At 61.9% G+C, this 111908-nt stretch carries 106 protein-coding genes and 1 riboswitch (1 of these 107 running past the window's edge); of the genes, 51 read left to right on the top strand and 55 right to left on the bottom strand.

Annotated elements, in window-relative coordinates; genetic code table 11:
- Positions 1–85, bottom strand: the 5' portion of a protein-coding gene (locus tag ABK249_RS24540; protein ID WP_348864287.1) for a hypothetical protein. 80 nt of this gene lie to the left of the window's left edge; 85 of the gene's 165 nt are visible here — the first part of the coding sequence; the start codon lies at positions 83–85; its stop codon lies off the left edge, out of view.
- On the opposite strand from ABK249_RS24540, the gene purL reads away from it, so the two are divergent.
- The 5 genes from purL (at position 66) to ABK249_RS24515 (ending at position 4702) form a co-directional block, all read left to right on the top strand.
- The gene (gene purL / locus ABK249_RS24535) at positions 66–2273 is read left to right on the top strand and encodes a phosphoribosylformylglycinamidine synthase subunit PurL (protein ID WP_037146741.1); all 2208 of its coding nucleotides are present in this window, start codon (positions 66–68) and stop codon (positions 2271–2273) included. The genes ABK249_RS24540 and purL overlap by 20 nt on opposite strands.
- A 129-nt stretch (positions 2274–2402) precedes the next feature.
- Complete coding sequence (locus ABK249_RS24530; protein WP_037146739.1) at positions 2403–2639, top strand: BolA/IbaG family iron-sulfur metabolism protein; 237 nt, start codon at positions 2403–2405, stop codon at positions 2637–2639.
- A gap of 8 nt (positions 2640–2647) precedes the next feature.
- Positions 2648–2878, top strand: a complete 231-nt coding sequence (locus ABK249_RS24525) for a hypothetical protein (RefSeq protein WP_348864286.1) — start codon at positions 2648–2650, stop codon at positions 2876–2878.
- Positions 2879–3027: 149 nt separating this feature from the next.
- Entirely contained in the window at positions 3028–3363 is a 336-nt protein-coding gene (gene grxD, locus ABK249_RS24520) for a Grx4 family monothiol glutaredoxin (RefSeq protein WP_037146737.1), read from the top strand.
- A gap of 133 nt (positions 3364–3496) precedes the next feature.
- Positions 3497–4702, top strand: coding sequence for a multidrug effflux MFS transporter (locus ABK249_RS24515; RefSeq protein WP_037146735.1), 1206 nt, complete (start codon positions 3497–3499; stop codon positions 4700–4702).
- A gap of 37 nt (positions 4703–4739) precedes the next feature.
- Here the strand turns inward: ABK249_RS24515 and ABK249_RS24510 are convergent, their stop codons facing one another.
- The 5 genes from ABK249_RS24510 to cckA form a co-directional block, all read right to left on the bottom strand.
- Positions 4740–5564, bottom strand: coding sequence for an inositol monophosphatase family protein (locus tag ABK249_RS24510; protein WP_037146734.1), 825 nt, complete (start codon positions 5562–5564; stop codon positions 4740–4742).
- Positions 5565–5593: 29 nt separating this feature from the next.
- Positions 5594–6460: a tRNA 2-thiocytidine(32) synthetase TtcA gene (gene ttcA, locus ABK249_RS24505; RefSeq protein ID WP_037146732.1), complete on the bottom strand. Its 867-nt coding sequence runs from the start codon at positions 6458–6460 to the stop codon at positions 5594–5596.
- Positions 6461–6512: 52 nt separating this feature from the next.
- The gene (alaS, locus tag ABK249_RS24500; protein WP_348864285.1) at positions 6513–9173 is read right to left on the bottom strand and encodes an alanine--tRNA ligase; all 2661 of its coding nucleotides are present in this window, start codon (positions 9171–9173) and stop codon (positions 6513–6515) included.
- A gap of 181 nt (positions 9174–9354) precedes the next feature.
- Positions 9355–10443, bottom strand: coding sequence for a recombinase RecA (gene recA / locus ABK249_RS24495; protein WP_037146730.1), 1089 nt, complete (start codon positions 10441–10443; stop codon positions 9355–9357).
- 245 nt (positions 10444–10688) lie between these two features.
- Positions 10689–13295 (bottom strand): cell cycle histidine kinase CckA, encoded by a 2607-nt coding sequence (gene cckA / locus ABK249_RS24490; RefSeq protein WP_348864284.1) that lies wholly within the window; start codon positions 13293–13295, stop codon positions 10689–10691.
- 253 nt (positions 13296–13548) lie between these two features.
- Between cckA and ABK249_RS24485 the strand changes: the two genes are divergently transcribed.
- On the top strand, positions 13549–14583 hold the full coding sequence (locus tag ABK249_RS24485; protein ID WP_037146727.1) for a flagellar biosynthetic protein FliO: 1035 nt from the start codon (positions 13549–13551) through the stop codon (positions 14581–14583).
- A gap of 84 nt (positions 14584–14667) precedes the next feature.
- On the opposite strand, the gene dksA is transcribed toward ABK249_RS24485, so the two are convergent.
- Positions 14668–15087, bottom strand: coding sequence for an RNA polymerase-binding protein DksA (gene dksA / locus ABK249_RS24480; protein WP_037146726.1), 420 nt, complete (start codon positions 15085–15087; stop codon positions 14668–14670).
- Between the two features lie 271 nt (positions 15088–15358).
- Here dksA and ABK249_RS24475 point away from each other — a divergent pair, with 271 nt between their 5' ends.
- The 4 genes from ABK249_RS24475 to ABK249_RS24460 all read left to right on the top strand — a co-directional run bounded on the left by ABK249_RS24475 (position 15359) and on the right by ABK249_RS24460 (position 19142).
- Complete coding sequence (locus ABK249_RS24475) at positions 15359–15868, top strand: SixA phosphatase family protein (protein WP_037148408.1); 510 nt, start codon at positions 15359–15361, stop codon at positions 15866–15868.
- Positions 15869–15939: 71 nt separating this feature from the next.
- Positions 15940–17409, top strand: coding sequence for a YcjX family GTP-binding protein (locus ABK249_RS24470; protein WP_348864282.1), 1470 nt, complete (start codon positions 15940–15942; stop codon positions 17407–17409).
- Positions 17406–18485 carry a YcjF family protein gene (locus tag ABK249_RS24465; protein ID WP_348864281.1) on the top strand — a complete coding sequence of 360 codons (1080 nt, stop codon included), beginning with the start codon at positions 17406–17408 and terminating at the stop codon, positions 18483–18485. The genes ABK249_RS24470 and ABK249_RS24465 overlap by 4 nt, the downstream gene beginning before the upstream one ends.
- A gap of 102 nt (positions 18486–18587) precedes the next feature.
- Positions 18588–19142, top strand: a complete 555-nt coding sequence (locus ABK249_RS24460; RefSeq protein ID WP_210055368.1) for a hypothetical protein — start codon at positions 18588–18590, stop codon at positions 19140–19142.
- A gap of 18 nt (positions 19143–19160) precedes the next feature.
- Here ABK249_RS24460 and folK read toward each other — a convergent pair whose 3' ends face one another.
- The 3 genes from folK to folP are packed head-to-tail and all read right to left on the bottom strand — an operon-like array spanning position 19161 to position 20837.
- Positions 19161–19703 (bottom strand): 2-amino-4-hydroxy-6-hydroxymethyldihydropteridine diphosphokinase, encoded by a 543-nt coding sequence (gene folK / locus ABK249_RS24455; protein ID WP_052182676.1) that lies wholly within the window; start codon positions 19701–19703, stop codon positions 19161–19163.
- Complete coding sequence (folB, locus tag ABK249_RS24450; RefSeq protein ID WP_037146714.1) at positions 19672–20037, bottom strand: dihydroneopterin aldolase; 366 nt, start codon at positions 20035–20037, stop codon at positions 19672–19674. Before folB ends, folK begins: the two co-directional genes overlap by 32 nt.
- The gene (folP, locus tag ABK249_RS24445; RefSeq protein ID WP_081952718.1) at positions 20037–20837 is read right to left on the bottom strand and encodes a dihydropteroate synthase; all 801 of its coding nucleotides are present in this window, start codon (positions 20835–20837) and stop codon (positions 20037–20039) included. The genes folB and folP overlap by 1 nt, the downstream gene beginning before the upstream one ends.
- Positions 20838–21027: 190 nt before the next feature.
- Here folP and ABK249_RS24440 point away from each other — a divergent pair, with 190 nt between their 5' ends.
- Positions 21028–21639, top strand: coding sequence for a DUF922 domain-containing Zn-dependent protease (locus tag ABK249_RS24440; protein WP_037146712.1), 612 nt, complete (start codon positions 21028–21030; stop codon positions 21637–21639).
- 394 nt (positions 21640–22033) lie between these two features.
- Here the strand turns inward: ABK249_RS24440 and ABK249_RS24435 are convergent, their stop codons facing one another.
- Both ABK249_RS24435 and ABK249_RS24430 read right to left on the bottom strand, forming a co-directional pair.
- Positions 22034–22354 carry a 2Fe-2S iron-sulfur cluster-binding protein gene (locus ABK249_RS24435; protein WP_227702824.1) on the bottom strand — a complete coding sequence of 107 codons (321 nt, stop codon included), beginning with the start codon at positions 22352–22354 and terminating at the stop codon, positions 22034–22036.
- A gap of 135 nt (positions 22355–22489) precedes the next feature.
- Positions 22490–22858: an Hpt domain-containing protein gene (locus ABK249_RS24430; protein ID WP_348864308.1), complete on the bottom strand. Its 369-nt coding sequence runs from the start codon at positions 22856–22858 to the stop codon at positions 22490–22492.
- Positions 22859–23331: 473 nt separating this feature from the next.
- Between ABK249_RS24430 and ABK249_RS24425 the strand changes: the two genes are divergently transcribed.
- Entirely contained in the window at positions 23332–29760 is a 6429-nt protein-coding gene (locus ABK249_RS24425; protein ID WP_348864279.1) for an apolipoprotein A-IV repeat region-like domain-containing protein, read from the top strand.
- A 289-nt stretch (positions 29761–30049) separates the two neighbouring features.
- On the opposite strand, the gene ABK249_RS24420 is transcribed toward ABK249_RS24425, so the two are convergent.
- Genes ABK249_RS24420 through ABK249_RS24405 form a run of 4 tightly spaced genes read right to left on the bottom strand, consistent with a single transcriptional unit; the run spans position 30050 to position 34064 of the window.
- Entirely contained in the window at positions 30050–30667 is a 618-nt protein-coding gene (locus ABK249_RS24420) for an ABC-type transport auxiliary lipoprotein family protein (RefSeq protein WP_348864278.1), read from the bottom strand.
- Positions 30668–30699: 32 nt separating this feature from the next.
- Positions 30700–32070 (bottom strand): MlaD family protein, encoded by a 1371-nt coding sequence (locus ABK249_RS24415; protein WP_348864277.1) that lies wholly within the window; start codon positions 32068–32070, stop codon positions 30700–30702.
- A gap of 3 nt (positions 32071–32073) precedes the next feature.
- Positions 32074–32919, bottom strand: coding sequence for an ABC transporter ATP-binding protein (locus ABK249_RS24410; protein WP_227702821.1), 846 nt, complete (start codon positions 32917–32919; stop codon positions 32074–32076).
- The gene (locus tag ABK249_RS24405) at positions 32919–34064 is read right to left on the bottom strand and encodes an ABC transporter permease (protein WP_411828534.1); all 1146 of its coding nucleotides are present in this window, start codon (positions 34062–34064) and stop codon (positions 32919–32921) included. The genes ABK249_RS24410 and ABK249_RS24405 overlap by 1 nt, the downstream gene beginning before the upstream one ends.
- A 116-nt stretch (positions 34065–34180) precedes the next feature.
- Between ABK249_RS24405 and dgcA the strand changes: the two genes are divergently transcribed.
- Positions 34181–35164: an N-acetyl-D-Glu racemase DgcA gene (dgcA, locus tag ABK249_RS24400; RefSeq protein ID WP_037155321.1), complete on the top strand. Its 984-nt coding sequence runs from the start codon at positions 34181–34183 to the stop codon at positions 35162–35164.
- Here the strand turns inward: dgcA and ABK249_RS24395 are convergent.
- On the bottom strand, positions 35116–36225 hold the full coding sequence (locus ABK249_RS24395) for an MFS transporter (protein WP_415926477.1): 1110 nt from the start codon (positions 36223–36225) through the stop codon (positions 35116–35118). The two genes, dgcA and ABK249_RS24395, sit on opposite strands and share 49 nt — an antisense overlap.
- Positions 36226–36431: 206 nt before the next feature.
- Positions 36432–37247, bottom strand: coding sequence for a UDP-2,3-diacylglucosamine diphosphatase (locus ABK249_RS24390; protein WP_037155318.1), 816 nt, complete (start codon positions 37245–37247; stop codon positions 36432–36434).
- Between the two features lie 233 nt (positions 37248–37480).
- Here ABK249_RS24390 and ABK249_RS24385 point away from each other — a divergent pair, with 233 nt between their 5' ends.
- Together ABK249_RS24385 and ABK249_RS24380 are read left to right on the top strand one after the other, a co-directional pair.
- Positions 37481–39808 carry an NADP-dependent malic enzyme gene (locus tag ABK249_RS24385; protein ID WP_037155315.1) on the top strand — a complete coding sequence of 776 codons (2328 nt, stop codon included), beginning with the start codon at positions 37481–37483 and terminating at the stop codon, positions 39806–39808.
- Between the two features lie 120 nt (positions 39809–39928).
- Complete coding sequence (locus tag ABK249_RS24380) at positions 39929–40591, top strand: hypothetical protein (protein WP_037155312.1); 663 nt, start codon at positions 39929–39931, stop codon at positions 40589–40591.
- A gap of 3 nt (positions 40592–40594) precedes the next feature.
- Here the strand turns inward: ABK249_RS24380 and bluB are convergent, their stop codons facing one another.
- From bluB to rpiA, 7 genes are all read right to left on the bottom strand, one after another.
- Positions 40595–41281 (bottom strand): 5,6-dimethylbenzimidazole synthase, encoded by a 687-nt coding sequence (bluB, locus tag ABK249_RS24375; RefSeq protein WP_227702816.1) that lies wholly within the window; start codon positions 41279–41281, stop codon positions 40595–40597.
- A 77-nt stretch (positions 41282–41358) separates the two neighbouring features.
- Positions 41359–41546: riboswitch (cobalamin riboswitch) on the bottom strand.
- Between the two features lie 69 nt (positions 41547–41615).
- Entirely contained in the window at positions 41616–43289 is a 1674-nt protein-coding gene (locus ABK249_RS24370) for an NAD+ synthase (protein WP_348864274.1), read from the bottom strand.
- A gap of 64 nt (positions 43290–43353) precedes the next feature.
- The gene (locus ABK249_RS24365) at positions 43354–43764 is read right to left on the bottom strand and encodes a GFA family protein (protein ID WP_227702814.1); all 411 of its coding nucleotides are present in this window, start codon (positions 43762–43764) and stop codon (positions 43354–43356) included.
- Positions 43765–43918: 154 nt separating this feature from the next.
- Positions 43919–45292 (bottom strand): class II 3-deoxy-7-phosphoheptulonate synthase, encoded by a 1374-nt coding sequence (locus tag ABK249_RS24360; RefSeq protein ID WP_037155298.1) that lies wholly within the window; start codon positions 45290–45292, stop codon positions 43919–43921.
- 171 nt (positions 45293–45463) lie between these two features.
- Positions 45464–46852, bottom strand: a complete 1389-nt coding sequence (gene gor / locus ABK249_RS24355) for a glutathione-disulfide reductase (protein WP_348864273.1) — start codon at positions 46850–46852, stop codon at positions 45464–45466.
- A 115-nt stretch (positions 46853–46967) separates the two neighbouring features.
- On the bottom strand, positions 46968–47597 hold the full coding sequence (locus ABK249_RS24350) for a DUF2059 domain-containing protein (RefSeq protein ID WP_348864272.1): 630 nt from the start codon (positions 47595–47597) through the stop codon (positions 46968–46970).
- Positions 47598–47615: 18 nt separating this feature from the next.
- Positions 47616–48314 (bottom strand): ribose-5-phosphate isomerase RpiA, encoded by a 699-nt coding sequence (gene rpiA / locus ABK249_RS24345; RefSeq protein WP_037155289.1) that lies wholly within the window; start codon positions 48312–48314, stop codon positions 47616–47618.
- Positions 48315–48493: 179 nt separating this feature from the next.
- On the opposite strand from rpiA, the gene ABK249_RS24340 reads away from it, so the two are divergent.
- Both ABK249_RS24340 and ABK249_RS24335 read left to right on the top strand, forming a co-directional pair.
- On the top strand, positions 48494–49195 hold the full coding sequence (locus ABK249_RS24340) for an HAD family hydrolase (protein WP_348864271.1): 702 nt from the start codon (positions 48494–48496) through the stop codon (positions 49193–49195).
- 31 nt (positions 49196–49226) lie between these two features.
- Positions 49227–49628, top strand: a complete 402-nt coding sequence (locus tag ABK249_RS24335; RefSeq protein ID WP_037155284.1) for a VOC family protein — start codon at positions 49227–49229, stop codon at positions 49626–49628.
- Between the two features lie 166 nt (positions 49629–49794).
- On the opposite strand, the gene ABK249_RS24330 is transcribed toward ABK249_RS24335, so the two are convergent.
- The gene (locus ABK249_RS24330; RefSeq protein WP_348864270.1) at positions 49795–51711 is read right to left on the bottom strand and encodes a L,D-transpeptidase family protein; all 1917 of its coding nucleotides are present in this window, start codon (positions 51709–51711) and stop codon (positions 49795–49797) included.
- 398 nt (positions 51712–52109) lie between these two features.
- Between ABK249_RS24330 and fumC the strand changes: the two genes are divergently transcribed.
- Positions 52110–53501 carry a class II fumarate hydratase gene (gene fumC, locus ABK249_RS24325; protein ID WP_348864269.1) on the top strand — a complete coding sequence of 464 codons (1392 nt, stop codon included), beginning with the start codon at positions 52110–52112 and terminating at the stop codon, positions 53499–53501.
- Positions 53502–53800: 299 nt separating this feature from the next.
- Complete coding sequence (locus ABK249_RS24320; RefSeq protein ID WP_037155277.1) at positions 53801–54871, top strand: GGDEF domain-containing protein; 1071 nt, start codon at positions 53801–53803, stop codon at positions 54869–54871.
- A gap of 34 nt (positions 54872–54905) precedes the next feature.
- Here ABK249_RS24320 and ABK249_RS24315 read toward each other — a convergent pair whose 3' ends face one another.
- Together ABK249_RS24315 and ABK249_RS24310 are read right to left on the bottom strand one after the other, a co-directional pair.
- Positions 54906–55514, bottom strand: a complete 609-nt coding sequence (locus ABK249_RS24315; protein ID WP_037155274.1) for a pyridoxamine 5'-phosphate oxidase family protein — start codon at positions 55512–55514, stop codon at positions 54906–54908.
- Between the two features lie 66 nt (positions 55515–55580).
- The gene (locus tag ABK249_RS24310; protein WP_037155271.1) at positions 55581–56507 is read right to left on the bottom strand and encodes an alpha/beta hydrolase; all 927 of its coding nucleotides are present in this window, start codon (positions 56505–56507) and stop codon (positions 55581–55583) included.
- A 47-nt stretch (positions 56508–56554) separates the two neighbouring features.
- On the opposite strand from ABK249_RS24310, the gene ABK249_RS24305 reads away from it, so the two are divergent.
- Complete coding sequence (locus ABK249_RS24305) at positions 56555–57031, top strand: MarR family winged helix-turn-helix transcriptional regulator (protein ID WP_037155267.1); 477 nt, start codon at positions 56555–56557, stop codon at positions 57029–57031.
- A 3-nt stretch (positions 57032–57034) separates the two neighbouring features.
- Here ABK249_RS24305 and ABK249_RS24300 read toward each other — a convergent pair whose 3' ends face one another.
- Positions 57035–57409: a gamma-butyrobetaine hydroxylase family protein gene (locus tag ABK249_RS24300; protein ID WP_348864268.1), complete on the bottom strand. Its 375-nt coding sequence runs from the start codon at positions 57407–57409 to the stop codon at positions 57035–57037.
- 221 nt (positions 57410–57630) lie between these two features.
- Between ABK249_RS24300 and moaA the strand changes: the two genes are divergently transcribed.
- Positions 57631–58620: a GTP 3',8-cyclase MoaA gene (gene moaA / locus ABK249_RS24295; protein ID WP_348864307.1), complete on the top strand. Its 990-nt coding sequence runs from the start codon at positions 57631–57633 to the stop codon at positions 58618–58620.
- Between the two features lie 22 nt (positions 58621–58642).
- Here the strand turns inward: moaA and ABK249_RS24290 are convergent, their stop codons facing one another.
- The 3 genes from ABK249_RS24290 to ABK249_RS24280 are packed head-to-tail and all read right to left on the bottom strand — an operon-like array spanning position 58643 to position 61413.
- Complete coding sequence (locus tag ABK249_RS24290; protein ID WP_348864267.1) at positions 58643–59413, bottom strand: SDR family oxidoreductase; 771 nt, start codon at positions 59411–59413, stop codon at positions 58643–58645.
- A 49-nt stretch (positions 59414–59462) separates the two neighbouring features.
- Positions 59463–60017, bottom strand: a complete 555-nt coding sequence (locus tag ABK249_RS24285; protein ID WP_348864265.1) for a hypothetical protein — start codon at positions 60015–60017, stop codon at positions 59463–59465.
- Entirely contained in the window at positions 59998–61413 is a 1416-nt protein-coding gene (locus tag ABK249_RS24280) for a lactonase family protein (protein ID WP_348864264.1), read from the bottom strand. The genes ABK249_RS24285 and ABK249_RS24280 overlap by 20 nt, the downstream gene beginning before the upstream one ends.
- 59 nt (positions 61414–61472) lie before the next feature.
- Between ABK249_RS24280 and ABK249_RS24275 the strand changes: the two genes are divergently transcribed.
- A complete protein-coding gene (locus tag ABK249_RS24275; protein WP_280107509.1) occupies positions 61473–62366 on the top strand; it encodes a LysR family transcriptional regulator in 894 nt (297 codons plus the stop codon).
- Here the strand turns inward: ABK249_RS24275 and ABK249_RS24270 are convergent.
- Positions 62363–64924: a methyl-accepting chemotaxis protein gene (locus tag ABK249_RS24270; RefSeq protein ID WP_348864262.1), complete on the bottom strand. Its 2562-nt coding sequence runs from the start codon at positions 64922–64924 to the stop codon at positions 62363–62365. The genes ABK249_RS24275 and ABK249_RS24270 overlap by 4 nt on opposite strands.
- Before the next feature lie 281 nt (positions 64925–65205).
- Between ABK249_RS24270 and ABK249_RS24265 the strand changes: the two genes are divergently transcribed.
- The 4 genes from ABK249_RS24265 to mobB are packed head-to-tail and all read left to right on the top strand — an operon-like array spanning position 65206 to position 68514.
- On the top strand, positions 65206–66111 hold the full coding sequence (locus ABK249_RS24265; protein WP_348864261.1) for a DMT family transporter: 906 nt from the start codon (positions 65206–65208) through the stop codon (positions 66109–66111).
- 38 nt (positions 66112–66149) lie between these two features.
- Entirely contained in the window at positions 66150–67379 is a 1230-nt protein-coding gene (locus tag ABK249_RS24260) for a multidrug effflux MFS transporter (RefSeq protein ID WP_348864259.1), read from the top strand.
- Positions 67376–68002 carry a molybdenum cofactor guanylyltransferase MobA gene (mobA, locus tag ABK249_RS24255; protein ID WP_348864258.1) on the top strand — a complete coding sequence of 209 codons (627 nt, stop codon included), beginning with the start codon at positions 67376–67378 and terminating at the stop codon, positions 68000–68002. Before ABK249_RS24260 ends, mobA begins: the two co-directional genes overlap by 4 nt.
- Positions 67999–68514, top strand: a complete 516-nt coding sequence (gene mobB / locus ABK249_RS24250; protein ID WP_227702800.1) for a molybdopterin-guanine dinucleotide biosynthesis protein B — start codon at positions 67999–68001, stop codon at positions 68512–68514. The genes mobA and mobB overlap by 4 nt, the downstream gene beginning before the upstream one ends.
- A 116-nt stretch (positions 68515–68630) precedes the next feature.
- Here the strand turns inward: mobB and ABK249_RS24245 are convergent, their stop codons facing one another.
- Both ABK249_RS24245 and ABK249_RS24240 read right to left on the bottom strand, forming a co-directional pair.
- On the bottom strand, positions 68631–70808 hold the full coding sequence (locus ABK249_RS24245; RefSeq protein ID WP_348864256.1) for an OmpA family protein: 2178 nt from the start codon (positions 70806–70808) through the stop codon (positions 68631–68633).
- Between the two features lie 152 nt (positions 70809–70960).
- Entirely contained in the window at positions 70961–71116 is a 156-nt protein-coding gene (locus tag ABK249_RS24240) for a hypothetical protein (RefSeq protein ID WP_280107508.1), read from the bottom strand.
- Here ABK249_RS24240 and ABK249_RS24235 point away from each other — a divergent pair.
- From ABK249_RS24235 to ABK249_RS24220, 4 genes are all read left to right on the top strand, one after another.
- The gene (locus tag ABK249_RS24235) at positions 71115–71891 is read left to right on the top strand and encodes an ABC transporter substrate-binding protein (protein ID WP_227702798.1); all 777 of its coding nucleotides are present in this window, start codon (positions 71115–71117) and stop codon (positions 71889–71891) included. The two genes, ABK249_RS24240 and ABK249_RS24235, sit on opposite strands and share 2 nt — an antisense overlap.
- 115 nt (positions 71892–72006) lie before the next feature.
- Positions 72007–72789: an ABC transporter permease gene (locus ABK249_RS24230; protein ID WP_037155231.1), complete on the top strand. Its 783-nt coding sequence runs from the start codon at positions 72007–72009 to the stop codon at positions 72787–72789.
- Positions 72786–73616: an ABC transporter permease gene (locus tag ABK249_RS24225; protein WP_348864255.1), complete on the top strand. Its 831-nt coding sequence runs from the start codon at positions 72786–72788 to the stop codon at positions 73614–73616. Before ABK249_RS24230 ends, ABK249_RS24225 begins: the two co-directional genes overlap by 4 nt.
- 151 nt (positions 73617–73767) lie before the next feature.
- Positions 73768–74031: an usg protein gene (locus tag ABK249_RS24220; RefSeq protein WP_407721078.1), complete on the top strand. Its 264-nt coding sequence runs from the start codon at positions 73768–73770 to the stop codon at positions 74029–74031.
- 21 nt (positions 74032–74052) lie between these two features.
- On the opposite strand, the gene ABK249_RS24215 is transcribed toward ABK249_RS24220, so the two are convergent.
- Positions 74053–74775 carry a DUF2270 domain-containing protein gene (locus tag ABK249_RS24215; RefSeq protein WP_037155222.1) on the bottom strand — a complete coding sequence of 241 codons (723 nt, stop codon included), beginning with the start codon at positions 74773–74775 and terminating at the stop codon, positions 74053–74055.
- Positions 74776–74897: 122 nt separating this feature from the next.
- On the opposite strand from ABK249_RS24215, the gene ABK249_RS24210 reads away from it, so the two are divergent.
- From ABK249_RS24210 to ABK249_RS24195, 4 genes are read left to right on the top strand one after another with little or no spacing between them, the layout of a single operon-like run.
- Positions 74898–75707: a methyltransferase domain-containing protein gene (locus ABK249_RS24210; protein WP_348864254.1), complete on the top strand. Its 810-nt coding sequence runs from the start codon at positions 74898–74900 to the stop codon at positions 75705–75707.
- Positions 75708–75736: 29 nt separating this feature from the next.
- Complete coding sequence (locus ABK249_RS24205) at positions 75737–76291, top strand: DinB family protein (RefSeq protein ID WP_348864253.1); 555 nt, start codon at positions 75737–75739, stop codon at positions 76289–76291.
- 8 nt (positions 76292–76299) lie between these two features.
- On the top strand, positions 76300–76710 hold the full coding sequence (locus ABK249_RS24200) for a CopD family protein (RefSeq protein WP_227702796.1): 411 nt from the start codon (positions 76300–76302) through the stop codon (positions 76708–76710).
- 8 nt (positions 76711–76718) lie between these two features.
- Entirely contained in the window at positions 76719–77246 is a 528-nt protein-coding gene (locus ABK249_RS24195) for a GNAT family N-acetyltransferase (RefSeq protein WP_348864252.1), read from the top strand.
- Between the two features lie 3 nt (positions 77247–77249).
- Here ABK249_RS24195 and ABK249_RS24190 read toward each other — a convergent pair whose 3' ends face one another.
- On the bottom strand, positions 77250–79208 hold the full coding sequence (locus ABK249_RS24190; RefSeq protein ID WP_348864251.1) for a cation:proton antiporter domain-containing protein: 1959 nt from the start codon (positions 79206–79208) through the stop codon (positions 77250–77252).
- A 32-nt stretch (positions 79209–79240) separates the two neighbouring features.
- On the opposite strand from ABK249_RS24190, the gene ABK249_RS24185 reads away from it, so the two are divergent.
- The 3 genes from ABK249_RS24185 to ABK249_RS24175 all read left to right on the top strand — a co-directional run bounded on the left by ABK249_RS24185 (position 79241) and on the right by ABK249_RS24175 (position 81217).
- Positions 79241–79555, top strand: a complete 315-nt coding sequence (locus ABK249_RS24185; RefSeq protein ID WP_348864250.1) for a helix-turn-helix transcriptional regulator — start codon at positions 79241–79243, stop codon at positions 79553–79555.
- 103 nt (positions 79556–79658) lie between these two features.
- Positions 79659–80531 (top strand): NAD(P)-dependent oxidoreductase, encoded by an 873-nt coding sequence (locus ABK249_RS24180; RefSeq protein WP_348864249.1) that lies wholly within the window; start codon positions 79659–79661, stop codon positions 80529–80531.
- Positions 80528–81217 (top strand): DNA alkylation repair protein, encoded by a 690-nt coding sequence (locus tag ABK249_RS24175; RefSeq protein WP_348864248.1) that lies wholly within the window; start codon positions 80528–80530, stop codon positions 81215–81217. Before ABK249_RS24180 ends, ABK249_RS24175 begins: the two co-directional genes overlap by 4 nt.
- Positions 81218–81220: 3 nt before the next feature.
- Here ABK249_RS24175 and ABK249_RS24170 read toward each other — a convergent pair whose 3' ends face one another.
- The 3 genes from ABK249_RS24170 to ABK249_RS24160 form a co-directional block, all read right to left on the bottom strand.
- Entirely contained in the window at positions 81221–81709 is a 489-nt protein-coding gene (locus ABK249_RS24170; RefSeq protein WP_037155205.1) for an Lrp/AsnC family transcriptional regulator, read from the bottom strand.
- 65 nt (positions 81710–81774) lie between these two features.
- Entirely contained in the window at positions 81775–82419 is a 645-nt protein-coding gene (locus ABK249_RS24165) for a uracil-DNA glycosylase family protein (protein ID WP_348864247.1), read from the bottom strand.
- Positions 82420–82421: 2 nt separating this feature from the next.
- Positions 82422–82988 (bottom strand): thermonuclease family protein, encoded by a 567-nt coding sequence (locus tag ABK249_RS24160; protein ID WP_037155200.1) that lies wholly within the window; start codon positions 82986–82988, stop codon positions 82422–82424.
- Between the two features lie 121 nt (positions 82989–83109).
- Between ABK249_RS24160 and ABK249_RS24155 the strand changes: the two genes are divergently transcribed.
- The 4 genes from ABK249_RS24155 to ABK249_RS24145 are packed head-to-tail and all read left to right on the top strand — an operon-like array spanning position 83110 to position 85205.
- Positions 83110–84645, top strand: a complete 1536-nt coding sequence (locus ABK249_RS24155; protein WP_348864246.1) for a sensor histidine kinase — start codon at positions 83110–83112, stop codon at positions 84643–84645.
- Positions 84646–84701: 56 nt separating this feature from the next.
- Positions 84702–84929, top strand: coding sequence for a hypothetical protein (locus ABK249_RS24150; protein WP_037155194.1), 228 nt, complete (start codon positions 84702–84704; stop codon positions 84927–84929).
- Entirely contained in the window at positions 84926–85090 is a 165-nt protein-coding gene (locus tag ABK249_RS33945) for a type II toxin-antitoxin system RelE/ParE family toxin (RefSeq protein WP_415926476.1), read from the top strand. The genes ABK249_RS24150 and ABK249_RS33945 overlap by 4 nt, the downstream gene beginning before the upstream one ends.
- Positions 85020–85205, top strand: a complete 186-nt coding sequence (locus tag ABK249_RS24145; protein ID WP_348864245.1) for a hypothetical protein — start codon at positions 85020–85022, stop codon at positions 85203–85205. The genes ABK249_RS33945 and ABK249_RS24145 overlap by 71 nt, the downstream gene beginning before the upstream one ends.
- Before the next feature lie 8 nt (positions 85206–85213).
- Here the strand turns inward: ABK249_RS24145 and ABK249_RS24140 are convergent, their stop codons facing one another.
- Together ABK249_RS24140 and cobT are read right to left on the bottom strand one after the other, a co-directional pair.
- Positions 85214–85606: a diacylglycerol kinase gene (locus ABK249_RS24140; protein WP_037155192.1), complete on the bottom strand. Its 393-nt coding sequence runs from the start codon at positions 85604–85606 to the stop codon at positions 85214–85216.
- A gap of 5 nt (positions 85607–85611) precedes the next feature.
- Positions 85612–86631, bottom strand: a complete 1020-nt coding sequence (gene cobT, locus ABK249_RS24135; protein WP_037155188.1) for a nicotinate-nucleotide--dimethylbenzimidazole phosphoribosyltransferase — start codon at positions 86629–86631, stop codon at positions 85612–85614.
- Positions 86632–86715: 84 nt separating this feature from the next.
- On the opposite strand from cobT, the gene ABK249_RS24130 reads away from it, so the two are divergent.
- The 3 genes from ABK249_RS24130 to ABK249_RS24120 are packed head-to-tail and all read left to right on the top strand — an operon-like array spanning position 86716 to position 88446.
- On the top strand, positions 86716–87504 hold the full coding sequence (locus ABK249_RS24130) for an adenosylcobinamide-GDP ribazoletransferase (protein WP_348864244.1): 789 nt from the start codon (positions 86716–86718) through the stop codon (positions 87502–87504).
- Positions 87505–87523: 19 nt separating this feature from the next.
- A complete protein-coding gene (locus ABK249_RS24125) occupies positions 87524–87745 on the top strand; it encodes a DUF1289 domain-containing protein (RefSeq protein WP_037155183.1) in 222 nt (73 codons plus the stop codon).
- On the top strand, positions 87742–88446 hold the full coding sequence (locus ABK249_RS24120; protein ID WP_227702787.1) for a TIGR02281 family clan AA aspartic protease: 705 nt from the start codon (positions 87742–87744) through the stop codon (positions 88444–88446). Before ABK249_RS24125 ends, ABK249_RS24120 begins: the two co-directional genes overlap by 4 nt.
- Before the next feature lie 2 nt (positions 88447–88448).
- On the opposite strand, the gene ABK249_RS24115 is transcribed toward ABK249_RS24120, so the two are convergent.
- Complete coding sequence (locus ABK249_RS24115; protein ID WP_348864243.1) at positions 88449–89426, bottom strand: AraC family transcriptional regulator; 978 nt, start codon at positions 89424–89426, stop codon at positions 88449–88451.
- Between the two features lie 87 nt (positions 89427–89513).
- Here ABK249_RS24115 and ABK249_RS24110 point away from each other — a divergent pair, with 87 nt between their 5' ends.
- Positions 89514–90722 carry an MFS transporter gene (locus tag ABK249_RS24110; RefSeq protein ID WP_348864242.1) on the top strand — a complete coding sequence of 403 codons (1209 nt, stop codon included), beginning with the start codon at positions 89514–89516 and terminating at the stop codon, positions 90720–90722.
- A gap of 35 nt (positions 90723–90757) precedes the next feature.
- Here ABK249_RS24110 and ABK249_RS24105 read toward each other — a convergent pair whose 3' ends face one another.
- The 7 genes from ABK249_RS24105 to ABK249_RS24075 all read right to left on the bottom strand — a co-directional run bounded on the left by ABK249_RS24105 (position 90758) and on the right by ABK249_RS24075 (position 98478).
- Positions 90758–91519 (bottom strand): ABC transporter permease, encoded by a 762-nt coding sequence (locus ABK249_RS24105; RefSeq protein ID WP_348864241.1) that lies wholly within the window; start codon positions 91517–91519, stop codon positions 90758–90760.
- Entirely contained in the window at positions 91516–92442 is a 927-nt protein-coding gene (locus ABK249_RS24100) for an ABC transporter ATP-binding protein (RefSeq protein WP_210055246.1), read from the bottom strand. The genes ABK249_RS24105 and ABK249_RS24100 overlap by 4 nt, the downstream gene beginning before the upstream one ends.
- A gap of 153 nt (positions 92443–92595) precedes the next feature.
- Positions 92596–93057: a DUF5680 domain-containing protein gene (locus tag ABK249_RS24095; RefSeq protein WP_348864240.1), complete on the bottom strand. Its 462-nt coding sequence runs from the start codon at positions 93055–93057 to the stop codon at positions 92596–92598.
- 140 nt (positions 93058–93197) lie between these two features.
- Positions 93198–94079 carry a sulfite exporter TauE/SafE family protein gene (locus ABK249_RS24090; protein WP_415926475.1) on the bottom strand — a complete coding sequence of 294 codons (882 nt, stop codon included), beginning with the start codon at positions 94077–94079 and terminating at the stop codon, positions 93198–93200.
- A 516-nt stretch (positions 94080–94595) separates the two neighbouring features.
- Positions 94596–94916 (bottom strand): MmcQ/YjbR family DNA-binding protein, encoded by a 321-nt coding sequence (locus ABK249_RS24085; protein ID WP_348864239.1) that lies wholly within the window; start codon positions 94914–94916, stop codon positions 94596–94598.
- Positions 94917–94925: 9 nt separating this feature from the next.
- Positions 94926–96356 (bottom strand): extensin family protein, encoded by a 1431-nt coding sequence (locus ABK249_RS24080; RefSeq protein WP_348864238.1) that lies wholly within the window; start codon positions 96354–96356, stop codon positions 94926–94928.
- Between the two features lie 289 nt (positions 96357–96645).
- Complete coding sequence (locus ABK249_RS24075; RefSeq protein WP_037155164.1) at positions 96646–98478, bottom strand: methyl-accepting chemotaxis protein; 1833 nt, start codon at positions 98476–98478, stop codon at positions 96646–96648.
- Positions 98479–98723: 245 nt separating this feature from the next.
- Here ABK249_RS24075 and ABK249_RS24070 point away from each other — a divergent pair, with 245 nt between their 5' ends.
- Both ABK249_RS24070 and ABK249_RS24065 read left to right on the top strand, forming a co-directional pair.
- The gene (locus tag ABK249_RS24070; protein ID WP_037155161.1) at positions 98724–99113 is read left to right on the top strand and encodes an acyl-CoA thioesterase; all 390 of its coding nucleotides are present in this window, start codon (positions 98724–98726) and stop codon (positions 99111–99113) included.
- Positions 99114–99118: 5 nt separating this feature from the next.
- Positions 99119–99706, top strand: coding sequence for a hypothetical protein (locus tag ABK249_RS24065; RefSeq protein WP_037155158.1), 588 nt, complete (start codon positions 99119–99121; stop codon positions 99704–99706).
- A 15-nt stretch (positions 99707–99721) separates the two neighbouring features.
- Here the strand turns inward: ABK249_RS24065 and ABK249_RS24060 are convergent, their stop codons facing one another.
- The 3 genes from ABK249_RS24060 to ABK249_RS24050 form a co-directional block, all read right to left on the bottom strand.
- Complete coding sequence (locus ABK249_RS24060; protein ID WP_348864237.1) at positions 99722–100900, bottom strand: DUF1501 domain-containing protein; 1179 nt, start codon at positions 100898–100900, stop codon at positions 99722–99724.
- A 2-nt stretch (positions 100901–100902) separates the two neighbouring features.
- Positions 100903–102372: a DUF1800 domain-containing protein gene (locus ABK249_RS24055; protein ID WP_348864236.1), complete on the bottom strand. Its 1470-nt coding sequence runs from the start codon at positions 102370–102372 to the stop codon at positions 100903–100905.
- A 204-nt stretch (positions 102373–102576) separates the two neighbouring features.
- The gene (locus ABK249_RS24050; protein ID WP_348864235.1) at positions 102577–103218 is read right to left on the bottom strand and encodes an IMP cyclohydrolase; all 642 of its coding nucleotides are present in this window, start codon (positions 103216–103218) and stop codon (positions 102577–102579) included.
- A 355-nt stretch (positions 103219–103573) separates the two neighbouring features.
- Between ABK249_RS24050 and ABK249_RS24045 the strand changes: the two genes are divergently transcribed.
- On the top strand, positions 103574–105568 hold the full coding sequence (locus tag ABK249_RS24045) for a putative bifunctional diguanylate cyclase/phosphodiesterase (protein WP_348864234.1): 1995 nt from the start codon (positions 103574–103576) through the stop codon (positions 105566–105568).
- Positions 105569–105672: 104 nt separating this feature from the next.
- On the top strand, positions 105673–108867 hold the full coding sequence (uvrB, locus tag ABK249_RS24040; RefSeq protein ID WP_348864233.1) for an excinuclease ABC subunit UvrB: 3195 nt from the start codon (positions 105673–105675) through the stop codon (positions 108865–108867).
- Between the two features lie 205 nt (positions 108868–109072).
- Here the strand turns inward: uvrB and ABK249_RS24035 are convergent, their stop codons facing one another.
- Entirely contained in the window at positions 109073–109384 is a 312-nt protein-coding gene (locus ABK249_RS24035; protein WP_348864232.1) for a putative quinol monooxygenase, read from the bottom strand.
- Positions 109385–109571: 187 nt separating this feature from the next.
- On the opposite strand from ABK249_RS24035, the gene ABK249_RS24030 reads away from it, so the two are divergent.
- Complete coding sequence (locus ABK249_RS24030) at positions 109572–110333, top strand: DUF5131 family protein (protein WP_348864231.1); 762 nt, start codon at positions 109572–109574, stop codon at positions 110331–110333.
- Here the strand turns inward: ABK249_RS24030 and tcmP are convergent.
- Positions 110281–111219: a three-Cys-motif partner protein TcmP gene (gene tcmP, locus ABK249_RS24025; RefSeq protein WP_348864230.1), complete on the bottom strand. Its 939-nt coding sequence runs from the start codon at positions 111217–111219 to the stop codon at positions 110281–110283. The two genes, ABK249_RS24030 and tcmP, sit on opposite strands and share 53 nt — an antisense overlap.
- A gap of 222 nt (positions 111220–111441) precedes the next feature.
- On the opposite strand from tcmP, the gene ABK249_RS24020 reads away from it, so the two are divergent.
- Positions 111442–111645, top strand: coding sequence for a hypothetical protein (locus tag ABK249_RS24020; RefSeq protein ID WP_210055221.1), 204 nt, complete (start codon positions 111442–111444; stop codon positions 111643–111645).
- The last annotated feature ends 263 nt before the right edge of the window (positions 111646–111908 follow it).

Genomic DNA, 111908 nt, shown 5'->3' with positions numbered 1-111908 from the left:
GTCGCGCCCCCGCGCCACTTAGGTTAAAGAGCGCCAAAGCTTGGCCCTTCAATCCAGAGAAGAACATGACCATTCCGAACAGCATCGCGATCACTCCCGAACTCGTCGCTTCGCATGGCCTGAAGCCGGACGAGTATCAGCGGATCCTCGATCTGATCGGCCGCGAGCCGACCTTTACGGAACTCGGCATCTTCTCGGCCATGTGGAACGAACACTGCTCCTACAAGTCATCGAAGAAATGGCTGCGCACCCTGCCGACCAAGGGACCGCGCGTCATCCAGGGACCAGGCGAGAATGCCGGCGTCGTCGATATCGATGACGGCGATTGCGTCGTCTTCAAGATGGAGAGCCACAACCACCCCTCCTATATCGAGCCTTATCAGGGTGCGGCGACGGGAGTGGGAGGTATCCTGCGCGACGTCTTCACCATGGGCGCACGTCCGATCGCGGCGATGAACGCTCTGCGGTTTGGCGCTCCCGATCATCCGAAGACCAAGCACCTGGTCTCCGGTGTCGTCGCCGGCGTCGGCGGCTACGGTAACTCGTTCGGTGTACCGACCGTCGGCGGCGAAGTGGAATTCGACCCGCGTTATAACGGCAACATCCTCGTCAATGCCTTTGCAGCCGGCCTCGCGCGTACCGATGCGATCTTCTACTCCAAAGCGGAAGGCGTCGGCCTGCCGGTCGTCTATCTCGGCGCCAAGACGGGCCGCGACGGCGTCGGTGGTGCCACGATGGCGTCTGCCGAGTTCGATGAATCGATCGAGGAGAAGCGCCCCACCGTGCAGGTCGGCGATCCTTTCACCGAAAAGTGCCTGCTCGAAGCCTGTCTCGAACTGATGGCGACCGGAGCGGTGATCGCGATCCAGGACATGGGTGCCGCAGGACTTACCTGCTCGGCTGTCGAAATGGGCGCCAAGGGCGACCTCGGTATCGAGCTCGACCTCGACAAGGTGCCGGTGCGCGAAGACCGCATGAGCGCTTATGAGATGATGCTTTCGGAGAGCCAGGAGCGCATGCTCATGGTGCTGAAGCCCGAGAAGGAAGAGGAAGCAGAGGCGATCTTCGTCAAATGGGGCCTCGATTTCGCGATCGTCGGCAAGACGACCGACGACCTGCGCTTCCGTATCCTGCACCAGGGCGAGGAAGTGGCGAACCTGCCGATCAAGGAGCTTGGGGATCAGGCGCCCGAATATGACCGGCCATGGATCCAGTCGAACGGCCGCGCTCCCCTGCCCGCATCCCAGGTTCCGGCCCCGGCCGATTACAACGCGGCGCTGCTGAAGTTGGTCGGTTCGCCCAACCAGTCCAGCCGACGCTGGGTCTGGGAACAGTATGACACGCTGATCCAGGGCAATTCTCTGCAGCGTCCGGGCGGTGATGCCGGCGTCGTGCGCGTCGACACCCATCCCAGCAAGGCGCTCGCTTTCTCCTCGGACGTGACGCCGCGCTATGTCGAGGCCGATCCGTATGAAGGCGGCAAACAGGCGGTCGCCGAATGCTGGCGCAATCTCGTTGCGACCGGCGCCGAGCCGCTCGCTGCGACCGACAACCTCAATTTCGGCAATCCGGAAAAACCGGAGATAATGGGCCAGCTCGTCGGCGCCATCAAAGGCATAGGCGAAGCCTGTACCGCGCTCGATTTCCCGATCGTATCCGGCAACGTCTCCCTTTACAACGAAACGAACGGTGTCGCGATCCTGCCGACACCCACAATTGCCGGCGTCGGTCTCCTGCCCGATTGGCAGAAGATGACGAGGATAGGCTCGGCGCGAGAAGGCGACAAGCTGATCATGATCGGCACGGACGGCAGCCATCTCGGCTCTTCCGTCTACCTGCGCGACATCCTCGACACCATCGATGGCCCGCCTCCGGTCGTCGATCTCGCCGCCGAGCGTCGCCACGGCGATTTCGTCCGGTCCATCATCCGCAATGGTCAGGTGACCGCGTGCCACGATATCTCCTCCGGTGGCCTTGTCCTCGCGCTCGCGGAAATGGCCATGGCTTCCGGCAAGGGCTCGAAGGTGAGCTTGTCGGAGCAGCGCGGCCCTGCGCATGCCCTTCTTTTCGGTGAGGACCAGGCCCGTTACGTGATCGCCGTTCCGGCTGACCTAGCCAATTTCGTGCAGGCGAATGCGGAAAGTGCCGGCGTGCCCTTCCGCCCGCTCGGAACCGTTTCGGGCGACAGGCTGGCGATCGACGGTCTTATCGATGTACCGGTGGCTGAACTCGTCAAAGCCCATGAAGGCTGGTTCCCGACCTACATGGATTGATCCCGTGTTTTGCGGATGAGAAGCTGTCGATCGCGGCTCGATCCCTCTTTGACCCGGGAGCGGCTTTGAGGCACTCTGTCCTCACAAAAGCTCGCGGTGAGTCCGTGAAAAGAAAAAGGGAAAAACATCATGCCGATGAGACCGGGTGAAATCGAGGATCTGATCAAGGCCGGCATTCCGGGAGCCAAGGTCACCATCCGGGATCTTGCCGGAGATGGCGATCATTACGCGGCCGAAGTGGTGGCCGAGCAGTTCCGCGGCAAGAGCCGCGTGCAGCAGCATCAGATGGTCTACGAGGCGCTGAAAGGCAATATGGGCGGTGTCCTGCATGCGTTGGCATTGCAGACTTCGGCCCCGACGGACTGAGACGATCCATGCCGAACCTGATCAACGAGATCGTCACGGGCATCGTCGAGAGCGCCATGAAGGAGCTGCTGAAGAAGTCGCATGGCCGCACGAGCACCAAGCGCAAGAAGCGGCAGACCCGCTCCGCCACGTCGGGCCGCTTCGTCACGAAGACCACTGCGCGGACCGCCAAGCCCGCGAAGAAGCAGGTGAGCCGCCGGCGTACAGCGGCAAGCCGCAGCAGGCAACGGAACCACTGAGCACAGGTGTGCCGCGCAGATAGCGTCAAAACCCGATGCCCGATTGGCGTCTAGCCGACTATTCCGCTGGAATTCCCGGGGCTGTGTTGCTATTTAGGAGAAATGACGCAGCGCAGCGGCCCTTGAAACCGCGTGTGAAAGGATATGACATGAGCGGAGTTCACGAATTCATCGACAACGAAGTGAAGGCGAACGACGTAGTTCTCTTCATGAAGGGTACGCCCCAGTTCCCGCAGTGTGGTTTCTCTGGCCAAGTGGTGCAAATTCTCGATTACCTTGGCATCGACTACAAGGGCGTGAACGTGCTTGCCGACGCCGAAATCCGCCAGGGTATCAAGGACTATTCCAACTGGCCGACCATTCCGCAACTCTATGTCAAGGGCGAGTTTGTTGGCGGTTGCGATATCATCCGCGAGATGTTCCAATCGGGTGAACTGCAGAATCATCTGCAGGAACAGGGCATCGCCGTCCGCGGCGCCGCCTGAATTCTTCCGGACCACCCGGTCCGGGTTTTATCGAAGACATTTTCAAGGCGCCGCTCCCAACGGCGCCTTTCCCATTGTTTAGGAAACCACTGTGACAAATCCTTCACAAACGGCCCCGGATCGCTTGCGCGCCATGGGCCGAGCCGAATTCATTGCGATGATGGCCATGCTGATGGCGCTCAACGCCCTGGCGATCGATATCATGCTTCCCGGCCTGGGCGAGATTGGCGCCTCGCTGGGCGTGGTGAACGAAAACCACCGCCAATATGTCGTTTCTTCCTATGTATTCGGGCTTGGTGCGGCGCAGATCCTGTATGGCCCGCTTTCGGACCGCTTCGGCCGCCGAAAGCCCATGCTCTTCGGCATTGCGGTCTATATTCTGTGTGCGATCGGCATCGTGGTCGTGCCTTCCTTCGGCGCAATGCTGGTGCTGCGTTTCATCCAGGGTGCCGGCGCCGCAGCAACCCGGGTCATCACCATCTCGATCGTCCGTGACGTCTATGGCGGCCGCGCCATGGCGGAGGTCATGTCGCTGATCATGATGGTCTTCATGATCGTGCCGATCATCGCGCCAGGCACCGGCCAGCTCATCATGTTCCTCGGTAACTGGCACCTGATCTTCGTATTCATCGCGATCGTTTCGCTCTGTATCGGCTTCTGGATGTATAGCCGCCTACCCGAGACGCTGGACGCTGCCGACGTTCGCCCCTTCACTGTCTCCTCGATCCTTGACGGCTTCCGGATCGTGCTGACCAATCGCATCGCCCTCTGCTACACGATCGCCAGCACATTCATCTTCGGCGCCCTGTTCGGCTTCATCAATTCCGCCCAGCAGATTTACGGGGGGATTTACCAGCTCGGCGTCTGGTTCCCGGTCGCATTCGCAGCCGTGGCCGTGTTCATGTCGACCGCTTCCTTCCTGAATGCCCGTTTCGTCGGCCGGTTCGGCATGCGCCGCCTGTCGCACGGCTCGCTCATCGGCTTCATCACCATCACCTTCCTGTGGATGCTGATGCAGGTTTTCGGGCCGCAGCCCATGCCGATCCTTCTGTTCCTGGTGTTTTTCTCGCTCGCCATGTTCCAGTTCGGTTGGATCGGCTCGAACTTCAACTCGCTGGCCATGGAGCCGCTCGGCCATGTGGCGGGCACCGCCTCTTCGGTGCTCGGCTTCATGAGCACGGTCGGCGGATCGGTTATCGGGTTGGTGATCGGCCAGGCCTTCGACGGCACGGCCCTGCCGCTCGTTGCCGGCTTCTTCACCGTGTCCATTATCGGCCTGATTTTCGTTTTGATCGGCGAGAAGGGAAAACTCTTCCAGCCGCACAATCCGCGGATCTGAACAGCAAAAAGGCCGGAATAAATCCGGCCTTTTCCAATCAGGCTCCGATGATCTCGTTCCGCAGCATCTGCCAGCTTTCCTTGTCGGTGGCCAGCAGCAAACCGCCATCGACATGATGCGGCAGATAGGCTGAACCGTCGAAGCGCGCCGCATAACCGCCGGCCTCGGTCGCGATCAGCGTGCCTGCCAGATGATCCCAGGGCATCAGCTTGTTGTAGAGCACGAATTGCACATGGCCACCCGCAAAGGTGCGATATTCATGCGCCGAGCAGCGATAGCTCGAAAAGAAGCGTACCTTGGCAAGATTCCCCAGGATACGGTGGCGCATGTCACCGAAGAAATAGCCGGCTGAAGCCATGCCCACCATCGCATCCAGCGGCCGGGGTTGAGCCACGGAAAGACGGATTGCCTCCCCCTCAGGCCTTATCAGGAAAGCGCCGCCCCCCTTCTCCGCCATCACCCAGTCATCGCCCATGGGGTCATAGATGATGCCGGCGACCGTCTCGCCCTTCCAGACGATGGAGGCCATGACACCAAAAGCTGGAATGCCGGAAGCAAAGTTGAAGGTGCCGTCCACGGGATCGACAACGATCGCGAATTCCGCGTCGGCGAGCCTGCCAAGCAAGGCGGGGTCGGCGGCGACCGATTCCTCTCCGACGAACAATGCATCCGGAGCAATCGTTTCGAGCTCGCGCCGGATCAACCGCTCTGCCGCTTCATCTGCCTCCGTCACGAGGTCGGACGGTTCGCTTTTCGAGCGCACGTCGCCGTTTCCGAGCCGACGGAAGCGCGGCAGGATTTCGGATCTGGCAGCAAGGCGCAAGAGATCGGCAAGCTTCGTGACGTCGAGCGGAAGGGTCATCGTTATATCTCAGGTTCTGAAAGAGGAACTCAGGGTGACGGGTTGGTCTGCAGGCCGGCAAAATCGAAGAGTTTCGGATCAAGAAGATGGGACGGATTCACATGGGCGAGAGCGCGCAGCATCGCATCCTTGCGGCCGGGCATGCGTGCCTCGATCTCGCCAAGCATCTGCTTCATCGCATTGCGCTGCAAGCCGTCCTGCGAGCCGCAGAGATCGCAGGGGATGATCGGGAACTGCATGGCGGCGGCGAATTTCGCGAGATCGTCCTCGGCGCAATAGGCGAGCGGACGCAGCACCATCAGGTCGCCTTCGTCGTTCAGGAGCTTGGCCGGCATGCCTGCAAGACGGCCGCCGTGGAAGAAGTTCATGAAAAAGGTTTCAAGGATGTCTTCGCGGTGATGGCCGAGCACCAGCGCGTCGCACCTCTCCTCCCGCGCGATCCGGTAAAGATTGCCGCGGCGTAGCCTGGAACAGAGCGAGCAATAGGTGGCGCCTTCCGGCACCTTCTCCTTCACGATCGAATAGGTGTCGCGGTATTCGATCCGGTGCGTCACCCCGATCGAGGTCAGATAGTCCGGCAGGATGTGTTTCGGAAAATTCGGCTGGCCCTGATCGAGGTTGCAGGCGATCAGTTCGACCGGCAGAAGCCCGCGCCATTGCAGATCGAGCAGTACGGCGAGCAGCGAATAGGAATCCTTGCCGCCTGAAAGGCCAACCAGCCAGCGCTTCTGCCCTTTCAGCATCTGAAAGTCATCGAAAGCCTGGCGCACCTGCCGAAGCAGGCGCTTGCGCAGCTTGTTGAATGAGACCGAACTCGGCGCATCGCGGAACAATGCCGGCACCAGGCCATCGACGGCCTCATCCGGCTCATCCTCGATTCTGGCGTTCACACCCATTCGCCTTCCCTCAAAAACGGAGAAGCGGGCCTCGCCCGCTTCCTATATATCATCAGGCATCGAGCGCCGCTGCCACCGCCTCCAGCGCTTCGTCCGCCCTGGCTCCATCCGGACCACCCGCCTGAGCCATGTCCGGCCGTCCGCCGCCGCCTTTGCCGCCGAGGGCCGCGGAGGCGAGCCGCACCAGATCCACTGCGCTGAACCGGCCGGTCAGGTCCGGCGTCACCGCAACGACAGCACTTGCCTTGCCATCTTCCGACACACCGATCAGCGTTACGACGCCGGAGCCGAGGCTCACCTTGCCTTCATCGGCCAAACCCTTCAGATCCTTGGCATCGATGCCGGTGAGCGCCTTGCCCATAAATTTGATGCCGCCGATTTCGCGGACATCGCCGGCCGAGCCGCCCTGCCCGCCGCCCATGGCAAGCCGGCGCTTGGCATCGGCCAACTCTCTCTCAAGCTTACGCCGTTCGTCGATCAGCGCCTCGACGCGCGAAACGACCTCCGTCGGCTGTACCTTCAGCGCGCCAGCCAGCGTCTTCACCCGCTCGTCCTGCTCGGCGAGATAGGCGCGTGCCGCCTCGCCCGTCACCGCCTCGACACGGCGGACACCGGCGCCGACCGCGCTTTCGCCCAGAATGCGGACCAGGCCGATATCGCCGGTCGCATTCACGTGCGTGCCGCCACAAAGCTCGACCGAATAGGGCTTGCCGGACTTCGGTCCCTCGATGGCCCTGCCCATGGAAACGACGCGCACTTCGTCGCCGTATTTCTCTCCGAACAGCGCCATCGCGCCTTCCGCGATTGCATCGTCGACACTCATCAGGCGCGTGGTGACCGGCGCATTCTGAAGAACGATGGCATTTGCCATGTCTTCGACCTTCTGCAATTCCTCGCTGGTCATCGGCTTCGGATGCGAAACGTCGAAACGCAGGCGTTCCGGCGCGACCAGAGAACCCTTCTGCGCCACGTGCGTGCCGAGAACTTCGCGCAGCGCCTCATGCAATAGGTGGGTCGCCGAATGGTTCGACCGCAGGCGTGAGCGGCGACTGTGATCGACCGCCAGCGCCACGGCATCTCCGACCTTCAAGGTGCCATCGGCGACGATCGCGCTATGAACAAAAAGGCCCTCGCCCTTCTTCTGCGTATCAGAGACGTCCAGCCGGGCACTGTCCGTAGAGATTGCACCGGTATCGCCCATCTGGCCACCGGATTCCCCATAGAACGGTGTCTGATTGACGATCACCTGCACCTGATCACCAGCCGATGCGCTATCGACCGCCTTGCCGTCGCGGACGATCGCCTGGACGACGCCCTCCGCCGTCTCTGTGTCGTAACCCAGGAATTCGGTCGCACCGAACTTTTCCTTGAGTTCGAACCAGATCGTCTCGGTTGCCTTGTCGCCGGAGCCCGCCCAATGGGAGCGGGCTTCGGCCTTCTGGCGCTCCATGGCGTCGGTAAATCCTGAAATGTCGACACCGATTTCACGGGCGCGCAGCGCATCCTGGGTCAAGTCGAGCGGAAAGCCGTAGGTGTCGTAGAGCTTGAAGGCTGTTTCACCGTCGAGCATATCGCCCTTGTGAAGCGTGCTCGTTGCGTCGGACAGCAGCGAGAGGCCGCGTTCCAGCGTCTTGCGGAAGCGGGTCTCCTCGAGTTTCAACGTTTCGGAAATCAGGGCCTCGGCGCGCACCAGCTCCGGATAGGCGCGGCCCATCTGCTGGACGAGCGCCGGCAACAGTTTCCAAAGCAGCGGCTCCTTGGCGCCAAGCAACTCGGCATGACGCATGGCGCGGCGCATGATGCGGCGAAGCACATAACCGCGTCCTTCGTTGGACGGAAGCACGCCATCGGCGATCAGGAAAGCGGTGGACCGCAAGTGGTCGGCAATCACGCGATGGCTCGCGCGACGCTCGCCTTCCGCCTTGACGCCGGTTGCCTCCTCGGAGGCCGAAACCAGTGCGCGGAACAGGTCGATATCATAGTTGTCATGCTGCCCCTGCAAAACGGCCGCAACGCGCTCCAGACCCATGCCGGTGTCGATCGAAGGACGCGGCAGGTCGATGCGCTCCTCCTTCGTAACCTGCTCATATTGCATGAAGACGAGGTTCCAGATCTCGATGAAACGGTCGCCATCCTCCTCCGGCGAACCGGGAGGGCCGCCCCAGATATGCTCGCCATGGTCGTAGAAGATTTCCGAGCATGGACCGCAGGGGCCGGTATCGCCCATCGCCCAAAAATTGTCGCTGGTCGGGATGCGGATGATCTTCTCGTCGGCCAAGCCGGCGATCTTCTTCCACAGGCTGAAAGCATCGTCGTCCGTATGGTAGACGGTCACCAGAAGACGGTTGCGGTCAAGGCCGAATTCCTTGGTGATCAGGTTCCAGGCAAGCTCGATCGCACGCTCCTTGAAATAGTCGCCGAAGGAGAAATTGCCGAGCATTTCGAAGAAGGTATGGTGGCGTGCCGTATAGCCGACATTGTCGAGGTCGTTATGCTTGCCGCCGGCCCGCACGCATTTCTGTGCGGTCGCGGCCGTCGAATAAGAACGGGTCTCCAGACCGGTGAAGACGTTCTTGAACTGCACCATCCCGGCATTGGTGAACATCAGCGTCGGATCGTTGCGCGGCACCAGCGGACTGGAAGCCACGACTTCGTGTCCGTTCTTTCGGAAATAGTCGAGAAAGGTCGACCGAATTTCATTCACGCCGCTCATGCTACGCCCTTCTTCACCGCCGGATGCGGTCCGTTATTTGAAAACCAGAGGCTTGTATCGTCCGCACCCCCAACTGTCCAGCCGCACACCGCTCAACCAAACGAGAAACCGGCCGCGCATCTTTCGATTCGCGGCCGGCTATAAAGTAACCGAGGAGAAGCTCCAAACGCGACGGAACCGCCTACATTTCGGCGGCTTCGCCGCCGTCGTCCGCGTCGGGACCGCCATTCTGGAGGAAACGATCGGCGATGAGACCGGCATTCTGGCGAAGCGACATTTCGATCTCGCGGGCAAGTTCGGGATTGTCGCGCAGGAACGTCTTGGCGTTCTCGCGGCCCTGGCCGAGACGCTGGCTGTTATAGGAGAACCACGCACCGGACTTTTCGACGATGCCGGCCTTCACACCGAGATCGACGAGTTCGCCGGTCTTGGATACGCCCTCGCCATACATGATGTCGAATTCCACCTGCTTGAAGGGAGGCGCCATCTTGTTCTTGACGACCTTGACGCGAGTCTGGTTGCCGACCACTTCCTCGCGTTCCTTGACCTGTCCGATGCGACGGATGTCGAGGCGAACCGAGGCATAGAATTTCAGCGCATTGCCGCCGGTCGTGGTTTCCGGCGAACCGAACATGACACCGATCTTCATGCGGATCTGGTTGATGAAGATGACCATGCAGTTGGAGCGCGAGATCGAGGCCGTCAGTTTGCGCAGCGCCTGACTCATCAGTCGCGCCTGCAAGCCCGGAAGGCTGTCGCCCATCTCGCCCTCGATTTCAGCACGCGGCGTCAGCGCCGCAACCGAATCGACGACGAGAACATCGACGGCACCGGAGCGCACCAGCGTATCGGTGATCTCGAGCGCCTGCTCGCCGGTATCGGGCTGGGAGATCAGGAGATTCTGGAGATCGACCCCGAGCTTGCGGGCATAGACCGGATCGAGTGCATGTTCGGCGTCGACAAAGGCGCAGATGCCGCCCTTCTTCTGGGATTCGGCGATCGTCTGCAGTGCGAGCGTCGTCTTGCCTGAGCTTTCAGGGCCATAGATCTCGACGATACGGCCCTTCGGCAGACCACCGATACCAAGCGCGATATCGAGGCTTAGAGAGCCGGTCGAAACCGTCTCGATCTCGACGATGTTCTCGTTCGAGCCGAGCTTCATGATCGATCCCTTACCGAAGGATCGTTCGATCTGCGACAGTGCCGCCTCCAGCGCCTTGCTCTTGTCCACGCCTTTATCCTCTACGAGCCGCAAAGTATTCTGTGCCATATGATCCCACCTTTAGGTTATTGCCACCGCGCAAGCAATGAAGCAGCCGATAAAGATGATGTACATGTTTTGTTCTCATTTGACAAGCGCCAATCAACTGCTTGACTGCAAATCGTTATTTCCATTCCGTTCTCAAGATGTTCACGTATTCTGGCATGTGGAAAATTCATCAAGGAAAACAAGACATCGCCACATCCAGCGGACGAATCGCAGCGTTTCGAAATTTTTAGAAACCGGCCCGCTTCTCAGTTCGAATCAAGCATCTCCCGGACCGCGACAGCGAGCTGCTTCAGCGAAAACGGCTTTGGCAGGAAGCCGAACTTGGCGTCAGCCGGCAGGTTACGGGCAAAGGCATCTTCCGCATAGCCGGAAACGAAGATGAACTTCAGGTCCGGATAGGATTTGCGCAGCTCGGTAAGCAGCGTGGGCCCGTCCATTTCCGGCATGACGACATCGGAAACGACGATATCGACCTTGCCCTGAAGTTCCTCCATGATCTCCAGCGCCTCGGTGCCGGAACCCGCTTCGTGAACGGTATAACCGCGCGTTTCCAGCATGCGCTTGCCGCCGCGACGGACTGCTTCCTCGTCCTCGACCAACAGCACGACTGCGGACTTGCCTGTCAGATCGAGGTCTTCCGCGGGCGTCACCGAGACGACCGGTGGCGGGGCGGCCTGACCGGCCGGGGCATTGGTGGCAGCCCCCGGAGCGACCGCGACTGCCGCCTCGGGCACGTGGCGGGGCAGGAAGATGCGGAAACTCGTGCCGCGGCCGACTTCCGACTCCGGATAGATGTAGCCGCCGGATTGCTTGACGATCCCATAAACCATGGAGAGGCCGAGGCCGGTACCCTTGCCCACTTCCTTGGTGGTGAAGAAGGGTTCGAAAATCTTGTCCATGATTTCGGAGGGAATACCGGTGCCGGTATCGGAGACCTCCACCATCACGAAATCTTCCGAAGGCAGGTCCGCCTGATGAAAACCCGCGGCTTCCTCCGCGGAGACGTTGCGGGTCTTGATCAGGATCGTGCCGCCCTGAGGCATGGCATCGCGGGCATTGACGCAGAGATTGATCAACACCTGTTCGAACTGCGAGAGATCGGTGCGCACCGGCCAAAGATCGCGGCCGTAGTCCACTTCGAGCTTCACATTCGTGCCGGAGATCAATCGATCCACCAGCATGCGCAGATCGCCGACGACATCTGTGAGGTTCAGCACGACCGGCCGCATGGTCTGCTTGCGCGAGAAGGCAAGCAACTGGCGCACCAGCACAGCCGCGCGGTTGGCGTTCCTCTTGATCTCCATGAGGTCCGCGAAACTCGCATCGGAAGGACGCGCCTGCAAAAGCAGGTGATCGGATGAAAGCAGGATTGCGGTGAGTACGTTGTTGAAGTCATGCGCGATGCCGCCCGCAAGCGTACCGACCGCATTGAGCTTCTGTGTCTGCGCCATCTGGGTCTCGAGCGCCTTCTGCTCGGTCGTTTCGACCGCATAGACGATCGCCGCTTCTTCAGGCGCCTCGTCGCTCTCGTCGATCACGGCATTCACGTAGAAGCGCATATAACGGTTTTCGTCAGCAGGATGGCGCGAATCAATGGGTGCAATGTCACCCTGCCGGTCCTTTGCGGCGGCAAGCGCCTGCATGAGCTGCTGGCGGGAATTTTCATGCACGATGCGGTCGAGATCCGCGCCGGTCTCGACGTCGTCGCGCGATACCACGCCGGCGAACAGTTTCAGGAACGGTGCGTTGATGCGCAGGATCCTGCCTTCGCCGTCGACGGAAGCGATCGCCATCGGCGTGTTGTTGAAGAAGCGCGTGAAGCGCATCGCCGAGGCCGACTGATCTCCCTCGCCGCCCTTCGGCCGCGTCAATACGATCGTGCGGCTTTCACCCGGCGCACCGTCGCGGGTGGCGCTGACACTGTGCACCAGGCGCACGGGCAGGCTTTGGCCGTTGGTACGGCGCAGGTCGAGATCGAGCGTTTCGGTCCGCTGCAGCCCAGGGGCCGCCTGCACCGACTGAATGAGCGCCATGCCCTCGCCCGCCACAAGGTCCGAAATCGTCATCGAACGCGGCATGAATTTGGTCAGATCAATGCCGAGCCATTCGGCGAGCGTGGCATTGAGATAGAAGATCTCGCCCTTCTTTCCGGCAGAAAAGAAGCCCGCCGGAGCATGGTCGAGATAGTCGATTGCATTCTGCAGTTCCCGGAAGAAGCGCTCCTGGTCCTCACGTTCGGAGGTGATGTCGGTAATCTGCCAGATATCGAGCTGGCCCTTGCCGGCCGGCCCGAGCAGCCGCGCCTTCAGACGATACCAATGGGCACCCGAGCCGTTGCCGGTGACGCGGCCAAGAGGCTGCAGAAGCCGGAACTCCTCGTGACCCTCACGCCCCTCACGGAGCGCCGTGGTCAGCCGGTAGAGCGCCTCGGTCGATTCACGGGTCTTGGAAAGCAGTGCTTCCAGGGATTGCACATTGCTTGCCTTGGTCGCGCCGGTCATCCGGCCATAGGCGGCGTTGGCATAGAGAATGCGACCCTTCGGATCGGTGATCAGAATTCCGTCGGGATGGCTGGCGAGGAACCCGCGTGCCAGCTCGTCGGATCGCGATTGCGGCATGACTTCGACAAGGCCGATAAGCGAGGAAACCAGGAAAAAAATGCCGACCATGGCGAGGATGCCGAGCAGTCCGAGCACCACCTCGTTGGCGAGCGCATGCTGGAACAGCACGAAGCCGGCGGCCACCCCGCAAAGCACGAGAGCCAGAAGAACGATCCGGATGATGGTGCCGCCGCGTGTCCCGCGCTCCACCAGAGGCGCCTCGTAGTTGCCGCCTTGCTGCAACTTCGTCATCAATTCCTCGCATTTCGGCCGGCGCCGCGGCCATGGACATCCGCAGGAAGAAATCCCCGCGATTCCTTCTTAGCAAGTTGCAGGTGAAGCAAAAAGCTCCGCAAGGCCACAAAACCCGGGACAGTTCGCAGGTGCGACCTATCTTTACCATTTCATCCCGCTTTTCCGGGATGGGACAACGACAGCGGACGGCTTGCCTAGGCATAAAAAAAGTCGTCTTTTACGGCAGCGTTCATATGAGGAGTGGCAAAAAATGTTGGAAGATCTGTTGAGCGCCTACGGTAGCCGCCTCGTGATCGCAGTCCTCGGTGTCGGCATTGCGCTTCTTCTGCTCGTTGTCGCGCTGTGGATGATCCGCGGCCGCAATGGGCCCTCGCCCTTCGTGCGCGGCGGGAAGAACCGCCAGCCGCGGCTGCAGGTACTGGATGCCGCCGCCGTCGACGCACGCAGGCGCCTCGTCCTCGTCCGCCGCGACAATGTCGAACACCTGGTGATGATCGGCGGGCCGACGGATATCGTCATCGAGAGCGGAATTTCGACAGGGGCCGCCGGCATGAATGCGGCATCGGCGTCCGCCGCAAGCCGTTCCACACCTTTAGATCCTTCGGATATGACGGTTCCCTTCTCCGCTTTGCCGGCCGCCGAGCCGCGAACTGCTCTCGCCCAGCGTCCGGTGTCTCCGGAACCTCGCGTGGAGCCGGCAAGGGAACGTTCCGTTTCCCGCGACGCGACGCGTCCGGCGCCAGCCGTCATGCCGCTCGCCACCGGACCGGGGCCGATGGATACAACGCCCCCGCGGCCCGCGCCGCCCATTCTTGCCGCGCCTCCCGAACATGCGGTCGCGCCGAAAATCGAACTGCCTGTCCGGCAAGCAACTGACGTGAAACCCGAGCCCTTGCGGCCGGTCGGAGCAGTGGCGGCCGCCGCCACGTCCGCTCATTCGCTCGACATTGCCGCCAATGTGCTTGATGCCGCCCGCGAACGGGTCCTGCAGGACGTCCCCGAGCCGCGCGTCGCGCCCGCCAATCCTGCGGCGGTTCCCCCCGTGCTCCAGCCCGCAGCCGAGAAACCGAAACAGCTCGGCAGCGATTTCGAACGAATCCTCGAACAGGAGATGGCCAACAATCTGGCCGCCCGCGAGGCTGCAGCGCTGGGGCAGCCGCCCGCTCCGACGCTGCCGCGCAATCCATCAGCAGCACCACGTGTCACCGGCGCCACGCCCGAGCCGTCCCTGCAGACGGAGGTCGCCCGCATCTTCGGCGAGATGTCTGTCAACCGCGACAAATGAGCGACGGCCCCCTATGATTTCTCGCCAATAAAAAAGGCACGGAAAACCGTGCCCTTGAAATTGCGTTTCGGCGAAATCGTGAAACTATTCGTCCCGGTAGACCTTCTCGCGGCGCTCGTGCCGTTCCTGCGCTTCAATCGACAGCGTTGCAATCGGTCGGGCGTCAAGACGCTTGAGCCCGATCGGCTCACCGGTCTCTTCGCAATAGCCGTAGGTGCCGTCTTCGATACGCTGGAGGGCGGCGTCAATCTTGGAAATCAGCTTGCGCTGGCGATCACGGGCGCGGAGTTCGATGGCTCTGTCGGTTTCGGAGGAGGCCCGATCAGCGAGATCGGGATGATTTGCGCTTTCTTCTGCCAGATGATCCAGCGTTTCGCGCGCTTCTCTCAGGATGTCATTTCTCCAAGCAATCAACTTTGCTCGGAAATACGCTTTTTGATTTGCATTCATGAACTCGTCGTCTTCCGAGAGCACATAATTGCTAAGATCGATCTTCTCACTCAACGCGATTCTCCTGAAGAACATCTCATGCGGCGCCTCTATATCCTATTCGCCTATGCCGGTTCAAGCCTTCCGCCAAGCATTAAGATATTTTTAAAACCGTCACAAAATTCAGCTAAATGGCTATTTTTTAACCTTTATTGACTGCAGCCAGTTTTCTTGTGCTTAACTTGGCCGGCGCGTGTCCGTTCCAGCAGAAACATTTCGGGCAGTTGACGAGTATCCCGTCGAAAGGCTACCCATCCAGTGAATTTCTTTGGTTCTGGCGCCGGGCATGACGACGATCACTCCTCCTCCTTCCCGCATCTATCTCCTGCGCCACGCCAAGTCTGGCTGGGCGGAGCCGGGACAGCATGATTTCGACCGGGCGCTCGACAATCAGGGCTTTGCCGAGGCCGAGATCGTCGCCGACAAAGCGGCCGACAGGAAATACTGGCCCGATATCGTGATCAGTTCGACCGCGGTCCGCTGCCGTCAAACGGCGGAAGCCGTGCGACGTGCGACCGACGAAGCGATCGAGCCGGTCTATATCGACGAGCTCTACAGCGGCTCGCTCAGCACCTATCTTGCCGTCCTCGAAGGCCAGAAGGAAAGCGCCTCGGTGATGCTGATCGGCCATAACCCGACCATGGAAGAAGTGCTGGAGGCGTTGATTGGCGCCGACCAGATGGTCGCCGCCATTCCGGGCGGCTATCCGCCTGCCGGTCTCGCCGTGCTCGATTATCGCGGGATTGTTGCAGGTTCCGGCGCAGCCTGGGTGCTGATCGACTTCCTGACGGCCTGAGACGTGCCGTCGCCTTTGCGGCATCGTCTCCGCTTCCTATATAGCTGGAACATCGAACCCGGAACGACGCCTTGCCGCCTTCGCTTACCAGCTTCACCGACGACGCGCGGATTGCGCTCGACAATATCACCGATCGGGCCTCGGGCCTCATGCATCCCGCCATCCGGCTTGGTGTCACCGGCCTGTCGCGGGCCGGCAAGACGGTATTCATATCATCGCTCGTCCACAACCTTTTGAACGGTGGTCGCCTGCCGCTCTTCGAAGCCGTCCGCTCTGGACGCGTTTCCGCGGTGCGGCTCGAACCACAACCGGACGATGCGATCCCGCGCTTCCAGTATGAGGACCATATCCAGGCGCTGGTGCGCGACCGCATCTGGCCGGATTCGACCCGCGCCATTTCGGAGCTGCGCATCACGCTGGACTATCAGAGCGCCAGCGGCTGGAGCCGGATGTTCTCGCGCGGCCGGCTTTCGATCGACATCGTCGATTATCCCGGAGAATGGCTGCTCGACCTTCCGCTTCTCACCCAGGATTTTCGCGCATTCAGCGAGAACACCGTAACGCTCGCCGAAACCGGCATCCGCAAGGAATTGTCGCACGAGTGGCTGGCGCTGGCGTCGAGCATCGACATGGACGCGCCGGCGGACGAGATGACGGCGCGGCGCCTTTCGGAGGCTTTTGCAGCTTATCTGAGGGCCTGCAAAGCGGATGAGCGCTCGCTGTCGACCTTGCCGCCCGGACGCTTTCTGATGCCCGGCGATCTGGAGGGTTCGCCCGCGCTCACCTTCGCGCCGCTGCCGAACATTCCGGAGACAAAAGCCTCCAAGGGTTCGCTGCGGGCCATGATGGAACGCCGCTACGACGCTTATAAAAACGTGGTCGTCAAACCCTTTTTCCGCGAGCATTTCGCCCGGCTCGACCGGCAGATCGTGCTGATCGACGCTCTTCAGGCGATCAACCGCGGCCCGGAAGCCGTGCAGGATCTGGAGCGCGCGCTGACGGACGTGCTCGCCTGTTTCCGCCCCGGCAGCAACAGCTTCTTCTCGTCGCTCGTCGGCCGAAGGATCGACAAGGTTCTGGTCGCCGCCACCAAGGCGGACCACCTGCATCACGAAAGCCATGACCGGCTAGAAAGGCTCACCGGCCGTCTGGTCGATCGCGCGATCCAGCGGATCGGCATGGCAGGCGCGGGCATCGAGGTGATGGCGATCGCTTCCGTCCGCGCCACCCGCGAGGCGACCGTCAAGGAAGACAACCACATCCTGCCGGTCATCGTCGGTACGCCGATGGCGGGTGAGACAATCAATGGCGAGCGTTTCGACGGAAACAAGAAAACTGCCATATTTCCCGGAGATTTACCGGATAATCCTGAAGCATTGTTTCAAAATCTCGATGCACCGAATGCGGAACTCCCGGAAATCAACGTCGTTCGCTTCCGCCCGCCGGCGCTGGAAGAATCGAACGGCGGCCTGAAGCTCTCCGTGCCGCATATCCGGCTCGACCGCGCCATGCAGTTCCTGTTCGGAGACCGCCTCGCATGAAACCGCCCGAGACACCTCAGAACGGCAAGCGCCGGCCCGCCTCCTTCGCGGTGGAAGAAGAAGCGATATCTCATGGCGAGGCAGCCCCCCCGGTTCGTCGCAGCCCGCGCAGTTTCGAGGGCGAGGTCGTCGTCACCCCTGATGACCAGGACCCTTTCGTGACGCCGGCCGAGCTCGCCCCGGAAGCGATCCCCGTTGCCGAGCCGCGGGCGCGCAAGAAATTCTCCTTCGTCAATCTGGCGCTCGCCGCCTTCGGCACCTTCCTGTCGCTCGCCTTCGGACTGTGGGCCGACCAGGTGATCCGCGACCTCTTCTCGCGCGCCGACTGGCTCGGCTATGCGGCACTGATCGCGCTCGGGGTCGGGCTTCTCGCGGTGGCGGTGATCATCGGTCGTGAAATCTTCGGCATGATGCGGCTTTCCGCCGTCCAGACGTTGAAGGCGGAAGCCGAGGAAGCGATCCTTTCCCCTCGTCCGGCAGCGGCACGCACTGTCGTCTCGAGGCTTGCGAAAATCCTCAGCCATCGCGCCGAGACCGCCAGGGGCCGGGCCACGCTCGATGCCACGAAAGATGACATTATTGACGGCCCACAGCTTCTGGAACTGGCCGAACGGGAACTCCTGGCTCCCCTCGACCGCAAGGCCCGCGCACTGATCCTCGGCTCATCCAAACGCGTTTCGATCGTCACCGCCGTCAGCCCCCGCGCGGTCGTCGACCTTGCCTATGTGCTCTTCGAAGTCACAAGGCTCATCCGCGCCATGGCGGAACTTTATGGGGGCCGGCCGGGTACTCTCGGCCTCATGAGGCTGATGCGGGACGTGATCGCGCATCTCGCCGTCACCGGTTCGATCGCCGTCGGCGACGGTCTCGCCCAGCAGGTGCTCGGCCACGGGCTTGCCTCGAAACTGTCGAAGAGGCTTGGCGAAGGGGTCATCAACGGGCTGCTCACCGCTCGAATCGGTATCGCCGCCATGGACCTCTGCCGGCCACTTCCTTTCAAGGCAGTCAAGCGCCCGGGGATCGGCGATTTCATCTCGGATATTGCAGCGGTCGGCAGCCGGAAAGACGAAGAATAGGCCGATCGAGGGTCGCTGCAATCCGGCCACGGATACCACTCGTTAACCATTCCCGCCTAAATTACGAAGCACTTAACGTCGCTGCTTGTCGGGGAAAGTATCATGTATCCGCGCCTCCTTTCGCTTATCGGCGGGCTTGCCGTTCTGACTGTCGCGGCCACGTCGGCCATGGCTCCGCAAGCGGAAGCCGCTCCTCGCGACAAGGTTTTCTTCCAGTCGGTCGCCGGCGCCTGGAAAGGCCCGGGCGAAATCGTCGCCGGCAAATACAAGGGCACCAAATTCAGTTGCAGCCTGACCGGTGCGCCGACTCCGGACGGCGATGTCGGCATCAAGCTCGACGGCACCTGCCGGGTCGGCGTCTTCCAGCAGCCTATGTCGGCGGTTATCACCCAGAGCGGTCGCGGCTACACCGGCAAATTCCTGGACGGTGCGGAAGGCAAGGGTCTCGACATCATCTCCGGGTCGGTCAATGGCGACAAGGTCGTGATGGGCATCAACCGTGCCAAGCTCAACGGCGCCATGGTGGCTAGCCTGCGCGGCGAGAACAAGATGAACATCACGATTTCGGTCAAGGTCGAAGACCAGATGATTCCGGTCATCGGGCTCAGCCTCGACCGGGACCTCGACTCGATCGCCGTCGGTTCGATCAACCAGTAAAGACCGCGTCCGCGGCGCTTACGCGCCCCGCCACCAATCCTGGCTGTCCCTTGCGATCTTGATGCCGGCGGTATCCGTTTCCTGGAGCCACTCGCCCACTTTTCGTCCCTTCACCAGAAGGTCTGGTGCGATATCTGCAAGCGGCATCATCACAAACCCCCGCTCGGTCATGCGGGGGTGCGGCAATTCCAGTTTCTCGCTCTTCTGATTACGTGTCCCGAAGGTGAGGATGTCTATGTCGATAGTACGCGGCCCCCAGCGCTCCAGTCGCACTCTCTTCATGCCCTGTTCGATCGACAGGCAGACATCGAGAAGCTCCTCGGGGTCCAGCGACGTTTCCACCAGCGCACAGCAGTTGAAGAAATCCGCCTGATCCGTCTTTCCCCAGGGCGGAGTCGAATAAAGTTTCGAAACGGCGAGGACGCGGCAATCTTCGCGTTGGTCGAGTTGCCGCAGGGCTTCGGCCATGGCGGCCGGGGGATCGCCGATATTGCCGCCGATACCCAATGCGGCGATCTCGAAGGGCTTTTCAGGCGACGTGTTCAACACGCACCTCCGCATAATCCAGGATACCTGGGATCGGCACGCTCGGCTTGCGAACGGTGATATCGGCACGCTTGATCTGCGGAGACCAGGCGCAGAGCGCCACGGCGATATCCCTGGCGAGCGCCTCGATCAGGTTGCGGCGGTTCTGCGTCACGACTTTTTCGACAATCTCATAGGCGATGCCGTAGTGGACCGTACTCTCGACATCATCGTTTTCGAGCGCCTCGTCCGCTGCCACATGCATGACGACGTCGACGAAGAAGCGCTGGCCGAGCGTGGCTTCCTGCTCAAATGCGCCATGCCGGGCGTAAAAGCCGCAGTTCTTCAGCGTGATCGTATAGGTGCCCATCAGGTATTTCCTTTTTCCTCATGAGCCCAGGCGGCAGCCAGCACGGCGTCCGCCATCGCCAGCGCATCGCGGTTGGCGGCGACATTGTGGACGCGGAAGATCGCCGCTCCCGCAAGCCGCAGGATGGCAGTGGTCGCGGCGGTCGCGACATCGCGTTCCTCCGGCTTGTCGCGGCCTGTCCCCGCGCCGATGAAACGCTTTCGCGATGTACCGACAAGCAGCGGAAAGCCAAGCCGGTGCAGCTCAGCAAAGCGCGCCATCAGCTCCATGTCGTCGTCGCGGTTCTTGGCGAAACCGAAGCCCGGATCGAGTACGATCGCCTCTTCCGGAATACCGGCGGCACGGGCGATCTCAAGCGATTTTGTGAGGAAGAATTCCTGGTCCGCGATGCGGTCGGCCCGCTTTTCCTGCTCGCGGCCCCGGCCGGTATGCATGATGCAGATGCCGGCTCCCGTCGCCGCGGCGACCGTTGCGATCTCCGGCTCGCGCTGCAGGCCGTGCACGTCGTTGATGATGTGGGCGCCTGCCGCCATGGCGAGCCTCGCCGTCTCGGCACGATAGGTGTCAATGGAGATCAGCGCGTCGGTCTCTGCCGCAAGTCTCTCGATTACCGGCAGGACACGGCCCTGCTCTTCCGCGGCCATTACTTCCGCCGCGCCTGGCCGCGTCGATTCGCCGCCGATGTCGAGAATTGCGGCACCGTCGCGGACGCAGGCGAGCGCGTGAGCCACCGCAGCGTCGACGCTTCCGTAGCGTCCGCCATCGGAGAAGGAATCCGGCGTGACGTTGATGATCGCCATGATATGGCCCGTCGGGCCAAGCTCGAAGGTCCGGCCCCGCCCAACGTGCCATGACCTGTTGCGCCGCGATGTCACCGGCTGTCCATCTGTCGAGGGGTAACGCAAAATTTCATGCCTTTGTGTTGCGCTCCCCTTGGCTATGCCCCAAGCTTGGTTGAAGTTCAACGTCGCAGGCCAGAGAATGTTTTTAATGCGCAGGGTCCGCCGGCTTTCCGGTGCAATTCTTTTCCTCTGCGTGATCCCGGCGGTGGCTTCGGCCCAGCCAGCCATCACCAAGACCTATTCCTATTTCCGGATCGGCGGACGCACGGCGGAAGATCTCGACAAGGAACTCGAGAAGCGAGGCCCCGTCACGCGCACGACCGGACACCGCCACCCGGGGGCGACGGAGATCAAATTCGGCGGCGACGTCACCTATATGGAAAAGGGCGGGCGCTGCGAGATCAGCGGCGCGCGGGTGACGTTGCGCACCCGCATCGTCCTGCCACGCTGGAGCAATCGCAGACGCGCCACAGCCGACCTCGGTTTCATCTGGGACACGCTGTCGACGGATATCAAGCGGCACGAGGAGCGCCATGCGGAGATCGCCCGCAACCATGCCTACCAGTTGGAACGGGAACTGCTCGCCCTTCGTCCGAACAGGAGTTGTGAGGTTCTGGAGAAACAGGTGGCGGAGATCACAAGCCGGCTTCTAGAATCCCATGACAGGGAACAGTTGCGCTTCGATCAGGTCGAGGCGGCGAATTTCGATGCGCGCCTGATGCGGCTCCTGCAGTACAACCTGAAGCGCAGAGGCAAGTAAGCCGCGTTCCTTGAAATCGCCAACTCGAACGCAGCGAAGCTTTCGTGAAGCTTGCGCCTCATCCGGCCAATGACGGATGATTTATCGCGATAGCCTAAAATACGAATCTCATATATAGATGAGACATGGTTGATCTGCCGGCGAGTCGTCGAAAGGCGAAGCAAACGAGGTAGATAGCAACGAGATCAGTGTGCGTTCCGATCGGGCGGCGATATGTTGCACAGCCCCCCTCGGCATCCGTGAGTATCGTTTTCCGCGCTTTTTAGGTTCTCCTGGCGCGTCTTCAGCCACAGGTGTCTCCTCCCTCGCCTGTTGGTGATGCGCCCGCCTCGCCTCGCTTGCAGTTTTGCGCAGCGAGGCTTCTTTTTGCGCTTCTTTCGTGAAAAAGAGAAGGTCAGGCCTGCCGCTCAGGCACGTTGACGATCAGCCCGTCGAGCTCGGGCTTCACCTTGATCTGACAGGAAAGCCGGGAATTCGGCCTCACCTCGAAGGCGAAGTCGAGCATGTCCTCCTCCATCGGTGCGGGCGGCCCCACCTTTTCGGTCCAGGCCTCATCCACATAGACATGACAGGTCGCACAGGCGCAGGCGCCGCCGCATTCCGCCTCGATGCCGGGAACGGAATTGCGAACCGCATTCTCCATGACTGTGGAGCCGGGTTCGGCGTCGATATCGAAGCGCGTTCCGTCGAAGGCAACGATGGTCAGTTTCGTCATGATGTTGGAAATCCGGGATGTTGAAGGGTTACGGCTTATTTAAGCGCGCTGTCTTCCAATAAAACCCCGGTCCAGTCAACATTTTCGGGCGCCGCAGGCTGTCCCATGGGCGCCCTGAGCCAAAAATTAATGCCTCTAGCGGCAGAGCTTATTGATGAAGTTTTCCACTTCGATGACGGCTGCGTCGACAGCGGCCTTCAGAGTGGCGTCCGCACTCTTGTTTTCGAGTTTCTCGGCTGCTGCTGAAACCTGGAAAGCACCGACCGCGCTGGCGGCTCCCTTCAGGCGATGGGCGACAGCCGCGGTCGTCGCAGCGTCGGCGCCGGTCATGTCCTGCAGCGCACGCCGCGCTTGGCGCGCGAACATCTGCAGCACTTCGATTTCGAGCGCCTTGTCGCCCATAGTCTGGTGCGCGAGATGAACGAGATCAATCGGACGGGAGTGCGAGGGGCACGCGCCCCGATGATTTTCCGGCGCTTCGAACGCGATACTGACGGCTGCCATTGCCATGGACCAGTTTTCCCTATTGTTATTCTAAAAGTGTCCCGAATTGTGCGGGGCACATGCCGCTATCCCGTTAAATTCCGGCACAATCGGGGCTGAAATCTTCCCATATGGTTAATTTCTGCTAAGCTCCCGGGATTTTAGGACTTTTGCATCTTTCCATGGTTTAAATTCTGTTAACAACAATCCGAGCCACCGGCCTCAGGCAGGCGTTTTAATTGTGCCAGATGGCCGGATGTGCCACTACAGTACGACTAAGGTGGCGAGGAATATTCTCCTTTTGCCGCAGATGTCAGGTTGGTAAGCTTTCGTTATCATCCGTTTGAAAGAACGGCCGTCCGACCTGAAAGTGAATAGGAAACAGGCTCCATGAGGGAGTTGGGTTTCCGGCAGGCAGTGTTCCGTCTTTCGGTCTGCGGGCGGCAGAGCGTCGGATGGGATGGCCGGGCGAGTATGTAACGAGGCGTAACCGCATGGCGAAGAAAACCAGCAGCGAATCGATCGACGAGACGGCGTTCCAGGCGTTGGAAGATGCTCTGAAGATCAATTTCGACGATGAGCCGCCGCGCCCCAAACCAGCGCTCCATGCCTCGGAGGCCCGCGTGTCAGATACATCCAAGCAGCGTCCGGCTCCTTCGCAGAATCAGGAGGACACCGCCGAATCCTACAGATCGTCGGCTTCCGAGACCGTTGCCAAGTCTCCTGCCCTCCAGCCTGCCAATGACGCCGGCAGGCGCAGTACGACGGCCCTTCTCAGGACACTGGAAGGCGGCGCGATGCGTTCGGCCATCCGCAATGCGGTGATCATCTCGATTCTCTGGGCGATCGCCGGCATCGGGCTTGGCCAGCTCATTTATGGCAACCAACTGTGGGAAATCACTTCCGTCGCCGGCGTGCTTGCTGCGCCGGGCCTCGTCGCGCTCGTGGTCGGCATCCTTGTGCCAATCATGCTGTTCTTCGCCTTCGCCATCATGATGGCGCGCGCGCAAGATCTCAGGAACGCTGCCCGCTCCATGGCCGAAGTGGCGCTTCGCTTGTCCGAGCCGGAGACGATCGCCTCCGAGCGGATCATGAGCGTCGGACAGGCCGTGCGCCGCGAAGTCTCGGCGATGAATGAAGGCATCGAGCGCACCATCGCACGCGCCACCGAGCTCGAAACCCTTGTGCATTCGGAAGTCAATGCGCTGGAGCGCAGCTTCACCGACAATGAGTTGCGCGTCAGAGGGCTCGTGCACGAACTCGGCGCCGAGCGCGATGCAATCGTCAATCACGCGGAACGCATCCGCTCCTCGATCGTCGGCGCTCATGACCAGCTCAAGGAAGAGCTGTCGCTGGCGACCGAAGAGATTTCAGTCCGCCTGGCAACATCCGGCGAAGCATTCGCTTCGATGATCGATACCCGTGCCGCCGCGCTGATGGAGAAATCCGACGCAGCCGGCGAGGCGCTGGGCACGTTGCTCACCAACAAGGCGGAAAGCCTGCTACAGACCCTGAACTCCTCCGGCTTCGCGCTCGCCCACGAATTCGACGAGCGGATGGAAGAGATCACCTCGGTGCTTTCGCAACGCGGCCAGGCGCTGCTGAACGAATTCGAAACCCGCGCCTCAACGCTCGACGCCAATACTGAAAAGCTGAACGCGGCCCTTGCCGACCGCACCCGACAGCTCAACGAAACCCTGCTCGCCCGCACACGCGAAATCACGGAAGGCCTCACAGACAGCGAAAGGACGCTCACCGGCTCCCTCGACGGTATCCTCGCCACCCTCAACAGCTCGCTCGATGAAAGAGGCTCTTTCTTCCGCCAGAGCTTGCAGAGCACGGTTGACGACGTCGTCATGGACCTCGACATGCGTTCCGGCTTCTTCGAGGAACGCCTGCAGGCAACCGTCGGCCAGCTCAGCACGACGTTCGACGAGAGCATCTCGCAGTTCACGTCGGCATTCGATCAGCGTGCCGGCACGCTCGACAGCAAGCTGATGGACAGCCTTGCCCGCATAAACGAGACCGTTGCAAGCGGCTCGGAGTCGATCGAGAACATTCTAAGCTCCAGCATCGAGCGCATCAGCTCCTCGCTGACCGACCAGTCGCTCGCGCTTGCGACCACACTCGACACCGGCCAGGAAGTGCTCGATTCCGTGCTTGAAAGCCGCGCGCGCGAACTCTCCGGCGCGCTGACGGCCCGCAGCAGCGAGATCCAGGATACGCTCGCCTCCCGCACGGCCGAAATCCACACCGTGCTTGCATCGCGGACAGGCGAGATCCAGGACGCGTTTTCGAATGTCCACGAGACGATCGACGGCACACTGACCTCCCACGTCGCCGGCATCCAGGATGCGCTTGGATTACGTATCGGCGAGCTTCAGCAAGGGCTTGCGAGTGTTCAGCAGACGATCGACGGTACGTTTGCCGAGCGCAGCAACTATCTTCTCGATGCGCTCTCGGAAAACCAGACGAGGTTCGAGCAGGGGCTGGCAGTCCGCTCCGGCGCGATCATCACCGCCCTTTCCAGCAGCCACGATCATCTGACCGAGGTTCTCAGCCAGAAGACCGCCGCGCTCGACACGCTGATCTCCAATGCGCCGGAGCGTCTGGCAGGCATGTTCGACGAGAAGTCGGCACATATCGCCCGGACACTCTCGGAAAGCGAAGAGCGCATCAGCGGCGATCTCGGCCGCCATGCCACTGCCATGCAGGCATCGCTTGATACCAATCGAGAACGCATTTCCGAGATCCTCGAAGACAAATCGATGGAAATCGCAACGTCCTTCGCGCTCGGCGAGGATCGCCTCACCGGCATGCTGGATGAAAAATCGGAATCCATTGTCCACGCGCTTTCCGAGACCGAACAGAGGATCGGCGACAATCTCGGTCGCCGTACGTCGGAAATCCATGAGACCTTGAATAGCAACCGCGAAAAGCTCGCGGAGATCCTCGAAGACAAGTCGATGGAAATCGCAACGTCCTTCGCGCTCGGCGAGGATCGCCTCACCGGCATGTTGAATGAAAAGTCGGAATCCATTGCCCGCGCGCTTTCCGAGACCGAACAGAAGATCGGCGACAATCTCGGCCGGCGGACGTCGGAAATCCATGAGACGTTGAACACCAACCGCGAAAAGCTCGCCGAGATTCTCGACGACAAGTCGATGGAAATCGCCACCTCCTTCGCGCTCGGCGAGGACCGCCTCACCGGCGCGTTGAATGAAAAGTCGGAATCCATCCTCCGCGCGCTTTCCGAGACCGAACAGCAGATCGGCGACAATCTCAGCCGGCGCACGTCCGAAATCCATGAAACGCTGAATACAAACCGCGAAAAGCTCGCCGAGATTCTCGACGACAAGTCGATGGAAATCGCCACTTCCTTGGCACTCAGCGAAGATCGTCTCTCGGGCATGCTGGACGAAAAGGCCACCGCGCTTGCGAGCACGCTCACCGATGCGGACGGCCGCATCGAGCAGTCCTTCGCTGCCCGGGTGGATGCCATTCGCAACGCCTATGCCGACAACCAGCTCAATCTCGACCTTTCCCTGGAGAACCGGACCGCCGAGCTCTCGCGTATTCTCGAAAGCGGCGGAGCTCGTCTGGAACAGACGGTCGGCGGGGCAGCAGGTCGCATCGAGAGCACGCTCGCAGACGGCACGCAGCGATTCGAGACGGGCATGGCCGACGGCCTGGAACGCATGGAGACGCTCCTCGGCTCGACACAGGACCGCATTGCCGCGACGATCGGTCTCGGCCACCAGCAGATGGAGGCGACCCTCGGCTCCGGCTACGAGCAGCTGCGTGAGACGCTCGAAGAACGCACCTCCATGATCGCGGGCGCGCTCGGCGAGGCGCATGAGCAGATCGGCAGCCTGATGAACGATCAGGCGACGTCCATCAGCACCTCCATCGCCGCAAGTGCAGGCATGCTGGAAATGTCGCTCGAGAACCAGCAGAGCACGCTCAAGGACGCCATCGATGCGGCTGGCCAGTCGCTCGAAGAACGGCTGCGCAACAATGTCGGCGCACTCACCACCCAGCTCTCCGACGCGGCCAGCGGCATCGGACAGTCGGCGGATGCCTTTTCCAACCGTGTCCGCGAGACCGTCGGCGATGTTCAGCAGGCGCTCGAGGAAACCGGAAGCCGGATCGAGTCCACGTTCGGTGGTCTCGAAGGCCGTATCCGCGGCGAGATCCTCAACGCGACACAGCTCGTCGAAGACGCGGGCACCAAGCTTTCCACCACGCTTGGCAGCCGCACGGCCGAGCTGGAGCGTGCAGCGGGCGAAGCGACGGACCGGATCACCGAGACCATGGACAACCGCACGGCCCGTATCGAGGAACGGCTCGGAACGGTCGATCGGGCGCTGACGATCGGCCTCGACAACGTCACGAAAACCATCGAAAGCAAGGCCGTCGGCCTCGCCTCGACCCTGCGCGAAGCAGTCAGCGCAGCGGCCCAGAGCATGGACGGCGAAGCCACCCGCTCGGCGGAAGCGCTCGCCCGCGCCGGCTCCGAATTCACGCAGGAACTCGCCAACCGAAATGACGAGTTCACCAAGGCGATCGAAGAGCGTTCCACAGAGATCGTCGGTCGGATTTCGGAAACGCAGAACCGGCTTGCCGGCCAGGCGGCGACCGTGGCGCATGCCTTCTCCGAGGCTGGCAGCGCGATCGTCAGCAAGGTGGCGGAGGCCGACAATCTTGTGAAACGCCAGGTGGCAGCGATCTCGGAAGCGCTCGACGATGCACAGAAGGTGCTCGGCACCCGCGGCGACGATATCCGCGGCGCGCTCGCCGAAACCGCGAGCCAGCTCGACACTGCCATGGACGCCGTCGACCGCGCCCTTGCTGCGCGCGGCGAAGCGATCCGTTCGGCCCTCGACACCCGCGCCCGCGACCTCAATTCCATGCTCGCAAGCCGTTCGGCCGAACTGTCTCGCATTCTCGACGAGAAGGCAAAGCCGATGGTCGAGGAATATGCCGAGACCGGCCGATCCGCCGTCACGCAGATTACCGCTGCGGCGCAGCAGGGTGCAGAACGGCTCTCGGCCACGGCCGAGGAGACGAGCGCGCGCATCCGCAACGAAAATTCGGCGCTGATCGATGCCATCACCGCCCGGACGAACGAGACGCTTTCGGCAATCAGCCAGCGGACCGAGGATGCGGCCGGCACCATGCGCCGTGTCGAACAGGGCCTGTCGGTCGCGGTAAACGGCCTCATCGACAAGCTTGCGGAAAGCAATTCCAGCATCAGCGCACTGGTTCAACAGGCGACGCAGGAACTCGGCAGCACCACGGAACTGGTTGTGGAACATCTGGCAGAGGCCGACCGCAAGTTTGGCGTGACGGCCAATCGTTTCACGCAATCGGCGACACAAGCCGCCGATATCGTTTCCGGTTCGACCCGCATGCTGGAAACCAATATCGAACGGATGACGGAAGTCTTCAGCCAGACGTTCGATCAGGTGGGTGGCATCGTCAGCCGCTTCGACGAGCATTCCAGAGTGCTTGCGCAGGCGTCCGATCTCCTTGATGCCGCCCAATCCAACCTCACCAGCACGCTGGACGAACGCCAGAGCGCCCTCAACAGCCTGGCGGGCGGCCTCGTCAAGCGCTCCGAGGAAATCGAAGCAACGATGCGCAGCCTGACAAGCCTCGTCGACGGCGCTTTTGAACGTGCCGAAGAACGTTCGCTGCAGGTAGGTTCACGGCTGCGCGAAAGCCTGCACACCTCGTTTGCCGATATCGGCCGCACGCTCGGGGAAACCCAGCACCGGGCCGAAGTCACTGCGGATGCGATGCGCGAAGCGCTGACCAATGCCGGCGGGGACGCCAATCGTGCCATCGAGGCAACGCTCTCGGAAGCCGAAAAGCGCACCCGCGATCTTTCGGAGCGGATGCGTGGCAGCATCTCTCAGTCGCTCGGCGATATCGAACGGCTGTTGTCGGATGCCACCAACCGGTCCGGCAGTGCGGCCGAGCAGCTTCGCGAAACACTGCGCGAGTCGGTCGAGGAAGCGATCAACCGGTTCTCCGGCGCGACCGACGAGATCCGGCGTTCGGCGCAGGATATCCGCCGCGAACTCGACGTCACCCGCTCGGAGCTGAAGCGCGGTGCCTTCGATCTTCCGGAAGAAGCCAAGGAAAGTGCTGCAGCCATGCGCCGTGCGGTCGCCGAGCAGATCAAGGCTCTTCAGGATATTTCCGCGCTGGTTGGCCGCTCCACGCAGAACTTCGAAGTTTCCGAAGCCTCGACGCCCCGCCCCGCGCCGGCGCCGCAGCCTCAGCCAGCGCCGGCTCGTCCGCAGACCGCTCCCGCCGCATCCCGCAATGATCCCTATGCCTCGGGCTCGCTGCGCGGTACGCTTCCGCTCGACCGGCCGGTATCGGCGCCAGCTCCGCGGGCGCCTGAACAGCAGGGGGTGCGCGGTGATGAAGGCTGGATCAGCAATCTCCTGCGCGGCGCCTCGCGCGACGAGCTCGGAGAAGCGCCGGCGGCACGCCAGCCGCAACCGGCCCGTCCGGCCGAACCGGCTCCCGCGCCACGCAGCAATGGTGACAATCGCAATCCGCGCCATATGGTCGAATCGCTGAATTCGCTCTCGGTCGATATCGCCCGCGCGATCGACCATGACGCATCGGTCGATCTGTGGCGGCGCTACCAACGCGGCGAGCGCGACGTCTTCACCCGTCGCCTCTATACGTTGAAAGGCCAGCAGACCTTCGACGAGATCAAGCGCAAGTACGAGCGCGAGCCGGAATTCCGCAAGGCCGTCGATCGCTACATCGCCGATTTCGAAAAGCTGCTTGCCGACGTCGCCCGCACCGACCGCGACAAGACGGTGACGCAGAGCTACCTGACCTCGGATACGGGCAAGGTCTACACGATGCTCGCCCATGCCGCCGGCCGGTTCAGCTGAGGGCGGGACTCGGGAAGATAAAGGGCCGCCCTTGGGCGGCCTCAGCTTATTGACAAAGGCGGCAACTTCTCTTCCGTCATGCTCGGGCCTGTCCCGAGCATCTACCCACGGTCACGCTCTTGAAGTTATCAAAATGAAATCAATGGTTTGGATAGACAGGCAGATCCTCGGGACAAGCCCGAGGATGACGTCGTGCATGCCGAGAGGTTTGTCAGCAGCCTGAGGCCGCCTCAAGGGCGGTCTTTCTGCTTTCAACGATGTCCGGTTTCCGGCTCTATGACCCCAGCGGTCACATCGACTTCAGCGACCAGTCGACGATCTCGGCGCCGACCTTAGCAAAAGCTCTGTCGAGCGCCTCGATGAAATCGCGGTTCTCCTGGCCGGAAACGGGCGCAGTTGCCGTAAAGACGCTCTGGGCGCGGACCGTGCCGTTGCGGTCGTTGAGAAGCTTTGCGGAGATTTCCACATTCGCTACGCGAGGGCTCGTCGCTGTCACTTCAAAGGCGCGAATATCGGTGACGACCTGATAGTCGATCGCAAGCCCCTGCCCCGGCTTGCCGACGCCGCCGAGGCGGCCGGAATTCTCAAAGGCCTCGACGAGCTTCGATTGAACGAGAGCCGGCAGGCGGTCGCCCCAGCGGGAATCGGCGAGATACTGGATCTCCGACGGCGAAACACGCACGACAACCTGCTCGCTGTTCAGCAATTTCAGCGCCGTCGGCTCGGGCACCAGGATCTGGCGGTTACGGACGGCCGGACCCTGCCCGGAAGGCGTGATCGACAGGTCGAACGTATCGTTGTTCGCCTTGCTGCCGCAGCCGGTTACCAGCACCGCCACGAGCGGCAGCGCCGCCAGCGGAAACGGACGGCGGGCCGCGCGTTGTCCCAAGAACTCCGAACCGGTCATCAAACCCCCATTCTGCGACATGAACGTCCCGCTTACCGCCGTGTCCTGCCGTCATATTGCTTTACCGTCTCGCCGCCGAAGATCAGGCGCTGCGGATTCTCGTCGAAATTGCTGATCGTCTGGTCGAGTGACTGCACGGTACGTCGGGCGTCGTTCACGAGCGTCTGGATATCCCTCAGACCGCTCGACGAGAAACGTGACAGATTGTCTGCTATCGGGCCAACGCGCGCATTGATGTTGTCGGCGACGGTGCGGAAGGATTCGAGCGTCTTGCGCGCTTCTACGAAAAGGCCTTGTGAATCGTCGCTGGAAACGAGCCCATCGACCTTGGCCAGGATACCGTCTACGCGGCTGGAGGCCTCGTTCAGCTTTCTCGCCAGTTCCGTGAAGTCGCCAATGGCGCGGTTGATATCCTCGCGGCGCTCGGTGAAGCCGTCCACCACATTACGGGCCGAGCTAACGGTCTGCCGAGCATCCTCGGAGGCTGCGGTGATGTTGGCAATGGTCGTCTTGACCTGATCGGGATCGACGGAATTCATCACCGTATCGACCCGCTTGAGAACGTTCTGGGCCTGCACTCCGGCCTGTTCGAAGCTCGCGGCGGCATTCTTCACATTCGTCACGAGGTCTCCGAAATTGTCGGAAGCATTGGCGATGTTGCGGGTGGCGCGTTCGGTGTTGGAAACGACGGCGTTGATCTTTTCCGCGTCGATCGCGCTGACCAGTTTCTCGGCGGCTTCGAGCGTCGAATTCAGCGTTCCGGAGACGCTGTCGATCGTCACCGAAAGCGTCGAAAGGCTGTTGAGGAACTTGTCGATGCTGTCGGAGTTCTGGGCGAGCGACGACGTGAAGGTCTCGACGTTGCGGATGGTCTGGGTCAGCGGCCCGCGTGCATCCGCGGCAAACCCCTGAATATCGCCGATCGCTTCATCGGCGCGCTGGAGGATCTTGTCGGCGGTCGCGAGCAGGTTCGTCACGCTCGATTGTTCGGCAATCAGCACCGCCGGCCGGCCGGTCTCCAGCGATTTCTGGAGGATATTCTCCTCGCCCTTTGCGCCGCCGGACAGCTCGATATAGGCGGCCCCCGTCAGCCCCTGCACTTCCAGCCTCGCCTGGGTTGACTGGTAGACCGGCGCGTCGGCCCTGACTTCCGTGAACGCGATCGAATAGCGCGGATCGTCCGGGTCGATCGTGAGGCCTCGCACGGAACCGACGGGAATGCCGTTGAAACGGACCGGCGAACCGACGGAAAGGCCGTTGGCCGAACCCGGGATGCGAATCGCCAGCTCGGCCGTGGGTCCGCCGCGGCCGGATTGGGCCATCCAGTAGACAAACCCGAAAGCGGCTGCGATCACCAGAAGTGTAAAGAAGCCGACAAGGGCGTAGTTGGCTCTGGTTTCCATGGATTACGTCTTCTCTACTTCTGCTGTCGGCTGCTTTTCGTGAGCCACGACCGACCGCGCCCGTTTGCCACGGAAATAGGACTGAACCCATGGATCGTCACAGGCAAACATATCCTCAAGTGTTCCTTCCACCAATACCCGTTTCTGGCCAAGGACGGCAATACGGTCGCAAACCGAAAAAAGGCTGTCCAGGTCATGTGTTACCATATAGACGGTCAAGCCCAGCGTATCGCGCAGCTTGGCGATGAGCGCGTCGAAATCGGCCGCACCGATCGGATCGAGGCCGGATGTCGGCTCATCGAGGAAGACGAGGTCCGGATCGAGCGCGAGCGCCCTCGCAAGCGCGGCACGCTTGATCATGCCGCCTGACAGTTCGGAGGGATATTTGTCTGCCGCGTCCGGCGACAGGCCGACCATCTCGACCTTCAGATAAGCAAGCTCGTCCATCAGCGATTGCGGCAGGTCGAGATATTCGCGCATCGGAAGCTGGATGTTTTCCTTGACCGTCAGTGCCGAGAACAGAGCACCGTGCTGGAAAAGCACGCCGAGCCGCATGTCGACCAGCATGCGCTCCTCTTCCGAAGCATTGTCGTAATCGACACCGAGGATTTCGATCGTGCCGGACCGATGCGGCAGAAGGCCGAGCACCGTGCGCATCAGCACCGACTTGCCCGTCCCGGAAGCGCCGACAAATCCCAGGATCTCACCGCGATAAACGTCGAGGTTCAGGTGATCGAGCACAAGCTGGCTGCCGAAGCCGACTGTCACGTCTCGCACCGAAAGCACGACCTGCCGGCCATCCGCATTGACCTCTCCCTCTTGCATCACCGCTTCCAAACCCTTCTCCATCAGAAATCGATCGCGGAATAGAAGATGGCGAAAACTGCATCCATAAGGATGACGACGAAGATTGCCTTTACGACGGATGTCGTGACGTGCTGGCCGAGGGATTCCGCGCTGCCGCCGACCTTCATGCCCTCGACAGCCGCAACGATGCCGATCGACAGCGCCATGAAAGGGGCCTTGATCATGCCGGATGCGACGGACGTGTGGTCGATCGCCTCGTGCAGGCGTGACAGATAGGTATCGAAGGTGATGCCGGAATAAGCCCAGGCAACGACCGCCGCTCCCGTAAGCGCGGCGAAGTTGGCAACAATGGTCAGGAGCGGCAGCGCGACCGTCAGCGCCACGAGGCGCGGGAAGATCAAGACGCCCACGGGGTTGAGGCCGATCACCGTCAGCGCGTCGATCTCCTCGCGCATCTTCATCGAGCCGATCTCGGCGGTGATCGCGCTTCCGGATCGGCCGGCGATCATGATTGCTGTCAGGAGCACACCGATCTCGCGCAGCTGCAGGATGCCGACGAGGTCTACGACGAAGATTTCGGCTCCGAAATAGCGGAGCTGGAAAGCGCCCTGCTGCGCGATGATTGCACCGATCAAAAACGACATCAGCACGATGATCGGCACGGCGCGCACGCCCATGCGGTCGATATGGGTGACTACGGAAGCGGGCGAGACGCCGGCGCCGCGGCCGAGCTTCATCTGCGCGCCGCGAACCGCGGAGCCGAGAATATGCATCGCCGCGTAGAAATCGCTGCCGAGTTCCGCCATGGCCTTGCCGGTCGGCGCAAAAAGGCGCTCGAAGAGCGTGCCCTTGTCGCCCTGGTCCGACGGCGGAGCCGGCGCCTTTTCCGGCAATACCCCGATCAGCTCGCGAATTGGTCCTTCACCGCCGATCAATACGGCTTCGCTGCCCTGCTCACCCTTCGCCGTCATCAGCCGGCGGATCAGCCAGGCTCCGGCCGTGTCGATGCCGGCTATGCCGGAAAGGTCGATTTCCACCCTGCCCCGGCTCCGGACCTGCTCCAGATGTTGGAACTCCTTCAGCATCGACAGGATCGTCTGGCCGCGCCAGTCGCCGGACAGCAGGTAACGTTCACCGTCGCCGCCGGGCAGATCTTCGGCCTTGATTTCGGCAGACCTAAACGTCACAGGCTTCTTTCGTAACAGCGGCTAAAAAGGTTTCATACGATACAGTTGATCGCATTTTTTGCGACGGGCAATATAGCCGCCTCGTAAGTATTTGCCACAACGGGAAGCGTAAAACCATGAGCCGTCACCTCGAAGCCACAATCGAATCATTCCCGATCGCCGGCAAGTTCACAATCTCGCGCGGTTCCAAGACGGAAGCGGACGTCATCACCTGCATGATTCATGAAAATGGCCGTTCCGGCCGTGGAGAATGCGTGCCCTACAAGCGTTATGGCGAAACCGTGGAAGGGGTGATTGCCGATATCCGGTCCATCGCCGAGGCGATTCGCGACGGTTTGACGCGTGAAGAGTTGCAGGCGCGGATGAAGCCGGGGGCTGCCCGCAATGCGGTGGATTGCGCCCTCTGGGACCTCGAAGCCAAGCGGACCGGCCGGCGTGTCGCCGATATGATCGGCGCTTCGAATTCCAAGCCCTTCGTCACGGCCTTCACGCTTTCGCTCGGCGAACCGGAGGCCATGGCGGCCGAAGCGCGGAAGAATGCGAATCGCCCCCTCCTCAAGATCAAGCTGGGAACCGACAATGACGAGGTCCGCCTCCGCGCCGTCCGCGAGGCAGCGCCGGATTCCCGCATTATCGTCGATGCCAACGAGGGATGGACGGAGGACAATCTTACCCACCATATGGCGATTGCCGCCGAAACCAACGTGTCCCTGATCGAGCAGCCGCTCCCGGCCGGCAGGGACGCCGCACTCACCGGCATCCGTCATCTGGTCTCGGTCTGCGCCGACGAAAGCGTGCATGCGACCAAGGATTTGGAAAGCCTTCGCGACCGTTATGACGCGGTCAACATCAAGCTCGACAAGACCGGTGGTCTGACTGAAGCACTTGCCATGAAGGAGGAAGCGCAGCGTCTCGGATTTGCGGTGATGATCGGCTGCATGGTCGGATCCTCGCTTGCCATGGCACCGGCCGTCCTGCTCGCCCAGGATGCCGATTATGCCGATCTCGACGGTCCGCTGCTCTTGGCCCGCGACCGGCCGGGCGGATTGCGCTACGAGGGCTCGCTCGTGTATCCGCCGGAAGCCAGCCTCTGGGGCTGAAGCTTCGCCGCGAGCGCGATGATCGCAAGACCGATAAGCGCCAGGACCGACATCGCAACATAGCTCGTCAATCCGAACTGCCGGTAGAGCATACCGGAGAGTAACGTCGAAAGTGCCAGAAAGACGCCGTTATAGAAGACATAGGCGCCCTGCATCGAGGTCTCCTGATCTTCGCGCACGGTTTCCACCAGCCTGTGCTGCAGCCCGATATGCACGAAAGCGAAGGTGAAGGCGTGCGCGACCTGCAGCGCCATATAACCCCAAAAGCCCAGCGGCAACGGGAACAGCGTCCAGCGGACAACGGCAACCGCGCAGCCGATTCGCATCAGCGACCAGGGTGAAAGGCGTCTCGCAATCCGCCCGGCCGCAAACAAGACCAATATCTCGGAAAGAACCGCCGCACTCCACAGCACACCGATCGAACCGCTCGATAGCCCGATCTCCTGCCAATGGATGGTGCCGAACGTATAGAACATTCCATGGCTGGCCTGAGCCACCGACGCGCCGATCATCAATACATGCAGATCGAACCGTCCAAGTGAACTCGGCTGCAGCGCCTTGTCTGTTCCGGGCCGCGTCGCCGCCCGCCCGAGCCTGGGTGCTGCGAAGGCGACGGCGACCGTCAGCAGGAAACCGATCACCATGGCCGAAGGGATGGCCTGAACGCCCCAGACGCCGCGCAACTCGCCGACGAGAAGGGTCGCGGCCACGAAACCAATGGAACCCCAGACGCGCATCGATCCGTATTGGAACCCCCAGCGGCGCACTCCGGTCACTGCGATCGATTCGACGATCGGCGGGTAAGGCGCAAACACAGCCGCCTGAATCCCGATGACCAGAAGGACCGACCAGAAGTCACGAACAAAGAACATGGCCAGGGCCGTCAAAAACGACAGCGCGCCGGACCATGCAAGAATCAAAGTCCGCTCGCTCAGGCGGTCTGCGAAAACCCCCGATACCGGCGCTGCAAGCACGCGCAGGAGAAGCTGCATCGCCAATATGATGCCGATTTCGAATTCCGTGAAAGCCAGTGCGTCGAGCCAGACGGGCAGATAGGGCAAGATAATGCCATTGACCCCGAGCGGCGCTCCGTAGGCAAGGGCACAGCGCAGTTGGAATAACCGGGGCGCTGGAGGCGCCGTATGGGGAGGAATCACGACTTCACGGGCAGGTTGCTGAAATTTCCAGCTTACCTAACACAAGCGCCCCGACCCTGCCTATGGCCAGAAATAGCCATCTGATACGATCCGCCATCCACGGCCGCTTCTCAAGCGGCCTGCATATCCTCGACCGACTGCGGCTTCGGCAGAGCCTTGATCTCGGCCGTGTTGCCGATCTTCTGCCACGAGATCATTTCGAGCGTGCCATCGTGGTTCTCGGCAATCGCCGTGCAGCTTTCCACCCAGTCGCCGGTGTTGACGTAATGGATGCCCTCGATATCCTCCATCACCGCGTGATGGATATGGCCGCAGATGACGCCGTCGACATTGTTGCGGCGGGCTTCCTCGGCCACGACACGCTGGAACTCGCCGATGAAGTTGACCGCATGCTTGACCTGCAGCTTCGCCCAGGCGGAGAAGGACCAATAGGGCATGCCGAGGCGGCGGCGGACGGCGGCAAGCACGACGTTGATGGCGATCGCCGCGTCATAGGCCCAATCGCCGAGATAGGCGAGCAGACGGGCATTGCGTACGACCACGTCGAATTCGTCGCCATGCAGGATCAGGTATTTCTTGCCGTCCGCCATTTCGTAGATCGCGCGCTCGGCCACTTCGATGCCGCCGAAATGCATTCCCGGAAACGAACGCAGGAACTCATCGTGGTTGCCGGGAATATAGACGATGCGGGCGCCCTTTCGCGCCTTGCGCAGGAGCTTCTGCACGACGTCATTGCAGCCTTGCGGCCAGTACCAGTTGCGCTTCAGGCGCCAGCCGTCGACGATATCGCCGACCAGAAAAAGCGTATCAGCTTCATGATAGCGCAGGAAATCGAGGAGAAAATCGGTTCGGGCGGCCTTGGAACCCAGATGCACGTCCGAGATGAAAAGCGTTCTGAAATGCCTTGTATCCACTTGACCGGTCACGAAGTCGTCCTTTCGCTGCCGCCTCTCGTGATTTCCAAAACCAGACTCGTGTTTCAGGATGATGACAAAACATGGAAAAGCCGCTCCTGCGGGTAGCCGAGCGTCATTCCAGCTCTCCTTCCGATTTCCGCCACGACCGCAAATTAGCTGCTGTTCCGTCGGGTCGATTGATGTAAGGAGGACTCTCTCCTTTCGATCCAGCCGAGACAGAACAAGACAAGCCAGGAGGAACCATGAACGCGCAAGAAAAACCGAAATCGTCCGCCATGCCAGCCAGCGGCGATCTCGATGAACAGGCGCTGTTCTTCCACCGCTATCCCCGCCCCGGCAAATTGGAAATCCAGGCGACCAAGCCGCTCGGCAACCAGCGCGACCTGGCGCTCGCCTATTCGCCCGGGGTGGCGGCACCCTGCCTTGCGATCCGCGACAATCCCGATATGGCGGCGGATTACACCGCCCGCGCCAATCTTGTCGCCGTCATCTCCAATGGTACTGCCGTACTCGGTCTCGGCAATATCGGACCGCTCGCCTCGAAGCCGGTGATGGAAGGGAAAGCCGTTCTCTTCAAGAAATTCGCGGGCATCGACGTCTTCGACATCGAAATCGACGCGGCGAGCATCGATGCCATGGTCTCGACCGTCTCGGCGCTGGAGCCGACCTTCGGCGGTATCAACCTCGAAGACATCAAGGCGCCGGAATGTTTCGAGGTGGAGCGTCGGCTTCGCGAAAAAATGAACATTCCGGTCTTCCATGACGACCAGCACGGCACCGCGATCATCGTCGCCGCCGCGATCCTCAACGGACTGGAGCTTGCCGGCAAGAATATCGCCGACGTGAAAATCGTCACGTCGGGCGCCGGTGCCGCGGCTCTCGCCTGTCTGCATCTCCTCGTCTCGCTCGGAGCAAGGAAGGAGAATATCTGGGTCCACGATATCGAGGGCCTCGTCTATGAAGGCCGCACCGAGCTGATGGACGAATGGAAGGCGATCTATGCGCAGAAGAGTGACAAGCGCGTACTTGCCGACAGCATCGACGATGCCGATGTCTTCCTCGGGCTTTCCGCCGCGGGTGTGCTCAAACCGGAACTGCTCGCCCGCATGGCACCGAAGCCGCTGATCATGGCGCTTGCCAATCCGACTCCGGAAATCATGCCTGAGCTTGCGCGCGCAGCCCGCCCGGACGCGATGATCTGCACCGGCCGCTCGGATTTCCCGAACCAGGTCAACAATGTGCTGTGCTTCCCGTATATCTTCCGTGGGGCGCTAGATTGCGGCGCCCGGACGATCAACGAGGACATGAAGATGGCGGCGGTCAAGGCGATCGCAGCCCTCGCGCGCGAAGAAGTCTCCGACGTTGCCGCACGCGCCTATTCCGGCGATACGCCGGTCTTCGGTCCGGATTACCTGATCCCCTCGCCCTTCGATCCACGGCTCATCCTGCGCATCGCGCCGGCCGTCGCCAGAGCTGCCGCTGAAAGCGGCGTCGCGTCGAGGCCGATCCAAGATTTCGATGCCTATCTCGACCAGCTGAACCGTTTCGTCTGGCGCTCCGGCTTCGTGATGAAGCCGATCTTCAACGCCGCCAAGACGGCCGAAAGGAAGCGGGTCATCTTTGCCGAAGGCGAGGACGAGCGCGTGCTGCGGGCAGCCCAGGTGCTCTTGGAGGAAAAGACGGCGACGCCGATCCTCATCGGCCGTCCCTCGGTCATCGAGGCCCGTCTCAAGCGCTTCGGCATCCGCATCCGCCCGAATGTCGATTTCGCCGTGGTCAATCCGGAAGACGATCCGCGCTACCGCGATTATGTTGACGATTATTTCGCCCTGGTCGGCCGCAAGGGCATCAACCCGGAAAGCGCCCGCACCATCGTGCGCACCAACAATACGGTGATCGGCTTATTGTCGGTGAAACGCGGCGAAGCCGATGCGCTGATCTGTGGCGTCGAGGGCGGTTATGACCGGCACCTGAAGGACGTCGACCAGATCATCGGCCGGCGTCCGGGCGTCTGCGCCTTCTCGGGGCTCAGCCTCGTGATCTCTCAGCGCGGCGCGCTCTTCCTCGCCGATACGTTCGTCAACTACAATCCGTCGGCGCAGGAGATCGCCGAGATCACCATCCTGGCGGCCGAGGAAGTCCGCCGCTTCGGCATCCTCCCGAAGGCAGCGCTGATCTGCCATTCGAACTTCGGCTCACGGGATTCCGAAAGCGCCCAGAAGATGCGCAGTGCCCTGAAGCTGGTGCGCGAACAGGCTCCTGGCCTGGAAGTGGACGGCGAAATGCAGGCCGGTTCGGCGCTTTCCGAAACGGTGCGCAAGCGTGCTATGCCGAACAGTTCACTGACTGGTGACGCCAACCTGCTGATCTTCCCGAACCTCGATGCGGCGAACATCTCGCTCGGCGTCGTGCGGAACATGACCGACGCGCTGCATGTCGGCCCGGTCCTGCTCGGCGCCGCCATGCCGGTGCATATCCTGTCGCCCTCGGTCACCTCGCGCGGCGTCGTGAACATGGCTGCGCTCGCGGTGGTGGAAGCATCGCAACCCAATCTGGAGATTCAACTTTAAATTTTATATATAACCATATGATAATTAAATAATAATCGTTGGGCAGCCGATTTTATGATATTATCAACCGGCTTGCTCCATGATGCGATCATGTGATTGGAGAGAGCCGGACAACACCTCATGCGCCTTTGCGGCCTGATGATCGCCCCGCTGCTGCTTGTTCCCGCCGTGGCCTCCGCGCGGGATATCGCGACCTGTGCAGCCCTTTATCGGCAGCTCAACAACGCACCGCAGATCATCGGCAACACGGCCGAGATACGGCGCTATGCGCGGGAACTCAGCGACCAGAACAGCGAAATCCGCGGGCTCAGGATCGAGATGCGCCGGGCGGGCTGCGGCACGGGCAGTGTCGTTGTCCTCGGCGGCCCGAAGGGCGAAGTCTGCGATCAGATGCGGCAGACGCTCGATGCCATGGAGCAAAGCCGCGACGCGCTTGTTGCGGAAAGAGACAATGCCCGGCAACTGGTTCGCTCCTCCGGCGAGCGCGGTGCGATCCTGGCTGCAATCCGCTCCAACAACTGCATTCCTTCCGATATGGAAGAGGACCGCAAGGAGAGAATGAAGCTGCAGGGTATCGAGTTGCCGAAGGAGGAGCCCTACTCCGGCATCATCGATCTGCGTGTCAAACAGCCGCAGGCGGCTGCCGCCCAGCCGAACCTGCCGGGGCCGGAACGTCCCTACGATCCGAACAAGAAGGTACGTATGGTCGGACCGACATTCCTGCCTGAGGAAAGTATAGACCTCGCCCATCCGAAATCCAGCGGGCCGCAGCCGCAGCAGTAGTTGTCAGCACTCGCCCCATCGATCGGTGAAAACCAGGTCTTCGAGCGGTAGCCGCTCGCGCCAGCCCTTCACCGCCAATTCCGGCTCCCGATAAAGCTGATCGACATAGCCGACGCACAGCCAGGCGACGATCCTGATCCGCTCGGGAATGCCGAGCAGGGCGCGCAGATCCTCCTCATGAAAGATGCTCACCCAGCCGACGCCGACCCCTTCGGCGCGGGCGGCAAGCCACAGGTTCTGCACGGCGCAGACGGTCGAATAGACATCCATGCGCGGATCATGGGTACGGCCGATAACGACCGGCCCGGCGCGATCCGGATCGCAGGTCACGCAGATCGAGAGCGGCGCCTTGCGGATGCCTTCGAGCTTCAGGCTGCGGTATATGTCGCGGCGCTCCTCCGGAAACATTTCCGCCGCCTCGTCATTGGCTCGCGAAAAGGCACTCCATGCCGCCTGGCGTATCTCGGGATCCCGCACGAGGATGAAATTCCATGGCTGCATGAACCCCACCGAGGGCGCCGAATGTGCGGCGCCGAGCAGCCGCATCACGAGGTCGTCCGGAAGCGGGTCCGGCAGAAACTGGTCGCGCACGTCGCGGCGGGTTTCGATCACGCGATAGACCGCAGCGCGGTCGCATTCCGGAAATTCGCCTGCAGATATCAAGGCATGCGCAAAAGGATCGGGTTGCATCGTCTATCCCCAACAATGCTGACGCCGCCTGCGCGAACGCGCAGGAGCATCAAGAAACCTCGCCGCCGTCCGCGCGGTTCGATCTATCTTGCCAGGCCGGTCTTCTGACTTGGCTTCATCCGCCCCTGCCGCCGCCTTCCCGGAAATTCCAGTGGCTTTCGAATTGCGGCCAAGCGTCCGCCTCACAGCGTTGGGCACGTTCCGGTTTCCCACCGGATTCCCGATTCTCCTGCGCAAGGCAGGCACCTGACGGAGGCGTTATGCCAAGCCATGATCAGCGTTTCAAGTGGAGCCGCCCGCTCTTGCCGTCTCGCCCGGTCAAATGATCGGTCACCTATCGGTCGCGGAAGCGGTTGGTGATCGGATAACGCCGATCGCGGCCGAAATTCTTCCTGGTGATCTTGACGCCCGGCGCCGATTGCCGCCGCTTGTATTCGGCCAGATAAAGCAGATGCTCGATGCGGTGGACGGTCGTGATGTCGTGGCCGCGCGAGACGATCTCCTCCGTGCCCATTTCCATCTCCACCAGGCATTCGAGAATGTCGTCGAGGACGGGATAAGGCGGCAGCGAATCCTGATCCGTCTGATCAGGCCTGAGTTCCGCCGACGGCGCCTTGGAGAGGATATTCTTCGGGATCACTGCGCCCGACGGTCCAAGCGCATCCGGCGGCAGGTGCTGGTTGCGCCAGGCAGCAAGTGCATAAACCTGCATCTTGTAGAGATCCTTGATCGGATTGAAGCCGCCGTTCATGTCGCCGTAGAGAGTCGCGTAACCTACGGACATTTCCGACTTGTTGCCGGTCGTCACCACCATCGAGCCGAACTTGTTGGAGATCGCCATGAGAATGGTGCCGCGCGCCCGGCTCTGCAGGTTTTCTTCGGTAACGCCCTCGTCCGTGCCATCGAAAAGCTCCGAGAGCGCCGACGAAAAACCCTCGACGGGCTCGGCGATCGGCACAATATCGTAGCGGCAGCCGAGCGCACGCGCGCAATCGGGGGCATCCTTCAGCGACTCCTCGGAGGTGTAGCGGTAAGGCAGCATCACGCTGCGCACCCGCTCCGCACCCAGTGCATCGACGGCGATGGCCGCGCACAATGCCGAGTCGATGCCGCCGGACAGGCCGAGGATCACGGATTTGAAGCCGTTCTTGTTGACATAATCGCGGAAGCCGAGCAGGCAGGCGCGGTAATCCGCTTCCTCCTTTTCCGGGATGCGCGCCATCGGCCCATCGGTGCAGCGCCAGGTATCGTGGACCCTGTTCCATTCCGTCACCGTCACCGCCGGTTGGAATTGGTCCATCTGGAAGGCAAGTGTCTTGTCCGCATTGAAGGCAAAACTCGCGCCGTCGAAGACCAGTTCGTCCTGGCCGCCGACTTGCGCAGCATAGATCATCGGCAGGCCGGTCTCGATGACCTGTTTCAGCACCACCTGATGGCGGATATCCATCTTGCCGCGATAATAGGGCGAGCCGTTCGGCACGAGCAGGATCTCCGCGCCGCTTTCCGACAAAGTCTCGCAGACGCCGAGTTCACCCCAGATATCCTCGCAGATCGGAACGCCGAGCCTGACGCCGCGGAAATTCACCGGCCCCGGCATTTCGCCGGCAATGAAGACGCGCTTTTCATCGAACTCGCCGTAGTTCGGCAAGTCCACCTTGTCGCGGATGGCTATCACCCTGCCGCCATCGAGCACGGCGATCGAATTGTGCCGGCCCTCCCTGCCCTGGCGTGGAAAGCCGATGACGACGCCCGGCCCGCCGTCGGCCGTATCGGCCGCAAGCTGTTCGACGGCATCCAGGCAGGTTTTCAGAAAGGCCGGCTTCACCACGAGGTCCTCCGGAGGATAACCGGCAATAAAGAGTTCGGTGAAGAGAACAAGGTCGGCCCCGTTGCGGGCGGCGTCCCGACGTGCTTCACGGGCGAGCGCCAGATTGCCGACGACATCGCCGACGGTCGGATTGAGCTGGGCTATGGCGATGCGGAGGGTCTGGCTGATGTCCTGGGTCATGGTCAGGATTTAGCGCCGGCCGAAGATGGCGGCAACGTGCTCCAGGGAAAATTTTTATGACGTTTCAAGCAGATGTGGGCCTACCGCCGGGATGATGGGGTACGCCATCCTCGGGAATGTCGTAAAAATCCCCCTTATCGGCGCAATAGATGTGTTCACCCATGACAAGCCCGCTCGGCTGATCGAATGCACCGGCCATGATCGAAATCTGATCCACCCCGTCGGCCTGCCAGAAAAGCGCGGATCCGCATGTGGAGCAGAAACCGCGCCGGGCCATGTCGCTCGCGCGGTACCAGGAGAGCGTCTCCTCCCCTTGAATGCGAAGGTTCTGAGGCCGCACGGCGGTTGCGACATAGAAGAGCCCGGTCTGCCTGCGGCATTGCGAGCAATGGCAGGCCGTCGCCGTCCGCAGGGGCCCCGTCGTCTCAAACCGGATGGAACCGCATAGACACCGGCCGCTGTTCGTCTGCTCCACGGGAGCCTCCATTCGAATATGCCCGAATGCAATGTCGCGGGCATGACAGCGCAGGTCAAATCGATTTCGCTTATCCTTATTGTGAGCTGCAGCCATGAGATAACGAAAAGGCCGGCATCGCTGCCGGCCTATCGTTGTCTCGACATGAAAAATGTCAGCCGTTGACGGCCATGCGCTTCTCGTCGCGGCCGCTTTTCATCCGCTCGGCGAGCAGGAAGGCCAGTTCCAGCGCCTGATCGGCATTGAGGCGCGGATCGCAATGGGTGTGGTAGCGGTCCTGCAGGTCGCCGGCCGTCACCGCGCGGGCGCCGCCGGTGCACTCCGTCACGTCCTTGCCGGTCATCTCGACATGGATGCCGCCGGGATGCGTGCCTTCGGCGCGGTGAATCTGGAAGAAGCTTTCCACTTCCGACAGAATACGGTCGAAGGGCCGCGTCTTGTAGCTGTTGAGCGTGATCGTATTGCCGTGCATCGGGTCGCAGGACCAGACGACCTTCTTGCCCTCGCGCTCGACGGCGCGGATCAGCTTCGGCAGGGAGTCGGCGACCTTGTCGTGGCCGAAGCGGCAGATCAGCGTCAGGCGGCCAGGCTCATTGGCCGGGTTCAAGGCATCGATCAGCTCGATCAGATTGTCGGCCTGCAGCGACGGGCCGCATTTCAAACCGATCGGATTCTTGATTCCGCGGAAATATTCCACATGCGCGTGGTCGAGCTGGCGGGTACGGTCGCCGATCCACAGCATGTGGCCGGAGGTCGCGTACCAGTCGCCCGAGGTGGAGTCGATGCGGGTGAAGGCCTCTTCGTAACCGAGCAGCAGCGCTTCATGACTGGTGAAGAAGTCGGTCTCGCGCAGGCTGGGCTGGTTTTCGGAGGTGATACCGATCGCCTTCATGAAATCCATGGTCTCGCTGATGCGGTCGGCAAGCTTGCGATAGCGCTCGCCCTGCGGGCTATCCTTCACGAAGCCCAGCATCCACTTGTGCACGTTTTCCAGGTTGGCATAGCCACCCATCGCGAAGGCGCGCAGCAGGTTGAGGGTCGCCGCCGATTGACGGTAGGCCATCATCTGGCGCTCCGGATCCGGCGCGCGGGCCGTCTCGGTGAATTCCGTGCCGTTGACGATGTCGCCGCGATAGGTGAGCAGCGTCTTGCCATCCTGCGTCTCGTGGGAATTGCTGCGCGGCTTGGCGAACTGGCCGGCGATACGTCCGACCTTGACCACCGGAAGCTGAGCCCCATAGGTCAGCACGACGGCCATTTGCAGGAACGAACGGAAGAAGTCGCGGATATTGTCGGCGCCATGCTCCACGAAGCTTTCGGCGCAATCGCCCCCCTGCAGCAGGAAGGCATCGCCTTCCGCCACCTTGGCGAGCTGGCTCTTCAGGCGACGGGCCTCGCCGGCAAAAACGAGCGGCGGAAAGGTCGCGAGCTGAGCTTCCGTCGCGGCCAGCGCGGCCTGGTCCGGATAGTCCGGCACCTGCTGGATCGGTTTTTTCCGCCAACTGCTCGGGGTCCAATTCTGTGCCATCTCACTCACCTGTTTTCACCACGGCGATCGCCTGCCGGGCAGCCTTTCTCGAAATAGACGCGGCTTATAAACCTTAACGGAGCCCTTGCATAGCCGCCTCTCCGGCATTGATGCAGCCATGTTTCACCGTTTCCAGCATCGCCGTCAGTACGGCAATCCGGCGCGAGCGCGTCAGATCCGCTCACCGTTCCGGACGCAATAGCTCGGGTTATACATGGTGACGAATTCTTCCGCCGCCGTCGGATGGACAGCCATGGTGCGGTCGAAATCGTCCTTGGTGACGCCCGCCTTCAGCGAGATGCCGAGAAGCTGCGCCATCTCGCCCGCATCGTGGCCGAGCACGTGAGCGCCCACCACCTTGCGGCTTGCCGCATCAACGACCAGCTTCATGATCATCTTTTCCGCGCGGCCCGACAGCGTCGCCTTCATCGGCCGGAATTCGGCGCGGTAGATTTCGAGTTCCGGATAGCGTTTGGCCGCCTCTTCCTCCGAGAGGCCCACCGTGCCGATCTCCGGCTGCGAGAAGACCGCGGTCGGGATCAGTTCATGATCCGGGGCCGTCGGATTGTCCTTATAGACGGTTTCGATGAAGCACATCGCCTCATGGATCGCCACCGGCGTCAGCTGCACCCGATCGGTGACATCGCCGAGCGCATAGATATGCGGCACGCTGGTGCGGGAATATTTGTCGACGACGATGGCGCCACGTTCGTTCACTTCGACGCCTGCTGCTTCAAGGCCCAAACCGTCTGTGTTCGGGTCACGGCCAAGCGCCAGCATCACCGTATCGACGGCAATGGTCTCACCGCACATCGTCTTGGCGACCAGTCCGCCAGCCGGCGCTCTGGTCACGTCCTCGATCACGTCGGTCAAGATGATGCGGATGCCCTTCTCCACCATCGCCTTGTGGAGGCCCTGGCGCATGTCGTGGTCGAAGCGCGAGAGAATTTCCTTGCCGCGGTAGATCAGCGTCGTATCGACGCCAAGGCCGTGGAAGATGTTGGCGAATTCGACCGCGATATAGCCGCCGCCTGCGATCAGGATCGAACGCGGCAGTTCCGGCAGGTGGAAAGCTTCGTTGGAGGAGATGCAGAGTTCGTGACCCGGCAGGGCCACGTGAGGGTTAGGAGCGCCGCCGGTCGCGATGACGATCTTCTCCGCCGTCACGGTCTTGCCGGTTTTCGTGAGCCGGATCGTATGGGCGTCGACCAGTTCGGCACGGGTTTCGAGGATTTCGGCGCCGTTGTTCTCCAGACCTTTCCGGTAGAGGCCTTCGAGGCGGGTGATCTCCTTGTCCTTGGCGGCGATCAGCTTCTTCCAGTCGAACGTACTTTCACCGACCTGCCAGCCATAACCTGCGGCATCTTCGAAATGCTCGGCGTATTGGGATGCATAGACGAACAGTTTCTTCGGCACACAGCCGCGGATCACGCAAGTTCCGCCGAAACGGTATTCCTCGGCGATCGCCACCCGCTTGCCGAGAGAGGCGGCGACACGGCCCGCCCTCACCCCGCCGGATCCGCCACCAATCACGAAGAGATCATAGTCATAGGCGGCCATCAAAATTCTCCTTCAGGCAGGCGGCGGGATGTGGCCCTCATATAGTGTCTCGAGCCGGCAAAGGAAAAGCCCGGATCGCTCCGGGCTTTCACAAAATTATCGGTCTGTATCGCGATCAGGGTTTCGGCGCGGGGGTCGGCGCCGGCTTGGCTGCAGGAGCAGCAGGCTTGGCCGGCACGGGTGCCGGCGTTGCAGCCTGGACGTCCGCCGGCGCGGGATCGACGACGGGCGCCGGAATCTGAGCCGCGTCGATGATGCCGCGCAGTTTTGCGGTGCTCTGGTTGGTGAGGTCGCGGGAAATGCCGTTCGCCCAGATTTCGGCGGCCTTGACCAGTTCGCGGGTCACGAGCGGCTGGGTATTGAGCAGCTTCTTGCCCGTGTCGGTGTTGAAGAAGGTCGAGATCGCCTTCAGTTCGTCGGTCGAAAAACTCTTGGCATAGATGGTCGCAGCCTCCTTCTCGAGATCGGCACGGCGCGCGGCGAGCGCGAGTGCCTGCTCGTCGACCACATTCGAGATCTGCTCCTGGAAATTCGGAGAGGCCTGGATGAACTGTGCCTTCAGGCGTTCCGCGAGATTGGGCAGAATATTATCGTAACGGTCCGTGACGTTCAGCGAAGCGATCGCTTCCCGTGCGGCAGCAAGCTGGGCTTCCGACACCTCCTGCGCGCGAGCCGATACAGTGAGGGCGCCGGAGACGAGAATCGCCAGGGCGGCGGCACGGCCGAGAACCGCGAATCTGATCATGAGTAGATTGCTCCTAAGTTACGTCTTCGCCTGAAGCGTCCGCGCTCCCGCCTTGCCGGCGATGATCGCAAGGGACGCCATATGGATGAACAGCCCGTGTTCCACGACACCGGGAATGGAATTGAGTTCCGCAGAGAGAGCCTCTGCATCAGGAATGCGGCCAAAAGATGCGTCGAAAATATGGTGGCCGCCGTCCGTCATGAAGATATCGCCGCCGGATTTGCGCAGCTTCAATTCGCCGCTCAAGCCCAGCTTTGCCGCAGCCCTCTCGATCGCAATGCGGGTCGCCGCCTCGCCGAAAGGATTGACCTCGATCGGCAATGGGAAGGCACCGAGTACGCCAACAAGCTTGCTTTCGTCGGCGATCACGATCATGCGGCTCGAAGCGGCCGCGACGATCTTCTCGCGCAAGAGAGCGCCGCCACCGCCCTTGATGAGGGTCAGATCGGCATCGACTTCGTCGGCGCCGTCGACCGTCAGGTCGAGTTCGGGAAGTTCGTCGAGCGATTTCAGCGGGACACCGAGTTCGAGGCAAAGTCTGGCCGTCCGCTCGGATGTCGGGACCCCCTCGACCTTTAGGCCCCCATGAACCTTTTCAGCCAGGAGCCTGACGAATTCCTCAGCCGTCGAACCGGTGCCGATGCCGAGCCGCATGCCGTCCTCGACATATGCCAGTGCAGCCTTAGCCGCCTCGACCTTCATTTCCCGGGCGTCCATCCGCCAAAAGCTCCCGCTGTTTCGCCGAACCGCTGTTTACACGCCTCCTCCCGCAAACGAAAGTCCCCCAGCCTGTGTTTTAAGCCGGGTTTTGCCAGGGGCGCGAATCTCGCATATTTGCATTTCGCGGCTACATTCCTTAAGCCGGAAGATATCCCGAAGAGCCCAGCGAGGTTTCATTGACCGCTCCCCTCGTCATTTTCGATCTCGATGGTACGTTGATTGATACCGCACCGGACCTCATCGACAGCCTCAACCATACGATCGCGGCAGCCGATCTTGCTCCCGTCACATTCGATGATCTGACCCATCTCGTGGGCCAGGGTGTGCGTGTGATGATCCGCCGCGCCTTCGAACTGAAGAAAACGCCGCTGGATGAGCGGACAGCCGACCGGTTGTTCGACCGGTTCATCGAGCATTACGAGGGGCATATGCCGGGCAAGAGCCGCCCCTACACCGGTGTCGTCGAATGCCTCGACCGGCTGTCGTCAGCCGGCATGCGGCTTGCCGTCTGCACCAACAAGGCCGGCCAGCTCGCCTTTCCGCTCATTGAGAAACTCGGCCTTGCCGATCGGTTTGTGACCATGACCTGCGGGGACACCTTCTCCGTCCGCAAGCCAGACGCCCGCCACATCCTGGGCACGATCGAAAAGGCCGGCGGAGACGCCTCGCGGAGCGTGATGATCGGCGACAGCGTCAACGACATTCTCGCGGCCCACAATGCTCGCATCCCCTCGGTCGCCGTGACATTCGGCTATTCCGACGTCGCGGTCGAAACACTTGGCCCCGATCATGTCATCGGCGGCTACGATGAACTGACGACAGACCTGGTGGAAAAGCTGATGTCCCGCAGCATGCCCATAGCCGCAGCTGCGAAATAAAAACGGAGATCAAATTTCAGGAGGGAATGCGATGCGCTTTGTGAATCCCATCCCTTTTGTCCGCGACATCAATCGCTCCAAGGAATTTTACCAGAAGAGGCTCGGCCTGAGAATATTGGAGGATTTTGGCAACTTCGTCCTTTTCGAGACCGGTTTTGCGATCCACGAGGGAAGTTCGCTCGAACAAACAATTTGGCGGAGAGTGTCTGTTGCGGAAGAACCCTACGGACGAGGAAACCTGCTGTTGTATTTCGAACATGAGGATATTGAGGCGGCCTTCGAAAAGATTGCGCCCCATGTGGAACTGATCCACCCCATTGAGCGGCAGGCATGGGGACAGCGGGTGTTTCGATTTTACGATCCAGACAGACATGCCGTCGAGATTGGCGAGCCACTAAGTCTCGGGCCTTCTGGCAATTCGCAGAAATCCTAGACTAAATTTCAGGAACGGAACGGCATCCCTGAATTCACAAGGAAATAGCTCTCGCGAAATCCGCTCGCAAAACTCCGAGTTATGCGGCTGATTTCGCGACAGCAACCATTTCCACGTTCCGGCTGAGACCGGACGGATCACCCTTTCTCCAACAGAAAAACCAGACTTAACTATGGGCCGCCCGGGCCTTGGTCGTTGCCTCGAAAGCCTTCATCACCGCAGCATCGCGGCCATAGACGTCGTCGAAATATTCCACCTTGCCGTCCTTGTTCGGCCAGGCCGTGAAATAGGAGACGTAGACCGGAATCCTGACCGGCACCTTGGCGGCCACGTTCTGGCCGGCGGCGATACGTGCGTTGATGTCCTCGTCCGTCGTGCCCATTACGGCGGCCGCCATCTTGCGTGGCTCTGCAAGACGCACGCAACCGTGGCTCAGCGCACGCATGTCGCGCTGGAAGAAGCTTTTCGACGGCGTGTCATGCATGTAGATCGCATGGGAGTTCGGGAAAAGGATCTTCAGGTCGCCAAGCGCATTGTCGCTCGATGGCGGCTGGCGCACGGAAATGTTCTGCGTCGAGCCGTACCAATTGACGCTGCTCGACGAAACGGCCCGACCATTGACCGATACCTCGTAACCCAACCGGTCGAGATAGCTCGGGTCCTGGCGCAGGTGCGGCAGCATCTCGTTGATGATGATCGACTGCGGCACACCCCAGTAGGGATTGAACTCCACCGTCTCGATCTGATCCTGGAAGAAATAGGTCTGGTTCGACTTGGAGCCGACGACCACCCGCATGGAAAACTGCTCGGCACCATGGTCATGATAGTAGACCCTGAAGGCCGGCTGGTTGATGAAGACGTAACGCTGGCCGAGATCGTCGGGCAGCCAGCGGGCCTGCTCCATGGCGACGACAACCTTCTCGATCTTGTCCTCGGATGTGTGGCCGACCAGTTTGCGAACCGTGGCAGCACCGACCACGCCGTCCGGCTTAAGCCCGGCCTCGGACTGGAAGGATTTCACGAGTTCGACGAGGTCCGGCGTGTAGTCCGGTGTCTGCTGATATGCGGCGAACGTGGCCGCATGCGTGGTCCTCAGCTCTTCCGAACCGAAGTGCTCGATCGCTGCGATGACATTGGCCATGTCGGGGTTGCTGCTGCCCGGCTTCAGCAGAAGATTGTCCGGTAGCGACACCTGCATTCCGTCACTGGCGGCTTCGGCGCGCAGCTTCGCGAGCTCTGCCTTCAGCGTCTGGAAATGCGCACTTTGCGGCGTCAGTCCTTCCAGATAGGCAGCGGCATCAGGCCCGTTCTTGGCAAAGGGCAGAACCAGCGAAAGCTTGACGTCCTTGCGCTTGAAATCGTGGTAGCCCGACACCCTGTTCGGATCGATGCGGCCGAGGATCATGTCCTGAGCGAATATCAGCACCTTTTCGGAGAGTGCGAGCTCGAACTGCATCAGAGCCCGGTCATGCGTATCCGAGGGGGAAGTTGACGCAGCCGTGACGGAAGCATCCGTCGCGACAGCCGGATCTGCGGGCGCCTCAACGCTGGCGGTCGTCAGAGCCGGAACCGGCAACAGATAGTCGGCCGGCTCAAGACCATATTCCCCGGCCCGTTCGAAAAGCGCCAGCACGCCCCTCGCCTTTTCATTGGCATCGCTGTCGGAAACCCAGATCGGCTTCGCATCCTTGCCGTAGAAGGCTTCGAGAGCGGCGGCGATTTCGGCCGGGGCCGATACCTTCGCCTCGGCCAGGAACCGCGTGCCGTCGGTCGCTGAAGCCGCGGCAAAACCGGCGGTCTTTACCGCCCGCTCGGCATCCGGCTTATAGGTGTAGTAACGCGGGCCGGAGACCTTCGGCAGCGGCTCGGGGTCGGCGAGCGCCCGTTCGCTCGGCATGCCGGAACGCCCGGTCGCAACGCCCGGAAGCCCGTTGTCGGCCTGCCTGTTCCTGTTGGCGCCGGGGCCACCGCGGAGGATATCGAGCAGCGTTATGGCATGGGCAGGAGCTACAGCTCCCGCAAAAACCGAAATGCCCGACACGAGCGCCAGCGCGATCGAAGTTTTCTTGTGTTTGTGCTGCAAAGTCGTCCCCGTCACCTGCTTCCGCGTATGATCCGCGGGCTCGAAATATATCACGCCATCTACCCGATCGCGTAAGGGATGGAAAGAAACGCTCAGCTGTCCCGACAGGTTCGCACCCGCCGGAAAAAAGCGTCAAAGCGCAGGCAGAAGGTTAAGAAAATATTCGTTAAATTTTTACTGACGCCAGACAGGTGACGGAGAAGAACGTCACAGAACCGGTGAAACAATTCTCTGGTCCGTGTCATAAAAGGCACGCCAAAAGTCGCACCGAAAGCGGGGCATGCCGTCTTGCGGACGCATAACAATCGTATAGTAATGCCGCCGGCCGGCGTTCACGCGATAACGCGTTGTTGATCATCGCGACCGGCAGCGAGCAAGAACAGACAGAGGCAGCGAAGATGGCATCGACCCGCACCGAAACCGATACGTTTGGCCCGATCGAAGTGGCAAGCGACCGTTATTGGGGCGCTCAGGCGCAACGTTCGCTCGGCAATTTCAAAATCGGCTGGGAAAAGCAGCCGCTTGCGGTCGTCCGTGCTCTCGGCATCGTCAAGCAGGCCGCGGCCCATGCCAATATGGCACTCGGCGGTCTCGACCCGGACCTCGGCAAGGTGATCGTCGAGGCAGCACAGGAAGTCATCGACGGCAAGCTCAACGACCATTTCCCGCTCGTCGTCTGGCAGACCGGTTCCGGCACTCAATCGAACATGAATGCCAACGAAGTGATCTCCAACCGCGCGATCGAAATGCTCGGTGGCGTCATGGGCTCCAAGAAGCCGGTGCATCCGAATGATCACGTCAACATGAGCCAGTCGTCGAACGATACTTATCCGACGGCCATGCACATCGCCTGTGCCGAGCAGATCGTCCGCCATCTCGTTCCGTCTCTCAAGCACCTCCACGCAGCCCTCGACGTGAAGGTCAAGGCCTTCGCTCATATCATCAAGATCGGCCGCACCCATACGCAGGACGCCACGCCGCTCACCCTCGGCCAGGAATTCTCCGGTTACGCAGCGCAGGTCGCCTCGGCGATCAAGCGCATCGAACTCACGCTTCCCGGCCTCTACGAACTTGCCCAGGGCGGCACGGCGGTCGGCACGGGCCTCAATGCCCCGGTCGGCTTTGCCGAGAAGGTCGCGGAGGAGATCGCCAAGATCACCGGCCTGCCCTTCGTGACGGCGCCGAACAAGTTCGAGGCGCTGGCCGCGCACGATGCGATGGTTTTCGCCCACGGCGCGATCAATGCGGCTGCCGCCGTCCTCTTCAAGATCGCCAACGACATCCGCTTCCTCGGCTCCGGTCCGCGTGCAGGCCTGGGTGAACTCGCTCTGCCGGAAAACGAACCGGGCTCGTCGATCATGCCGGGCAAGGTCAATCCGACGCAGTCGGAAGCCATGACGCAGGTCTGCGCCCATATCTTCGGCAACCAGGCCGCGATCACCTTCGCCGGCAGCCAGGGCCATTTCGAGCTCAACGTCTACAATCCGATGATGGCCTACAACTTCCTGCAGTCGGTCCAGCTCCTCGGCGATGCCGCCGTCTCCTTCACCGACAATTGCGTGGTCGGCATCGAGGCCCGCGAAGACAATATCAAGCGCGGCGTCGAGAACTCGCTGATGCTGGTTACCGCGCTCAACACCAGGCTCGGCTATGACATCTGCGCCAAGATCGCCAAGACCGCCCACAAGAACGGCACGACGCTGCGCGAGGAAGCGGTCGGCGGCGGATATCTCACGAACGAGGAATTCGACCAGTATGTCCGCCCGGAGAACATGATCGGCCCGAAATAGGCAGCTTAGGCCAGCAAAAGAACAACAAGGCCCTGCCCTTCAAACGGCAGGGCCTTGTTGTTACAAATATAGATCAAGAACGATATTTTATGACAATGTATCGCATTTACAGACGCGAACCACTGTCCCGAATTGGTACTGTAAAAACCCTTTGTTTCTAGGGGAAATAAGGTATTCCTGAAATGCAAAATGATTTTAAGAACAAGCTCTTCGGTGTTTATCCTTAATTCTTTTCCAATATCTTTCACATACTAATTCCGCTAAGTATATATATGGACGGGATTGAGTGGGGATCGTCGATGACGACGGCAATGGCGCCGAAGGCGCAATCTAGCGATCTGATCGGTCAGATCATCTACGCTGTGCGGTCGATGGGCGTCGCGCCGATCCCGCGCAACTACCAGCTCTTCTACGAAGCCTATATCGGCTCCAATCCTGACTTGACCCGGGAACTTGCCTCGCTCGGAAACCGGGCAACCCAGGAGGAACTGGACGAGTTATCCCATCGCCATCTCGGAACAGGTCAGGCTGTCGTCATCGAGAATGCACATGCCAGGCTTGCGGGTGAGCTCGACTCGCTTCTGAAGCTTCTGCGCCAGGAGCAAAGTTCGCTGGAAAGCTACAGCAAGCTGCTGGGCGAAACCGCCCAGCGGATCAATTCCAAAAGCAATTTTTCGGTCGATCTCCTGAGCAGCGCCATCTCGCTTCTCAGCGAAGCGACGGGCACGACGATTTCCCATGGTGAAATGACCGCTGGAGGCGTCGTGCAGCGTTCGCAGGAGATGGATCAGGTCCGGCGGGAGCTTGATGAGTACAAGCGTATCGCCAACACCGATTCGCTGACGCGCATTGCCAATCGCCGGGCCTTCGACGAGCGGCTTGCAGGGGTCTACAATCATCCCGTTGTCCTGCCGCTCACCGCGCTGGTGCTCGCCGATATCGACAATTTCAAGAAGATCAACGACAGCTTCGGCCATCCGGTCGGTGACAAGATTCTCGCCACCGTCGCCTCGGTGATCCGCTCGAACGTCCGCAAGGATGTCTTCGTCGCCCGCTCCGGCGGCGAGGAATTCGCCATGATCGTCGAGGGCAACACGCCGGATGAGGTCATGATCATCTGCGAGCGGATCCGGCGGGCGCTTGAAACCCGCACCTTCCGCAATTCGCGTTCCGGCGTCGACTACGGCCCGATCACCATTTCGCTCGGCTTTGCAATGGGTTCGCAGGCCGATGACCCGGGCGCGCTCTATGCCAATGCCGATACCGCCCTCTATCATGCCAAGAATACCGGCCGTAACCGCGCGATCTTCTTCGAGGAGGGCATGAAGAAGGATTATGTCGGCAAGGGCTGGCTGATCTACAAGAATTGAAATCTTCCGGAACGCCGGCTCGATCCGAACCAACTCACCACATGGTCTTGGCAGCGCGGGCCGGCCATTCACGGTCGTAGGTTTCCTTGTCGAAATCGGCCTTGGCGGCTTTCAGAAGCGTGCCGGGCGTCGGCAGGCTCTTCGGATCGACGAAACGTTCGGGATTCCAGAGTTCGGCGCGCATCAGTGCCCGGGCGCACTGGAAATAGACCTCGTTGACGGTGATGACCGTGACGCTGCGCGGATGTCTACCGTCCATCTCGAAGCTGTTGAGCAGTGTCGGCTCCACCGACACCACGGCATGGCCGTTGATGCGCATCGCCGTGTTCGAGCCGGGGATCAGGAACATCAACGCCACGCGCGGATCGCGGACGATGTTGACAAGCGAATCGATGCGGTTGTTGCCGCGCCAGTCGGGCAGAAGCAGCGTCGCCTCGTCCTGAACACGCACCGCGCCACCCAGGTCACCGCGCGGTGAACAATCGAGCCCCTCCGGCCCGACGGTCGCGAGCGCCAGGAAAGGCGAGGCCTCGATCATCCGGCGGTATTCCGGCGTCAGGACCTTGGTCACCTTGACGAGCGAAGCCTCCGACACGCCGTCGTAGATCGCCTTCAATTCCTCGACGGATGTGATGATGGTCATGCTTCGCCCCTTTGCATCGTCGGCCCTAACCGGCGCAGGCGACAGTATGATGACAGATTTTGCCGATCAAGCGGCCGCGTCGCCACCCGAGGCTTCATGCACGGGCCTGCCATTTTCCGAAAGGAACGAGGCTATCGTTTCGATGACGCCGCGATCGCTGACGATACGGCGATGGCCCAGTCCATTCGCCCAATGAAGCCGCGCCGTCGCAAGGCCGTCAAAACGGCGGGCGTGGTCGGCTGCGACCTCCTTGTCTTCCTCCGCATGCACGACCAGCAGAGGCGTGCGGCCCCGTGCCGCCGCGGCAACCGTATCGAAATCTTCAAGCGAGGCGCCGGCCACCTGCTCCGCCCGCACGATCAACTGTTTCTTGACGCGCGGCGTGAGCCCGATCATCCGCGAAAACTCGTCGAACAGCCAATGGATATGGCTTGGAGAGCCTATGACCACCAGCTTGGAAGGGTTGATCGCACCCGCGCCCCTCATCACGCCGCCGGCGGCAAGCATCAGGGCCGCGCCGCCGAAGGAATGGCCGATCGCCGCATCGAACCTGCCGAAATGCCGCTCCGCCTCGACGACCGCATCCACCGCCTGGCGCATGTTCAGGCTGCGACCGCTGGAACGCCCATGACCCGGAAGATCGAGCACCACGACCTCAGCTCCCGTTTCGGCAAGTCCCGCCGGCAGGGCGGAGATATAGGCGGCGTTCGATCCCCAGCCATGCACCACCAGATAGCGCGGCCGGCCGGTTCTGCCGGAGCCATTGAAACGATAAGCCATGACGGTTGATTTCCCGACTGGAAAGGGCATCCTCTCGGCGGCCTCCAGCCGCTTTCGCCCCACCGCCTCGGCCGCCTGCGCCTTGCCGCCTTTCGGTCGTCGCGACGGCGTACGGCAGAAAAGCGCGAAGGCAAGCTTCGCCGAGGCTTTGGGGAACGGCCGGCCCAAAGTGGCGAAACCGAGACGGATGACCTTCAGTGCAAAGTTTGGCATAGTGAGGAAATCCCATAATGTTCAATGTTGAACAATAAAGTACAGGAATGAACAAAAATCAATCCCTCCCCTGGGACCACCCTCGTTTTCGAAGCTGGATCGCGGTAGCGCGTGCCTGCCAGCTCATGCAGAGCGTTCTGACCCGCGAGCTCGCGAGCCTGGACATCAAGCCGCCGCATCTCGATGTCCTCGTCAATCTCTACCGTTTCGAGGGGATCTCGCAGCAGGAACTGGCGCGCAAACTGCTCGTCGGCCGCTCCAACATGAGCATGACGCTGCCGCAGATGGAAAAGCGCGGCCTGATCGAGCGGCGCGGCGACGCGAATGACAAGCGCGTGCTGCGTCTCTACCTTACGCCGGAGGGCCGCCATGTCGCCGAGGAGGCGATGGCGATCCAGACCGCGCTCATCGAGCGGACGCTTTCGGCGACCCCCATCGAGCAATGTCATGCCATGGCCCAATCCATGGAGAAGATCATTCTCGCGCTGCAGGCGGAGAACGTCGAGGAAACCGAGTCGGCCTGACGATCAGCGCGACCGTTGCGGCGGATCGCGGCTCAGTCCTTTCGCGGCCAGCTCGCGCTCGTAGTCGGCAAACAGCTCGGCGCCACGTTTTCCGAGCTCCCGCAGATAGGACCAGGTAAAGATGCCGCTGTCATGCCCGTCATCGAAGGCGATGCGCACCGCGTAATTGCCGGTCGGCGTGATGGTCCGGATTCCGACATTCCGCTTGCCCGGCACCGTCACCTTCTGCCCCGGGCCGTGGCCCTGGACCTCGGCGGAAGGCGACAGGACCCGCATCGTTTCGGCAGGCAGCGGAAAGGCCGCGCCGTCGCTGAAGGTGATATTCATCGTGCGGCGGTCCTTCGAGACCCTGAGTTCCGTCGGCCAGATATCGCTCATGGTGAAACCTCCGCCTTGTCGTGCATCCGCCGCATGGATTATGAGCTTCACCGGCCGGCTGCAAGCTGTTTTCTGCTCGCCCCTGTTCTTGCCGGGCAGACTGTCATACACTTGACGAGAAGGTTCAAAATCCCCACGTTCGGCCAAAGGGAGATCATCACGTGAACGGTTTCGCAGGGCAGGTTGAAGGTGCAACGCCATTGGTTGCCGGCAAGGCGCCGATGATCGATCCGTTCGGCCGCACTGTCAGCTATCTGCGCGTCTCGGTGACCGACCGCTGCGATTTCCGCTGCACGTACTGCATGGCGGAAAACATGACCTTCCTGCCGAAGAAGGATCTGCTCACGCTGGAGGAGATGAACCGACTCTGTTCCGCTTTCATTTCCAAGGGCGTCCGCAAGATTCGTCTTACGGGCGGCGAACCGCTGGTGCGCAAGAACATCATGTTCCTCGTGCGCGAGCTTGGCCGCCATGTCCATTCCGGCGCGCTCGACGAACTGACGGTCACCACGAACGGGTCACAGCTCGCCCGCTATGCCGATGAGCTCTACGATTGCGGCGTACGCCGCATCAACGTCTCGCTCGACACGCTCGATCCGGCGAAATTCAAGGCGATTACCCGCTGGGGCGATTTCAGCAAGGTCATGGAAGGCATCGACGCAGCACAGAAGGCGGGCCTCAAGATCAAGCTCAATGCCGTGGCGCTCAAGGACCTCAATGCGGCCGAAATCCCTGAGATGATCCGCTTCGCGCACGGCCGCGGCATGGACCTGACGGTGATCGAAACCATGCCGATGGGCGAGATCGAGGAAGACCGCACCGACCACTATCTGCCGCTTTCAGAGCTGCGTGCCGATCTTGAAAGTGAGTTCACCCTTGCCGATATCCCCTACAAGACCGGCGGCCCTGCCCGCTATGTCGAGGTGAAGGAAACCGGCGGGCGGCTTGGCTTCATCACCCCGATGACCCATAATTTCTGCGAGAGCTGCAACCGCGTCCGGCTGACCTGCACGGGTACGCTCTACATGTGCCTCGGCCAGAACGACGCTGCCGATCTCCGCACGGCGCTGCGCGCCTCCGAGAGCGACGAATATCTTTATGCTGCGATCGACGAAGCGATCTCGCGCAAGCCGAAGGGCCACGATTTCATCATCGATCGCCAGCACAGAAAGCCCGCCGTCGCTCGCCACATGAGCGTCACGGGCGGTTAGAAACGGTCAGCGTTTTTCTTCCTCACGTCCGGCAGATCGATACGCCGCCGTCCGCGAGCATCGAGGCCCCCGTCACGAAGCTTGCCATGTCGGACCCCAGAAACAAGGCGGCTTTCGCGATCTCCTCCGGCTGGGCAACGCGTTTCAGCGCATGCAGGCCGTTGATGAAGTGGACTGTTTCCGGAAGCGCTCCGGGAAAATTGATCGGATTGGCATCCGTATCCACCCCGCCCGGCAGCAGCGCGTTGACCCGCACGTTATGGGGTCCGAGTTCCGCCGCCAACACCTGCACCAGGCCCGTAAGCCCGGCCTTCGCCGCCGCATAGGCGCCCATGCCCGGCATGCCGGCACTGTGACCGACGAATGTGGATGTAAAGATCATCGAGCCGCCGCCGCGTGCCATCATCGCCGGCGCTTGGTATTTCGCGGCGAGAAAACCGCTCGTGAGATTGAGCTCCAGCGTGGCGCGCCAGTCGTCCGTCGATGTCTCCGTCATCGGCCCGTAACCGACCGTGCCGCCCGCATTGTTGAAGGCGATGTCGAGCCCGCCGAAGCGCTCCATCGCTGTTTCAACCAACCGCCGATGCAGATCCTCGTCGCGGATGTCACCTGCGACGGCCGCGGCGCTGCCGCCTCCTGCCTCGATTTCCTCGACCAACATGCCGAGCAGTTCGCTCCGCCGGGCCGTAACGACCACGCGCGCGCCCTCATCGGCAAAAAGCCTTGCCGCGGCCCGGCCTATGCCGGCGCTCGCGCCGGTGACGATTGCAATCTTCCCTGCAAGGATTCTCATGGGGATCTCCGCTTTGCTGTTTGCATCAATGCGGCATCCAAATTTCAGATCAGGGCACCTTCGGCCACCCGTTTCCTGCTTCGCGTGAACGCGATGTCCGCGCGTAGACATCCGGGCTGCAGGGCGAGCGGCCCGACCGGTCGCAGAAGGTCCGCTGAACGTCCCCGGCCTTTACGAAACCCTCCAGCATCGGCCGGGTGAACATGCCGTCGCCCGCGCCGGCGGCTCGATGACAGGTCGCACATGGCGGGTTCGGCCGGAATGCCTCCATACCTTCGCCCGGCCTGATCGAACCATAGGTCCAGCGGCCCGCTTCGCGACGCTTGACGAAGATGGCTGTCAGTTCGTCACCCGAAAAGCTTTCCATCAGGATCATCATCTCCTCTGCGGGCTTGTCTTCACGCAGTGCGGCAAGCGAGGCATTGTCGACCAGCATGTTGCGATAGCTCCCATCCGGCCGATCGACCCGTGCATAGCGGGTAAAGCCGTCACCGTGATTGTCTGCGGCAACAGCGAAGACCGCGGCCATCGCGGAGAACAACCCCGTGACAGCCGTCAACATGACCGCCGATCGCGCCGGCCGTTTATCGCGAAAGAACGACATGATGAACTCCGTGCGGCAAGGCGACCCGCCCGATCCTTTCCAGCGAAGGAGCCTCCCCCTTCAATACCCGGAAAATCTCCAGCCCCGCCCCGGCGTCCGGCCCGGCGCCTGGATGCCCCTCGAACACCGTCGCCAGCAGATGGTCGCCCGTGAGGTCGAAAGTCCCACCTTCGGGAAGCACGCCCTCGAACGGATGGTCACCGGCCTTTTCCAGCCTGCCGGTTTGCGCATCGAACGTCAGCAGCGAGACTGTCGCCTCACGCTGATGGCGCGGTGATCCCGGCGGAAAGGCGGTTGCGCGCATGTTGATGGTGGCCACGAAGCGACCGTCCGGGCTCACGGCCATGCCCTCCGCCGAATTGCCGGTTTCGACGGCCATCAAATGCTCGTGACGGGCCTCGCCGGCGTCCGGATCGGCAAAGCGTATGACACTCATGGTCGAGGGCGTCGTGGGGATGCGTCCGTCGAGGGTCGTTGCGGAAAAATCGCGACCCCAGTTCGAGGTCAGATAGTGCCGCCCGTCCGGGGTGAAGCGCCCGACAAAGGGATCCCTGCCGACGTCGACGACATTGCCCCAGGGCTGCAGCGCAGGCCCTGATTCGCCGTCTGAAAATTCAAAAAAAGCCACGCGATCCTGCGTGTTGATGTTCACCGCAAGGAATCGTCCCGAGGGGTGCCAGTGCACGTTCGTTGCCGTTACCCCTCCGCGGGGTGCTTCGGCCGAGCCGGTGATCCCCAGGCCGGCGAGATCGGTACGGCTAATCTTGCCGAACCTGCCGCCTGTAAACTCGACGATCTGCAGCAGGCTTGCCTCGGCGGTATTGGACACGACGGCGATATATTGTCCGTCCGGGCTCACTGCCAGCGCCTCGGGATGGGTGCCGATTTCGATCGTATCAACAAGTCTCAGATCGGCGAAGTCGGAAAGATCGACTGCGAACAGGCGGTTGCCGGGCGGCAGGTCTCTGACCGTCGTGCCCCCTTCCGGCCCTTCACCGAGGCGTTCCGTCACGAAAGCGGTGTGCCCATCCGGCGCCAGTGCAAGGACCTCCGGCGCTGCGGTCACCGAATTCGAGATCGGCAGCGTGCTTTTCGACACGCGGCCATCGGCAATGGAAAGAACGGTCAGCATATCCCTGTATCCGGCCTCCTTCGGAGCCAGGATCGAACTGCCATAGGTCCCGGCGACAAAGTCGCCATCGGATATTGCGACAACCCGACCGGCTGAAATCGCGCCAAGGATGTCGGCGGATTGCGCCGACGCGCTGCCTGCGCCGCTTATCCCGAGAGCCAGCGCGACAGCCGTGCTGCCTAGAGGATGCGATATCTTCATGATCCAGATTCCTTCCTTCGCTGCGAGGGCAAAGCCCTTGTCTTCGAAAAGGATAAGGATCACTCTGATTGCTTTCCAATCGGAATATCACGATCTGTGATAGGCAATCCGCATCAGGAGACATGATGGATATCCGCTCGATGGCCTGCTTCGTCGCCGTCGCCGAGGAACTGCACTTCCGCCGGGCGGCTGAGCGGCTGCACCTCACCCAGCCATCGCTCAGCCAGCGTATCCGCGCGCTGGAATTCGAAGTCGGCACGGATCTTTTTGCCCGTGATCGCCGCAGCGTTGCTCTCACGCCCGCCGGCCAGGCGTTCCTCGAACCGGCTCGTCGGGCGATCGAGAATGCCAAGGTGGCCAAGGAACAGGCTCTTCGAGCCATGCGCGGCGAAGTTGGCCGGCTGCGGCTGGGCTTCACCGTGATCGCCTTCTACGGTGTTCTGCCTGAGGCGGTGCGGGCTTTTCGTCACCAATATCCACAGGTGAAGGTCGAGCTCTTCGAGATGAATTCGCCGTCGCTTGAAACGGCGCTGATGACCGGAACGATCGATCTAGCCGTCCTGCATCCGCCGCTCGCCAATCCGGACCTTGCGATCCGCAGCCTGCCCGATGAACCCCTCGTACTCGCCCTGCCCTCCGGCCACCCGCTCGCGTCGCGGGCCGAGATCCGGATTGCCGATCTTGCGGAGGAACCGCTGCTGATCGCACCGCGCAGCATCGGCCCCAGCATCTACGATCGCGTCATCGCGCTCTTTCAGGCGGAAGGCATCAGCCCGCATATCGTTCAGGAAGTAACACCCATGACGACGCTCGCCGGGCTGGTCGCCGCCGGCGTCGGCACCGGTTTCGTGACCGCGGGGCTTTCCCGCCTGCCCCGGCCAGGCGTCAGCTACCGCCCGGTCACGCCGACGCCGCCATCGTTGCCCATGGCGGCGTCCTGGTTGAAACCGGCGCTTTCGGCGAGCGGGCAGCGTTTCCTCGAAACGGTCTCCGCCCTGATCGGCAGGAGTGCCTAGGCGGCGTCGCTTTGGCGCATGGCCGCCCGGCGCTCGTAGGCTCCGGCGTGGAACGAGACGTTCGGATCGCGCGTCTTGAAGCGCTCGATCTTCTCCGACAGGATTTCCACGCGGCGGCGCAGGCCGTGGATCTCGGCATTGTTCTCCTCGACCATGGCGGCGTTGCGCTGGGTGATGAGTTCCACTTCCTGGACAGCCTTGGTCACCTCGTTGATACCCGTCGACTGCTCCCCGGCCGCCGCGGAAATCTCGGCGACCAGTTTGCGGACATCAGTGATGTGCGAGATGATCTCGGTCAGCGCCGTGCCCGTTTCCTCGACGAGATGCACCCCGTTGCTGACCTGATCCGAGCTTGCCGAAATGAGACCCTTGATCTCGCGCGCGGCACCTGCACAGCGCTGCGCCAGTTCGCGCACTTCCTGCGCCACGACCGCGAAGCCGCGGCCGGCATCGCCTGCACGCGCCGCCTCGACGCCGGCATTCAATGCGAGCAGGTTGGTCTGGAAGGCGATCTCGTCGATCACACCGATGATTGTCGCGATCTTGTCGGAGGAGCGACTGATCTCGCCCATGGCGTCGACCGCACGGGCCACGACCTCGCCGGAGCGAACGGCGAACTCTTCCGTCTCGTTCACCGAAACCGAAGTCTGTCTGGCGCTTTCGGCAGTCGAACGGACGATGTCGCTCAGATGCCGCAGCGCCCGCGAGCTTTCCTCCAGCGCCGCCGCCTGCTGTTCGGTGCGGCGAGCCAGATCGTCGGCGGAGGAAGCAAGATTGCCCGTGCCGCCGTCGATCTCCTCGGCGGTCGAGCGGACATCGGCAAGCGTCGCACGGAGCGCTTCAACGGCCTGATTGTAGGTGCGGGCCATTTCGACGAAATCGTCCGGCAGGTTCTCGTCCATGCTGCGCTCCAGATCGCCCTCGGCGAGCTGGCCGAGCACGTCGGACAGCGCAGTCAGCGCCTGACGCTGTTCGGCGGCGATCCGGGCGCGTTCTGCGGCGCGGCGTTCTGCCTCGGCATTGGAGAGGTCCCGCGCCGCGGCGGCTTCCTGCTCCAGGCGGACATTCTCGAGCGCCGCATCGCGGAAGACGGTGACCGACCGGACCATGTCGCCGATTTCGTCGCCACGTTCACGGCCTTCGATCCTCACGTCGAGATCGCCGGCGGCAAGTCGCTTCATCACCTCGGTGACGCGGCGCAACGGACCACGCAGCGTTTCGACCAGCATCAGGCCGCCGGCGATCGCAAGCAGCGTGCCGACCACCATGGCGACGACAGAAAGCTGGGCTGAACGTTCGCTGTCCTCCTTGCCGACTTCCTGGGCCTGTGCGACGAAGTTCTTGAGGCCCGCCATGCCGGCCGTCAGGGTTTCCGTCGCCGTGGCGCGGGCCTTGCTCCATTCGGCGGCGATCGCCAGAAGCTGGGCCGTCTCGTCCTCCATAGACTTCAGCCGCGGCTGCAGCATGGGCGCAAACTCGCGCATGGCGGGATTGCGGGCGAGTTCGGAAACCTCGGCGCTTGCCTGGCTCAGCTTCTCCATGACATCCAGGACGGTCTGCCGTGCCTCTTCGGTCTGGGTGGTGCGCAGACGCTCGACGTAGAGCTCCATGGCGTCGATGAGGCGCAGCGATTCTGCGCTGCGATCGAGGAGCGTGCGCAAGCTGGCAACTTCTCCCTCGATGCTGGCGAAGCGCGAAGCCGCATTGCCGGCCTTGTTCGTAACCTCGGCCTCCATCTCCGACTGGTACTTCATGAATGCGCTTGCGGCGAGCCTGATCGCCTGCGCCTTCTGCGGCACTGGCTGGTCGCTCTTGAGAAGCGCGGTCATTTCGTCGATCGCGCCACGGATCGGCTTCAGCTGCTTCACGCCGTTCGGCGTCAGCATGGGCTGCACTTCCTCGAAGGTCTTGGCCAGGATGCCGAGATACATGTCGGCGGTACCGATCGTGCCGTCATCCGTGCCGGTCCCGCGAACGTTGTTGCGAAGCTCGCCGATCTGTTCGGCGATCGCCTTGTAGGCATAGGCTTCGAGCACCATGCCCTTGGCGAACTTTTCCTTGCCTTCGAACTGCTTGCGGACGTTGGCAACCTGATCGGCAACCCCGGTCGCGATGGTGCGGATATCTTCGACGTTGTAATCCAGCGCCGCCGCATTCTGATCGCGTTTCTGCTTGATGGCCCAGAGAGCCTCCGTATCGGCACGCAGCTTCGGCGCGAGGCCGGACACGACGGCGACACGCTCGCGATCGCCATCGGTGACAAGCAGGCCTTCCAGCACGTCCACGCCGCTCGCCTGCCTGTCGATGCCAGCCTGCACGGCAGCCAGGGATGCGTCGTCAGGCTTGCTTGTGAAATCCTGAAGCACCGCCTGGAGGTTTTCGAAATCGCCGATATTGTCGATTGTCGCGCGCGTCACGGTCATGTGTCCGTTCAGCATGCTCGCGGTGTAATAACCGGCAAGCCCGATGCCGGCGATCAGCAGGACCAGCGGTACCACAAAAAGAAGGACCTTGGTGACAATCCTTCGGCTCTGAAGAAGACGATCGATGAAAGACATTTTTCCCCCACGGCAACCTGGCGCCGGTTTCGCGCCAGCGGCATTCGCGAAACGGTAACGGCATGATTCCAGCCTCATGCGGGAATGATTTCGCCTACAGTCGACAAATTCAGTTGAACAAGGGTTAATTCGGCACCCTTACAAATCGCTTTGCCACATCCCATTGCATATTAGATCCCCCTCCAACTCTACTCAAAAGAGTACCGCCCGGTGCATGATCGGGCTGGCGACAGGTAAGCCGTTGCTTTAAGAGAAGCGCTCGATACCGGAGGGAATCGGGAATGGCATCGTCGGAAAACTCGCGGGGAGCGCTCTTCATGGCGCTCGCCATGGCGGCTTTCACCTGTAACGATGCCATAGTCAAATCGATCACGTCCGAACTCGGCGTCGCCCAGATCATGGCGGTACGCGGTGTCATGGCGACTGCGCTCATCTACTGTGTCGCGCGTTACCTCGGCGTCACCCTGTCTCTCAAGATGGTCATGCATCCGCTGGTGCTGCTGCGCACCTTTTTCGAGATTGGTGCCACCCTCACCTTCCTCTCGGCGCTGGCCCATATCGAATTCGCCGCCGCATCCTCAATCATGCAGTCGCTGCCGCTTGCCGTGACCTTGGGGGCGGCCCTTTTCCTGGGCGAGCCGGTCGGCTGGCGGCGCTGGACGGCGATCTCCGTCGGTTTCCTCGGTGTCCTCCTGATCATTCGGCCCGGTCCAGAAGGCTTCACGCCGGCTGCCCTGCTCGCCGTCGCCGCCTGCTTCTTCACGGCAAGCCGCGATCTCACGACAAGGCGTATCACCGACGATATTCCGACACTCTCCGTCACACTCTTCACGTCGTTTGCCAACACCGTCGTCGGCGTGATCCTGATCGCGCCGATGGGCGGTTGGCAGCCGGTCAGCACCCCCACGCTCGGTTATCTGGCGCTTGCCTCCGTCCTCGTCTTCGCCGGATATCAGGCGGTCATCAAGGCCATGCGCGCCGGCGAAATCTCCTTCGTTGCGCCCTTCCGTTATACCGGCCTGCTCTGGGCACTGGTGATCGGCATCTTCCTGTTCGGAGAGCATCCCAATGCCTATATGCTCACGGGTGCTGCCATCGTCATCGGCTCCGGCCTCTACACCTTCTACCGTGAACGCAAGCGGCGGAGTCCTGTAGTGGAAAAGGCAAGCGCGGCACCGCCGGCCTGACGGACGCCGGAAAGCAGTTTGACGAGAGGAAGGACGACGTGCAGCAAAGCCGATTTCTGGACAGACAGACCCCGCCCCATATCCTGACGCTGGTCGTCTGCGCAGGCCTTGGAGCGCTATCGCTCAATGTCTTCCTTCCGTCTCTTTCGGCCATGGCTATCCATTTCGGCACAGACTATGCCGTCATGCAGCTTGCCGTTTCCGGCTATATCGCCGGCACAGCACTGCTCCAGCTCGTGCTCGGGCCGCTTTCCGATATTTTCGGCCGCCGTCGCGTGATGATCGGCAGCATCCTCATCCTGCTCGTCGGCACGCTGATCTGCCTCGCCGCACCGAATGTCACCGTCTTCATGTTCGGGAGAATGCTGCAAACGGCGGTCGTCGCCGGCTTCGTGCTGCCGCGCGCCATCATCCGCGACACGGTGCCGATGGAGAGCGCCGCCTCGATGATCGCCTATGTCACCATGGGCATGTCGCTGGTGCCGATGATCGCGCCGACGATCGGCGGTACGCTCAGCGACCTGTTCGGCTGGGAAGCGAATTTCGTCCTCATATTGGGCCTCGGGCTCATCACCCTGATGCTGGTCTCCGTCGACCTCGGCGAGACGAACCGCACGCCGGCGGCGAGTTTCACGGCGCAGTTTAAAAGCTGGCCGGACCTTTTCCGGTCGCGCCGCTTCTGGGGCTATACGCTCACCTCGACCTTCTCCTCCGGCGTCTTCTTCTCCTTCCTCGGCGGCGCGCCCTTTGTCGGCACGGCGATCTACCATCTCACGCCTACCATGCTCGGCGTGCAGTTCTTCCTCATTGCCGCCGGTTACATGGTCGGCAATTTCATCTCGGGACGTTACACCCGGCGCTTCGGCACAATGACCATGATGATCTCCGGCAGCGTCGTCAGCCTGATCGGTGTCTGCATTACCACCGCCATTCTTCTCGGAGATGTCGCGTCGGCAACAGCCTTCTTCGCGCCGCTGGCGCTGACCGGCGTCGGCAACGGGTTGACGCTTCCAAGCTCGAATGCCGGCATCGTCAGCGTGAGACCGCATCTTGCCGGGTCCGCCTCGGGCCTCGGCGGCGCGATCACGGTCGGCGGCGGCGCCGCTCTTTCAACGCTTGCCGCGGCGGTGCTGAAAGAGGAAGGCGGGGCGATACCGCTCCTCGTGGTAATGGGCATCTCGACATTGCTCGCGCTCGCCGCGACCGCCTATGTTCGTCGGATCGACCTTCGCGAAGGTGCGATCGAAACCCGGGATGCCGACCGATGACCGGTCCCGCGCTCCCCCCCGGCCTGATCCTCGCCGGCGGCAAATCGAGCCGCATGGGTTCCGTCAAGGCGCTTCTGGAGGTCGGCGGCGACACCATTCTCGGCCATATCGTGCGGCGGCTCTCACCCCAGGTTTCGGGAATCACGCTCAATGCGTCCGACGATTTTCCCAACCCGCTCGGGCTACGCCTCCTTCCGGACAGACTCGCCGGCCAGCCCGGACCGCTCGCGGGCGTTCTTGCCGGTCTGCGCGACGTGGAAACCCGCGGCCTCTCTGCAACCCATCTCCTGACCGTGCCGTCGGACAGCCCCTTCGTGCCGACTGATCTCGTCAGCCGCCTTCAAGCCGGGATCGACGTTCCGGATGCGATCATCATCACCGCTTCGGACGGACGCAGTCACCCGGTTTTCGGGCTCTGGCCGATCTCGATCGCCGACGATCTCGAAACCTGGCTCTCTGATCCGGAAAACCGGCGCATCAAGGCTTTCCTGCAGCGTCACCGGGTGGCGACCATCGAATTTCCGCTGATCGAGACATCTCACGGCCTGCTTGATCCTTTCTTCAACATCAACACGCCTGAAGATCTCGAAGAGGCCCGGCGTTTCGCGGAGGTTCTTCAATGAGCTCTCCCCGTGTCTTCGGCATTTCCGGCTGGAAGAATTCTGGCAAGACCGGATTGACAGTGCGGCTCGTCGCCGAACTTACCCGCCGTGGCTACCGGATCTCGACGATCAAGCATGCCCACCATGATTTCGACATCGACAAGCCGGGCGCCGATTCATTCCGTCATCGCGAGGCCGGTGCGTGCGAGGTGGCGATCGTCTCCGGCAGGCGCTTTGCCATCATGCACGAGCTGCGCGAGGAGTCGGAGCCGCGTCTTGACGATATCCTGGCCCGGCTGGAGCCTTGCGATCTGGTCCTGATCGAAGGCTACAAGCGGGAACCGGTTCCGAAAATCGAGACCCGGCGCCTCGAATCGAAAAGCCGCGAACCGCTTTCGTCAAACGATCCGCATATCGTCGCCATTGCCGCCGACCATGCCGTGACGGACACGGCTGTGCCGGTCTTCGACCTCGACGACACGGCGGCAATCTCCGATTTCATCGTGAAGGTGACGGGACTTCCCAGACAATGAAAAGCCTGCGTGCCGACCGCTCACTCGTCATCCTCGTCCTCGGATTGAACCCGAGGATGAGGACAAGCTGAGCCGCCGGATCGCTCCGGCGGCTTTGTCTTGGGCAGCAGAAACCCTTACTGGTTCGAGGCGACCGGCTTCACCAGCGGCGTGATGCGGCGGATGGTGACGCGGCGGTTTTCCTGGTTCGGGCCGTCGGTCCGAACCTTGAGGTAACGTTCGCCATAACCCTGGGTCGCCAGGTTTTCCGGAGGAATGCCGAAGGCATCGGTCAGCACCCGGGCGACCGATTCCGCTCGCTCGTCGGAGAGGATGAGATTGCTCTCGTCCGAGCCGACCGCATCCGTATGGCCTTCGATAAAGAACGTCTCGGACGGATCTTCCTCCAGGACCCGGTTCATCGCCTCGGCGACCCGGCGCAGCGAACTCGCCTGGTTCATCGGGATCTCGGCGCTTCCGGTCGCGAAGGTGATCGTATCGAGGTCGATGCGCGGCACCTTGTCACGGATACGGGCCGAATAGCGGACTTCATCCAGCGAATAGACGCGCTCGACCTGTTCGACCGGCGGCTGTTCGAGGAACTCGTAATAATCCCGGTCCGGCTCGCTCGAGGTGTCGATGATATAGTTCTCGATCGGCACCGTGAGCCGCATCGGCGGCAGGTCATAGCCCGGATCGCGCCAGACATAGTCGCGGTCGCGGCGCTCGTCCATCAGTTCCGGCGCATAATAGAGAACGTATTCATCCCCGCCCCGGACGATGCGCGACCGCTGGACGATCTCGCCGTAACGGTTGCGGATCGTGACGATGCGGGTGCCGTCGTCACGGATGAAGACTTCGCGTACCCGGCCGTCGCGCAGGCGCTCATATTCCGGCTCCCGGCCGTCGACGTAGAAGCGACGGCTGTCGTCATGGCGGACGAAGGTCTGGTTGTCGATCGAAATGATCGTTCTCGCGCCGTCGCGATCCCGTTCGCGGTCTTCGTCGCGGCTGACGTCCTCGCGGAATTCCCAGCCGCGCGGCCGTTCGAATCGGGGACGCCGGTCAAGCCGTTCGCCGCGTTCCTCGATCATGGCGCGAACCTGCTCTTCCTGCTCACGGCTGAACTGGGTATTGGCCTGGGCTTCGGCGTCGGACTTGGGCGGGGCGAGTTGCTGCTCGGTCTGCTGCGCTGGCCGGCGGCGCGGCCGCTCGCCTTCACGGGGCGGTCGCGGCTCTTCCTTGGCGCTGTCGAGCACCGCAGCACCGTTCTCGACGGGCAGCAAGACCTGCTCGCCCTCGCGGGCCGAAGACGGGTCGCGGGCGATCTGACGGGCCCGTTCGATCTGCTCGGGTGTGCGCGGCGGTTCGGGCCGGGCCTGCTGCTGATCTTCCAGCGGCTCGCCGGGAGCGGGTCGGGCCGGGCTGGCCTGGTCGCGCGGGGTCTCTCCCCGGGGCGGCAGCGGCGGCTGGCCTTCCGTTGTCTGACGGCGCGGCTGTTCGCCCCGGGCAGGTTGCCCCTCGGTGGTCTGGCCTTCCCTTGCCGGCGGCCGGGGACGCGTGTCCTGCGCAGTACCTCTGCCGGAATCCTGATCCCGGGCATTGCGGCGGGTCGGCGCCTCCGGCGCAGTTTCAGGCGCCGCCGCACGGTCTCTCGCGCGCGGCCGGGGTGTCGGGGTTTCAGCCTGATTTTCCGTGGGGGCCGCGTTGCGATCCTGGGCATTGCGGCGCTGCTGGCGGTCACCGCCTTCCGGTGCAATCTCGCGCTGCGGCTGGGCTTCTCTCTTTGTCGGCCGCTCGGTCTCCGGAGCCGCCTGTTCACGCTGGCGGTCCCGGCGCTGCGGGCGCTCGCCGCCCTCGCCCTGTCCGGTCTGCTGTTGCTGACGACGCAGCAGACGTTCTGCGCCACCCTGGTCCTGGTCGGCCTGCTGCTGGCGGCGCTGCGGACGCTCTGCCGGTGCTTCCGCAGCCGGCCGTTCCGCCTGAGGTTCGCGGCGCGGTGCGGCTTCGCGCGGAGCTTCCGGCTCCGCCTGACGCTGGGCGCGCGGCGCCTGTCGCCGTTCGGCACCACCCTGCTCGCGGTCACCGCCCTGCTCGCGCCGCGGCCGCTGCTGCTCTCCGCCGCCTTCGCCTTCCTGCTGCTGCCGCCGCTTCCTCAACAGCAGCGGATCTTCTTCCTGGATCTTGATGATGCCCGGCATCTGGCCGGCCTCGATCATGGGTTTCGGCGGCATGGCCGCCGCCGGCTGCATCATCAGCGGCAGCGAAACGAAAGGCGCTGCGACGCTGGCGAACAGTCTGAATTTCCTCGACATGGACATTTCCTCTTCTCGGGGTGCTATCCCTTTCACGCGTCCTTTATTGCCTTTTTTCAGGCGGACTTACGCTTCGGCTGAATGCTATCCAGCCGGAGATGGTTCCGTTCAAGGCTGTGCCAGCCGGTCTGAACCTCGCGTGAATGTGTTGTTCATGTTTCAGCGGCAAGTGAACGTGCACGTAAAATGCCGTTGCAATTTCGTCCGAGCCGGTATCTATAAAATCCAGAGGGGGCGAAGCGCCCCGCTCCTGACGGCAAAACAAGATGAACCATGCCGTCGGCGCTGCCAACAGAGAGGATCATCATGAATATCTCCACCCGCTTCTTCGCCGCCGCTTCGATCGCCGCGCTGTCGTTCTTCGCCGGCTCGGCGATCGCCCAGGAAAAGCTCGTGATCGGCACGGAAGGCGCCTATCCCCCCTTCAACAATCTCGAAGCCAATGGCGAGCTCACCGGCTTCGACGTCGATATCGCCAAGGCGCTCTGCGAGGAGATGAAGGTCACCTGTACTTTCGTCACCAATGACTGGGACGGCATCATTCCGGCGCTGCAGTCGAAGAAGTTCGACGCGATCATCGCCTCCATGTCGATCACGCCGGAGCGCGAGGAACAGGTCACCTTCTCCAAAAAATATTACAACACGCCGCCGGCGATCGCCGTGCCGAAGGATTCGCCGATCAAGGACGTGGCCGGCCTCAAGGGCAAGACGATCGGCGCACAAGGGTCGACCACCCACTCCAACTATGCCGAAAAGCACATGCCGGATTCCGAGCTGAAGCTCTATCCGACGGCTGACGAATACAAGCTCGACATTGCCAACGGTCGTATCGACGCCGTCATCGACGACATCGTCGTGCTCTCCGAATGGCTGAAGTCGGATGCCGGCAACTGCTGCAAGATCCTTTCGCCCCTGCCGATCGATCCGGAGATCAACGGCGCAGGCGCAGGCGTTGCGGTGCGCAAGGGCGAAACCGCGCTGGCCGACAAGTTCACGGCCGCGATCGCCGCGATCCGCGCCAACGGCAAGTACAAGGAAATCAACGACAAATATTTCGATTTCGACGTTTACGGCGACAAGTAATCGTCTGAATAGCCCTGACAATCCGGCGGAAGGCTTGCCCTTCCGCCGTTTTTCTTTTTAATGAGACCAACATAACATCAGCGGCGCGACAGAAGCCGCGGGGGAAAACGACCTTATGAGCGGATTCTTTTCCGCCCTCTTTGGCGCGCTCGATCCGCTTTGCGGTCCTATCGGCCTTTTTTCACTGTTCGGTTCGGGCACGCTTGTCGCCTGTGGTGAAGCCGGCTGGGGCGACGAAATCGCTTTTGGCGTAAAAGTGACTATCTCATTGGCGCTTGCCACGCTTCCTGTCGGGCTCGTGATCGGCTTTCTGATCGCGCTTGCGGCGCAATCCGAGGAAAAGCTGCTGAGGCTTGCCGCCGGCATCTACACGACGATCTTCCGCGGTCTGCCGGAACTCCTCACCCTCTTCATCGTCTATTACGGCCTGCAGATCCTCATCCAGTCGGTGCTTTCCTCCCTCGGCTACGAAGGGCGTATCGAGATCAACGCCTTCCTGGCCGGCATGGCGGCGCTGGCGGTCGTCTTCTCCTCCTATTCGTCCGAGGTGCTGCTGTCGGCCTTCCGGGCGATCCCGCGCGGACAGTACGAGGCGGGCGACGCTCTCGGCCTGCGGCGCTGGCGCACCATGCGGCTTATCATCCTGCCGCAGCTCATCCGCATCGCCCTTCCGGGCCTCACCAATCTCTGGCTGATCCTTTTGAAGGATACGTCCTACGTCTCGGTCATCGGGCTTGCCGATATCCTGCGCCAGACAGGCATCGCCGCGCGCGTCAGCAAGGAGGCTTTCTTCTTCTATCTCATCGCCTGCATGCTTTACCTGATTCTGGCGATGATTTCGTCCTTTGGCCTCGGTTTCATCGAGCGCTGGGCCAAACGTTCGGAGGTCAGCCGATGACCGCCGTTACGGAACTCATCCCGCCTCAGCCTGCCCCCGCGGCCGTGAAACGAAAACTCGGCGCCGCCAGGATCGCCGGCATAGCGGTTCTTGCCGTTTGGGTGCTGCTGGCCATCGCACTCGCCGGGATGGTCATCGGCGGTTGGGATCAGGCCAAATTCCTGCGCTACGGGCCACGCTATCTCCATGGGCTGTGGGTGACCGTCTCGCTGGTCGGGCTTGCCGTCATCCTCGGCGCGATCCTGTCGTTGCCGATCGCTTTTGCACGCATGTCGAAGAACCGTTTCCTGAACGGCATCGCTTATGCCTATGTCTATGTCTTCCGCAGCACGCCGCTGCTTGCCCAGCTCTTCCTGATCTATTACGGGCTCGGCAGTTTCCGCCCGCAACTGGAGGCCGTCGGTCTCTGGTGGTTCTTCCGCGAGGCCTGGTATTGCGGCCTCTTCTCATTCGTGCTCAACACCGCCGCCTATCAGGCGGAAATCCTGCGCGGCGCGATCGAGAGCGTTCCCCGTGGCCAGCATGAGGGTGCGGCGGCACTCGGCATTTCGAAATATATCACCTTCCGTAAGATCATCCTGCCGCAGGCGCTCATCGTGGCACTTCGCCCCTATGGCAACGAGATCGTGCTGATGATGAAAGGTTCGGCGGTTGTCGCCATCGTCACCGTCTACGACCTGATGGGCGAGACGCGTTATGCCTTCTCGCGCACCTTCGACTATCAGGCCTATCTCTGGGCGGCGATCTTCTATCTTGCCATCGTCGAGGCGTTGCGGCACGTCTGGGCCTTCCTCGAAGCCCGCCTGACACGCCATCTGAAGCGTTAGCAGCACTCGCCGAAATTCGCTGCTAACATATTGAATATTTTCACGAATACCTCCTTATGAAGCAATTGTAAAGCCTCGGTTAACCGTGGCATGCTCCCTTTGTCGGGTGACGTGAAAGCGTCATCCGGAAAATAAGAAATGGGAACTGCTGATGTCTGAAATGGAAATGATGCTGAAGGGCTACGGCCTCACCACGGCGCAGATTTTCTACCGCCTGCCCGATCACCCCGTGCTGCTGCAAAGCTATGTCTGGCAGGACTACGATCTCGCGCCCGATTTTCCTGCCATGAAGGATTTCCTGAAGTTTTGGCAGGAGAAGCTCGACGGACCGCTGCATTCGGTCCATTACGTCCACCGCAAGCTGATCTCGGCCAGCGAGTGGCGCTCGGTCAAGGGAGAGATCGTGGTCCACTGACGGAGCGCGGACGCCCACGGCCTAGACATGCACCTCGCCGTGGGCGAATTCGCCCTCATCGGGTTCGCGATGCATGGCGGCATATAGGATGGCGCCGTAGAAAAGTGCGACAACCATTGTCACGCTCCATCCCGGCAGCGGCCCAAGCGCTGCGTTCTGCACCGCCTCGGAAATCGTAGAGACGCCATCTGTCGCCGGTTGATCAGGCAGGAGCTTGGGCGTCGATATCTTCAGGAACCATGCGAACAGCAGGATGAGGTACATCCAGACGTAGTTGCGCCGGATACGTCGGAACAACGCCTCGCGATAGCTGATGATGAAGCGGGGATTGCGCAGGCTTCCGGCAATGCCGGCCGCCCAATCCGGCCTGAGATCGGCCTGCGGATCGAGCGCCTGCGCGAAATAGTGCCGCTCCAGCTTGCGCACCCTGGCGCGATAGACGTCGAAGAAGCGGTAGCGCCGCGCCTCGATCAGCAGAAGCAGCGATACCAGCAGCATGGCGAAGATCACCACGCCGTGATGCGAAGTCGGCGTCGACAGCGAGATCGACAAGAGTGCCGCCACCATTGTGATCGCCCAGTTGGAGGTGCGGTCGATGCGGTCGCGCCAGCTCGTCATCCGGCCCAGCTCGCCGCGGTAGTAGTGGATGATCATATTGGCCTTTTCACCGGACGTGATCGGCAGCATGGGCGCCCGCCGCTCGACATTCTTCTCCAGTACACTCGGCTCCTCGACCGCGGCCATAATCCTTTCCTCCCAAGGTTTTATTTGCTTTATCTTTCAACGAACGAACCGGCACGGCGTTCCGTCTCATGGACAAACGCCAGCCGGCGGCTTAAAGCCGCTGCCAAACGAGGAATGCGACCATGAAGAAGATCGACGAGGAAGCGCTGGCAGAGGCCTATAACCGGGCGCTCGCGCTGGAAAAGGCGGGCGACGTCGACGCCGCCGTGAACGCCTACAGACAGGTGCTGGAGATCGATCCGGAAGACCACGGCGGGGCTGCCGTTCGCATCGCCGCCATGGGCCGTGGCGAGTCACCGCCAAAGGCGCCGGACGCCTATGTCGAAACCCTCTTCGACCAGCATGCAGGAAGCTTCGAGGACATCCTGGTCGAACAGCTCGGTTACGCCGTGCCGGTCATGGTGCGCCAGCGCCTGCAGGCATTAGAGCTCGGGCCTTTCAAACGCATGCTCGATCTCGGCTGCGGCACGGGCTTGACCGGCGGCACGCTGCGAGACATGGTCGACGATATCACCGGCATCGACCTTTCCGAGAACATGGTCGAGATCGCCCATGAAAAGGATCTCTACGAGACGCTCTACGTCGCGGAAGTCGAGGATTTTCTCGAAGACAATGACGACGAACCGTTCGATCTTGTAACCGCCACGGACGTACTTCCCTATCTCGGCGCACTCGAACCGCTCTTCTTCGGCGCGGCGGAGAACATGGTTCCCGGCGGCATCTTCGTCTTCTCGTCCGAAACCCTGCCGGCATCCGACGGTCGGCCCTATGTCGTCGGGCCGCACCAGCGCTTCCTTCATTCGGAAGCCTATATCCGCACGCGGCTCGCCGACACCGGCTTCGAGATCGTCGAGATTTCGGAGATCAACGTACGCATGCAGGACGGGCATCCGAGCCCGGGCCATCTGGTCATTGCGCGGTTGAGGGGTTAGTTTTCCCGCCGACAGAGGGAGGAATCGCGATGAGCCCGCAGCGCTATCTTCTCGCGCAGGCCTATAACAATGCCTGGGCCAATCACCGGCTCCTGAAAGCCTGTGGCCGGCTTTCGCCGGAAGAAGTCGCCGCAAAGCGTGTCAGCTTCTTTCCGTCGATCATCCATACGCTGAACCATATCCTGACGGTCGACTGGCTTTATATCAGTGCACTCGAAGGCAACTGCATAGGTGCGGCGGCCTTCGACCCGGAAATCCCTTTCCCCTTCTTCGCTGATTTGGAGCGCGAGCAGCGGGCCGCCGACCGACGCCTCATCGATCACTGTCGTGGCCTCGATGCCGAGACGCTCACACAAGAGGTTCGCATCCCGCGCGAGACCCATGTGCAGGTGGAGAACACCGATCGCGTGTTGCTGCATCTCTTCCAGCACCAGATTCATCACCGCGGCCAGGTTCACGCCATGCTGTCGGGAACATCCGTCCCTCCGCCGCAGCTTGATGAATTCTTTGCCGCCGACGAGGAACAATTGCGAAAACAGGATTTTGCCGAACTCGGTTTCACCGAAGCCATGATCTGGAGTTGATCTGAACCATGCTTTATTTCGTCATCAAGGCCCTGCATCTCCTTTCCGACTTCCTGCTGATCGGCGGCATGCTGATCAATGCCTTCGTCATCGGCATGGTCCCGCCGGCGATCCGCGTGGGCGTCATCTCGGCTCTGCGCAGGTATGACCGCATCGTGACCACCGCAGCGCTGGGCGGCGCATGGATCTTCGGCCTCTGGCTCGCCTTCGGTTACGGTTTCTACACAAGCGGCTGGTTCGGTTTCAAATTCCTCATCGTCGTCATGCTGTCGGCTCTGCACGGCATGCAGGGTGGCTGGATGCGTCGCATGGAGGCCGATCCGAAACTCGATCCGCCGGCCTTCGTACGCGCCGGCATGCCGATCATTCTCATCTCGGTCGTGCTGATCGTGGCGCTGGCAGTGATCAAGCCGTTCTGATCCCGGCGATGTCTCCGCCCCGCACCGCGATCAGGACAGATCGCCTGGTCCTTCGTCCGACCTTTGCCACCGACGCGGAACGCGCATTCGAGATCCAGTCGGACTGGGAGGTCACGCGCATGTTGCGCATGGCCAGCTTTCCTGCGGACCGGCAGGCGACCTTCGACTGGTTCGCCGACCATGAACGGGAATGGTCGGCCGGTGAGGCCTACCGTTTCGCCGTCGAACTTGGCGGTCGTATGGTGGGCCTTGTCGATGTCGATGAGATCAAAGATGGCGAGGGCGACCTCGGTTACTGGTTCGAGCGAGTTGCCTGGGGGCGTGGCTATGCATTCGAGGCCGCGAACGCTGTGGTCCGCTTCGCCTTCGGCGAGATCGGTCTTTCGACGTTGAAATCTGGACATGCAGCGGACAATCCCGCCTCCGGGCGTGTCCTGGCCAAACTCGGCTTCGTCCCGGTCGACATCGTGGAACGCTTTTCCCGGCCGCGCGGTGAACCCATCCAACAATGCCGGTATGTGCTCGCGTGCCGCTAGAGGTCAGGTTTTCGACAGCTCGGCCGGCGGTTCGACATCGGAGGGCACTGCCGGCTCATCATGGGCCTTGTTCAGTTCAACTCCGCTCAACTCTGAAGACACTGCAGACTTCTCGCCTGCGCTCTCCTCGGCGGCTACCTTCTCCAGTATCTCCGCTTCCTCTGTCCGGTAATGCACCTGGTCGAGGCTGCCGAGCATGCCGTTGGCGATCTCCCGCTCGCCCATGATCGTCTTGTCGGCGCCGAGTTTTTCCAGATACTCGATCTCGGCATCGGAATTCGCGCGGCAGAGGATGAGCAGCGCCGGGTTTACCTGCCGCGCCTGCATGACCACGTTACCCGCTTCGAAGGCGTTCGGGATCGCCACGACAAGGCTTTTGGCCGCACCGAGATTGGCAAGCTCCAGCACCTTGGGTGAAGCGGCATTGCCGACGATCACCTCGATGCCCTTTTTCAACAGTTCCTGGACGCGGTTTTCGGAATCCTCGATCACCAGGAACGGAATGCCGGAGGATTTCAGGTTGGCGACGACGATGCTGCCGACCCGTCCGTAGCCGACCACGACGGCATGGCCGCTCAGTCGCGTTGCGGCCACCTCGCCATCCTCGCCGGCCGTCGTCAATACGGGCTCACTCTCCTCCAGCCTGGCGGAAGCCTCCGCCTCGGTCATCGGACCGCTCCCTTCCATAGCTACCTCGGCATCGCTCGGAGCCTCGGCCGGCGCGCGATAGATGCGCGCCTCAAGCCCCGGCCTGATCTTGTCGCAAAGATAGAACATGACCGGGTTCAGGATGATCGAGATGATCGCGCCGGCCAGGATCAGGTCGCGCCCCTCTTCCGGCAGCATGTTCAGGCCGACGCCGAGTTCTGCAAGAATGAAGGAGAATTCGCCGATCTGCGCGAGGCTTGCTGAAATCGTCAGCGCAGTGCCCGCCTTGTGGCCGAATGCCATCACGATCAGGAAAGCGGCGATCGACTTGCCGATAACGATGATGAACACCGTGCCGAGCAGGGTCAGCGGGCTGTTGAGCACGATCGACGGATCGAACAGCATGCCCACCGACACGAAGAAAAGCACCGCGAAGGCATCCCGCAAGGGCAGGCTTTCCTGTGCGGCCCGGTGTGACAGTTCGCTTTCAGACAGGATCATGCCGGCGAAGAAGGCGCCGAGCGCCAGCGACACGCCGAAAAGTTTTGCCGCGCCGAAGGCAACGCCGAGCGCGATCGCCAGCACGCCCAGCCGGAAGAGTTCGCGCGAGCCGCTATGGGCGATGCGATGCAGGATCGCCGGGATGACCCGCCTTCCGACCACCAGCATCAGGCCGAGGAAGGCCGCGACCTTCAATAGCGTCACGCCGATGATGCCCGTGATTCCGAGGTCGATGTTGAGGAGTTGCGCGACGGCGATCGCCACCGGATCGGGATGCGTCGCTTCGCCGCCGATGCTCGCCAGCGCCGGGATCAGCACCAGTGCCAGAACCATGGCGAGATCCTCGACGATCAGCCAGCCGACGGCGATCTTGCCACGATCTGTCTCGACCAGGCGACGCTCCTGGAGAGCCTTCAGAAGCACCACGGTGGAGGCGACGGACAGTGCGAGGCCGAAGACGAGGCTGCCGCCGAGCGGCCATCCCAGCAGCGTTCCCATGCCCCAGCCGAGCAGCGTTGCAAAGCCGATCTGCACGATCGCCCCGGGCACGGCGATACCGCGCACGGACAAGAGATCCTTGAGCGAAAAATGCAGGCCGACGCCGAACATCAGCAGGATGACACCGATTTCAGCCAATTCCGGCGCAAGGCTCTGGTCCGCCACGAAACCGGGTGTATGCGGACCGACAAGGATGCCCGCGAAGAGATAACCGACCAGCGGCGGCAGGCGGAAACGATTGGCGATGGCGCCGAAGATGAACGCAAGCACAAGACCGCCGACGATCGTGGAAATCAATGGCGTCTCATGCGGCATCGACGTCTCCCTCTGGAAATCTCCTGACAAACATGCCATATATGGCTTATGTTGACCAATATGGGCAGCTTCTACAGATGGGTCAAGACGCAAGGCAAATGATTTTGACTCCGGCTTTGTGCCGCGCGGCCAGAGGCCTTCTCGATTGGACACAAATCGATCTCGCGGAGCGTTCGGAAGTCTCCCGCAGCACGATCCGCGACTTCGAAGGCAGCCGCCACGACATTCACCGCGCGACCGCTGCGCAGCTTCGTCGCGCCTTCGAAGAAGGCGGCGTGATCTTCATGGACGTGGATGGCTGCGGCATGGGCGTCTGCCAGAGGAATGGCAGCCTGCCGCAAGCCTGATATCTCCCGGCAGCGGGCAAAAAGACAGGACTGCCGGCAGACTCTGCTTTTCGAGACGGTCGCATTGCTCTAATCCTCCCTACCGCACACAAGGAGATTCAGCATGGCGAAGGTGGCATTCATCGGTCTTGGGGTTATGGGGTTCCCGATGGCGGGGCATCTTAAGGAAAAAGGCGGCCATGACGTCACCGTCTATAACCGCACCGCGTCCAAGGCTGCCGAATGGGTCAAGAGATATGGCGGCAAGGCTGGCGCCACGCCCTCCGAAGCGGCGAAGGATGCCGATTTCGTCTTCACCTGCGTCGGCAATGACGACGATCTTCGCTCGGTGACATTGACCGAAACGGGTGTGCTTGCCGGCATGAAGCCAGGCTCGATCCTGATCGACAATACGACCGCCAGCGCCGAAGTCGCCCGCGAACTGGAAGCCGCCGCCGGGGAAAAAGGCATCGGCTTCATCGACGCCCCCGTCTCCGGCGGCCAGGCGGGCGCAGAGAACGGCGTGCTCACCGTTATGTGCGGCGGCGATCCGGCGACCTTCGACAAGACAAAGCCGGTCATCGACGCCTACGCCCGCATGGTTGGTCTGATGGGGCCGGCAGGCAGCGGCCAGCTCACCAAGATGATGAACCAGATCTGCATTGCGGGCATCGTCCAGGGGCTGGCGGAAGCCGTCCATTTCGGCAAGCAGTCCGGCCTCGATATCGAGAAGGTCATCGAGGTGATTTCCAAGGGAGCCGCCGGCTCTTGGCAGATGGAAAACCGCTACAAGACGATGATCGCCGGCAAATATGATTTCGGCTTTGCCGTCGACTGGATGCGCAAGGATCTCGACATCGTGCTCACCGAGGCCCGCCGCAACGGCGCGAAGCTGCCGCTGACGGCGCTTGTCGACCAGTTCTACGGCGACGTGCAGGCAATGGGCGGCAATCGCTGGGATACGTCCTCGCTGCTGGCACGGCTTGAAAAAAAATGAAGCTGTCGCCGGATTCTCCTGCAGAGGATATCGTTGCGCATCTTCAGACGCTGCGCAACGAGGCCAATATCGCCGGCATGAGCCGCTTCGGCATCGATACCGCCACTGCGCTCGGCATCACCACGCCGCAGATGAAGGCGATCGTTCGCCAGGTCAAGAAAGATCACGCCCGTGCGCTGAAGCTCTGGAATACGGGGCTTCGCGACGCCCGCATGGCCGCCATCCTCACAGCCGATCCGAAAACGCTGACCAGGGCGGAGGCCGATCTCTGGGCGGGCGATTTCAATTCGTGGGAGATAGTCGATACCGCCGCCGACCTCTTCACCAAAACGCCGTTCTGGAAGGAACTCGTCGCTGAATTCGCGGAGGACGAGCGGGAATTCGTGCGCCGCACCGCTTTTGCGATGATCGCCGGCGCGGTCGTGCACAACAAGAATGAGCCGGACAAGACGTTCATCGCCTACCTGCCGCTGATCGAGGCCCATTCCGCCGATCCGCGCAATTTCGTGAAGAAGGCGGTCAACTGGGCGCTGCGCAATATCGGCAAGCGCAACCGGACCTGTCACACCCCTGCGCTTGCCTTGTCACAGAAGCTCGCCGCGGCTGCCGACAAGACTGCCCGCTGGATCGGCAAGGATGCCGTGAGAGAGCTGTCGAACGAAAAGATTCTGGCGCGGCTGAAGTAGCCTTTAATCCTCTCCCGACTTCTGGTTGTCGAGCACCATATAGTCGAGCGGCAGTTCGGTCGTGTATTTGATCTGCTCCATGGCAAACGCCGAGGAAACGTCGCGGATCTCGATCTTGGCGATCAGCCGCTTGTAGAAGGCGTCATAGGAGCCGATATCCGGCACGACGACCCGCAGAAGATAATCGACGTCGCCGCTCATGCGGTAGAATTCAACGACTTCGGGGAAATCCACGACGACTTCGGAAAAGCGCTTCAGCCATTCGATCGAGTGGCTGGCAGTGCGGATCGACACGAAGACGGTGACCTTGGTGTTGACCTTGACCGGATCGAGCAGCGCGACGCGGCGGCGGATGACGCCGTCCTCTTCCATCTTCTGAATGCGCCGCCAGCAGGGCGTGGTCGACAAGCCCACCTTCTTCGCGAGGTCCGCGACGGCGAGAGTGGAATCTTCCTGCAGAATGCGCAGGATCTTGCGGTCCAGGCGGTCCATTGACAGTCCTTTCGAAATGATTTTTCGTTATACACATAAATCATAGCAGTTAACCGAATTTTGTTTCAACGGATCAGGCTATCCACATTCTGTCGCAGAACCGGCAGCACCTCGGCCTCGAACCAGGAATTCTTCTTCAGCCAGCCGGTGTTGCGCCAGCTCGGATGCGGCAGCGGCAGAACGCGCGGCGCCTCGTTCACGAAGAAATGTTCGCGCCAGTTCCGGACCGTTTCCGTCATGCCCTTCTTTGTGCGGCTGCCGAGATGCCAGCCATGCGCATAACCGCCGACGGCGAGCACGAGCTCGATCTGCGGCATGGCGGCGATCACTCTTTGCCTCCACAATGGCGCGCATTCCCGCCTCGGCGGCAGGTCGCTGCCCTTGTCGTCGTAGCCGGGAAAACAGAAACCCATCGGCACGATCGCGAACCGGTCGGGATCGTAGAACTCCTCGCGGCTGACGGCCATCCAGTCGCGCAGCCGATTGCCGGAGGCATCGTTGAAGGGAAGCCCGCTTTCGTGCACGCGCAGGCCCGGCGCCTGCCCGGCGATCAGCACCCGGGCCGTTCGCGAAAGCACGGCCACCGGCCGCGGCTCGTGGGCCAGGCGGTCGCCCTCGCCTTTCGCCGGCGTGTCCCGACAGACGCGGCACGCGGCGATCGCGGCCCGCAGCGTCTCGATCTCCTCATCACGATCGACAATCCGGTCCATGCCTATTCCCAATAGATCACCTGCTTCACCCAGTCCATGAACGTCTCCAAAAGGTTCGGGTCGTCCATCATGCCGCGGGATGTGCGCCAGTCCCGCGGGTCTTCGAATTGTCCGGCCCAGAGCCCCCGCCGTTCCCGCCGGGCGGCCGCCTGTTCCTCGGCATAGCGGCCGGAGGCGATCGCCAGCCCCTGCCGCACCAGCGCGGCGTTGATATTCGACGTGCCCGCATGGCAGCGCACGAGAAGCCGGCGATAACGGTCGCGCTCGCGTCCGAGGCATTCCGTCCCGGGATCGGCCGCGAGCCTCGCCAGAAGCCGCCTCGCCTCGTCTCCGCACGCCCATGTCATGCCGCGGCCGTCCTCGCAGGTCTGACGGAGTTCCGGTGCGTCGATGCCGTTCAGCCGCAGGCGTTCACTACCCGCAGACAGCGTGTCGCCGTCTATGGCGTAGAAAGGTCCGCGGACCACGCTGTCGGCCGCCTCATCCAGCTTCGTAATGATCAGCATTAGAAGGATGAAGAAGCATGCGAGCACCACGCCGTCGCGAAGAAACCTGAATATACGCGCCACAATCCGGCCTTATTGGAAAACGGAAACTTCAGAGAAATGGCAAACAAAACCTTTCCCGGCAGGACTCTCTTAAGGATTTGCCCCTAGTCTCTCAAGCACCCGGGTAAGTAGTTCAGTAGCCATGAGTAACGGCGTCAGCACCTCGACCGACAAGATCATCGTGGATCGATCGCGCAGCCATCGCAACAAGGCTGTGTCGAAAGCCGTACGCGCCACCCGGGAACGCCTGCAGTCCAGCGCCAAGGGCAACCAGATTTTCGACCGCGACATGCTCGCCATGCATGTCAACGCAGTGCTGCAGAGCGCATCCATCATGCCGCTCTTCATCGTTCTGGTGACGGCAATCGGCGTATACCTCAATCCGGATACAGGTCTTTTCGCGTGGGCGCTCCTGATGCTGAGCGTCCACGCCATCAACGTACTTCTGGCGCGGCGCGCGAGCCGCAAGGAAATCACTGCGATCGAGACCAGGAAATGGCGCAACAGGCTGCTTGCCGCGCAGGTGCTGGTCGGTTTCGGCTGGGCGCTTTTTTCGTTTCAGAGCTGCAATACCTGCGCCGGTGACAGCTATTATTTCTACAAGGGGGCTGTTCTTCTCTTCGCGATCTCGATCACGGCGATGAGCGGCTTCATGCTGCGGCTCGGCGTGCTGTTCGGCTTCCTGCCGATGATCGCGGCCCTGCTTGCCACTGCCATTCTCTCGCGACACGTGCTCGATATCGGCCTGACGGCCATATGCGCCGTCGCTGTCGTCTTCTTCCATTACATTGCCGACCGGCTCTATCGCTCCAATCTCACGCTGATGTCCTACCAGTCGGAGAAGGACGACCTGATCGCCGAGCTCGAAGTGGCAAAGTCGATGTCGGACGAGGCGCGCCGACGCGCCGAAGAGGCGAACCTCGCCAAATCCCGCTTCCTCGCCTCCATGTCGCATGAGCTGCGCACGCCGCTCAACGCCATCCTCGGTTTTTCGGAGGTGATGAATTCGGAAGTCCTCGGCCCGCTCGCCAATCCGACCTACAGGGAATATGCGGGCGACATCCACCGCTCCGGCCAGCATCTCCTGAACCTGATCAACGAGATCCTCGATCTTTCGCGCATCGAAGCCGGCCGTTACGAGCTGAGCGAGGAGGCGCTTTCGCTTCTGGAGATTGCCGAGGACTGCATCGGCATGGTGCAGCTTCGCGCCCGCGCCAAGAACATCACAATCCGCGAACAGTTCGAGCAGCAGTTGCCGCAGGTCTGGGCCGACGAGAAAGCCCTGCGCCAGGTGCTCCTGAACCTCCTCTCCAACGCGGTCAAGTTCACGCCGCAGGGGGGCGAGATCACCGTCAAGGTCGGCTGGACAGCCGGCGGTGGCCAGTATATGGCGATCAAGGACAATGGGCCCGGCATTCCGGAAGACGAGATTCCGGTCGTTCTCTCGGCCTTCGGCCAGGGTTCGATTACGATCAAGAGCGCCGAACAGGGCACCGGTCTCGGCCTGCCGATCGTGCAGGCGATCCTCGCCAAGCACGACGGCCAGTTCATCCTGCGCTCGAAACTGCGCGAAGGAACGGAAGCGATCGCCATCCTCCCCGCGACCCGCGTGCTGCAGAGCGTCCCCGCCGTCGCCGATGCGCCCGCCGTCGAACGGCGGCGCCGGAGCTTTGCGTGAGGTTTGAACGCAGCCGGGCCCTTTTGCATGAGCGCTGATTGGTGCCTAGTGCACACATGACAAAACTTCTCGACCGTGCCCTGAAAATCGTTAGCCAGCTTCCTGCTGAGCGGCAGGATGAGATCGCTCGCGTTGTGCTCACCCTAGCAAGCGAGGAGGAGCTGCTTTATCAGCTTACGCCTGAGGAAGAGGCTTCCTTCGCGAAATCGCTTGATCAAGCTGCAAGACGTGAGTTCGCCAGCGAGGAACAGGTCCACGCCGTCTTTTCAAAATACGCGTCGTGAAGATCCGTTTCACGCCTGAAGCGCTCGATGAACTCCAAAAAGTCCTGGACTATATTGGAGATCGATCACCACAAGGCGCTCGGAACGTAAATGCGCGTATTCAAAGAGTCTTGGCCAATCTCTCTAACCAACCCCTCACCGGAGCGCCAACCCAGTCTTGAGGGAATGCGGCGTGTCGCGGTGCCGCCGTATTATCTGTCTCAAGATGAAGAGATTGTCGTCGTCGGCATCCGCCACGCGGTGCGAAATCCGTCGTCCATGCCGGATCAGGAGTGACGGCAAAGTCACCCCCACACGCTGCGTACCACCACATAAAGCGTAAACAGCCCGTTGGCGCAGAGCAGGCAGAAGACGGCAAAGGAGCCGAGATCCTTGGCATGCCGGCCGACGGTGGAGATTTCCGGCGAGATGCGGTCGACCAGTTCCTCGACCGCTGTGTTGAGCGATTCGACGCTGAACAGCACCAGCATCAGGACGAGATAAACGAGATAGTCGGTCAACGTGGCGCCGACGATCGCGAAAAGCACGAGACCGGCGACGAAGGCGATCACCTCATGGCGGAAGGCCTCCTCGCGCCAGAGCCGTCTCAGCCCCTGCATCGAATAGCGCGTCGCCGCGATCAGCCGGCGGATGCCGCTCGCCCTTTCGATATCGCTGTCGAGCGGCGTCTTTTCCATGAGGCTCAGTTGCCCTTGTTGCTGACGCCGGCCTGCTCGAAGGTCGCCATGCCGGAATGGCAGGCTGCTGCGGCCTTGACGATGCTCGCAGCCAGCGCCGCGCCCGTCCCCTCACCGAGCCGCATGCCGAGCGCCAGAAGCGGCGTCTTGCCGAGCCTCTCGATTGCTCTCAGATGCCCCGGTTCGCCGGAGACATGGCCGATCAGGCAATGATCGAGCGCGGAGGGATTGGCGGCCTTGAGGATCGATGCCGCCGCCGTCACCACATAACCGTCGAGCAGCACAGGAATCTTCTCGACACGGGCGGCTAGGATTGCGCCGGCGATCGCCGCGATTTCGCGGCCGCCCAGCCGCCGCAGCACTTCCAGGGGATCGGAGAGATGATCCTTGTGAAGCTCGACGGCCTGTTTCACTACGGCGATCTTGCGTTCCAGAAGCTCCCCATGCGAACCGGTGCCGGGGCCGACCCAGTCTTCCGCCTCGCCGCCATAGAGCGCAAGGTTGATCGCGGCGGCGATCGTCGTGTTGCCGATGCCCATCTCGCCGATGCAGAGAAGATCGGTGCCGCCGGCGATCGCCTCCATGCCGAAAGCCATGGTCGCCGCGCAATCGCGCTCGGAAAGTGCGGCTTCGGTGGCGATGTCACCGGTCGGGTAGTCGAGCGCCAGGTCGAAGATCTTCAGGCCGAGATCGTAGGTCACGCAGATCTGGTTGATCGCCGCGCCACCGGCCGCGAAATTCTCGACCATCTGCTGTGTCACCGACGAGGGATAGGGCGTAATTCCGTGTTTCGTCACGCCATGATTGCCCGCGAAGATCGCCACCAGCGGCCGGTTGACTGCCGGTGCTCTTCCCGTCCAGGCTGCGAGCCAGAAGGCAATCTCTTCAAGCCGTCCGAGCGAACCCGGCGGCTTCGTGAGTTGGGCGTCGCGCTCGCGGGCGGCCGCAAGCACCCGCGCATCCGGTCCCGGAAGGTTGGCCAGCAGGGTACGGAAGTCGTCGAAGGGAAGGCCGGTCACGCTCATCTGCAGTCTCTCTCGTCTTTACGCCGGTCTGCTTGTCTTTCCCGGCAAATCGCGCTTCTGTGCGCTTCTCATAGTCGGGGACTCATGGAGGGACAACTGCCAAACGCAAGCGAATTCGTCGCAGACCTCGCCCGGTCCGTGGGTTTTTTAAGCCGCCTGCCGGTGCCGGACCGTTTTTTCCGCGGCCACGACGGCTCGATTTCTCGCGCCGTGCGTGCCTTTCCGGTCGCCGGCCTCGTCATCGCGGCACTCCCCGCATTCATCCTTTTGTTCCTGGCGTCCGGTGATGCTCTGCTCGCTGCGCTGATCGCGCTTGCCCTCATGAGCTTGATGACCGGCGCTCTGCACGAGGATGGATTGGCAGATACTGCCGATGGGCTCGGCGGCGGGCGCGACAGGGACCAAGCGCTTGCGATCATGAAGGACAGCCGCACCGGCGCCTATGGTGTCGTAGCGCTGATCCTTTCCTTCGGGCTCAGGGCCGCCGCGCTTGCCGCCCTCGCCCGCCATGCCCCCCCAGCCGCCGCCCTGGCCTTGCTTGCCGCAGCCGCCGTCAGCCGCGCGGTTATGGTCGCCCATTGGCAGGCGCTTCCGCCCGCCCGCGAGAATGGCGTCGCAGCCGGCGCCGGCCTGCCGGAGGAGAGCGCCCGCAACCTCGCGCTCCTTATCGGCGGTGTCGTGGCGCTTCTCCTGCTGGTGCCGACGCTAGGCCTGCCCAAAACGCTCCTGGCGCTGATCGTGGCGGCGCTTGCAGCATTCGGGTTCACCCGTCTTGTCCGCAGGAAGCTTGGCGGCCACACGGGTGACACGATCGGCGCCACGCAACAGTTCTCCGAAATCGCCATGCTGGCCACCCTTGCTCTCGTCATCTGAACCCACGATATAGAACGTCATGATATCGCCCTGCATCCTCGTCTGCTCCATCGACATGAAGACCGGCTATTGTTTCGGATGCGGACGTACGCGCGACGAGATCGCCGCCTGGATGGACTATACCGACATGGAGCGCCGTATGCTGATGGAGATCCTGCCCGCCCGCCTCGATACCGTCGAACGCAGGCCGCGGCGGGAAACACGGCGCCGGCGTCTCGCCCAGGAGCGGGACAACGCATGAATCCGCTGACGATCATCCTCCTCATCCTCGGCATCGGCCTGGCGCTCCTCATCTTCAATCACGATAACGGCCAGACGTTCGGCATTGCCAACGAAGACTTCGGCCAGATCATCTATCTCCTGCCGATCGCCGGCCTGCTCTCGGTCGGCATCCTCGCCGGCCGGCGCGGCAATTCCGGCCAGGTGCTGCGCAACCTTGCCATCTGGCTGCTGATCGTGCTCGGCCTCGTTGCCGTCTATCTCTATCGCGACGACGCCCGCGGCGTCGGCGCACGCATGGTCGCAGGCCTGCTGCCCGGCACCGCCGTCGTCGTGACGACGAGCGAGGGCCGTAACGAGGTCATCATCCACAAGACGAACGGCGGCCATTTCCAGACCAATGTCCGCGTCGAGGGCCAGGTCCTGCCGATGCTGGTCGATACCGGCGCGAGCACGGTCGTGCTCTCCTATGACGACGCCCGTGCCATTGGTCTCGATCCGGAGAATCTCGCCTACACGGTCAGCGTGATGACGGCCAACGGCCGGGCCCTGGCCGCGCCTGTGCGGCTCGACGAGATTGCCATCGGTCCGATCGTGCGAAACAATATCCGGGCGATGGTGGCCGAAGACGGGCGCCTCCATGAAAGCCTGCTCGGCATGAGCTTCCTCTCCACGCTCGGTTCGCTGCAGATGCAGACGGACGAGCTCAGGCTGAGGGACTGAGATCAGCCGAAATCCTGCGCCGCCTCGCCGTCGCCCTTCTTGCGGAACTGACTGGGCGGTGCGCCGATGATGCGTTTGAAGGCGCGGCTGAAGGAGGCCTCCGCATCATAGCCCAGCCGGTCGGCGACGACGGATACCCGCATCCCGTCCTTCAGCCATTGCCGCGCCTGGTGCATGCGCACCCGCGCCACGTAGCGTGCCGGCGTCTCGCCCACCACCTTCAGGAAGCGCTCGGCAAAGCCGGACCGTGAAACCCCCATGATCCGGGCGAGCGCGGCGACGCTCCAGTCCCTGTCCGGCTGCAAGTGAATGGCGGCAAGCACCCGGCCCACCTCGGGATTGCGCACCGCGGCGATCCAGCCGGTCGTGTCGCCGCAGCCGTGCTCCACCCAGGTGCGGATCAGCGTGGCGGTCAGCACGTCGGCGAGCCGGGCCAGAATGCCGCCGGCGCCGACCCGGTCCATCTCCACCTCGCGCGCCATGGCGTCGAGAAGATGCGGAATGGCCGGCTCGTTCTTCGCGAGCGCGCTGGTCAGCATCGCCTCCGGCATCATCTGCAAAAGCGGATGCAGCCTGTCGAGGTTGAAGCGCATGGATGCGGTAAACGCCAACGTGCTGCCGGGAGCATCGGCACATTGCACGTCGAAAACCCCCTGGCAAACCTCCTTGCGGCCGAACCGGTCGAAGGGCTTCGGCGTCACACCTTGTGCGCTTGCCAGCACATGCGCGTTGCCGCGCGGCAGAAGCACCGCGTCGCCCGCCTGCAGTGGCAGCCATTCGCCGCACGGCGTCTGGAGCCAGCAGCTGCCGCAGCCGATGAAGTGGAACCGCGCCGCCTCCTGCGCCGGAAAGGATGTCGCCCACGGCTCGGCGAGCCGGCAGCGTCCGTATTCGACGCCGTCTAGCCTAAGCCCGCGCAGCATCTCGCTCAGCGGGTCGGTGAAAACTTCCGATTCGTTTCTGGACGATCTGTCAAGCATATCGGATTTTCTAGCATAGAAACGACAGACTGTCACGCCTAACTCTATGGCGGTCTCCCAAGATTCCTCCCAACATAGGAAACGACCATGACAGATTACACCTTGGAACGGGAAAATCCGTCGTCAGACGCCCGCCGAAAGGCCGCGTGGGACGCGGTGTTTTCGCTGTCGCTCGGCGTCTTCGGTCTCGTGACTGCGGAATTTCTGCCGGCGAGCCTGCTTACTCCCATTTCCGCCGACCTCGGCATCAGCTCGGGCACGGCGGGGCAAACCGTCACCGTGACCGCCGTGGTCGGCGCCATTGCCGGTCCTGCCGTCGTCATCGGCACGCGAAGCTTCAACCGGCGCTGGACGCTCTTCGCGCTGACGGCATTGCTCATCATTTCCAGTGCTCTTGCGGCGCTCGCGAACGGCCTCCCCCTCCTTCTCCTGTCGCGCGTCCTGCTCGGTATCGGGCTTGGCGGCTTCTGGGCCATGTCGGCAGCCCTTGCCATGCGCCTCGTGCCGATGGATCTCCTGCCGCGGGCGATGGCGGTCATCTTCACCGGCGTTTCGGTGGCGACCGTCTGTGCCGCGCCGCTCGGCGCCTATATCGGCGCGACGCTCGGCTGGCGGGCGGCCTTTGTGCTGACCGCCGCGGTCGGCCTGCTGGCGCTCCTCGTCCAGGTCGTCACCATGCCCTCGCTGCCGCCCACGGGAAGCGCCGGATTGGGCACGATGGTCGCCGTGCTCAGGAGACCGAAGGTCCGCATCGGCCTTTTCACCACGCTTCTCATCGTCGCGGGACATTTTGCGGGCTTCACCTATATCCGCCCCTATCTGGAGGAAATCCCGCGTCTCGATGTGGAGATGATCTCGCTTGTCCTCCTCGCCTACGGCATCAGCGGCTTTTTCGGAAACATCGTCGGCGGCATGATCGCCGAGCGCAGTTCGAAGCTCGGCGTGGCCTTCGCATCCAGCCTGGTCGCGGTCGCCGCCGTGATCCTCGTCTCCACCGGCCAATCGGTCGCGGCCTCGTCCGTCGCCGTCGCCATATGGGGCTTCGCCTTCGGCGCGCTCCCTGTCAGCATCCAGAGCTATGTGACACGCGCGGCATCGGACGAGGCGGAAAGCGTCGGCGCCCTTTTGCTGACAACCTTCCAGATCGCGATTTCCAGCGGTGCGGTGCTCGGCGGCCTTCTGGTCGACATGCAGGGACCGCTCGGCGTCATGTCCTTCCTCGGCGTGGCCGCGCTGCTTGGCGGCTCGGTCATACTCGCCCGCGGCGGCAGGCAGATGCAGTTGAGCGAAGGCTGACCGCCTCCCTGCCCCGACAATCGTACCGGCTGCGGTCAGCTCCGCAGCCGGTATCCCGTCTTGAAGATCCAGCCGAGGGCGGATAGGCAGATCGCCAGGAACAGCCCGATCATGCCGAGGCTGATCAGCGGGTTGACGTCGGCGATCTCGTAGAAACTCCAGCGGAAGCCCGAGACGAGGTAGAGGACAGGATTGAAATGGCTGACCGCCTGCCAGAATGGCGGCAACATGTCGATCGAATAGAAGCTTCCACCCAAAAAGGTCAGCGGCGGGACGACCAGCATCGGCACGATGTTGAGCTGTTCGAAATTCTTCGCCCAGATGCCGATGATGAAACCGAACAGACTGAAGGTCACCGCCGTCAGCACCAGGAAGACGATCATCATGAACGGATGGGCGATCGAAATGTCGACGAAGAACGAGGCGGTCGCCAATATGATCAGGCCGATGATCAATCCCTTGGTCGCCGCCGCCCCCACATAGCCGATCAGTATTTCCGTCATCGCCACCGGCGCCGACAGGATCTCGTAGATCGTGCCGGTGAATTTCGGGAAATAGATGCCGATCGAACCGTTGCCGATGCATTGCGTCAGAAGCGTCAGCATGATCAGCCCCGGCGTGATGAAGGAGCCGTAGGAAACGCCTTCTATCGTCTGGATGCGCGAGCCGATAGCGGTGCCGAAGACGATGAAATAGAGCGAGGTGGTGATGACCGGCGAGATGACGCTTTGCAAGAGCGTGCGCTGCATGCGGGCCATCTCGAACGTGTAGATCGACTTGATCGCCTCGAAATTCATGCCTTCTCTCCCACCAATGCGACGAAAATGTCCTCAAGCGAGCTCTGCCGTGTGGAAAGATCGCGGAAATGGATGTCCTCGGCGGCGAGCGTCGCCAGAAGCGAGGCGATACTACCCTGCCCTTCCTCGCCCTGGTATTCGTGAACAAGCGCGGTGCCGTCATCCGCAAGCGTCAGGTTGTAGAGCGCCAGGCTGTCCGGCAGCGCCGTCAGCGGCTCGGAGAGCTCGAGCCTGAGCTGCTTGCGGCCGAGCTTCTGCATCAGTGCCCTCTTCTCCTCGACCAGCAACAACCTGCCGCCGTTTATGACGCCCACCCGGTCAGCAATCTCCTCCGCTTCCTCGATATAGTGGGTCGTGAGGATGATGGTGACGCCGTTTTCGCGCAGCCTCTCCACCACCTGCCACATCTCGCGGCGCAGATTGACGTCGACGCCGGCCGTCGGCTCGTCGAGAAAGAGGATTTTCGGCTCATGCGCCAGTGCCTTGGCGATCAGCACGCGACGCTTCATGCCGCCCGAAAGCTCGCGCAGAGTGTTGTCCTTCTTTTCCCAGAGCGACAGGTCCTTCAAAATGCTCTCGATCAGGGCCGGATCCGGCTTCTTGCCGTGCACGCCGCGGGAAAAGCTCACGGTGTTCCAGACCGTCTCGAACATGTCGGTCGTCAGTTCCTGCGGCACGAGCCCGATCAGCGCCCGGGTCGCGCGGAAATCCTTCACCACGTCATGACCGGCCACCATCACCTTGCCGGAACCGGGATTGACCAGGCCGCAGATAATCGAGATCAGGGTCGTCTTGCCGGCGCCGTTCGGCCCGAGCAGAGCCAGGATCTCGCCCTCCTCGATGTCGAGGTCGATGCCTTTCAGGGCCTCGAACCCGTTGCCGTAGGTCTTGGTGAGTCTGTCTATGGAAACGATAGGTGCCATGTGGAAACGGGTCTTTGCGGAATCGATTTTCGGAATTTGCCGCGAATATAGGTATCGAGGCCTGCGAAACTATCCCCGCTGGAAGAATATTGCGTTCGCTTTTTGCGACCAATGGAGCTGTCCTGGGCGGCCCCGGGAGATTCTCACGGGGCCTCATGCCTTCAGCAATCCCCCATGATAGTCGAGCGCATAGGCTTCCCGGCTTTCCACCCATATGGCCTCGTGACCCCGGAAATGGGCGGCGTCACCGACGTTTTCGTCGGTATTTTTCCCATGCTCTCCTGACCACTCGAAACCGCCGAGAAAGCGGCCCTGCCGATACATCGACGAAAGTGCCGCCTTGATCGTCGCACCAGCGCGATGTCCGTCGATCAATTGCGGATGGCGGATATATCCATGGTAGTTCATGGCCCATACCGGCTGCTGCCGGAACCAGATGACTTCCTGGCCGATGAAATCTGTGCCTCCGAAATAGCTGTCGAGATATCGCCAATCCCCATCCGCCCAAGTCAGATCATGAGAGCCCATCCGGCTTGATCTCGCCTTATCGCCACCACCGACATATGTCGCGGCTTTTGCCTTTACGATCACCCCGGTCAGAAGCTGAATATCCATATCTTGCCCCCTCGCCACAAGAACATAAAGAGAACAAATTATATCGTCATCGTCAAGGGCGTTTGTGAAACAAAATGCGGGTCATCCTGGGAGACTTTGGAGAGACATCCGGGTTGGCCGGGCAATCGGCGGCGTCTGCCTTACAGGATAACCGTCAGGAAGAACTGCAGCGAGATGACGATGAGAAAGATGCCGAAACCGGCTTCGAGCTGGCGCTTCGACATGGCATGCGCGAGCCGGGCGCCGATCGGTGCCATGTAGAGCGTGATCGGGATCAGCAGCAGAACCGCCAGCCAGTTGATGTAACCGGTGGAAAACGGCGGCAGGCCGGGAACGCCCCAGCCGCCCCAGACATAGCCCGCAAGACCCGGCAGCGAGATCAGCACGCCGACGCCGGAGGATGTCGCGACCGCCTGGTGGATCGAACGGCCATAGAGCGTCATGAAGGTATTGTTCAGCACACCGCCGCCGATACCCATCAGGCCCGAGAGCACGCCGATGCCCGTTCCCACCATGAATTTCAGCGGATTGCCGGGCAGGTCGTCGCCGAGTTTCCAGCTCGCGCGGTTGAAGATCATCCGGAAGGCGAGCGCCAGCGCGATTACCGCGAAGATCAGACGCAGCTCGACGCTGGAGGCCTTGGCGGCGATCACGGTGGCGATCAGCGTGCCGAGCGGCACGGCGACGATCCAGCCCCTGAGCAGCGCGGTATCGACCGATCCCCTCTGCCTGTGCGCCATGAAGGAACGGATCGACGTCGGCACGATGATCGCCAGCGACGTGCCGAGCGCGAGCTGCATGCGCACGTCCTCGGCAATGCCGAGCAGCCCGAAGACATGGAAGAAGATCGGCACCAGGATGGCGCCGCCGCCGATGCCGAACATGCCGGCCAGCAATCCGGCAACCATGCCGCCGGCGACAAGCGCCAGGATGAAGGGAAGAATCTCAGCGGCGAAATGCAATCTGCTCTCCACTCCGACACCGGGTCTGAAGAAGGAGAATTCATCCACTACCGCTGTCATTTTTCCGTGACGTTCTTACAGCATTGTTCCCGCCAGGCAAGCAACGGTCCCGCCTCTACGCCGCACGTAACCTTCGCGCGACCGTCATCACCAAAGCGTTTCAGCTTCTCTTATTTCCGCTTGCCTCGCATGGACTGCTTTTGAGTATGAGTTTCTCGTTTCGGAGGCCCTGGCTTCTCCCCGCGAGCCCCGCCCCCGCCCTCGCCGGCCACAGCGCCGGCTTTCTTTTTTCAAATCGGGCATCATATGCATGAAAACGGCCAACCCGTTCCGTCGCTCGGATGATGAACCTTCGTCAAAGCCTACCTGTAGCGGAGAGCCATGCTCTTTGGAGTAAAGGTATGCGCCTTTTTTGCCATTGCCGCATGACGCGCTTTTTGTTTTCCTTTCTGGTGAGGCGTGTGTCGTCCCTCGCCCCGCCTATCCCAACGACGATGCAGCTTCAGCGGCCGGGTCCCCTGCCCGGCCGCCTCGCGTTGATGCCGGGAGCGGCGGGCATTCGGCGACCAGCCGCTATTACCGTCGCGTTCCAGGCCGCGCATGTTTCCAGGCCATTTCCAGCGCGTCACGAAGATCGGCCCGGTCGAGCTTCGACAGGATGCCCGTCGTCCAACCCTGCCGGCCCCAGGCGTTCTGGACAGGCGAGAAGGCTTCCGGAAGCATCATGCACTTGAACTGCTGCTCGTCGGGCGTGAACTTGAAGTTCGCCGTCAGACCGTCGGCGGCAAGTGTCACGTAGGTGCGCCTGACCTTGAAGGCCGCACGGTCGAAATGCGGCGCTTCAACTGTTCCCTCGAGGGAAAGGGCCAGGCTGCGCAGCATCTCACCTGTCGCCATCGTCAGACCTCAATCGCAGTAACGCCTGCCGCTCTTGCGCGAGCGAAGGTCGAAGTGGAAATGGTTCCAGTGTTCCGCATTGCTGCCGGGGCCGAGAACCGTGCTGAAATACTTGCAGCTATCGTTGCGCACCGATTTCAGCAGCCCGCCCTCGCGGAAGGAGAAAAGCCCCTTCTTGCGCACATCGATTTCGTGGCCGTTCTTCAGCACGATCCGGCCGATATCGATCGCATTGCCGCGCGCGTGTTCCGACATCGGATTGTAGCGCTGGCGGCTGTTGTTCATGCGGCGGCAGGAATAGCCGCCCATCGGCACGATCCTGCGGACCCCGGTGAGATAGCGGGTGCGCGCCGAAACGGCGAGCTCGTTCTTGACCCATTTGGCGAAGGCGAGCGTCGTCTGGCAGTTGAGCGTAACGGCCGGCTTGACGTCGATATTGCCCGACAGGCCGGAAAGCTTGACCGGATAATCGATGCCGCAGCTCCGACCTTGGGAAATGCGCGGCCGGTCCTCGAACTCGACGCCGAGGCGGCGCAGTTCGGCGCGGCAGCTTGCTTCCGACCGGGGCATGGCGCCCCTGAGCGAGGGCTGTTCACGCTCGCTCATCGGGCCGTCGTCGCTCATCGGACCCCTGTTGTTCGCCGGATTGTCCGGACGGATCATCGCCACCTGCTGTGCGCCGGCAGCGGGCGCGCGGCCTGGCGGGATGACGCGCGATCCGTCACTCCAGGTCACGCCCTGGCCGGCCATGCTTCCGTTCGTCAGGTCCCCCTGCAGGCCGGCGCCCTGGCGCTTCGGCGGAACGATCACACGATCGTCGGAGATCGGCTGGGAAATCGGCTGACGGCGGGGCTGCAACGCGACGGGATTGTCGGTGCCGATGCCGTCGACCACCGGCTGGTCGCCGACACCTTCGGCGATATCGCTGTCCTCTTCCTCGGCAAGCCCCGTGACGTCGCTCTCGTCAGGGCCGAAGCCGAATTCGGCATCCATGTTGACACCCTCTTCGGGGATGACCGTCGGCCCGGCGCCTGCTGCAGGCTGCCCCGACGACATCTGCTGCATCGCCTCGTCGCTGTCGATCATCGGCAGGCGGCCCTGGCGCGCGGCGGCAGGGGCAGTCCCGCCGAGCGGCGCGGACTGTACCGATCCCGGCGCCCTCAGATACTGCCCGGCATGACCTGCTGTGTCGGTCCCTGCAGGATTCGCGGTATTCCTGTAATCGACGGCGCTCGCCTGCGAAACGGGCGCGGGGCCGACCGGATAGGCCTGTTGGGATACCGGCTCGCGCGGCAGGGAGCGCATCGGTTCGATCGCGCCGACGCGCGTGCCGCTGTCGATCGGCGCAGGCGGAACGAGGTCCACCGCGGAACAGGCAACCAGCATTGTCGAAATCATCAGCGAGGTTACCGCCCGCCGAGAAAGGGAAGCATACGCCATACCAGTTGCCACTCTTCCGGTGCCGAAATGGCACACACGGAAAGTTTAGGCAAAGCCGGTAAACGAAAGCTTGAAGAAACAAGGCCATTTCGGGGCGTTATGGGCCTCTGATCCCGGGTTTTGCGGCTTGGGAGCCGTTGACACCGCCGATACGACAATGCCGATCAATGGAGCACGCCCGGCAAACCGGCGAGAATGACTGATCCGTGCGAATGAGGACGGGAGCGTCCGATAGAAAAGCCGCCGGGCTTGTGAAATCCGGCGGCTTTTTCCTGATGGGCGTCGATCGTTACGCGGCGCGGGAACGCGACGGAGCGCCGTACCCCGCCTGCCTGCCGCTGCCGGCGAGCTGGAACGCCGAAAGCAGGGCCTGCAGGTGCACGCTCTGTTCGGCGAGCGTCTGGCTTGCCGCCGTGGTTTCCTCCACCATCGCCGCATTCTGCTGGGTCATCTGGTCCATCTGGTTGACGGACTGGTTGATTTCCTGAAGGCCCGTCGCCTGCTCGCGGGCGGCGGTGGCAATCGTTTCCACATGCGCGTTGACCCGCTCGACCAGCGTGGCGATCTCCACCAGCGCGTCGCCGGTGGAACGCACCAGCGTGACGCCGCCTTCGACCTCACGGGCGGAATTGCCGATCAGCGTCTTGATCTCCTTTGCCGCATTGGCGGAGCGTTGCGCCAGCTCGCGCACCTCCTGCGCCACAACCGCAAAGCCGCGGCCCGCCTCTCCGGCCCGTGCCGCCTCGACGCCGGCATTCAGCGCCAGCAGGTTGGTCTGGAAGGCGATCTCGTCGATCACCGAGATGATCTGACCGATACGGTTGGACGATTCCTCAATGCGGCCCATGGCGTCGATCGCATTGCGGACGATCTCGCCCGAGCGGCTGGCGCTGTCCTTGGTTTCGTTCACCATGGCGCGCGCCTCGTGCGCCCGCTCCGATGCGGTGCGGACCGTGGCGGTGATCTCGTCGAGCGCGGCAGCCGTCTCTTCGAGGGAGGCCGCCTGCTGTTCGGTGCGCTTGGAAAGGTTGTTCGTCGCGCCGGAGATGTCGGCAGCGCTGTCGCGGACCACGAGGCCCGTTTCGGCGATCGCCTCGACCGCCCGATGCAGCGAGCCGACGGCCGCGTTGAAATCGTCGCGCAGCTTGGCGTAGTCCTCGCCGATATCGCCGAGCGAGACGGAAAGGTCGCCGCCCGCCAGCGCCTCCAGCGCCAGCCCGAGCTCGCCCATCGCCCGGGTCTGGCGTTCGGCAGCGGCGGCCATCGTCCGTTCGTTGCCGGAGCGCTCGTCGGCAAGCGCACGCGCCTGATCGGCCTCGCGGGCCTGCAAGGCGGCGCGTTCCTCGACCGAATCCCTCAGCACGGCCACCGCGCGGGCGATATCGCCGATCTCGTTCTTCTCGTCGGTGCAGGGGACGGCGCCGCCCGTCTCGCCGGCGGCGATCGACTGCAGCACCTGATTGACCTTGCCGATCGGCCCCGTGACGGTTCTCACCACGAAGGCCGCCCCGCCGACCAGCACCAGCGCGCCGATGCCGAAGATCGAGGCGAAGTTGATCAGGTTACGCCGGAACATGGCATGCAGGTCGTCCACATAGACGCCGGTGCCGATGATCCAGCCCCAGGGTGCAAAGCCGGCCACATGCGAATATTTCTCGACCGGCTCCTCGAAACCCGGCTTCGGCCAGTAGTAGTCGACGAAACCCTTGCCTTTGGCCTTCACGACATCGGCGAATTCCACGAACAGGAACTTGCCGTTGGGATCCTTGTCATTGGAAAGATCCTTGCCGTTCATCTCCGGCTTGATCGGGTGCATGACCATCCGCGGGGTCATGTCGTTGATCCAGAAATAGCCGGTCCCGTCGCCGTAGCGCATGACGGAAATGGTCGCCTTTGCCTCGGTCTGCGCCTCATCGCGGGTCATGGCGCCCGAGGCTTCGAGCGCCTGGTATTTCTTCAGCACCGTCAGTGCGGCGTCATTCATCTGCGCGAGGCCCGCCTTGCGCTCCACCTCGGACGACCGGTAGCTCTGGAACAGGCTGAAGGTCATTGCGCCGCCGAGAATGATGAGCGACAAAAGCACAAGACAATAAAGCCGCCAGGAAATGGTAAGACGTTTCATGACCCCCTCCGTTTGAAATTCGTCAAACTCTAACCGTGGATAGTTACCAGGTAGTGAAACGGTCGCCCATCGCGCACAGCGCGAATTAGAACCGTCTAATTCCTTGATCGAACGACTGTTTCGGCAGCCGAGGCATGAAATTCCGACATGAAGGCATGACGAGAACGGCATGGGCTTTTTCGGTCTTTGGCTCTAATTTCCCGTTGGGAGGAGAATCGATCCCCGGATACAAAGGAACCCATGCGATGACCGACGAGACCAGGCCGACCGGTGAACTGACGCTGCGCACACTCGCCATGCCTGCGGATGCCAATGCCGCCGGCGACATCTTTGGCGGCTGGGTCATGGCGCAGATGGACCTTGCGAGCGGTATCCGCGCTGCCGAGCGCGCCCGCGGCCGGGTGGTCACCGCAGCGGTCAAGGAAATGGCCTTCCAACTGCCGGTAAAGATCGGCGATACGCTCAACGTCTATACGGAGATCACCCGCGTCGGGCGCACGTCGATCACGCTCTCGGTCGAAGCCTGGGCGCACCGAGCCCGCCACCGGATGCTGGAAAAGGTCACGGCCGCGACCTTCATCATGGTGGCGCTGGACGAGGACGGCAAGCCGACGCCGGTTCCAGCAGAGGAGTAAGACCTTTGGAAGCCGTGACCAGTGCCGAAGCTTTTACCCATATCCGCATCGTGATGGGCATGGTGGTCAGCCTCGGCCTTGCGCGGCTGCTCAATGGCCTTGCCGGCATCGTCCAGCATCCGCAGTCGGTCCGCATTTACGCCGTCCATCTCGGCTGGGTGGCGTTCATGTTCCTCTTCCTCGTGCATTTCTGGTGGTGGGAACACCGGCTGCACGCCGTGCCGGTCATCAGTTTTGTCGCCTTCCTGTTCCTGATCGTCTTTTGTGCGCAGTTCTTCTTCCTCTGCGCCCTGCTCTTCCCGACCTCGATGCAGGATTACGATGGCTACGAGCACTATTTCCTGTCGCGGAAGACGTGGTTCTTCGGCTTTCTCGCCGGACTGCTGGTCACCGATATCGTCGATACGGCGCTGAAGGGCCGGGACTATTTCCTGTCGCTCGGCATCGAATATCCGGTGCGCACCGTGCTTTATATCGTGCTCAGTCTCATCGCCGCGGTGACCACGAACCGGCGCTACCATGTGGCGCTGGTGATCTTCGCGCTCGCCTATCAGTTCTACTGGATCTTCCGCATCTACGACTTCATGACCTAGACGCTTCAGTCCCGATCATCCTTTGAGATAAACCGACGATTCGTCGAAGGTAAGCCCCGGAAAGACCTTGGCGCTCAGGTTGCCTGGCTTGATGCCGAACTGCCTGTAGAGCATGGCGGCGGCGACCTCGCGCACATCGCCGGTCGGCATCAGGTCGCGCTGCTCGAGCAGTTTGTCGTCGGCCAGCCCCGGCCATTGCCCCAGCACCTTGCCGCCGGAGATGGCGCCGCCGGCGACAATCGCAAGTCCGCCGGTTCCGTGGTCGGTGCCGTTGGTGCCGTTCTCACGCGCCGTGCGGCCGAATTCCGTCATTGCCAGCACGACGGTCTTCTTCCAGGCCTCGTCGCCCAGCGCCTCCTTCAGCGTGGTGAACGCGGTCGAAAGATCACCGACGGCCTTCCTGAACTGCGTCCGCTGGCCTACATGCGTATCCCAGCCGTTGATCGAGAAGCTGGCGATCCGGTATTCCTCGCGCAGCATGCCGCCGGCAAGCCGCGCCATGTCGGCGATGCCTGCGCCGCGCCTGGCGTCGCCATAGAGGGAATCGGCCGCCATGTCCGTCATCTTCGCCTCCTGCATCGCCTTCGCGAAGGTTTCGTCGCCGGCATAGAGCCGGTCCAGAAAGGCGATCTCGTCTTCGGCGAGCGCGAAATTGCTCTGGCTCGACCAGGAATCCGCCTCGTTCGGGCCAGTCAGGATCAGTTCCATCGATGTGTTGATATCGATCGCCTTGCGGGAGGCCGAACGCGGAATGACCGCCAGCGCCCGGTTCAGCCAGCCGGTACGCTCGCTCTTGTCGTTGCCGCCGGTCTCCAGCATGTCCTGCCCGTCGAAATGGCTGCGCTGGTTGCGATAGGGAGTCGAGACGGCATGCACGAAGGACAGTTCCCCCGCCTGCCAGAGCGGCATCAGCGCGGAGGCGGCGGGATTGAGGCCGAAGAAGCCGTCGAGATCGAGAAGACCGGTATCTGGCGTCAACGCCAGCTTGGGCCGGAGTGCCTGATAAGCCGGGTCGGCGTAAGGCTGCACGAGATCGAGCCCGTCCATGGCGCCGCGCAGGATGATCGTCACGAATCGATTGTCCCCCGGCATGGCGGCAAAAGTTACGGGGGTCAAAACCGGTGCGGCGGCTGCGCAGCAGGCCCCGGCCAGAAAACCGCGGCGCGATAACAGGATGCTTTCCGGAAAGGTCATCGTTATCTCCTGTTGAATTCGGGGGATGCGAGCACCATGGTGATGCCGTGCACCTTGTTGGGCGCCTGCGAAATGATCTGCCGTGTCTCCGGGCGGGCGGCATCGCCGAGCGCCGCCTCCAGAAACTCCGAGGGTCCCATCTTCTGCCCGAAGATCCGGGCGATCAGGCGCGACCAGGCAATCCGTTCGCTGAGCTGGCCCGGAGCCAGCCAGACCCGCGCCTCGTCGGCGAAACCGGCCGGGCTCGGCGGCTGCCAGATCGGCTCTCCCATGCGCTGCAGAGCGCCGAGCGGGATAGCATTGGCCCGCCCTGCCCTGCGTCTTGCATTCTCCCGGGCCGCCGCGCCGCCGGCCATTTCCATGGCCTTGCCGATGGGGCTATCGTCCTCATTATCCATGTCGCTGGCGAGGGTTGCGAAGCTTTTCTCCGGCAGGTCGAGCGCGCGAAAACCGGAGACCACGAATTCGAAGGGCTTCTTGATCTTCTGCCCGGGATCCGACCAGGCGCGCGGATGTTGCAGCATGGCGCGATAGACGTCCGAAAGATTGCCCTGGCTCTTCGTCCAGGCGTCCACCATCGTCTGGACGACCTCGTCCGGTGGATCGTCCGCGATGAAATGGCGGACGAGCTTGCGCGAGACATGCTGGGCGGTCTTGGGATTGGCTGCGAGATCCTCCAGCATCAGGATGTGATCCTGACCGTCGCCTTCGTCATCCTGATATGTTCGGCCTAGAAGGCTGATCGGCCCGGCCTCCGCCAGACGCGGCCGATAGACCACCTCGAGGGCCCGGTTATCGACCGCAAGACCGGTCAGGACGAGGGCTGCGGCGCGCACGTCGTCCTGCGTATAGCCACTGCCGGCACCGAGTGTATGGAGTTCCAGCAGTTCGCGGCCGAGATTCTCGTTCAGTCCGCGACCGCTTCTGCGCGCAGCAATCGAATCCGGCCCGACACTCTGGTTCTGGTCGAGATAGATCAGCATGGCCGGATGCAGGATTGCAGCCTGAAGCAGCTTCGAAAAAGACCCACCGAGATTCGGCCGTATCGCCTGCGCTTCGTAAAGCGGAACGATCGCCCGCATGGGCAACGTTTTCAGCACGCTGGTCGAAAAATGATCGACCCAGAAGCTCGCCAGCCTTTCATAGAAACCCGCCGGAGAATGCAATGCCTGCGCGATGCGCGCCATGGCATCCTGACGATAGATGCGCTGCGCCTCGCGCTGCACTTCCTTGCGGATGTCCTCGTTCGGCTTGCCGGCCTGCCGCGCCTTCGCTTCGGCAGCGAGCACGGCCTGGATGCGGGTGGCGGTTTCGACCCGTCCGGTCAGCCCTTCGCGCGGAAAGCGAGGCTTTTCCGACACCCCTTTGTCGATTTGCGCGAGCAACGCATCGGCGTCACCCGACACGTCTTCGCCCGGGCGAAGGCCGTAGCCAAAGCGGATTGCGGCCAAAGTCGGGGGTGAAAGAACCATTCGATCATTCCTCGTTGGACCGTCGCTAGCGTCTGCGACAATTGTGGTGGAAACGGTCGAGAAATGCGGCCATTTTGCGACATGGACAATTTGTAATAACCGGCAACGGACGGCTCTCCCCTCTCGGAATCTGGGGGGCGGGCCCCGTAAATTGAGCCGACGCTAGATAACGGCTTCCGGGGCCGAAGCGGTCATTGCATAGACTCAACGGATAGCATTGAGGGTTGCAACTTCAACCCCGGATGGTGACGCAACCCAGGATGCCGCGCAAACCGGCTTCTCGAACTGAGAGAAGACCGATGCATCGGTTATGTGCCGGCAGACTGCTTTCGGGTCGACGGCGTCAAAGTCAGCATCGACCTGTTCAATCCGCGGAAGGGGAAATTCATAGGTCGTGATATACGCGAGTTGGCCATGCGGGACCTCTATCGGCAAAATCGATAAGCTGGCGGCGGTTATGCTGCCGAGCCAAAGCTTGTTTTCCGCAAGGTCAACCAAGCCGCAGATTCGAGGCGTATCATGCTGGTCGAATTCACGGTCCAGGCCAACCAGCACGCTTACAATGGCATCTCGCGGATGGTTACCTGCATTCAGCCGCTCGTAAATTGGTCTGGTGTGAGTGCCGTTGCTGACAACGGCAAAACGAGGACCCCAGATCAGACATTCATAGACGATATACGGGCTGTCCGATGCTGCGTCCGCACTTCCTGGCTTGGCAACGATTTGCACGGTGTTGCCCAGCTTTTCCGCGCTCCTGTTAGGAAATGATCTGCTCGAAACCCTGTAGGCAGCGACTAAATCCCCTTGTCGACTGCGACCAACTCCAACAATCCGACCAACATACATCTCGATCTTCTCCAGCCTAATACATCTCGATCTTCTCCAGCCTAATATGGTTGCCAACGTAGCAATCGATCACCAGGCTGCCCATATCGCTGATCCTGAATACACACCGACTTTGCGTGCTGTCTAAATGCTCCCGGCGACGCAAACGGTCGTTGCGAAACTTTCGTTCCGGCTTGGTAAATGCGTCCTGACCAGGTCTTCAATCGCATGATTACCGTGGATCCGTTAGGCGATGCCGTGGCAGCACGGCCGCCGCGCATAACAATGCTGCAAGTATTTGCAGACCCTTAAAGGAATTTTATAAGAGACTGAAGCATCGTTCGGCGTCTGATGACCTCGTGACCCAACGGCCTTTATGGAAGCGGATCTGAAAACCGGCAAGACGGACCCCGCGCTTGAAGTCGATGTCAAGCGAGCCCAGGCTTCGACCATGCTCGAACGCCTGCCGTCGACGCTCTTCACCAATGCCGGCATCTCTGCTTCCGCGCTTTTCGTGACGACGCTCAACCGCGGCCTGACGTTCTCCGCAACCATGTGGTTCGCCGCCGTCATCGTCAGCCTCGTCCTGCGCACCGTCATGGCCGCAATCCTGAAGCAGTGGGAAACCGTGGAGCAGGAACCGCAACAGGCGCTCAATGTCATGGCCGTCGGCGCCCTGCTCAGTGGCACCGCCTGGGCCGCCCTTCCCCTGTCTGTGCCGAATTTCGAACCGCTCGGCGGAGATAGCGGGCTCTATCTCATCATGTGCGGCACGGCGACCGGCGCGGTCCTGATGGGCGTCGGGCACAGTCCTCTCTCGCTTGCCTTCGCGCTGCCCCCGCTCGCAGCCGTCATGTTTTCACTTGCCGTCAGCGGTCAGGTCAGCGGCTGGCTGCTCGCCCTCAACGTCCTGGCGCTGACCATGGTCCTGATCCGCAGCAGCCGCACGAGCGAGGCCATCTTCATCAGCAATGTGCTCGCCAAGCTGAAGGCGACGGCGCTCGCCGACTCGCTGTCGTCGGCCAATTCCGATATCCTGCGTGCCAATCAGCGGCTGGAAGTGCTCGCCAACTGCGACCCGCTGACCGGCCTTGCCAACCGCGCCGCCTTCAACACGGCGCTCTCCGCCGGCATTTCCGCGGCGGTCGTCAGGGAGGAGCAGCTTGCGCTCCTCATCCTCGATCTCGATCGCTTCAAGTCCATCAACGATACGCTCGGGCACAGTGCAGGCGATGCGGTGCTCGTCGAGGTCAGCGACCGGCTGCGTTCGGCGATCGACGGCAAAGGCGTCATCGCCCGGCTCGGCGGCGACGAGTTCGCCATCATCTTCGGCGGTCCGGATGCGCACGGCCTTGCCCGCGCGCAGGCCGAACGCATTCTCGAACACAGCCGCCAGCCGGTCATGCTCGAAGGGCATCCGACAATCGTCGGGACATCGATCGGCATCGCCATCTTTCCGGACCATGCCGATACCGCCGAGGACCTGTTCAGCTCCGCAGACATGGCGCTCTACCGCGCCAAGGACGGTGGCCGCCGCCAGTGGCGCGAATTCGAACCCGCCTTCCGCTCCCAGGCCGATCGCCGGCACCAGGTGGAGCAGGCGCTCGGCGACGCGCTGGCCGCCGGCGACATCGAGGCGTGGTTCCAGCCGCAGATCGACCTAACATCCCGGGAGATCGTCGGCTTCGAGGCGCTGGTGCGGTGGCACCACCCTTATCTCGGACCGGTCTCGCCCCCCGAAATCGTCGCGGCCGCGCAGGCCGCCAATCTCCCGGACCGGCTGACGGCCACGGTCGCCGAGGCCGCCTGCCGGCTGCTTGCCCGGCTGCCGTCGCTGGGCCTACCGCGCGCGACCGTTGCGATCAACGTCTCGCCCCGCGAATTCGACCTCTACTGCGTTCCCAGCCTGCTCGACCGGATCACCGCGGCGCATCATATCGATCCCGCCCTGTTCGAGATCGAGATCACCGAGGAGGCGATCCTCGATACGCTGGTCTCCGGCGAGCAGCTCAAGCATATCGAGCGCTCCGGCTACAAGCTGGCGGTCGACGATTTCGGCGCCGGCCATTCCTCGCTCGCCTATCTCGTTGCGCTCAAGGTCGACCGGCTGAAGCTCGACCGCCGCTTCGTCACCGGCATCCGGGCAAGCCGGCAGAACCAGGAAATCGTCGGGGCCATGGCCGGCCTCGGCCGGGCGCTCTCCATGCAGGTGGTGATGGAAGGCGTCGAAAGCGAGGAGGAGGCCGAGGCTCTCACGCCGCTCGGCATCGAGATCGCCCAGGGCTATTTCTTCGGCCGGCCGATGCCCGCCGAGCGCATTCCCGGCTGGATCGAAAGCCGCCGCGCGGCCCTGAAGCGCGCCGTCGCATGAGCGTTTCGCCGGCTCCCTCGCCTTCGAAAATCCGTTTCCCTTTTGTACTCGTTTTGTGACCCCGCCCCCTTCCCTTTGGCGCGATTCCTCTCCATATTCGGCGCATGGCCAGATCACCGAAAAAATCCCCGACCTCGAACCCCGGTTTTGAGGAAGCCCCGCAATCGTCCTTCGAAGGCGCGCCCCTGTCGGGCTCCGTCGCCGACTGGGTGAAGCAGCTCGAAGCGGAGGCGGAGGCCTCGTCGGTCGAGACGCAGCGCGAGATCGCCTCCAAGGCGGGCAAGCACCGCAAGAAGATCGAGATCGCGGCGCGCGAAGAGGCGATCAGGCAGGCCGCGAAGGACGCGGGCAAATCCGCGCCCAAGACCGCCAAGAACACCACCGCCTCGAAGACCGCCCGCGGCGTGTCGATCGGCGCCTCGTCGGACCCGAAGACGCGCGCCCGCGCCGGGCTCAACCCGGTCGCCGGCCTCGACGTGTCGCTCGAGGACGCGCAGGCGCTGGCCCCCGGCGCCGTCACCGCCACGGTCGATGCACTGGCGAAACTGATCGAGAGCGGCAATCCGCTGTTCAAGCACGGGCAGATCTGGACGCCGCACCGGCCCGAACGCCCGCAGAAATCCGAGGGCGGCATCGCCATCGAGATGGTCACCGAATACGCCCCCTCCGGCGACCAGCCGACCGCGATTGCCGACCTCGTGGAAGGCATCAATTCCGGCGACCGTTCGCAGGTCCTGCTCGGCGTCACCGGCTCGGGCAAGACCTTCACCATGGCCAAGGTGATCGAGGCGACGCAGCGCCCGGCCGTGATCCTCGCGCCCAACAAGACGCTCGCCGCGCAGCTCTATTCCGAGTTCAGGAACTTCTTCCCGAACAACGCGGTCGAATATTTCGTCTCCTATTACGACTACTACCAGCCGGAAGCCTACGTGCCGCGCTCCGACACCTATATCGAGAAGGAATCGTCGATCAACGAGCAGATCGACCGGATGCGCCACGCCGCCACCCGCGCCATCCTGGAGCGCGACGACTGCATCATCGTCGCCTCGGTCTCCTGCATCTACGGTATCGGCTCGGTCGAGACCTATACGGCGATGACCTTCCAGATGACGGTCGGCGACCGGCTGGACCAGCGTCAGCTCCTCGCCGACCTCGTCGCCCAGCAATACAAGCGCCAGGACATCAATTTCGTGCGCGGTTCCTTCCGCGTCCGCGGCGACACGATCGAGATCTTCCCCGCCCACCTGGAGGATGCCGCCTGGCGCATCTCCATGTTCGGCGACGAGATCGACGCGATCACCGAGTTCGACCCGCTGACCGGCCAGAAGACCGGCGACCTGAAAAGCGTCAAAATCTACGCCAATTCGCACTACGTGACGCCGCGCCCCACCCTCAACGCCGCCATCAAGGCGATCAAGGAGGAGCTGAAGTTCCGCCTCGCCGAGCTGGAAAAGGCCGGCCGCCTCTTGGAAGCCCAGCGCCTCGAACAGCGCACCCGCTACGATGTCGAGATGATGGAGGCGACCGGCTCCTGCGCCGGCATCGAGAACTATTCGCGCTACCTCACCGGCCGCCGCCCCGGCGAGCCGCCGCCGACGCTGTTCGAATACATCCCGGACAACGCGCTGATCTTCATCGACGAGAGCCACGTCACCATCCCGCAGATCGGCGGCATGTATCGTGGCGACTTCCGCCGCAAGGCGACGCTCGCCGAATACGGTTTCCGCCTGCCGTCGTGCATGGACAACCGGCCGCTGCGCTTCGAGGAATGGGACGCCATGCGGCCGCAGACCGTCGCCGTCTCGGCGACCCCCGGCGGCTGGGAGATGGAACAGGCGGGCGGCGTCTTCGCCGAACAGGTGATCCGCCCGACCGGCCTCATCGACCCGCCCGTCGAGGTGCGCCCCGCCCGTTCCCAGGTGGACGACGTGCTCGGCGAGATCCGCGAGACCGCCGCCAAGGGTTACCGCACGCTCTGCACCGTGCTCACCAAGCGCATGGCGGAAGACCTCACCGAATACCTGCACGAGCAGGGCATCCGCGTCCGCTACATGCACTCAGACATCGACACGCTGGAGCGCATCGAGATCATCCGCGACCTGCGTCTCGGCGCCTTCGACTGCCTCGTCGGCATCAACCTCCTGCGTGAAGGCCTCGACATTCCCGAATGCGGCTTCGTCGCCATTCTCGACGCCGACAAGGAAGGGTTCCTGCGTTCCGAAACCTCGCTCATCCAGACGATCGGCCGCGCGGCGCGAAACGTCGACGGCAAGGTCATCCTTTATGCCGACAATGTCACCGGCTCGATGCAGCGCGCCATGGACGAGACCGCCCGCCGCCGCGAAAAGCAGACGGCCTACAATCTCGAGCACGGCATCACGCCGGAATCGGTGAAGGCCAAAATCTCCGACATCCTCGACTCGGTCTACGAACGCGACCACGTCCGCGCCGACATTTCCGGCGTCTCCGGCAAGGGTTTCGCCGATGGCGGCCACCTCGTCGGCAACAACCTGCAGGCCCATCTCAACGCGCTGGAAAAATCCATGCGCGACGCCGCCGCCGACCTCGACTTCGAAAAAGCCGCCCGCCTGCGCGACGAAATCAAACGCCTCAAGGCCGCCGAGCTCGCGGTCATGGACGATCCGATGGCGAAAGAAGAGGCCCGCGACCAGGAAGGACGTTCAAGAGGCAGGAAAGCCGCGCCTCCTTCGTTCTCCCCCCTTGAGGGGGAGATGTCCGGCAGGACAGAGGGGGGTAATCCACCCTCCGACACCGCGGCAACACCCCCCTCTGCCCCTGCCGGGGCATCTCCCCCTCAAGGGGGGAGATCGACTCGCGGCTCCCTCTTCGCCAAACCCTCGCTCGACGACATGGGCCCCGGCACCGACATGCCGACGCCGCTCTTCCGCAAGCCGCAGTTGGACGAAATGGGCCGCGACATCGCCGAACCCGCGAAAGCATCACTGTTCCGGAAAAACACGCTCGACGAAATGACCGTCGGCCGCACGGAAAAGCCGGTCGACAAGAGGCGTGAAGTGCCGGAGGCACGACAGGGATCAGAAGAAGGCAAAATGATGCCCTCGAAGCCCGCGAGCGCGCAGCGCTCTACCTCTCCCCTGGCGGGAGAGGATAGTTCGCCCCAAGAGGCGAAGCCGATTGGCGAGGCGAACTTGGTGAGGGGGTCGGACGACCCTCGCCCCTTGGCCCGCGGCAAGATCGGCGCCGGCTCTTACGAAGACGCCGGCGAGCAGAAGCGCAAAAGCCGCACCAAGGGCAAGACCGGCCGACCGGGACGGTGAGGCATCCGCGACGCCCTACCTCCTCTCCCCTTATGGGAGAGAAAGCGATTTCAGCACCTTAGCTTCAGCTAAGTGCTAGAAATCGCAAGTGAGGGGGTCGAAATTGCCTGCCTTCTGATCCCCTCACCAACAAAATCTACGACTTAGCTTCGCTAAGATCGTGATTTTGTAACCTCTCCCACAAGGGGAGAGGTAATTCCGCCCCTCACCCGAACCTTTCATCGATATGCTGCACCTGCTCGGAAATCACGTTGTCGATCACCACATGCGAAAGCAGTGTCGGACCGACGGCCCAGAGCGCCCGCATATGGTCGGTATCCTCGTGACGCCGATGCGCCTCCTCGCTGGTGAAGGCTTCGGCCAGCAATATCCTGTCCGGATCGTCCGGCATCGGCACCAGCTCGATATAGAGACAGTCCGGATCGAGCCGGCTCTTTTCCAGATGCTCCCGCGCCGCCTCCAGATAGTCCGCCCGCTTTCCGGGCCTGGTGGTGAAGAACCCGACGATGATTTTCATATGGTGCCTCATGGCGCTGGTGCCGGACAAGGAAGGTGGAGCTGATCGAGGCTGCGGGCAAGGGGTTGGAGTTTGCGGCAACGGATCGCTGGCAACAAATTGGTGCCTTTTCGCCTTTTATTAACCAAAATCACACAGAATTAATTCCTATTGGATGCGCCGCAGGCGTGAACAAGGTGCTAAAGATATGGCTGAAACTTCAATCGAATGGACCGACGCCACCTGGAATCCGGTTGCAGGCTGCACAATCCTCACCGCCGGCTGCACAAACTGCTATGCGATGAGAATGGCGGCAAGACTCGAAGCAATGGGGCAGGAGAAGTATGCTGGACTGACTCGCAAGAGCGGTGGCCGTGCAAAATGGACAGGAAAGGTCCGGCTCGATTGGAAAGCTCTCGAAATTCCATCGAAATGGTCAAGACCACGTTTCGTATTCGTGAATTCAATGTCCGATCTTTTCCACGCCGATGTACCGGTCGATTTCATCGCCGCCGTCTGGCGCACGATGGAAGCTACCCCTCAGCATACCTACCAAATTCTAACTAAGCGGCCAGACCGTATGGCAAAATTTCTGCCGACAAAGGACTTCAGGGTTCTACCCAACGTGTGGCTTGGGACAAGCGTTGAAGATAGCCGGGTACTTTTTCGGCTCGACGAGCTTCGACACGTTCCAGCGGCGATCCGGTTCGCGTCCTTTGAACCGCTGATCGGATCAGTGGCAGACGCCAACCTTAATGGCATCGATTGGGCAATCGTCGGCGGTGAGTCTGGCCCTCAAGCGAGGCATATGGAACCCGAATGGGTTCATGAGATTGAACACATATGCCGGATCACCGGAACTGCCTTCTTCTTCAAGCAGTGGGGCGGAAAGAATAAGAAGGCCACGGGGCGCGAACTTAACGGTCGAACTTACGACGAGATGCCGGTTGCGGTGCAAAGCGCTTGTTGACGTAACGGGCAAACTGCTTCGCTAAGTCCACCGCAGCCTTCTTCGGATTTCCTACTGCTAAAAAAAGCGAAAAGGCTTGACGGTTCTGCCGAACGAGGATTGGCAAAGGATCTGACACAAAAGCGAATTCATCCTCAAGCCGCTTTTTGAACCACGCCTCTATTTGTTGCCACTTCTCGACGCGTCGGAGTTCCTCCTTTTCTTCGTCCGATTGCACTGCACCAAATAGATCATTCTGCGCCGCGGGCGCCGGTGGCGGTAGCGAATACAATTCTCGCCATTCTGGTCCGAGGACGCGGTCCAGAGTGTCGCTCTTTGGGCCGATACCCGAAATCTTGTGAGCGAGCTGCCGCGTGACATCTCTGATCGGAAAAAGATACCAAACGTCGATAGATTTCGTCCTGGCGATTGCTTGCAATGTTTTCCATTCTACTTGAAGGGAGTAAGGATCAAGAAAGACCACGCCTCTGTGCATAGACGCACCTTGGAGCGTCCAAGGGGGGCGGCTGACGATATCGGCAAGCTCAGCATTTGCATCTCCCTGTCGAACCTGAATATCGCAGCCAGGAAACTCTGCCTTAAGCTTAAGGAGTTCGGATGACCGCTCCTTGTCCATCTCCACGAAAATGAAATGGCGATAGGGCGGTATGATCTTCAGCGCCCTTCGGGCCGAACCGTCCAAGGTTTCGATTATCGTTTCGATCGGTGTACCGGCCAGCAATCCCCCAATCTCACGCTCTGCCTCGCGATCGCCAGATCCTGCAAAGGCATCTATATACCAAGTTTCCATATTGCGCGGACTTAGCGCATTAGTAAAACACTGCAAATAGTATTGGATTGCGTCCAGCTTCACCTCGGACCAAGGTCCACCATACTTGTGCGCCATTTGTTAACGCTCCACGTGGGATCAATAGCTTGAAGTTGCATCGACAAGAAAATACATCCGTGCATGAGTCGCAAGTCGAAAGATAAGTATACGTGGTGGCGAAAACTGGCCTCCCTCCGGCAACCTCCCCGCCCATCCCCTCCCCTCCAAAACCACCCCGCGTTAAACCTCCCTCAACCGGCCATGGCTATATCTCCCCCGCGCGAACGGAAGGGAGAACCCATGGCGATGATCGGCTTCAAGAACACCCATAACCAGGATGTCTACGTCAATCCGGCGCAGGTGCTCTATGTGACGCCCTTCGAGGACGGTGTTTCGATCATCGCTTTCGCCATGGCCGGCAGCGGCGGCAAGCCCGTCGCGCTTTATGTCCGCGGCGGCGTCGATGCCGTCCAGCAGCGACTGAGCGGCAAGCCGGCCCGCTGAACCGCGCCCCATCTTACGCAGAAGACCGGCTTTCCGGACGCTGCCCGCACCCCGCGAGCGGGGACGATCCGACGCGTCCGCTCCAATGGGATCAACGGCTTGCGTGAAATTCCGTCCGCGCCCGTCCCCGCCCTCCCGCCTCATGCCTACAATTCCCCCGTCCCGCATCGGATACGCTGGCAGGCGTGCCAGTGAGGCGGGGCCGGCGCCGGGTGTCGGGAAACGACGTAAGTCCTTGCATTCGGGGTTCGCGGAAAATGGTC

The organism is Neorhizobium phenanthreniclasticum, assembly GCF_040066075.1.
In the GTDB taxonomy this organism is placed as follows: Bacteria; Pseudomonadota; Alphaproteobacteria; order Rhizobiales; family Rhizobiaceae; genus Neorhizobium; species Neorhizobium petrolearium.
This window is presented reverse-complemented; position numbering and strand designations above follow the sequence as displayed.

What these genes read in the sequence shown, in the direction of transcription:
- ABK249_RS24045 (WP_348864234.1), top strand. Translation starts at nt 103,574, where the DNA reads ATGGAAGCGGATCTGAAAACCGGCAAGACGGACCCCGCGCTTGAAGTC.
- ABK249_RS24420 (WP_348864278.1), bottom strand. Translation starts at nt 30,667, where the DNA reads ATGACCGGTTCGGAGTTCTTGGGACAACGCGCGGCCCGCCGTCCGTTT.
- ABK249_RS24145 (WP_348864245.1), top strand. Translation starts at nt 85,020, where the DNA reads ATGCGCGTATTCAAAGAGTCTTGGCCAATCTCTCTAACCAACCCCTCA.
- ABK249_RS24180 (WP_348864249.1), top strand. Translation starts at nt 79,659, where the DNA reads ATGGCGAAGGTGGCATTCATCGGTCTTGGGGTTATGGGGTTCCCGATG.
- ABK249_RS24385 (WP_037155315.1), top strand. Translation starts at nt 37,481, where the DNA reads ATGAACGCGCAAGAAAAACCGAAATCGTCCGCCATGCCAGCCAGCGGC.
- ABK249_RS24195 (WP_348864252.1), top strand. Translation starts at nt 76,719, where the DNA reads ATGTCTCCGCCCCGCACCGCGATCAGGACAGATCGCCTGGTCCTTCGT.
- ABK249_RS24240 (WP_280107508.1), bottom strand. Translation starts at nt 71,116, where the DNA reads ATGATGATCCTCTCTGTTGGCAGCGCCGACGGCATGGTTCATCTTGTT.
- ABK249_RS24440 (WP_037146712.1), top strand. Translation starts at nt 21,028, where the DNA reads ATGCGCAGGGTCCGCCGGCTTTCCGGTGCAATTCTTTTCCTCTGCGTG.
- ABK249_RS24425 (WP_348864279.1), top strand. Translation starts at nt 23,332, where the DNA reads ATGGCGAAGAAAACCAGCAGCGAATCGATCGACGAGACGGCGTTCCAG.
- ABK249_RS24110 (WP_348864242.1), top strand. Translation starts at nt 89,514, where the DNA reads ATGACAGATTACACCTTGGAACGGGAAAATCCGTCGTCAGACGCCCGC.
- ABK249_RS24120 (WP_227702787.1), top strand. Translation starts at nt 87,742, where the DNA reads ATGAATCCGCTGACGATCATCCTCCTCATCCTCGGCATCGGCCTGGCG.
- ABK249_RS24105 (WP_348864241.1), bottom strand. Translation starts at nt 91,519, where the DNA reads ATGAATTTCGAGGCGATCAAGTCGATCTACACGTTCGAGATGGCCCGC.
- recA (WP_037146730.1), bottom strand. Translation starts at nt 10,443, where the DNA reads ATGGCACAGAATACTTTGCGGCTCGTAGAGGATAAAGGCGTGGACAAG.
- ABK249_RS24230 (WP_037155231.1), top strand. Translation starts at nt 72,007, where the DNA reads ATGAGCGGATTCTTTTCCGCCCTCTTTGGCGCGCTCGATCCGCTTTGC.
- ABK249_RS24115 (WP_348864243.1), bottom strand. Translation starts at nt 89,426, where the DNA reads ATGCTTGACAGATCGTCCAGAAACGAATCGGAAGTTTTCACCGACCCG.
- dgcA (WP_037155321.1), top strand. Translation starts at nt 34,181, where the DNA reads ATGAGCCGTCACCTCGAAGCCACAATCGAATCATTCCCGATCGCCGGC.
- ABK249_RS24175 (WP_348864248.1), top strand. Translation starts at nt 80,528, where the DNA reads ATGAAGCTGTCGCCGGATTCTCCTGCAGAGGATATCGTTGCGCATCTT.
- ABK249_RS24070 (WP_037155161.1), top strand. Translation starts at nt 98,724, where the DNA reads ATGACCGACGAGACCAGGCCGACCGGTGAACTGACGCTGCGCACACTC.
- gor (WP_348864273.1), bottom strand. Translation starts at nt 46,852, where the DNA reads ATGGCCGCCTATGACTATGATCTCTTCGTGATTGGTGGCGGATCCGGC.
- ABK249_RS24290 (WP_348864267.1), bottom strand. Translation starts at nt 59,413, where the DNA reads ATGAGAATCCTTGCAGGGAAGATTGCAATCGTCACCGGCGCGAGCGCC.
- folK (WP_052182676.1), bottom strand. Translation starts at nt 19,703, where the DNA reads ATGCGGAGGTGCGTGTTGAACACGTCGCCTGAAAAGCCCTTCGAGATC.
- ABK249_RS24220 (WP_407721078.1), top strand. Translation starts at nt 73,768, where the DNA reads ATGTCTGAAATGGAAATGATGCTGAAGGGCTACGGCCTCACCACGGCG.
- ABK249_RS24475 (WP_037148408.1), top strand. Translation starts at nt 15,359, where the DNA reads ATGACGACGATCACTCCTCCTCCTTCCCGCATCTATCTCCTGCGCCAC.
- uvrB (WP_348864233.1), top strand. Translation starts at nt 105,673, where the DNA reads ATGGCCAGATCACCGAAAAAATCCCCGACCTCGAACCCCGGTTTTGAG.
- ABK249_RS24485 (WP_037146727.1), top strand. Translation starts at nt 13,549, where the DNA reads ATGTTGGAAGATCTGTTGAGCGCCTACGGTAGCCGCCTCGTGATCGCA.
- ABK249_RS24235 (WP_227702798.1), top strand. Translation starts at nt 71,115, where the DNA reads ATGAATATCTCCACCCGCTTCTTCGCCGCCGCTTCGATCGCCGCGCTG.
- ABK249_RS24435 (WP_227702824.1), bottom strand. Translation starts at nt 22,354, where the DNA reads ATGACGAAACTGACCATCGTTGCCTTCGACGGAACGCGCTTCGATATC.
- ABK249_RS24315 (WP_037155274.1), bottom strand. Translation starts at nt 55,514, where the DNA reads ATGACCATCATCACATCCGTCGAGGAATTGAAGGCGATCTACGACGGC.
- ABK249_RS24525 (WP_348864286.1), top strand. Translation starts at nt 2,648, where the DNA reads ATGCCGAACCTGATCAACGAGATCGTCACGGGCATCGTCGAGAGCGCC.
- ABK249_RS24380 (WP_037155312.1), top strand. Translation starts at nt 39,929, where the DNA reads ATGCGCCTTTGCGGCCTGATGATCGCCCCGCTGCTGCTTGTTCCCGCC.
- ABK249_RS24225 (WP_348864255.1), top strand. Translation starts at nt 72,786, where the DNA reads ATGACCGCCGTTACGGAACTCATCCCGCCTCAGCCTGCCCCCGCGGCC.
- ABK249_RS24050 (WP_348864235.1), bottom strand. Translation starts at nt 103,218, where the DNA reads ATGTATGTTGGTCGGATTGTTGGAGTTGGTCGCAGTCGACAAGGGGAT.
- ABK249_RS24460 (WP_210055368.1), top strand. Translation starts at nt 18,588, where the DNA reads ATGTATCCGCGCCTCCTTTCGCTTATCGGCGGGCTTGCCGTTCTGACT.
- ABK249_RS24530 (WP_037146739.1), top strand. Translation starts at nt 2,403, where the DNA reads ATGCCGATGAGACCGGGTGAAATCGAGGATCTGATCAAGGCCGGCATT.
- ABK249_RS24185 (WP_348864250.1), top strand. Translation starts at nt 79,241, where the DNA reads ATGCCATATATGGCTTATGTTGACCAATATGGGCAGCTTCTACAGATG.
- ABK249_RS24210 (WP_348864254.1), top strand. Translation starts at nt 74,898, where the DNA reads ATGAAGAAGATCGACGAGGAAGCGCTGGCAGAGGCCTATAACCGGGCG.
- ABK249_RS24200 (WP_227702796.1), top strand. Translation starts at nt 76,300, where the DNA reads ATGCTTTATTTCGTCATCAAGGCCCTGCATCTCCTTTCCGACTTCCTG.
- ABK249_RS24515 (WP_037146735.1), top strand. Translation starts at nt 3,497, where the DNA reads ATGGGCCGAGCCGAATTCATTGCGATGATGGCCATGCTGATGGCGCTC.
- purL (WP_037146741.1), top strand. Translation starts at nt 66, where the DNA reads ATGACCATTCCGAACAGCATCGCGATCACTCCCGAACTCGTCGCTTCG.
- bluB (WP_227702816.1), bottom strand. Translation starts at nt 41,281, where the DNA reads ATGCAACCCGATCCTTTTGCGCATGCCTTGATATCTGCAGGCGAATTT.
- ABK249_RS24430 (WP_348864308.1), bottom strand. Translation starts at nt 22,858, where the DNA reads ATGGCAGCCGTCAGTATCGCGTTCGAAGCGCCGGAAAATCATCGGGGC.
- ABK249_RS24510 (WP_037146734.1), bottom strand. Translation starts at nt 5,564, where the DNA reads ATGACCCTTCCGCTCGACGTCACGAAGCTTGCCGATCTCTTGCGCCTT.
- ABK249_RS24370 (WP_348864274.1), bottom strand. Translation starts at nt 43,289, where the DNA reads ATGACCCAGGACATCAGCCAGACCCTCCGCATCGCCATAGCCCAGCTC.
- ABK249_RS24270 (WP_348864262.1), bottom strand. Translation starts at nt 64,924, where the DNA reads ATGTCTTTCATCGATCGTCTTCTTCAGAGCCGAAGGATTGTCACCAAG.
- ABK249_RS24165 (WP_348864247.1), bottom strand. Translation starts at nt 82,419, where the DNA reads ATGGACCGGATTGTCGATCGTGATGAGGAGATCGAGACGCTGCGGGCC.
- ABK249_RS24055 (WP_348864236.1), bottom strand. Translation starts at nt 102,372, where the DNA reads ATGGTTCTTTCACCCCCGACTTTGGCCGCAATCCGCTTTGGCTACGGC.
- ABK249_RS24170 (WP_037155205.1), bottom strand. Translation starts at nt 81,709, where the DNA reads ATGGACCGCCTGGACCGCAAGATCCTGCGCATTCTGCAGGAAGATTCC.
- ABK249_RS24085 (WP_348864239.1), bottom strand. Translation starts at nt 94,916, where the DNA reads ATGGCGACAGGTGAGATGCTGCGCAGCCTGGCCCTTTCCCTCGAGGGA.
- ABK249_RS24215 (WP_037155222.1), bottom strand. Translation starts at nt 74,775, where the DNA reads ATGGCCGCGGTCGAGGAGCCGAGTGTACTGGAGAAGAATGTCGAGCGG.
- ttcA (WP_037146732.1), bottom strand. Translation starts at nt 6,460, where the DNA reads ATGGGTGTGAACGCCAGAATCGAGGATGAGCCGGATGAGGCCGTCGAT.
- ABK249_RS24410 (WP_227702821.1), bottom strand. Translation starts at nt 32,919, where the DNA reads ATGGAGAAGGGTTTGGAAGCGGTGATGCAAGAGGGAGAGGTCAATGCG.
- ABK249_RS24075 (WP_037155164.1), bottom strand. Translation starts at nt 98,478, where the DNA reads ATGAAACGTCTTACCATTTCCTGGCGGCTTTATTGTCTTGTGCTTTTG.
- ABK249_RS24205 (WP_348864253.1), top strand. Translation starts at nt 75,737, where the DNA reads ATGAGCCCGCAGCGCTATCTTCTCGCGCAGGCCTATAACAATGCCTGG.
- ABK249_RS24080 (WP_348864238.1), bottom strand. Translation starts at nt 96,356, where the DNA reads ATGGCGTATGCTTCCCTTTCTCGGCGGGCGGTAACCTCGCTGATGATT.
- ABK249_RS24305 (WP_037155267.1), top strand. Translation starts at nt 56,555, where the DNA reads ATGAACAAAAATCAATCCCTCCCCTGGGACCACCCTCGTTTTCGAAGC.
- ABK249_RS24415 (WP_348864277.1), bottom strand. Translation starts at nt 32,070, where the DNA reads ATGGAAACCAGAGCCAACTACGCCCTTGTCGGCTTCTTTACACTTCTG.
- moaA (WP_348864307.1), top strand. Translation starts at nt 57,631, where the DNA reads ATGATCGATCCGTTCGGCCGCACTGTCAGCTATCTGCGCGTCTCGGTG.
- ABK249_RS24020 (WP_210055221.1), top strand. Translation starts at nt 111,442, where the DNA reads ATGGCGATGATCGGCTTCAAGAACACCCATAACCAGGATGTCTACGTC.
- ABK249_RS24140 (WP_037155192.1), bottom strand. Translation starts at nt 85,606, where the DNA reads ATGGAAAAGACGCCGCTCGACAGCGATATCGAAAGGGCGAGCGGCATC.
- tcmP (WP_348864230.1), bottom strand. Translation starts at nt 111,219, where the DNA reads ATGGCGCACAAGTATGGTGGACCTTGGTCCGAGGTGAAGCTGGACGCA.
- fumC (WP_348864269.1), top strand. Translation starts at nt 52,110, where the DNA reads ATGGCATCGACCCGCACCGAAACCGATACGTTTGGCCCGATCGAAGTG.
- ABK249_RS24100 (WP_210055246.1), bottom strand. Translation starts at nt 92,442, where the DNA reads ATGGCACCTATCGTTTCCATAGACAGACTCACCAAGACCTACGGCAAC.
- ABK249_RS24245 (WP_348864256.1), bottom strand. Translation starts at nt 70,808, where the DNA reads ATGTCGAGGAAATTCAGACTGTTCGCCAGCGTCGCAGCGCCTTTCGTT.
- ABK249_RS24310 (WP_037155271.1), bottom strand. Translation starts at nt 56,507, where the DNA reads ATGCCAAACTTTGCACTGAAGGTCATCCGTCTCGGTTTCGCCACTTTG.
- alaS (WP_348864285.1), bottom strand. Translation starts at nt 9,173, where the DNA reads ATGAGCGGCGTGAATGAAATTCGGTCGACCTTTCTCGACTATTTCCGA.
- ABK249_RS24090 (WP_415926475.1), bottom strand. Translation starts at nt 94,079, where the DNA reads ATGACAGCGGTAGTGGATGAATTCTCCTTCTTCAGACCCGGTGTCGGA.
- ABK249_RS24035 (WP_348864232.1), bottom strand. Translation starts at nt 109,384, where the DNA reads ATGAAAATCATCGTCGGGTTCTTCACCACCAGGCCCGGAAAGCGGGCG.
- folP (WP_081952718.1), bottom strand. Translation starts at nt 20,837, where the DNA reads ATGGCGATCATCAACGTCACGCCGGATTCCTTCTCCGATGGCGGACGC.
- ABK249_RS24150 (WP_037155194.1), top strand. Translation starts at nt 84,702, where the DNA reads ATGACAAAACTTCTCGACCGTGCCCTGAAAATCGTTAGCCAGCTTCCT.
- folB (WP_037146714.1), bottom strand. Translation starts at nt 20,037, where the DNA reads ATGGGCACCTATACGATCACGCTGAAGAACTGCGGCTTTTACGCCCGG.
- ABK249_RS24190 (WP_348864251.1), bottom strand. Translation starts at nt 79,208, where the DNA reads ATGCCGCATGAGACGCCATTGATTTCCACGATCGTCGGCGGTCTTGTG.
- ABK249_RS24095 (WP_348864240.1), bottom strand. Translation starts at nt 93,057, where the DNA reads ATGGATATTCAGCTTCTGACCGGGGTGATCGTAAAGGCAAAAGCCGCG.
- ABK249_RS24360 (WP_037155298.1), bottom strand. Translation starts at nt 45,292, where the DNA reads ATGGCACAGAATTGGACCCCGAGCAGTTGGCGGAAAAAACCGATCCAG.
- cckA (WP_348864284.1), bottom strand. Translation starts at nt 13,295, where the DNA reads ATGACGAAGTTGCAGCAAGGCGGCAACTACGAGGCGCCTCTGGTGGAG.
- mobA (WP_348864258.1), top strand. Translation starts at nt 67,376, where the DNA reads ATGACCGGTCCCGCGCTCCCCCCCGGCCTGATCCTCGCCGGCGGCAAA.
- ABK249_RS24465 (WP_348864281.1), top strand. Translation starts at nt 17,406, where the DNA reads ATGAAACCGCCCGAGACACCTCAGAACGGCAAGCGCCGGCCCGCCTCC.
- rpiA (WP_037155289.1), bottom strand. Translation starts at nt 48,314, where the DNA reads ATGGACGCCCGGGAAATGAAGGTCGAGGCGGCTAAGGCTGCACTGGCA.
- ABK249_RS24300 (WP_348864268.1), bottom strand. Translation starts at nt 57,409, where the DNA reads ATGAGCGATATCTGGCCGACGGAACTCAGGGTCTCGAAGGACCGCCGC.
- ABK249_RS24335 (WP_037155284.1), top strand. Translation starts at nt 49,227, where the DNA reads ATGCGCTTTGTGAATCCCATCCCTTTTGTCCGCGACATCAATCGCTCC.
- ABK249_RS24030 (WP_348864231.1), top strand. Translation starts at nt 109,572, where the DNA reads ATGGCTGAAACTTCAATCGAATGGACCGACGCCACCTGGAATCCGGTT.
- cobT (WP_037155188.1), bottom strand. Translation starts at nt 86,631, where the DNA reads ATGAGCGTGACCGGCCTTCCCTTCGACGACTTCCGTACCCTGCTGGCC.
- ABK249_RS24060 (WP_348864237.1), bottom strand. Translation starts at nt 100,900, where the DNA reads ATGACCTTTCCGGAAAGCATCCTGTTATCGCGCCGCGGTTTTCTGGCC.
- ABK249_RS24285 (WP_348864265.1), bottom strand. Translation starts at nt 60,017, where the DNA reads ATGTCGTTCTTTCGCGATAAACGGCCGGCGCGATCGGCGGTCATGTTG.
- ABK249_RS24350 (WP_348864272.1), bottom strand. Translation starts at nt 47,597, where the DNA reads ATGATCAGATTCGCGGTTCTCGGCCGTGCCGCCGCCCTGGCGATTCTC.
- ABK249_RS24130 (WP_348864244.1), top strand. Translation starts at nt 86,716, where the DNA reads ATGGAGGGACAACTGCCAAACGCAAGCGAATTCGTCGCAGACCTCGCC.
- ABK249_RS24155 (WP_348864246.1), top strand. Translation starts at nt 83,110, where the DNA reads ATGAGTAACGGCGTCAGCACCTCGACCGACAAGATCATCGTGGATCGA.
- ABK249_RS24125 (WP_037155183.1), top strand. Translation starts at nt 87,524, where the DNA reads ATGATATCGCCCTGCATCCTCGTCTGCTCCATCGACATGAAGACCGGC.
- mobB (WP_227702800.1), top strand. Translation starts at nt 67,999, where the DNA reads ATGAGCTCTCCCCGTGTCTTCGGCATTTCCGGCTGGAAGAATTCTGGC.
- ABK249_RS24275 (WP_280107509.1), top strand. Translation starts at nt 61,473, where the DNA reads ATGATGGATATCCGCTCGATGGCCTGCTTCGTCGCCGTCGCCGAGGAA.
- ABK249_RS24265 (WP_348864261.1), top strand. Translation starts at nt 65,206, where the DNA reads ATGGCATCGTCGGAAAACTCGCGGGGAGCGCTCTTCATGGCGCTCGCC.
- ABK249_RS24320 (WP_037155277.1), top strand. Translation starts at nt 53,801, where the DNA reads ATGACGACGGCAATGGCGCCGAAGGCGCAATCTAGCGATCTGATCGGT.
- grxD (WP_037146737.1), top strand. Translation starts at nt 3,028, where the DNA reads ATGAGCGGAGTTCACGAATTCATCGACAACGAAGTGAAGGCGAACGAC.